Here is a 95,454-nt window from a genome sequence, read left to right on the forward strand (position 1 = left end):
AAGACCTTGGTGCCGCCGTAGATCGACGAACCCTCGGGCAGGGACGGGTGGGCGATCTCCTCGAGCGACTGCTTCTCGAGATCGGTCAGGTCGGCCATGGTGGTGCTGTCCTCCGGATAGGTGGGGTCAGGCGACTGTGCGGGGGGTTTCCCAGTCCTCGTCGGCGAGCCCCATGTCCCTGCGGGCGGCCTCCGGGAACGTGCTGGTGGGCGTGCCTGCGAGCCACGAGAGCCCGTCGTCGGCGCCCTGTCGGGCCGCGCGGATGCGACCGAGCAGGTGCTCGGCGTCCGCGGCGACCCCGGAGAAGCGGCCCGAGCCCCAGGTGTACTGCCAGGGCAGGCCGAGGAAGTAGAGACCGGGCAGGCTCGTGACGCCGCGGTCGTGGGTGGGGTAGCCGCGGCCGTCGAACACCGGCAGCTCGATCCAGCGGTTGTCCCGGCCGAAGCCGGTGGACCACACGACCGCCGAGACCGCGCTCAGGTCCAGCTCGGCGGGGTCCTCGGCCTCGGGGCCGGGCTCCCACACCGGGGCGCGCCGGGGCTCGACCGGCGCTGTGATCCCCTGGGCGGCGATCCACGCGTCGATCGAGTCCTTGATGCCGTCCGCGACCGCGTCCGCGCCGTCCAGGTTGGACCGCAGGTCGCCCGCGAACCGGGCACGCCCGTTCGCGATGCCGAGCAGCCGCCCGTGCAGGACCATGCCCTCGAGGGCGAAGCGGCGCAGGTCGATGTCCCGCCCGCCGTCCCGGCCGGTGACGTAGTGGTTGGTCTTGTGCCGCACGGCCTCGACGTCCGCGAACGCGTCCACGCCCTTGGTGTAGGTGCCCATGTCCGCGAGCCAGGCCACGCAGTCCCGGCCGCGGTAGAACCGGGCCACCCGCGGCGCCGTGCCGGTGGCGAGGTGCACCCGCCTGCCCGCGAGATGGAGGTCCTCGGCGATCTGGCACCCGGACTGCCCGGTACCGACGACGAGGACCTCGCCCTCGTGGAGCTGCTCAGGGTTGCGGTACTGCGACGAGTGGAGCTGGGTCACGCCCTCCGGCATCCGCTCGGCGATCCGCGGCACGCGCGGGACCTGGTAGGGCCCCGTCGCGACGACGACCTGGTCCGCGGTGAGCGTGCCGTGGTCCGTCCCGATCTCGAAGGCCCCGTCCCGGGCGCGCAGCGCGGTGGCCTCGACGCCCTCCACGACCGGCGCGTCGAACGAGCGCGCGAAGCCCTCCAGGTACGCGACGATCTCGTCCCGGACCATGAAGCCGTCCGGGTCGTCCCCCGTGTAGGGGTAGCCGGGCAGCGCGCACTGCCAGTTGGGCGTGACCAGGCAGAAGGAGTCCCAGCGCCGGGTGCGCCACTCGACGCCGACCCGGTCCCGCTCCAGCACCACGTGGTCGACGCCCGCGCGGGCCAGGAACCAGGACATGGACAGCCCCGCCTGTCCGCCGCCGATCACGACGACGGACCGGTGCATCCCGTCCAGATCCGGTTCCGCCACGTGGAACAGTGAATCGGCTTCCCGTGTCCAGGGCGTTTCCCCCGGAACACGCGCAGGTTAGAGGGTGTTACCGGCCCGTTGCCGTTGTCCGAGGCGCGAGTGCGTACGACCGTACGCGGCGTAGACGACCAGGCCCAGCACCATCCAGACGAGGAACCGCAGCCAGGTCTCGACGGTGAGGTTGAGCATCAGCCACAGGCACGCCAGCACCGACAGGATCGGTACGAGCGGCACGAGCGGCGTCCGGAAGGACCGCGGCAGGTCCGGTCGGGTGCGCCGCAGGATGACCACGCCGACCGACACCAGGACGAACGCGAACAGGGTGCCGATGTTGACCATCTCCTCCAGCTCGGAGGCCGGGAAGAAGGTGGCGGCGGCGGCGACCAGGCCGCCGACGAGGATCGTCGCGCGCACCGGCGTGCCCGCCCTGCCGGTCCTCGCCAGGCTCGTGGGCAGCAGCCCGTCGCGGGACATCGCGAAGAGCACCCGGATCTGGCCGAGCATCAACACCATGACGACGGTCGTCAGGCCGAGCAACGCGCCGACGGAGATGACCGCCGCCGCCCAGGTGACCCCGAGCTCGCTGAACGCCGTGGCCAGGGTGGCGCGGCTGCCGTCCGGCTGCTCGGCGAGCCGGGTGTACTCGACCATGCCGGTCAGCACCAGCGAGACGGCGACGTAGAGCACGGTGACGATGGCCAGCGAGCCGAGGATGCCGCGCGGCAGCGACTTCTGCGGGTTGCGGGTCTCCTCGGCCGTGGTGGCGACGACGTCGAACCCGATGAACGCGAAGAACACCAGCGACGCCGCGGCGAGCAACCCGTAGATGCCGAAGGTGCTGCTCGCCTCGCCGCCGAACAGGGAGAGCAGCGACTGCTTCACCCCGGAGTCGCCCTCGGCCGTGGTGGCGGGCGGGATGAACGGCGAGTAGTTCTCCGCCTTCACGTACCCGATCCCGACGACGACCACGAGCAGCACGATCGCGACCTTGAGGATCGTCAGCACCATGCTGACCCGGCTGGAGAGCTTGGTGCCCACCGCCAGCAGCGTCGTCAGGACCGCGACGAGCAGCAGCGCGCCCCAGTCGAAGGTGAAGAAGTCGCCGAGCGGGAGCGCGGTGGACACGTCCAGCCCGACGAGCGCGAGTACCTGCCCGAGGTACTGCGACCAGCCCTTGCTCACGACCGCGGACCCGACCGCGAACTCCAGCACCAGGTCCCAGCCGATGATCCACGCGATGAACTCGCCGAAGGTCGCGTAGGAGAACGTGTAGGCGCTGCCCGCGACCGGGACGGTGGAGGCGAACTCGGCGTAGCAGAGCGCGGCGAGCCCGCACGCGATCGCGGCGAGCACGAACGCCAGCGACACGGACGGGCCCGCCCGGTCCCCCGCCGTGCTGGCGGCGAGGGTGAAGATGCCGGCCCCGACCACGACCGCGACCCCGAAGACGATCAGGTCCCAGGTGCCGAGATCCTTGCGGAGCTTGGTGTCCGGCTCGTCCGTGTCCTCGATGGACTGCTCGACGGACTTGGTCCGCCTGATCCCCGACCGCGTCATGCGCGGGAGGCTACGACGGCGTCACCGGGCCTGCATGCGCTAGCGCAGGACGTCGGCGAGGGCGGTGTGCGGCAGGGCGTGGGCCTCCGCGACCTCGGCATTGGTCAGCTCGCCGTTCCAGGTGTTCAGCCCGCCCGCCAGGGCCGGGTCCCGCTGCAGCGCGGCCTTCCAGCCCCCGTCCGCCAGCGCGACGACGTACGGGAGCGTCACGTTGGTCAGCGCGTGGGTGGAGGTGTGCGGGACGGCGCCGGGCATGTTGGCCACGCAGTAGAAGACCGTGTCGTGCACCCGGAAGGTCGGGTCGGCGTGGGTGGTGGGCCGGGTGTCGGCGAAGCAGCCGCCCTGGTCCACCGCGATGTCGACGAGCACCGCGCCCGACTTCATCCGCGAGACCAGGTCGTTCGACACCAGGGTCGGGGCCTTCGCGCCCGGCACCAGCACTGCGCCGACGACGAGGTCGGCGGAGAGCACGGCCTCCTCGATCGCGAACGCCGTGGAGTGGACGGTGGTGATCGCGCCGCCGAAGCGCGCGTCCAGTACCCGCAGCGCGTCGACGTTGCGGTCCAGCACGGTCACCCGCGCGCCCATGCCGACGGCGATCTGCGCGGCGTGCGTCCCGGAGACCCCGCCGCCGATGATCACCACGTGTGCGCGCGGAGCGCCGGGGACGCCGCCCATCAGCACGCCGCGGCCCCCCGCGGCGCTCATCAGGTGATAGGCGCCGACCTGCGGGGCGAGCCGCCCGGCGACCTCGCTCATCGGGGCGAGCAGCGGGAGCCGCCCGTCGGCCGTCCGGACGGTCTCGTAGGCGATCGCGGTGGTCCCGGCGCTCAGCAGCGCGTCCGTGCACGCGCGCGAGGCGGCCAGGTGCAGGTAGGTGAACAGCGTCAGGTCGCCGCGCAGCCGGTGGTACTCGGACTCGACCGGCTCCTTGACCTTGAGCAGCAGCTCGGCGGCGGCCCACACCTCGTCGGCGGAGGAGCGCAGCTCGGCGCCCGCGGCCTTGAACTCCTCGTCGGTGATCGACGACCCCAGCCCGGCCCCCTGCTCGACGATCACGTCGTGTCCGTGGCCCACCAGCTCGTGCACCCCGGCGGGGGTCAACGCGACCCGGAACTCGTTGTCCTTGACCTCTGCCGGTACGCCGATCCGCATGTCCAGTCCTTCCCGCTCGGTGGATGCCGGACACCAGTATCGAAGAAACCGCTGATTCCAGGGAACCGAACGGCAGAATATTCTGTATCCTGCCGGTATGTCAGAAGGATCGGCGATCAGCGGTGCCCCGCGGCCCACCTCACCGAACGATGTGCGGCTCGATCCGGTGGACCGCGCGATCCTGGACGAGCTGGTGCGGGACGCGCGCATCCCCAACAATGCCCTCGCCGAGCGGGTGGGCGTGGCGCCGTCGACCTGTCTGACGCGCGTGCGGTCGCTGCGCGAGCGTGGGGTGATCCGCGGGTTCCACGCGGACGTCGACCCGGCGGCGACCGGGCGGCCCCTGCAGGCCATGGTCTCGGTGCGGCTGCAGGCCGTCGCCCGGCGCCGGATGCGGGAGTTCGAGGACGTGCTCATCCGGCTGCCGGAGGTCCGGGACTGCTGGTTCCTGGCGGGCGTGGACGACTACCTGCTGCACGTGGCCGCGGCGGACTCCGCGGCCCTGCGGGACTTCGTCGTCGCGCTGAACTCGCGGGGCGAGGTGGCCAACACCCAGACCAGCCTGATCTTCGAGCAGGTCAGGAGGTCGAGGTGAGCGGGGTCCGGTCGAGATCGGGCTCCAGGTAGATCACCCGGGCCTCTGGGATCGCCGCGCGGACACGGGCCTCGACCTCGTCGATCGCGGTGGCGACGCCCTCGAGCGGCAGGCCGGGGGTGAACGCCAGCTTGGCCGCCACCATCAGCTCCTCGGGCCCCAGGTAGAGGGTCTTGACGTGGATGACCCGCTCCACGGCCCCGCCGGACTCCAGCTCGCCCACGATCCGCGACAGCACCGGTGTGGCGGCGCCCTCGCCGATCAGCAGGCTCTTCATCTCGATGATCAGGATGATCGCGATGACGCCGAGCAGGGTGCCGATGCAGAGCGTGCCCACGGCGTCCCACACCGGGTCACCGGTCAGCACGGTGAGCCCGACGCCGCCCAGCGCCAGGACCAGGCCGATCAGGGCGCCGGTGTCCTCCAGCAGCACGACCGGGAGCTCGGGGACCTTCGCCTGGCGGATGAACTGCCACCAGCTCAGCGAGCCCTTCACCGGACGGGACTCGGCCATCGCGGTGCGGAACGAGAAGCCCTCGAGGCCGACCGCCACCACCAGGATGATCACCGCGACGATCGGGGAGGTCAGCGGCTCGGGCTCCTCGAGCTTGTGGATGCCCTCGTAGATCGCGAAGACCGAGCCGAGGCTGAACAGCATCAGCGCGACGATGAACGAGTAGAAGTAGCGGTCCCGCCCGTAGCCGAACGGGTGCTCCGGAGTGGCACGGCGCTTCGCGGTGCGGCCGCCGAGCAGCAGCAGGCCCTGGTTCGCCGTGTCCGCCACCGAGTGCACGGCCTCGGCCAGCATCGAGGACGACCCCGTGACCAGGAACCCCACGAACTTCGCCACCGCGATCCCCGCGTTGGCCCCCAGGGCCGCCAGGATCGCCTTCGTCCCTCCGCCTGCCGACACGCGCCCGCCCCGTCCGTTTCGTCCCGCAGTGTTGCGTGATCGAACGGGAGGATAGCGGCCCGACGCGGGGGTCCCCCGGCCGACGGCCCCCGACCTACAGGGCGTCCCCGGCCAGATGCAGGTGGGTCCCCGGGCTCGCGCTCTCGATCTCCACACCGCTCTCGTGGGCGCCGAGGAACAGGGCCGCACCCTTCTCCAGCTCGACGAGGTCGTCCCCGGCCCGCACGCACGTCTTGCCCGCCGTGCAGAGCAGGATCCGAGCACCGCCCTCGGGCACCGGGAGCCGCGTGGTGAGGCCCTCGGGCCCGTGCCAGGTGCGCAGCAGGAACTCCTCGGCCGGGGTGTCGTAGCGGGTCCACTCCCCCTCGGGCGAGCCGTGGTGCACCGGCGGCGGGCCCGCGGTGAAGTCCAGCACCCGCAACAGCTCGGGGACGTCCACGTGCTTGCTGGTCAGCCCGCCGCGCAGCACGTTGTCCGAGTTCGCCATCAGCTCGATACCGGCCCCCTGCAGGTACGCGTGCAGGTTGCCCGCGGGCAGGTAGGACGCCTCGCCCGGCTGCAGCACGACCCGGTTGAGCAGCAGCGCGGCCAGCACGCCCGCGTCCCCCGGGTAGCGCTCGGACAGCTCGAGGGCGGTGCGGGCCTCCCGCGCCCACTCGTCGTCCGCGCCCGCCAGCGCGACCGCCGCCTTCTGCACGGCCGGGACCAGCTCGTCCAGCATCCCCTGGGGCAGCGTGATCCAGGTGGTGAACAGCGCGCGCAGGCCGTCCGGGTCCGGCTGGGCGGCCAGCAGGTCCACGTGCGCCGCCAGCTCGGCGACGTTCAGCGCGCGCAGCAGCGCCAGGGTGTCCATCGGGTCCCGGAAGCCGACGAGCGCGTGGAACTCGGTCAGCGCGCAGATCAGCTCGGGCTTGTGGTTGGCGTCCTTGTAGTTGCGGTGCGAGGCGTCCAGCGGGATGCCCTGCGCGTTCTCCCGGGCGAACCCCTCCTGCGCCTGCGCCAGGCTGGGGTGGGCCTGCAGGCTCAGCGGCTCGTCCGCCGCCAGCACCTTGAGCAGGAACGGCAGCGTGCCCGACCACCGCGCGCTGCGCTCGGCGCCCAGCAGCGTCTCCGGGTCCGCGTTCAGCACCTCGAGCAGGGAGCGACCCTTCCCCGCCAGCCGCGACGGGTCACCGGGGTGGGCTCCCAGCCACAGCTCGGCCTGCGGGTGCGGCGACGGCACCGGCTCGCCCAGCAGGTCGGCGATGACCGTGCGCGACCCCCACGCGTACGGGCGCACCGGGTTCTCCAGGAGTTCCAACGACTCTTCCTCGCTTCCCCACGGAACGGACCACTCGGGTCGGACCGTTCAGGCGGGCTCGATGGTGCGGGTCGCCAGACCCAGGTAGACGGCCGCCGCGTCCCACCGCGCGGCCAGCACCGCGGCACGGAGCAGCCCCGCGTCCCGGGTGCCGCGCGCGATCTCGTCGACGGGATGGTGCAGGTCGGCGGGCCAGCCGCGGCCCGTGCGGCGGGTGGCGACCTGCCCGGGGTCCTCCTCCGAGGTGGCCAGCAGCACCACCCGCACCGGGGGCGCGTCCGGCCCCGGGTCGTCGAAGGGGTCCCGGAAGACGTCGTCCGAACGCTCGGCGAGGTCCACCGCGCGGCGCAGGGCGGTCGCCGTGGCGGCCTGGGCGATGTCCGCGGAGTACGCGACGACGCCGGCGTGCGTGGCCAGGGCGGTCGCCCCGTGCCCGGCGACGGCCGTGGCGGGCGGGTCGGTGCCCCACAGCAGCGGGGTGTGCTCGGCCAGCCGCAGCGCCAGCGACTTCGCCGGGTTCATGAACGGCTCGTGGCCGGGCTGGTTGCGCTCGGCCTCGGCGTCCAGCGCGTCCGCCAGCGGCTCCAGCGACGGGTCCAGGTCGCCGGGCCACAGCCCCAGCGCGGACACGACCGACAGCCCCACGGCCAGGGCCCGGGGAAGGTCCAGGGCGGGCGGGACCGGGATCCGCGGTTCGACGAAGCGGGCGCGGCCCGCGCCCGCACTGGCCACCGGACCCTCGGCGGGCACGGACAGCACGACCTCGGCGCCCCGGCCGACCGCGCGGGCCACGGACTCGGCCAGCTCGGTGTCCTCCGGGTCGGCGGACTGGGCCACCACCACGTCCAGCGGGCCCACCCAGCCCGGCACGAGGTCCGCGGTCACGAACGGCACCGGACACTGCGGGCCCAGCAGGGCGTGCAGCAGCTCCCCCGCCGCTCCCGACGAGCCGGGCCTGCGCAGCACGACGAGCGCGCGCGGGCGGTGCCCCGCCAGGTCGGCCACGCCCGCGTCCAGCGCCGCCTGGGCCGCGGACCGCACCTGCGCACCGGCGGTCGCCGCCGCGCGCAGCGCACCGGCACCGTCTGCCAGGGCGAGCGCGGCGGGATCGGCGAGCAGGGTGTCGTCCAGCACCGCGGTCACCCGACCCGCCCGGGATCACCCGGGTCCGGCTCGACGTGCGTCGGCTCCGCCTCCGTGCCGACGGTCGGCTCCGCGGGCTCCGCCTCCGTGCCGACGGTCGGCTCCGCGGGCTCCGCCTCCGTGCCGACGGTCGGCTCCGCCTCCGTGCCGACGGTCGGCTCCGCCTCCGACACCAGCAGTACCGGGATCCCGTCGACGATCGGGTAGCGCCGTCCGCAGGAACTGCACACCAGCCCGTCCGCCGTCTCCCGTAGCGGGGCGTGGTCCTCCGCCGGGCAGGCCAGGATCTCCAGCAACCGGGGGTCGAGCAGGGGGGCGGGCATGCTTCTCCTCACGTGTCCTGTCCGAATGCTGCCAGGGCGGACGGCCGCGCGCCGGGTCCGTCCGGGTACTGGCGGCACTCGCCGGGCGTCGGGGTGGACGCCGCGGCCGGTCGGGGCGGTGGATCCGGCGGGTGGCTCAGGCGCGCACGAGCGCCAGGACCTCGTCCCGCAGCGCCGCCACGGCCGCCTCGTCCGCCGCCTCGACGTTCAGCCGCAGCAGCGGCTCGGTGTTCGAGGCGCGCAGGTTGAACCAGGCCCCGTCCGGCTGGAACACGGTCAGCCCGTCCAGCTCGTCGAAGGTGACGCCGGGGCGCTCGCCCCAGGTCCGCCGGACCTCGGCGACCTTCGCGGCCTGGTCCGCCACGGTGGAGTTGACCTCGCCGCTCGCCGAGTACCGCTCGTAGACGCCCATCAGCGCCGACAGCGGCTCCTGCTGCTCGCCGAGCGCCGCGAGCACGTGCAGCGCAGCGAGCATGCCGGAGTCGGCCTTCCAGAAGTCCTTGAAGTAGTAGTGCGCGGAGTGCTCGCCGCCGAACACCGCGCCGGTCTCGGCCATCGTCTGCTTGATGAACGAGTGCCCCACCCGGGTGCGCACCGGCTGCCCGCCGTGCTCGCGCACGATCTCGGGGACGGCCTTCGACGTGATCAGGTTGTGGATCACGGTGGCCCCGGGGGACTTGGCGAGCTCGCGCACCGCGACCAGCCCGGTGATGGCGCTGGGGCTGACCGGCTCCCCCCGCTCGTCGACGACGAAGCAGCGGTCGGCGTCCCCGTCGAACGCCAGGCCCAGGTCCGCGCCCTCGGCGACGACCGCCTTCTGCAGGTCGACCAGGTTCGCCGGGTCCAGCGGGTTGGCCTCGTGGTGGGGGAAGGTGCCGTCCAGCTCGAAGTACAGCGGCACGACCTCCAGCGGCAGCCCGCCGAGGACCTCGGGCACGGTGAACCCGCCCATGCCGTTCCCGGCGTCCACCACCACGCGCAGCGGCCGGATGTCACTGAGGTCGACCAGGTCCCGCAGGTAGGCGGCGTAGTCCGCGACCATCGCGCGGTGGGAGACCGTGCCGCCGCCGGGCCCGGCCGGGACTCCCCGCTCGACGGCCTCGCGGATCGCGGTGAGCCCGGTGTCCTGGCCGATCGGGGTCGCCCCCGCGCGACAGAGCTTGATCCCGTTGTACTTCGCGGGGTTGTGGCTGGCGGTGAACATCGCGCCGGGCACGCCCAGCGAACCGGCGGCGAAGTACAGCATGTCCGTGCTGGCCAGCCCAATGTCGACGACGTCCAACCCCTGGCCGGTGACGCCCTCGGCGAACGCCGCGGCCAGCTCCGGCGAGGAGTCCCGCATGTCGTAGCCGACGGCGACGGTGGTGGTGGCCGCGCTCTCGCCGCGCAGCAGCCGGGCCAGCGCCGCGCCGATCTCGCGGACGGTCCCGGCGTGCAGCTGCTCACCGACGACCCCACGGATGTCGTAGGCCTTCACGATCTGGCTCAGATCCACGGCGCGACCCTATCGGGCGCGACCGACACCCCGGGTCTCCGGTCCGCCGGCGGTCACCGACCGTGAGCGCCGTGGTCGCCGGGGTGGGGGGTCAGTCCTCCGGAGGAGTGGGCAGGACGCGCAGGTGGCCCCGGCGGCCGGTGGACACCCCCGGGCCCGCGGTCACGTCCACCGCGGTGACCTCGATCGGGCGGTCCCGGCGGCCCGCCTCGCGGACGGCCTCGGCGAGCGCGGTCAGGTCGTCGTTGGTGTGCTGCGGCGGCGCGAACTCGCCCTCGAACCGCACGACCTCCCAGCCACGGGGGGCGGTCAGCCGGTGGGCGTGGCGGGTGCAGAGGTCGTAGGTGTGCGGCTCCGCCTGCGTCGCCAGCGGCCCGACCACGGCGGTCGAGTCGGCGTAGACGTAGGTGAGAGTGGCCACCGCGAGCTCGGTGCAGCCGCTCCGCGAACACCTCCGGACACTCAACACGTGGGTGACGATAACCCCCCGCGGGCGCGTGACCGGGCTGCGACGCGCGGGCCCGTTGCCCGGTCGTGTCGATCGGTGTGTCGGCTCGTGTCCGCCGCGGCGCGGGCGCCGTAGGATTCGACGGGTGTCCGCATCGACTCCCGCTGCGCGCCCGCTCGCGCGCCGCTCGCCCCGCCGTCGCGACCGGCGCGGCCGGGGGCTGCGCGGCCTGCTCTATCCGGTGACCACGCCGTCGTTCAAGACGCGGGCGGAGCGCTTCGACGCCCGGGTGCTCGAGGCGCTGGAGCCGATCGAGCTGCGCTGGGGCCCGGAGCTGGTGGACCTCGACCTCGCCGTGGACGAGGTTCCCGAGGTGCGGCAGACCTCGCCGGAGGAGGTCGTCTGGGGGTCCGGGGTGCTCGCCGACGCGGGGGTGCCGCTGGCGCAGCTGGTGCCCGCGGGCGTGGACCCGGCCGGACTGCCCTCGCGGGCGCGGATCGTGCTCTACCGGCGGCCGCTCGAGGCGCGGGCGCGTGGCGGCGCGGACCTGGGCGAGCTGCTGCACGAGGTGCTCGTGGAGCAGGTCGCCGAGTATCTCAACATCGAGCCGGACGCCGTCGAGGGCGGCGCCGACTAGGAACGCGGCCGATCACGACTGCCGGGCCGACCTCCCGGCGTCATGATCGGACCGCGGTGCTCCGGTCTCAGCCCGCGGCGCGCCGCAGCCTGCGACGCTCCCGCTCGGAGAGCCCGCCCCAGATGCCGAACCGCTCGTCCTGCGCCAGTGCGTACTCCAGGCACTCGGCCCGGACCTCGCAGCCCGCGCAGATCCGCTTGGCCTCCCGGGTGGAGCCGCCCTTCTCGGGGAAGAACGCCTCCGGGTCGGTCTGCGCGCACAGTGCACGTTCCTGCCACTCCGCGTCGGCCTCGTCGAACCCGTCGACGGTGTCGAGGGTCCCTCGCTCGACCAACGTGTCGATCAGCCGCAGTCCCTCGTGCGGACCACTGCCGACCGGTTCGGGGGCACCTGCTGTGCCCCCGATCGTGTTCGTCCCCACGACGAACACGGTGTCCGTGAATACGTCCACTCGCCCACCTCCCCGCGCCCCGGCGAATGACACCGACGTAAGTACAACGGTGGAACCCCCCTTCACGCAACCCGGCACTGCCGACCGGGTGACGGGCTCCACCCCTTCGGTCCCCCGTTCGGCACAATGGGTCAAGTGCGTTCCGTACCGACCCGAATAAGCCCGTGGTTCCTCCTGCTCGTGGCGGTGACGGTCGTCGGCGCGGTGTTGTGCGCGGTCGGCACCACCCAGGCCCTCGACGGCTCGCTCGTGCTGCTCACCACGGGGGTGGTGCTGCTGGTGCTGGGCGGCTGGTGCGTCTCGCTCTGCCTGCACGAGTGGGGGCACGCGTACTCCGCGCACCGCGGCGGCGACCACGGCATCGAGAACCGCGGCTACCTCACCCTGGACATCCGCCGGTACGCCAACGTCGGGCTGTCGTTCGTGCTGCCGGTGGTGTTCCTGCTGCTCGGGGGCATCCCACTGCCCGGCGGCGCGGTGTGGGTGAACCAGTGGGCGCTGCGCTCGCGGGGCGTGCGGAGCTTCGTGTCCTTGGCCGGGCCTGCGATGAACCTGGTCATCGGCGTGCTGCTCAGCGTCGCGGTTGCCGCGATCCCGATGAGCCAGGGGCTCGCGATCGGGCTCAGCTGCCTGGCCCTGATCCAGATCCTGGCGTTCGTGCTGAACATCCTCCCGGTGCCCGGGCTGGACGGGTACGGCGTGATCGAGCCCTACCTCTCCCCCGCCGCCCAGCAGCTCGGCGCCAAGGTCCGGCCGTGGGCCCCGCTGGTGCTGTTCGTGCTGGTCATCGGGGTGCCGGGGGTGTCGCAGGCGCTGTTCGGGGTGGGCCAGTTCCTGTTCGGGCTGATCGGCGGGGACAGCCGGTACGCCGCGGTCGGCTACTCCCTGCTGCTGTTCTGGCGCTGATTCCCCCGACGAGCCGATCACTGCGCCGGACGGGGGATACGGCCGTTCGGCTATCGATCCGCGGTGCCGCGGGAGCGTCCGCCGCTCGGCGCGTCGCTCCTCGGCGCGTCGGATCAGGCGCGGCGGGCCAGCGCGACCATCTCGCCGACGGTGTCGCTGTCCGGCGGGAGCGCGTCCAGCGGCCACCACGCGAGGTCCGCGGACTCGTCGCTGATCACCGGCACCGCGCCTGCCGGGGCCCGGACCAGGTACCGGACGTCCAGGTGCCGGGTGGGCAGGCCCAGTGAGCAGGTGACCGGGTGGACGTCGACGTGCAGCGGGTGCTCGGCGATCTCCAGCCCGGCGATCCCGGACTCCTCGGTCGCCTCCCGCAGCGCCGCCGCGCGCAGCGACGGGTCACCCGGCTCGCAGTGCCCGCCCAGCTGGACCCAGCGGTGGAAGCGGCCGTGCAGGGTGAGCAGCACGTTCTCCCCCGCGGCGTCGAGCACCAGGGCCGAGGCGGTGAGGTGCCCGGGCTCGCACTCGCGCAGGCAGGCGTCGTCCGGGCGGGCGAGGCAGAAGGAGACCAGCGCCTGCGCCAGGGCCGCCTGCGCGGAGTCCGGCGGGTCCCAGGCCCGGAGTTCCTCGACGGCGGTCGCGGGCTTCACCATTCGAGCAGGCCCTCCCCGGGGTCCTTCGCCGCCCGCGGGGTCAGTGCCTCCACCGGCACACCGACCGCGACGGCGCCCAGGGGCTGCCAGTCCGCGGGCAGGTCCAGGACCTCGCGGACCGTGTCCGGCGCGAAGATCGTGGACCCCACCCAGCACGAGGCGAGCCCCTCGGCCGCCAGCGCGACCAGCAGCGACTGCACCGCCGCCCCGCCCGCGACGGTGAACATGTCCCGCTCGGCGGCGTTGCGCCCCTCGTCCGGGTAGGTGTGCAGACCGTCGCCGGTCACGAAGGCCAGGACCAGCTCGGGCGCGCGACGGAGCAGGTCGCCGCGGGCGAGCCTGCGCTCGACCTCGTCCTCCGGCCTGCCGTCCGCGTCCAGGTCGGAGCGCCACCGGTCGCGCAGCGCGTCGAGCACCGCGGTGCGGCGCTCCCGCAGCCGGACGAACCGGAACGGCGTGCTGTGATGCGGCGCCGGCGCGGTCAGCGCCACCCCGACGGCCCGGCGCAGCGCCTCCGGGTCGACGGGCTCCGCCGCGAACTCGCGGGTGCTGCGGCGCAGCAGGACGGCCTCGCCCCGGCCCTGCGCGATCGCCTCGTCCGCGCCGAGCCGGAAGAGGTCCTCCTCGACCGGCCGGACGAGCTCGCGGGCGGTGGACCCGTCGTCCGGGCTGCCGAGGCCGCGGACCACCGCGACCGGCAGCCCGCCCAGCTTGCCCTTGACCAGGTCCGCGGCCCCGGCCACCTCGTCCGCCACGGCGACCTCGGTGACCAGCAGCTCGTTGCCCTCGGCGTCGTACGCGCCCGCGTAGCGGTGGATCACGGTGAGGCCCGCGGAGCCGATGGCGACGTCCGTCTGCCCGACCCGCCAGGACCGGCCCATGGTGTCGGTGACCACGACCGCGACGTCCACGCCCAGCACCTCTCGGAGCCCGGAGCGCAGCCGAGCCGCGCTCGCGTCCGGGTCGACGGGCAGCAGGGCCAGCTCGTCCGTGCGGACGTTGGAGCCGTCCACGCCGGCGGCGGCCTGCACGATCCCGAGCTTCGACGCGACGATCAGGGTCCTGCCCTTGCGGGCCAGCACCCGCTCGGTCTCGCCGTCGATCAGCCTGCGGCGCAGGGCGTCCCGCTCGTCCGGGTCCGTCGGCGCAGGCACCAGCCTGCCCTCGGCCTTGGAGAAGATCTTGCTCGTGACGACGACCACGTCCCCGTCCGCGAGCCAGGGCGCGGCCGCGGCGACCGCGGCCGTCACGTCGTCCCCGGGGCGGAACTCGGGCAGGCCGTGGACCGGGAGGATCTCCAGCCGGTCCTGCGCGCGGTGGTCCCTGAACTCGTCGGTGGAGCTCACGCACTCACCCCGGCGAGGTCGAACGCCGCGCGGACCATGTCCGCGGTCGCCGCCACCGAGCTCATCAGGATCGGCACCTCACGGACCTCGCAGCCCTCGACCGCGGCGGAGTCCCCGGGGTGGATCAGCCAGCCGTCCAGCAGGCCACCCTTCGCCCGCCCGCCGTAGTGCCGCCCGACGCCCTCGGCGCTGGTCTCGACGCCGATCGCGGACAGGCAGGCGTCCGCCATGCCGCGCAGCGGCGCCCCGCCGACGATCGGCGACACCCCGACGATCCTCCCCCGCGCCCCGACCAGCGCCTGCGGCATCCCGGGGATCTGGATCATGGTGCCGATGCTGACCACCGGGTTCGACGGCGCGACGAGCACCACGTCCGCCTCCGCGACGGCCGCGGCCGCGGCGGGCAGCACCTTCGCCCCCTCGGCGCCGACCGAGGCGAACCGGTGTGCCGGGTACTTCGCCTGGTAGCGCACCCACCACTCCTGGAAGTGGATCGCGACCTGCGGCGGCGAGTCCTCGCCCGCCTCGGGGTTGTCGATCACGACGTGGGTCTCGACGCGGTCGTCCGACGCGGGCAGCAGCCGCACGCCGGGCTGCCACCGGTGGCACAACGCCTCGGTGACCTGGGAGAGCGGATAGCCCGCGCGCAGCATCCGGGAGCGGACGAGATGAGTGGCGATGTCCTTGTCGCCCAACCCGAACCAGCTCGGCTCGGCGCCGTACGCCGCGAGCTCCTCCTTGACCGTCCAGGTCTCCCCCGCGTGGCCCCAGCCGCGCTCGGTGTCGATGCCGCCGCCGAGGGTGTACATGCAGGTGTCGAGGTCCGGACAGATGCGCAGACCGTGCATCCACACGTCGTCCCCGACGTTGACCACCGCGGTGATCTCGTGGTCGGCCGACCCCGGGATGCCGAGGGCCTCCTTCACACCGAGCAGGAACCGGGCGCCGCCGACGCCTCCGACCAGGACCGTGACCTTCACAGCGCCAGGCTACGTTTCAGCCGACGAGCCCGGAGATCGCCGCCACGATCTCCTCGGACTCCGGCTCGGTGCGCGGCCGGAACCGGGCCGCGACGGTGCCGTTCGCGGCGACCAGGAACTTCTCGAAGTTCCACTGGACGTCCCCCGCCGCGCCGGTCGCGTCCGCGGTCTCGGTCAGCGCGGTGTAGACCGGGTGCCTGCCGGGCCCGTTCACGTCGACCTTCTCCGTGAGCGGGAACGAGACCCCGTAGGTCGCCGAGCAGAAGGTGGCGATCTCCTCGGCCGAGCCGGGCTCCTGGCCGCCGAACTGGTTGCAGGGCACGCCGAGCACGGTGAAGTCGGAACCGCCGAAGCGCTCCTGCAGCTTCTCCAGGCCGGTGTACTGCGGCGTGAGGCCGCACTTCGAGGCGACGTTGACGACCAGGACGGTCTTGCCCGCCAGGTCGGGGAGGGCCGAGCCGTCGAGGGCGGTGAGGGAGCCGAGTTCCACGCGCCCGAACCTACAGGGCGCGGAAGTCCCGGGGACTGAAACGTGGCCCGAAACGGGGTCGTCGGAACCCGGAGAGCTCCACGTACCGCACGGCCCGCTGGCGTTGCGGCCGGTAGGGCTCGAGCACCTCGAGCATGCCCGCGTCGTCCAGCGGACGGCCGACGAGCGCCCAGCCGACCACCGTGGGGATGTGGAAGTCCCCGAAGCTGACGGCGTCCGGGTCGCCCCACGCCCGCTGGGCCACCTCGGCCGCGGTCCAGACCCCGATCCCGGGCAGCCGCCGCAACAGGATCCGGCCCTCCTCGCCGCCCAACTCGACGGCGGCCTCGAGCCGGTGCGCCACCGCGGCCGCGCCCAGGATCGCCCGCCGCCGCGCGGAGTCGACGCCCGCCCTGTGCCACTCCCAGTCCGGGATCGACCGGATCTGCGCCGGGGTCGGCGGGATGCGCATCCCGCGCGGCATCTCCGCGGGCCCGGGCGCGGGGTCGGCGAACCGCCTGCACAGCTCGCGCCACGAGCGGCGGGCCTCCGTGCCGGTCACCTTCTGCTCCAGCACCGCCGGGACCAGCTGGTCCCAGACCCGCCGGGTGGCGCCGAACCGCATCCCCGGGCGGCGCCGCGCGGCGTCGGCGATCAGCGGGTGGTGGGCGACGAACTCGTCGGGGCGGTCGTCCGCGCCCAGCAGGGCGGGCAGCCCGTCGAGCTCCCAGGTCGCGCCGGGGCCCCACCCCTTCGCGACCACCGTCCCGTCGGTACGCCGGGACAGCCGCACCGTGGCCGGGCCGTCCGGGGTGGTCGAGGTGCGCCAGATCGCGGCCCCCTCGCCCTCGGTGCGCCACGAGGGATCCCCCCGCCCGCGGCGCAGGGGCCCGAGCACGCCGGGGATGTCGAGCCGGAAGTCCGGCCGCCACTCCCGCTCGATCATCGCACCAGCATGCACGAACGGCACTCTCGTGCGGACCTACCGCGCAGGAGTGCCGTTCGTGCGGACATGTCAGACGTCGGCGGAGAACCGGACGCCGTGCGGGGGCAGCTGGACCTCGGGCCACACCCGCATGCCGCCCTTGAGCTCGCAGTGCGCGCCGACGACCGCGCGGTCGCCGATCACGGCGTCCCGCACGTGCGCGCCCTCCTCGATCCGCGCGCCCGCGCCGACCACGGAGCTCTCGACGATCGCCCCGGGGGCGATCACCGCGCCGTCGAACAGCATGGAGCCCTCGACCTTGGCGCCCTCGCCGATCACGACGTTCCGGCCGACCGCGCTGCCGCCGAACACGAACGCGTCCTTGGCGACCTCGGCGCCCTCCAGCACGATCGACTCGCCGACCGGGCCGGGCAGCGCGGCGCTGGGCGCCACCCCGCGGACCAGGTCGGCCGAGCCGTGCACGAGGTCCGCGGGCGTGCCCATGTCCCGCCAGTAGGCGTTGTCCACGTGCCCGCTCACCCGCGCCCCGCGCTCCAGCAGGCCGGGGAAGGTCTCGCGCTCGACGGACACCACGCGCCCGCGCGGGATCGCCTCGATCACCGAGCGCTTGAAGATGTAGCAACCGGCGTTGATCTGGTCGGTCGGCGGGTCCTCGGTCTTCTCCAGGAAGGCGAGCACCTTCCCGTCCGAGTCCGTGGGGACGCAGCCGTAGGCCCGCGGGTCCTGGACCCGGACCAGGTGCAGCGTGACGTCCGCGTCCGTCCGGCGGTGGGTGTTCACGACGGCGCCGAGGTCGGTGCCGCACAGCACGTCCCCGTTGAACACCATCACGTCGTCCGTGGTGAGGTGCTCGGCCACGTTCGCGATGCCGCCGCCGGTGCCGAGCGGGGCGTCCTCGACGACGTAGGTCAGCTCGAGGCCGAGGCTCCGCCCGTCCCCGAAGTGGTCCTCGAAGGTCGAGGCGAGGTAGGACGTGCCGAGCACGACCCGACGCACCCCCGCCGCCCGGATCCGGGACAGCAGGTGGGCCAGGAACGGCACCCCCGCCGTGGGCAGCATGGGCTTCGGGGCGGACAGGGTCAGGGGGCGCAGGCGGGTGCCCTTGCCCCCCACCAGCACCACGGCCTCGACGTCGTCCAGCACTTCGGGTCCTCTCAGCTCACGGGGACGTGCGTCCGGGATGTCGACAGCCGCGACCGGACCGTTAGCCCCGCTCGGAACGCGGCGCGCAACGGCGCCTTGGCCGCGCCGGGATGCCGGTCCGCCAGGTAGCGATAGGCACTGCGGTGGTGCTCGGCGAGCATCCGCGCGGAGACGTCCGCCTTCGAGGTGGACACCCCGCCGGTGTGCACGACCTCGGCCGTGGGCACGTACACGTTGAGCCACCCCGCCCTGCCGAGCCGCTCGCCGAGGTCCACGTCCTCGAAGTACATGAAGTAGCGCGGGTCGAAGCCGTCGACGGAGTCGAACGCGCTGCGCCGCACGAGCAGGCAGGAGCCGGAGAGCCAGCCCGCGGGCCGCTCCTCGATCGCCGTGGACTCCTGGCGGTAGGTCACCGACCAGGGGTTCCCCGGCCAGATCCTGCCCAGCACGGCGTGCCCGGCCCCGGTGGCGAGGTCGGGGACCCGGCGCGCGCTCGGGTAGACGTGGCCCCCGGGGTCCCGGATCAGCGGCCCGAGGCTCCCCGCGCGGGGGCTGCGCTGGGCGGCCTCGAGCAGGATGTCGATCGACTTCTCCCCGAACACGAGGTCCGGGTTGGCGATCACGACCCAGCCGTACTCCGGCCCGAGCTGCGCGACCCCGCGGTTCGCGGCGGTCCCGTACCCGACGTTCTCACCGATGCGCAGCAGCTCGACGCCCTCGCGCCCGGCCGCCCGCTCCGGCGCGCCGTCGACGGATCCGTTGTCCGCCAGCACGACCCGCGGCGTGCGGGTGGTGGCGGCGGGGATGGAGTCCAGGAAGGCGTCCAGGGTCTCGCCGGGCGAGTAGGTGACGGTGACGATCGCGAGCCCGTCCCCGTAGGTCCGCACCGCCGCGCGCTGGGTCGGCTCCATGGGGCCCGAGGGTATCGGTGCGCCGCCGATCCCACCCCCGCGGTGCCCGTCCAGCCGTCCGGGTGGGCACCCGTCGCGCGGTCGGGTCGTCGGGGCGGTCGTCGGTGCGGTCGTCGGTGCGGTCGTCGGTGCGGTCGTCGGGTCAGTCGTCGGTGAGGTCCTCGCCGTCGAGTTCCGCGAGGAGGTCCTCGGCCTCCCGGTCGCCCGCGTCCACGCCGACCGCCAGGTAGCGACGGGCGGCGTCGGGCCGGCCGGTGTCCATCAGGAACCGCGCGACCGTGACGGGCCAGCGCGGCTCGTTGTGCCGCTCGGCCTCGCGGAACTCGTCCTCGGCGGCGGTCAGGTCGCCCCGGTCGACGAGGAACCCGGCGTACGCGGTGTGGGCGCGGAGCGCGCCGAGCTCGGCGGCGCGGCGGTAGAGCGCGTCCGCGTCCGCGTCCCGGCCCTGCGCCGCTCGGACGTCCGCCAGCGCGACGACGGTGTCCGGGCGACGCTCGTCGGCGTACCGCTCGGCGGCCTCCACGGCCCCCACGAGATCGCCGTCCTCGAGGTGCAGGGCGACGAGGTTGTCCGGGGCGAGCGGGTCGCCCGCGTCGGCGGCGTGGGTCAGGACGTGGGCGGCCTCGACGAGCCGCCCGTCGTCCCGCAGCAGGAGCGCGAGGTCGTTGGCGGCGGCGACCTCGCCCGCGGCCAGTGCGGTGCGGAGCATGCTCTCGGCGCGGACGTGGTCGCCGAACTCGGCCAACGCGACGCCGAGCCTGCCCGCGAACTCCACGCGCCCGTCGGCGACCAACGGGCCCAACCAGTCGATCACCGCCGACCACGCCCCGACGTCGAGGTAGGCGCTGACCAGCAGGTCCGCCGATCCGGGCTCCGCGGAGGCGACGGCCCGCCGCAGCGGTTCGACCGCCTCCGCGGCCCGGCCGGCGTCGAGCAGGGCCCGACCCGCGTCGGACAGTGGGGTCGGGGGGTGGGTCGGGGGGTCGGTCGGCGGGTCCCGCGGGATCGGGGGCTCCCCCGGCACGGGCGGGGTGGACGGGTCGCTCGGCACCGGCGGGTCGCGGGGCACGGGCTGGTACGGGTCGGGGGCGGGCGGTTCGTGGGGCACGGGGGCCGGGGGCTCGTGCGGCACGGGGGCGGGCGGTTCGTGGGGCACCGGGGCCGGGGGCTCGTGCGGCACCGGGGGGTCCTGCGGCCCGACCGGGTCGCCCGCGAGCGGCGCGGCCTGCGCGGGGACCGCGGCGTGGCCGAGCGCCGCGGCGGCGGGCTCGGCGGGCGCGACCGCCTCCGCGACGGCCTCCGCGACCGCCTCGGCGATCGTCGCGGGCCGGTCGACGGGAGGCAGGAGGGCCGGGAGGTGGGGCGCGCCCGCCGGACGGGGCGCCTCCGGTTCGAGCTGCGCGGTCATCGGCGCCACCACTTCCGTCGCTGTCGGCTGTGACGAGGGTCCCACCGTCCCGGGATCACGGCAGCGCGGACTGTTGATCACTGCAGGGCAGCGGGCCGTCACCCTCCGGGGTGGACGGAGCCCGCCCGGCGACACGAGCTGCCGACACGCCGGGCGACGCACCGCGATGATCGCCCCGGATGCTGCACCCTCTAGGGACTGTGCGGGTCCGCGAACGGCGGAGCGGCCCGGCCGAGTGGAGGAGGTCGCGTGGACCCGACGGGTGGTGCGCGATCCTCCGGGTCCGGCCGGAGCCCCCGCGAACGCCGGGCGGGCGCCGCGTCGCTGTTCGGCGAGGGCGGGGCGCTCGGGGCGGGGTCGCGGTCCACCCCGCGCGAGCTCGGCGCCTCCTCGCGCAGCTCGGTCACCGGCTCGTCGCCACGCGGCGGCTCCTGGACCCGCGACGGCGCAGCCTCCGCGACCCGCGGCTCCGGCTCGTCGGCCCGCGGCGGGTCCGCGGGTCGCGGCGACCGCGAGACCCCCGCCCGTCGCGACCCGGGGTCGTCCGCACGCTCGCCGGGCTCGTCGACGCGCGGTGCCCGGGACACCCCCGCCCGCCGGTCCGAGGGCGGAGCGGACCGCTCGCCCCGGGTTTCCGGCGACACCGGCCGTAGCTCGGCCCGGGCCCCCCGCGGCTCCACCCGGGACGGCGACCGGCCCCGCGGCCGCGACCTGGGCCGGGGCGCGCCCACCCCGCCGCCGACCCGCCCCCGCACCCGCCCGGCCCCCGCGGCCGCGCCCGTCCCGCAGGGTGGGCGGGCCGTGCTGGTGCACCGCGCGCGGATCACCCTGTGCGTGCTCTCCGCCCTGGTCCTGCTCCTCAGCGGCGGCGCGTGGGCGCTCTACCGGGACGTCACCGGCGGGATCACCACCACCAATGTCATCACCGGCGGCTCGAGCGGCGGCGAGCAGAACATCCTGCTCGTGGGCGTCGACAGCCGGACGGACGCCCAGGGCGACCCGCTGCCGGAGAACGTCCTGCAGACCCTGCGCTCCGGCGCCGAGTCCGGCGTCCTCAACTCCGACACGATCATCGTGGTGCACCTCCCCGCGGACGGCGGCAGCGCGAGCGCGTTCTCGATCCCGCGGGACAGCTACGTCGACATCCCCGGCTACCGCAAGGACAAGATCAACGCGGCGTACCCGGCGACCAAGGCGCTGAAGGCGAACGAGCTCGTCGCGGGCGGGATGAGCCAGAAGGAGGCGGACACCCAGTCGTCGGCCACCGGGCGCACCACGCTGATCGAGACCGTGCAGAACCTCACCGGCCTGCAGATCGACCACTACGCCGAGATCAACCTGCTCGGCTTCTACAACCTGACCCAGGCCGTCGGCGGCGTCGACGTGTGCCTGAAGGCGCCGGTGAACGACGAGTTCTCCGGCGCGGACTTCCCCGCGGGCCCGCAGACGATCTCCGGGGCGGACGCGCTCGCGTTCGTCCGGCAGCGCCACGGGCTCCCCGGCGGCGACCTCTCCCGCATCCGGCGTCAGCAGGTGTTCCTGGCCGCGGTGGCGGACAAGATCCTCTCCAGCGGCACGCTGACCAACCCGTCCACGCTGTCGGCCCTGATCGCCTCCGCGGAGCAGTCGTTGGTGATCGACTCCGGCTGGGACCTGCTCGGGTTCGCCCGGCAGGCCTCCGACGTCGCCGCGGGCAACCTCGACTTCATGACCATCCCGACGCAGGGCGGCACGGACAACGAGCGCGGGGACGTCGTGCTCGTCGACCCGACGCAGGTCAAGGCGTTCGTCGAGGAGAAGACGACCCCCACCGCAGACACCGCGGACACCGCGGCGCCTGCTCCCGCGGCGCCCACGGTCGATCCCCGGACGGTCACCGTGGACGTCGGCAACGGCTCCGGGGGCACCGGGCTGGCAGGCACGGTCGCGGAGCAGCTCGGTGCCGCGGGCTACCAGCGCGGGACGGTCGAGAACGCCGCGAGCCGCACCACCTCCGTCGTCCGCTACTCGGGCGACGGCCTGGGCGCCGCGCAGAACGTCGCCGCGCAGCTCGGCGGGCTCGGGGTCGAGCAGTCCGGCGACGTCCGCCCCGGACACGTGCAGGTCCTGCTCGGCACCGACTACGCCGCACCCGCCGCGCCGACGTCCTCGTCCGCCGCGCCGACCGCCGAGCCCGTGGTCAACGCGGGCGGCGTGCCCTGCATCGACTGACCGCCGCGCCGGTGACGCCCGGCTCACGATCACCGGGTAGAACGGGGCGGTGTCGCTGACCTCCGCCCTGCTGACCCCGATCCTGCGCGCGGCCCCCGCCCGCCCGCTGGTCACCTTCTACGACGACGCGACGGGCGAGCGCATCGAGCTCTCCGCCGTCACCACCGCGAACTGGGTCGCCAAGACGGCGAACCTGCTGCGGGACGAGTGCGACGTCGAGCCCGGTGGCCGGGTGGCGGTGCTGTTGCCCGCGCACTGGCAGACGGCGTCGGTGCTGCTCGCGGCCTGGTCCTGCGGCGCGGAGGTGGTCGCCGAGCCCGCCGAGGCGGACTGGGTGTTCTGCGACCGCGACCGGGTCGACCTCGCGCTCGCCGCGGAGCCCGCCGACGGCGTGGTCGCCCTGTCCCTGGACGCCTTCGGCCGCGGCATCGACGGCCTCCCCCAGGGTGTGATCGACTTCGCGACCGAGGTGCGGCTGCACGGGGACGAGTTCGTCCCGTGGGAGCCCGTCCCGGACACCGCCGCCGCCCTCGCGGGCACCACGGTCGCGGAGATCCTCGCCCGCGCGACCGCCCGCGCCGCGGACCTGGGCCTGACCGCCGACTCGCGGGTGCTGTCCACGAAGGACTGGGTCGGAACGCCGGGCCTGGTCGACGGCCTCCTCGCCGTCCTCGCGGCGGGCGCGTCCCTGGTCCAGGTCGCGAACCCGGACCCGGCACGCCTCGACCGCAAGTACGAGTCGGAGCGGTGCACCGTCCGCCTCTGATCCGCCGCTGATCCGCCGCTGATCCACCGCTGATCCGCCCACACCCCGAGATCGCACGTTTCGTGCACGCAGCGCTGCTCGATCGCCGGTCGCGTGCGCTCAGCGCGGTGGTCACCGCGCTGCGAGCACGGGAACGGCGATCATGAGCGAGGTGTGTCGGCCGGTCGACCCGACGCCGTTTACGGTGGAACCGTGACCAGCGCACCCGCCACCTCCGTGACCGCCTCCGACGTCGACGAGGCGGCGGGGCGACTGCGAGCGGTGATCGGGCCCAGCCCGCTGCAGATCTCGGCCCGGCTGTCGGACGCGGTGGGCGGCGAGGTCTGGCTCAAGCGCGAGGACCTGCAGCCGGTGCGGTCCTACAAGATCCGCGGCGCCTACAACCTGATCGCCCAGCTCACGGAGGCCGAGCGCGAGCGCGGGGTGGTGTGCGCGAGCGCGGGCAACCACGCCCAGGGTGTCGCGTTCGCGTGCGCGCGGCTCGGCGTCACGGCCCGGATCTACCTGCCCCGGACGACCCCGCGACAGAAGCGCGACCGCGTCGCGCGGCTGGGCGGGAGGGTCGTCCGCACGATCGTCGTCGGGAACACCTACGACGACGCCGCCGCGGCCGCCGCCACGGACGCCGCGGAGTCCGGCGCCACGCTCGTCCCCGCCTTCGACGATCCCCGCACCGTGGCGGGCCAGGGCACCGTGGCGCGGGAGATCCTCAGCCAGCTCGCGGACCCGCCGGACCAGATCATCGTGCCGGTGGGCGGCGGCGGGCTCCTCGCAGGCACCCTGACCTACCTGCGGGAACGCCACCCGGAGGTGCGGGTGATCGCGGTCGAGCCCGCGGGGGCGGCGAGCATGGCGGCGGCGCTGGCGGCCGGCGAGCCGACCACCCTCGACGAGGTCGAGTCCTTCGTCGACGGCGCGGCGGTCCGCCGGGTCGGGGACGTCACGTTCCCGATCGCGCAGGCGGCGGACGTCGAGCTGCACGCCGTCGACGAGGGCAGGATCTGCGTCGAGATGCTCGCGCTCTACCAGACCGACGGGATCATCGCGGAGCCCGCGGGCGCCCTGGCCCCGGCCGCGCTCGGTCAGCTGGACATCCCGCACGGCTCGACGACGGTATGTCTGCTCTCCGGGGGCAACAACGACGTCAGCCGGTACGCGGACATCGTGGAGCGCGCCCTGGTGTGGGAGGGCCGCAAGCACTACTTCCTGGTCGAGTTCCCGCAGGAGCCGGGGGCGCTGCGCCGCTTCCTCGACGAGACCCTCGGCCCGGACGACGACATCACGCTGTTCGAGTACACCAAGCGGAGCAGCCGCGAGACCGGGCCCGCGCTCGTCGGCATCGAGCTGGGCGACCCGAAAGACCTGGACGCCCTCCTGGAGCGGATGGCCGCAGCCCCTCCCCGGATCGAGCGCATCCCCCCGGACTCGCCGCTGTTCCGCTTCATCCTCTGACGGCTCACCGCGGCCGGGACTCGTCGTCCACCTGCTCCGGCCGACGGGTCGACCCCGCCGCTCACCTGAGCAGCGACCGCGCCATCACCATCCGCTGCACCTGGTTGGTGCCCTCGTAGATCTGCGTGATCTTCGCGTCCCGCATCATCCGCTCGACGGGGAAGTCCTTGGTGAAGCCCGCCCCGCCGAAGAGCTGGACGGCGTCCGTGGTCACCTGCATGGCCGTGTCCGACGCGAGGCACTTCGCCGCCGAGGAGATGAAGCCGAGGTTCTTCTCGCCGCGCTCCGCGCGCGAGGTCGCGACGTACACCAGCTGCCGGGAGGCCTCCACCTTCATCGCCATGTCGGCGAGCATGAACTGGATGCCCTGGAAGTCCGCGATGGCCTTGCCGAACTGCCTGCGCTCCTTGACGTAGGCGATCGCCTGGTCCAGCGCCCCCTGCGCGATCCCGACGGCCTGCGCCCCGATCGTCGGGCGGGTGTGGTCCAGCGTGGCGAGCGCGGTCTTGAAGCCCGTGCCCTCCGCCCCGATGATCCGGTCGCCGGGGATGCGGCAGTCCTGGAAGTAGATCTCGCGGGTGGGCGAGCCCGCGATGCCGAGCTTGCGCTCCTTGGGCCCGACCTCGAAGCCGGGGTCGTCCTTGTGGACCACGAACGCGGAGATGCCGTTCGCCTTCTTCTCCGGGTCGGTCACCGCCATGACGGTGTACCAGGTCGACACGCCGGCGTTGGTGATCCAGCACTTGGTGCCGTTGAGCACCCAGTCGTCGCCGTCTCGGCGCGCACGGGTCTTCATCGCCGCGGCGTCCGAGCCGGCCTCCCGCTCGGACAGCGCGTAGCTGATCATCGCCTCGCCGGACGCGAGCGTGGGCAGCACCTGCTTCTTCAGCTCCTCCGACGCCGACAGCAGGATCGGCACCGAGCCGAGCCCGTTGACCGCCGGGATCAGCGACGACGACGCGCAGACCCGCGCGACCTCCTCGATGACGATGCACGCGGCCAGCTCGTCCGCGCCCTCGCCGCCGTACTCCTCGGGGATGTGCACCGCGTGGAAGCCCGCCTTGGTGAGCGCGTCCTTCGCCTCGACGGGGAACCGGGCCTGCTCGTCGACCTCCGCGGCGTACGGCGCGATCTCCTTCTCGGCGAGCGCGCGCACGGCCTCGCGGAGCGCCTCGTGCTCGTCGCTCAGCCGGTAGGCCTCGAAGTCGGCGTTCAACATCTCTTCTCCACACGTCGGTGTCCGGGGTGCCTCCAGCGTAACGGCACTGCGTGCCACCAGACAACGCCGTTGGTACCCTCCGTGCCATGTCCGAGACAACGGTCACCCGCCGGGGGACGGCAGCCGGTGGAGCCGGCGGGGTGGGTAAGAGGAGCGGACGATCGGCGGAGGGCCGGGCCGAGCTGCGGCGGGACCTCGTGCGCGCGGCGGTGGACCTGTTCACCGCGCGGGGGTACGACGACACGACCGTCGACGACATCGCCGCGGCCGCGGGCGTCGGGCGGCGGACCTTCTTCCGGTACTTCGCGGGCAAGGAGGACGCGGTCTCCCCCGACCACGAGCTCGGGCTCGCGCGGATCGCCGAGGTCTTCGAGACCGCGCACCCCGCCGAGCCGCTCCTGCCGCTCACCCTGCGCGCCGGGGAGACCGTGTTCGACCTCTACCTGTCCGAGCCGGACACCGCCCGCAAGCGTTTCGCCCTGGTCCACGCGGTCCCCGCGCTGCGCGACCGGGAGGCCGCGATGGTGCACCACTACCGCAGGCTGTTCACCCGCGAGCTCACCGCCCGGCTGTCGGGGGTCGAGGACGGCGACCTGCGCGCCGCCGTCACCGCCGCGGCCGTCGTCGCCGCCCACAACCAGGCCCTGCGCCGGTGGCTGGCCGACGGCGGCACCGCCGAGGGCGTCCCGGCCTGTGTGGTGCACTTCCGCAAGGTCGCGGACCTGCTCCCGCTGCACGAGGGCCCGGACCTGGAGCAGGTCACCCGCCGGCTGGAGCAGGTCGCCCGCGCTCTCGAACGCTGAGCGGGTGTCGGACATGGGTGATCCCCGGGCCGTCTCCGAAGGGAGACGCACGCCGAGCTGGACTGGGCTCGGGCCCGGGGATCAACGGTGACTGCCTGGGATTCGCCGGCAACCCGGCTTCCACGGCCGTCAGGAAGACGTCCTGTGCTGCCTAGCGGGCAGCCACCTCACAAGTCCTCGTGGAAATCAACGTCGGACCACCTCCCTTCTTGTGTACGGCCACCCTACGACCGGGAGAGGCGTCCTCGCCACGGTTTATCGGAGCTCGTCACGCGGGGCCGTGTCGATCGTCGCGCGGGGCGCGGAGTCGACCGTCGCGCGGAGCGCGGAGTCGACCGTCGCGCGGAGCGCGGTGTCCTTGTCCACCACCATCCGCTCGAGGTCTCGCTGGAACTCCACCATCCGCGCGCGCAGGGCCGGGTCGGTGGCCGCGAGGATCCGGACGGCGAGCAGGCCCGCGTTGCGGGCGTTGCCGATCGCGACCGTGGCCACCGGCACCCCGGCGGGCATCTGGACGATCGAGAGCAGCGAGTCGAGGCCGTCGAGCGTCTTGAGCGGGACGGGAACGCCGATCACCGGCAGCGGCGTGGCAGCGGCGACCATGCCCGGGAGGTGGGCGGCGCCGCCCGCCCCGGCGATGATCACGCCGACGCCCCGGTCCGCCGCCGAGACCGCGTAGTCCAGCATGCGCTGCGGCGTGCGGTGCGCGGAGTAGACGCCGACCTCGTACTCCACGTCGAACTCGGCGAGCGCGGTCCCGGCGGCCTCCATGACCGGCCAGTCCGAGTCGCTCCCCATGATCACGCCGACGCGGGTCATGTCCGGTCCCCCACCTCTCGTCCGGAGTGGACGGACCAGCCGTCCTCCCATTCGGCGGTCGACAGCCAGTGCGCCGCCAGCACCGCCGTGCGCCGGGCCTCGGTGAGGTCGGCGCCGAGCACGTTCACGTGCCCCACCTTGCGCAGCGGGCGCTCACCCTTGCCGTACATGTGCACCTTGACCTGCGGGAACCGCGCGAAGAGATGGTGGATCCGCTCGTCGACGGACATCTCGGGGGTCTTCTCCGCACCCAGCACGTTGGCCATGACGACGACCGGTGCGGTCATCGAGGTCGTCCCCAGCGGATAGTCCAGCACCGCGCGCAGGTGCTGCTCGAACTGCGAGGTGCGCGCCCCCTCGATCGTCCAGTGCCCGGAGTTGTGCGGGCGCATCGCCAGCTCGTTGATCACCAGTCCGCCCGCGGTCTCGAACAGCTCGACGGCGAGCAGGCCCGTCACGTCCAGCTCGTGTGCGATCCGCAGGGCGATCGACTGGGCTTCCAGCGCGCGCTCCTCGGACAGCCCGGGGGCGGGGGCGAGGACCTCGACGCACTGGCCCCCCTCCTGCACCGTCTCGACCACCGGCCACGCCGCGGCCTGTCCGAACGGCGACCGCGCGACCTGGGCGGCGAGCTCGCGGAACATCTCCACGGCCTCCTCGACCAGCAGTGGCGTCCCCGCGGCGAGCAGCTCGGCCACGAGATCGCGCACCGGAGCGCCCGCGGCGGCCCCCTCGGCCGAGTCCGGCGAACGCAGGAACCAGACCCCGCGCCCGTCGTACCCGCCGCGGGCCGCCTTGAGCACCACCGGCCAGCCGTGCTCGGCGGCGAAGTCCTCGACCTGCGACGGCGTGGTGACCTCGGCGTAGGCGGGCACCGGCAGGCCCATCGCCGACAGCCTGCGCCGCATGACCAGCTTGTCCTGGGCGTGCAGCAGGGCGTCCGGGTGCGGGCGCACCGCGACCCCGTCCCCGACCAGCGCGCGCAGGTGCTCCTGGGGGACGCCCTCGTGGTCGAAGGTCACCGCGTCGCAGCCCACCGCCAGCGCGCGCAGCGACTCCAGGTCCGGCCCGCCGGGCACGACGTCGGGGGTGACGAGCGGGGCGGGCTCGTCCGCCTTCACGGCCAGGACCCGCAGGGACTGGCCCAGCCCGATCGCGGCCTGATGGGTCATCCGGGCGAGCTGGCCGCCGCCGACCATCCCGACGACGGGGAAGTCGCGGTGCGGACTCGGCGGGGGAGTGTTGGTGTCCACGGTGTCGGAAGCCTACCTGTGGTGACGGTGTGACCTGCGTCGACAAGGCCGCCCCGACCCGGTGTCCGGTTCCTCCCTCTGGCACGATCGATCGAGTGTCCCTGGTCGAAGCGACGCTCGCGCGCATCCCGCAGCCGTATCGCGACATCGCCTTCCGGCACCGCGAGCTGCTGAAGTTCGCGATGGTCGGGGGGACCACCTGGGTCATCGACACCGTGGTCTTCCTGGTGCTCAAGAGCACGGTCCTGGCGGAGAAGCCGCTCACCGCGAAGATCCTCGCGGTGCTGGTCGCGACCATCGTGTCCTACGTGCTGAACCGCGAATGGTCCTTCCGCACCCGCGGCGGCCGCGAGCGCCACCACGAGGCACTGCTGTTCTTCCTGGTGAGCGGGGTCGGGGTGGCGGTGTACTCCGCGCCGCTCGCCGCGTCCCGCTACCTGTTCGACCTCCAGGTCCCGGCGGTGTCCCTGCTCACGCAGGAGGTCGCGGACTTCGTCAGCGGGCAGATCCTCGGCACGCTGGTGGGGATGGCGTTCCGCTGGTGGGCCTTCCGCAGGTTCGTCTTCCCGGACCAGAACGCGCGGCGCCAGGTGTCGGAGCCGTTGTAGTCAGCCGTTGTAGCCAGCCGATGCAGTCAGAGGCCCCGGAGGAACTCCAGCAGGGCCGCGTTCACCTCGTCCGGGCGCTGCTGCTGCACCCAGTGCCCCGCACCGTCGACGAGGATCTCGCCGCGCAGGTCGTCCAGGTAACGGGCCTGCCGGTCCGGCGGGTTCATCCGCAGCACCGGGTCCGCAGACCCCGCCAGGAACAGGCTCGGCATCGTGACGTGGGCGTCCGCGAGCGCCTCGGTCAGCTCCGAGTTCCGATCGAAGTTGCGGTACCAGTTCACGCCGCCGGTGAACCCGGTGCGCGCGAACTCGGCCGTGTAGTGGTCCAGCTCGGCCTGGGACAACCAGTCCGGCAGCGTCGCGGGCTGCGGCAGCCGCTCGGCGACGCCGCGCCCGTCCGCCGGGCCGATCAGCGCGGTCCCGTCCCCCGTCGTGAGGCCGCAGAGCATGCCGCGCATGGTGAGCGCGGGGTCCGCCGCCAGCTCGGCGTCCGCCACTCCGGGCCGCTGGAAGTGCAGGATGTAGAAGAACCGGTCGCCCAGCTTCTCGCGCCAGATCTCGGTCGGCGGGCGCTGCGAGCGGGGCGTGAACGGCACGCTCATCCCGCACACGGCGGCCACCCGCTCCGGGTGCAGCAGCGCCAGGTTCCACACCACCATCGCGCCCCAGTCGTGCCCGACGAACACCGCCCGCTCCTCGCCCAGCGAGTCGAGCAGGCCGACGAGGTCGCCGGTCAGCGCGAGGATGTCGTAGTCCTCGACGCGCTCCGGCCGCGACGAGCCGCCGTACCCGCGCATGTCCGGGGCGACGGCCCGGTACCCGGCGGCGGCCAGCGCGGGCAGCTGGTGGCGCCATGAGTAGGCCAGCTCGGGGAAGCCGTGGACCAGGACCACCGGCGGCCCCGAGCCCTCCTCGGTGACGCGCAGCGTGATCCCGTCGGCCGTCGCCACCATCCGCTCCATGCCCGCACTCTACTGAACGAACGTTTAGCCACCGGCTGCGCGGCGGGGGATCACCGGGTCGGCGGGAGAAGGTCACCTCGGGGTGGTCGCGGGCCGGGGCGTGGCGACGACGTCGTCCGCCCGGGCCGCGGGCAGGAAAAGGGTGAAGGTGGGTGGGCGGGCCCGGGAGAGCTCCAGCCGTCCGCCGTCCGCCTCGACCAGGGCCCTGGCCAGCGCGAGCCCCAGACCGGTCGAGGACTGCACGGAGACGCCGCGGTCGAAGACGTGCGGGACCAGCTCCTCGGGGATCCCCGGGCCGGTGTCGGTCACCTCCACGACGAGCGCGGTCGCGCCCTCGCGGGCCGAGATCGTCACGGTGCCGTCCCCGTGCTGGATCGCGTTGTCCACCAGCGCGCCCACCGCCTCCCGGATGCGGGCGGGCGTGACGCGGGCGAGCAGACCCTCCGGCACCCGGAGCTTCAGCCTGCGCCCGGCGGACTCGAGGGCGGGGCGCCACTCGTCCGCGACCTCGGCCAGGCCCTCCCGCAGGTCCATGGGCTCGGCGCCTGCGGCGCGGGCGGCGCGGGCGGCCTCGAGCAGCTCGTCGAGCACCTCGGAGAGCCGCTCGGTCTGCTCCAGCGCGGCGAGGGCCTCGCGGCGGGCGCCCGGGTCCGGGTGGGTGGAGAGCTCGTCCAGCCGCAGGATCAGCGCGGTGATCCGGCTGCGCAGCTGGTGCGAGACGTCCCCGACGAGTGCGCGCTCGCGCTGCACGAGATCGGCGAGCGCGGTCGCGGAGGTGTCGAGGACGTCCGACACCCGGTCCAGCTCGGGGATGCCGTGCCGGTGCGGGGCGCGGCGGAAGTCCCCGGCGCCGAGCCGGGCGGCCCGGTCGGCGACGTCCAGCAGGGGCTCGGCGAGCCGGCGCGCGGTGACCGTGGCGACCACCGCGCCGGTGCCCACCGACAGCACCACCAGCAGGATCACCACCACCGTGACCTGCACCTGCTGGGTGCGCATCACCGAGACCGGCTCGGACAGGGTGATCGTGCCGCCGGGGCCGAAGGGCAGCGACTCGGAGATCGTCTCCTCCGCGGGTGCCGCGCCGACGGTCTGTGCCGGGGAACCGGGGACGTCCACGACGAGCTGCCCGTCCGCGGGCACCGCGAGCGCGATCGCCGCCCGGTCGATCGGGGTGCCGGGGGGCTGGTCGTCCAGCCTGCCCGCGATCCGCTCCAGCTGCTGGATCAGCTCGGCGCGGGTGAAGTCGTCCACCAGCCGCCAGGTGGTGAAGGCGAGCGGGCCGCCGAGGACCAGCGCCGTGACCGTCACGACGAAGAGGGTGGAGAGCAGGATCCGGCGCCTCATGCGTGGTTGAAGCGGAATCCCACGCCGCGCACGGTGGCGATCCGCCGTTCCCCGCCGATCTTGCGACGCAGCCAGGACATGTGCATGTCCAGCGTCTTCGAGGTCTTCATGTCCGGGTCGTTCCAGACCTCGCGCAGGATCTCCTCGCGGGTCACGACCTGCCCGGCGCGCAGCAGGAGCACCCTCAGGAGCTCGAACTCCTTGTTGGCCAGGGCGATCTCCTCGCCGTCGACCAGGACGCGGCGGCCGGACAGCTCCATCCGCACGCCCCCGACCTCGACGGTCTCCGGGGTCAGCCTGCGCAGCAGCGCGCGGACCCTGGCGAGCAGCTCGGCGAGCCGGAAGGGCTTGCCGACGTAGTCGTCCGCGCCCGCGTCCAGTCCCACCACGAAGTCGACCTCGTCCGTCCGCGCGGTGAGCATCAGGACGGGGAGGTCGGGGAAGTCCGGCCGGAGCCTGCGGCAGACCTCCAGCCCGTCCATCCCGGGCAGGCCCAGGTCCAGCACGAGCAGGTCGACGTTCCCCTGCCGGACGACGTCGAGGGCGGCGGCGCCGTTCGAGGCGACGTCCACCTCGTAGCCCTCGCGCTGGAGGGCCCGGGAGAGCGGCTCCGCGATCGCGGTGTCGTCCTCCGCCAACAGGACGGTGGTCACGGGTGGAGAGTATGCCCACCCGGAGTGGCATGCTGGCGCGCCGTGAAGACTCCGCCGCCCGAACCGGACACCCGTGCCGATCTCTCCCTCGCCCTGGCACTGGCCGACCTGGCCGACGCGATCACCCTCCCCCGCTTCCGGGCGACGGACCTGAAGGTGACCCGCAAGCCGGACCGCACGCCGGTCACGGACGCGGACACCGCCGCCGAGGAGGCCCTGCGCGCCGCGCTGGCCGGGGAGCGGCCCACGGACGCGATCCTGGGCGAGGAGGGCGGCGGCGCCGTCGGCGCCGGACGGGGCTGGGTGATCGACCCGATCGACGGCACCAAGAACTTCTCCCGCGGCATGCCCGTGTGGGGCACGCTGATCGCGCTGTGCGTGGCCGGGCGCCCCACGGTGGGCGTGGTCAGCGCTCCGGCGCTGGGTCGGCGCTGGTGGGGGGCCGCGGGCCACGGCGCGTGGACCAGCGACCGACCGGGCGGTGAGGCCCGACGGATCACCGTGACCGGGGTGGCCGCGCTGGAGGACGCCTACGTCTCGACCACGAACCAGGAGACCTTCCGCGAGACCGGGACGCTGGACCGCTGGCTCGCCCTGTCGCAGGCCTGTTGGGAGACCCGCGCGTTCGGCGACTTCTGGCAGCACTGTCTCGTGGCGGAGGGCGTGCTCGACCTGGCCGTGGAGCCCGCGGCGAACCCGTGGGACCTCGCCGCGGTGCAGCCCATCCTGGAGGAGGCGGGCGGGCGGCTGACCGACCTGCGCGGGACGGTCGGCTTCGCGGGCGGCGACGGCCTGGCCTCGAACGGCCTCCTGCACGACCAGGCACTCGCCTTACTGGGCTAGTTTGCTCGGATGATCGCATTCGAGGACCTCACGCCCGGGCGCGTGTTCCAGTTCGGGTCGACGGTCGTCGACCACGACGAGATGATCGAGTTCGCGCGCCGGTTCGACCCGCAGCCCTTCCACCTCGACGAGGCCGCGGGCAAGGAGTCGATCTTCGGGCGGCTGGCGGCCTCCGGGTGGTTCACCGCGGGTCTGTGGATGCGGCTCTACGTCGACGGGCTACTCCTCGACTCGACCGCGCTCGGCTCTCCCGGCGGCGACGAGGTCGCCTGGCCGGCCCCGGTCTTCGCGAGCGACGAGCTGTTCGGCTCCCTGGAGGTCCTGGAGGCCCGGCGCTCCGCCTCGAAGCCGTGGATGGGGCTGATCACACTGCGCGCCTGGATGCGGCGCGGGACCGCGGACAGCGCGGACGTGGTCTACCGGGCTCGGTTCACCGGCATGTTCGGCTCACGGGAGGTCCCCCAGCGCTGACACGTCGACGGCAGGCAGGTCGGCGCCGTCCGGCGCGGATGGCGTCAGGCGCCCCCGGACAGGGCCTTGACCACCCGCGACGGCGAGGGGCGGCCGAGCTTGCCCGCCATCCACACCGAGGTCTCGACAAGAGCGTCCAGCCGGGCGCCGTGGCCGATCCCCAGCCCGTCGAGCATCCAGACGAGGTCCTCGGTGGCCAGGTTGCCGGTGGCGGACTTGGCGTAGGGGCAGCCGCCGAGGCCGCCGGTCGAGGCGTCCACGGTGGTCACCCCGCGGCGCAGCGCGGCGAGGGTGTTGGCCAGGGCCTGGCCGTAGGTGTCGTGGAAGTGCACGGCGATCCGGTCGATCGGGACCGAGCCCGCCACGCACGCGTCGATCACGGCCTCGGCGTGCCCGGGCGTACCGGTGCCGATGGTGTCCCCCAGCGACAGCTGCCCGCTGCCCATCTCGACCAGCCGTCGTCCGACGGCGGCGACCTGGGCGGGCTCGACGGCCCCCTCCCAGGGGTCCCCGAACGCCATCGACACGTAGGCCCGCACCCGCATGCCCTCCGCGAGCGCGCGCTTCACCGTGGGCTCGAACATCGCGAACTGCGAGTCCAGGGTGCGGTTGAGGTTCTTCTCCGCGAACGTCTCGGTGGCGCTGGCGAACACCGCGACGTGGTCCACGCCCGCCTCGATCGCCCGGTCCAGACCGCGCTCGTTCGGCACCAGGACGGGGTAGTCCACGCCCTGGCGCCGGTCCAGCATCCCCAGCAGCTCCGCGGCGTCGGCGAGCTGGGGCACCCACTTCGGGTGCACGAAACTGGTGGCCTCCAGCGTCATGAGCCCCGCGTCGGCCAGCCGGTTCAGGAACTCCGCCTTCACCTCGACCGGGACCACGGCCTGCTCGTTCTGCAGCCCGTCCCGCGCGCCGACCTCGTAGATCGTGACGTGCGCGGGCAGTCCCTCGGCGGGCACGGTCATGGGCAGTGCTGGAATCGGCTCAGTCATCGTCGGCGACCTCCTGGTAGAGCAGCGAATGGACCCGTTCGACGGCCGGGATGTCGGTGAACTCCAACGGTTCGTCCGACGCGGACTCGACGACGAGGGTGCCGCACCCCAGCATGCGCTCCAGGATCGTGTGCCGGAACTGCACCGTGTTGATCCGCGTCATCGGGATGTCCATGCCGCTGCGCGAGATCAGGCCCTCGCGGACCAGCACCCGCCGCGTCGTCACCACGAAGTGGGTGGTGCGCCAGCGGACGAACGGCAGCACGGTGAACCGGCCGACGAGCGCCACCGCGACCACCGCGAGGGCGACCCAGGCGATCCACGCCCAGGACTGCGCGGAGACCAGTGCGGCGAGGAACGCCGCGGCACCGACCGTGACCAGGAAGACCAGCACCGGCGCGATCAGCATCTTCCAGTGCGGGTGGGTGTGCAGGACGATCCGCTCGCCCTCGACCAGCAGCTCGTCCGGGTAGGCCATGCGGGCGAGCCTAGAGACGCCCTAGGGCTGGGCGGGCCTCAGGTGGACGATGTCCCCCGCCGCGATCGGGCGGCGGGTGCCGTCCGGCTCCAGCACGAGCAGGTGGCCGCTGCGGTCGACGTCCTCCGCGATCCCGACGATGGCGCTGCCGCCCGGCATCTCCACCCGCACCTCGGAGCCGAGGGACAGGCAGGCGGCGCGGTAGTCGCCGCGCAGCCCGGACTCGTCCGCGTCCCCGCCCTCGGCGCGCCAGGCGGCCTGGCGCTCGCCGAGGTTGCGCAGCAGCGTGACCAGCAGCTCGGTCCGGTCGACGGCGGCGCCCTGGTCGGCCAGCGACGTGCCGGTCTCCGGGGCGGAGGCGACGTTGATCCCCAGCCCGAGCACCACGCCGGGTCCGCCGCCGGACACCGCGGTCATCTCGGCGAGGATGCCCGCGCCCTTACGGCCGGCGAGCAGCAGGTCGTTGGGCCACTTGAGGCCGGCGGGGACCTCCGGGGCGAGCTCGCGGACCGCGTCGAACAGCGCGACGCCGGCGAGCATCGGGATCCACCCCAGCTTCTCCGCCGGGATGCCCTCCGGGCGCCACAGCACGCTGACCGCGATGCCGGAGCCGCGCGGGGACTCCCAGCTGCGGTCCAACCGCCCGCGACCGGCTCGCTGGTGCTCGGTGACCAGCACGGACCCGTCCGGCGCGCCCGCGGCGGCCGCGGCGACGAGATCGGCGTTGGTGGACCCGGTCTCGTCCACGACGTCGATGCGGGTCCAGCGGCCTGCGGGGCCCAGAAGGCGGTGTCGCAGGTCGTGGACGTCGAACGGGGCAGGCGAACTCACGATCGGACGATATTCAGCGAAGGGTGACCTTCCACCCGGACGCGGAGGTGAAGGCGCCCGACGGTGCCCGGGACGCGACCGGTGCGCCGGACACTGCGCCGAACGAACGACGGACGGTCGGCCGACGAACGACTGTGACGTAACGCAGACCGCGTCACACGGTGGTTACCCTCGGGTTAGAGTCCGCTCCCATGAGCGCTGCAACGGAGCCGATGGGGGACCCGTCGAACGCCCCGGACGTCGAGCCGGACGTGCACACGACCGCGGGCAAGCTGGCCGATCTCTACCGTCGCTTCGAGGAGGCACTCCCCTCGGAGGCCGCCGCCGAGCGCCAACACGCGAAGGGTCGCCGGACCGCGCGCGAGCGGATCGACATGCTGCTGGACCCTGGCTCCTTCGTCGAGCTGGACGCGCTGGTCCGGCACCGGTCGACCAACTTCGGGATGGACGCCAAGCGCCCCTTCGGGGACGGCGTCGTCACCGGCACGGGCACGGTGGACGGTCGCCCGGTCGCCGTGTTCTCCCAGGACGCCACGGTGTTCGGCGGGTCGCTCGGCGAGGTCTACGGCGAGAAGATCGTCAAGGTCATGGACGTGGCCGCCAAGATCGGCTGCCCCGTCGTCGGGATCAACGACGGCGGCGGCGCGCGGATCCAGGAGGGCGTCGTCGCGCTGGGTCTCTACGGCGAGATCTTCGTGCGCAACGTCCGCGCCTCCGGCGTGGTCCCGCAGATCTCGCTGATCATGGGCCCGTCCGCCGGTGGCGCCGTGTACTCCCCCGCGCTGACCGACTTCACCGTGATGGTGGACGAGACCAGCCACATGTTCATCACCGGGCCGGATGTGATCAAGACGGTCACCGGCGAGGAGGTGGACATGGAGGAGCTCGGCGGCGGCCGGGCCCACAACTCCAAGTCCGGCGTGGCGCACTACCTCGGCTCGGACGAGCAGGACGCGATCGACTACGTGAAGGAGCTGCTCTCCTTCCTCCCGTCGAACAACCTGTCCGAGCCGCCGCTCTACCCGGCGCCGGAGCCCACCGCCGGATCCATCGAGGACGGCATCACCGACACCGACCGCGAGCTGGACACGCTCATCCCGGACTCGGTGAACACCCCCTACGACATCCGCGAGGTCATCACCCGCGTCGTCGACGAGGGCGAGTTCCTCGAGGTCCAGGAGCTGTGGGCGGCCAACATGGTCACCGGGTACGCCCGGGTCGAGGGCCGCTCGGTCGGCATCGTGGCCAACCAGCCCACCCAGCTCGCGGGCTGCCTGGACATCGACGCCTCCGAGAAGGCCGCCCGGTTCGTCCGGACGTGCGATGCCTTCAACATCCCGATCCTCACCTTCGTCGACGTCCCGGGCTTCCTGCCGGGCACCGACCAGGAGTGGAACGGCATCATCCGCCGCGGCGCCAAGCTGATCTACGCCTACGCCGAAGCCACCGTCCCGAAGGTCACCGTGATCACCCGCAAGGCCTACGGCGGCGCGTACGACGTCATGGGGTCCAAGCACCTCGGCGCGGACGTCAACATCGCCTGGCCGACCGCCCAGATCGCCGTCACCGGCGCGCAGGGCGCGGTGAACATCCTGTACCGCAAGGAGCTCAACGGCCTGGAGGGTGACGAGCTCGCCGCCAAGCGCGCGGAGCTGCAGCAGGACTACGAGGACACCCTCTGCAACCCCTACATCGCCGCGGACCGCGGGTACATCGACGCGGTCGTGCCGCCGTCGCACACCCGCGGGTACGTCGGGCGGTCGCTGCGGATGCTCGCCACGAAGCAGGAGCAGGGCCCGGCGCGCAAGCACGGGAACATCCCGCTGTGACCGCTCCGGAGGACCGGACCCCCGAGGAGCGCCGCGCGCTGTTCCGGGTGGTCTCGGGTGATCCCACGCCCGAGGAGCTCGCCGCGCTCACCGTGGTGTTGGCCGCCGCGGCGAGTGGGGGCGAGGACCCCGCCCCGCAGCCCCGCAGCCTCTGGGGCCACCCGGCCGCGGGCATCCGCAAGCCCCTGCAGGTGGGCCCGGGTGCCTGGCGCGCCCACGCCCTCCCCCGCTAGCCCGCCGCCACTCGGGCGGCCCGAGCGGTCGGCGCCCGCCCGGTGACACGTGGGCGGCCCGAGTGCCGTTCAGTGACTCTCGGGCCACCCAGGTGTCCGGGGCGGGAGCGGACGACTACAGACCCGCGTCGGGGATCCCGGCGCGTCAGCCCGCGACGGCAGTGCGCGACAGCGCGTGCTCGACCAGCGCCACCAGCGACCTCAGGCTCGAGCCTGCCTCGCGGGCATCCATCCAGACCACCGGGGTCTCCGGGTTGATCGCCAGCGCGTCCCGGACGTCGTCCTCGCTGTGGGCCTCGGACCCCGGGAAGCGGTTGACCCCGATGACGTACGGGATCCGCCGGTCCTCGAAGTAGTCGATCGCCGGGAAGCACTCGTCCACCCGGCGCAGGTCGACCAGCACCACCGCGCCCACGGAGCCGCGGGCCAGCTCGTCCCACATGAACCAGAAGCGGGACTGCCCGGGCGTGCCGAACAGGTAGAGGATCAGCGAGTCGTCGACCGTGATGCGGCCGAAGTCCATCGCCACCGTCGTGGTGACCTTGTCCGGCACCGCGGACGTCTCGTCCACGCCGATCGACGCGGAGGTCATCGCCTGCTCGGTGAGCAGCGGCGGGATCTCCGACAGCGACCGCACGAAGGTCGTCTTGCCGACCCCGAAGCCACCGGCCACGAGGATCTTGAGCGGGTAGAGCTCACCCCGATCGCGCACGGAGTCCCTCCAACAGTCGTTCCAGGATCTCGGGGCCGGGCGTGCCGTCGCCGCCGACCTGCGGCAGGTGGACGGCCACGTACCCGGCGTCCGCCAGGTCGCCGACCAGCACCCGGGCGACGCCGACCGGCACCTGCAGGTGGGCACCGACCTCCACCAGCGACACCGGGGCCGCGGCGAGGCCGAGGATCGTGCGGTACTCCAGCTGCAGGTCGGCGGCGTGTCGGCCCGAGTGGGTGACCGTGATCAGCGCCTCGACCGGCAGCTCCTTGCCCGCCGACCGCGTGCGGCCCCCGGTGACGGCGTAGACCGGGACCACCCGGCCCGCCGCCCGTCTCGGTGTGGGGACCTCCCCATCGGACGGCATGGCGCTACCGTCCGGCCGGGGTGCGCGGTGCCGGGGTCAGGGCGTGCCCGACCCGCGAGGCCAGCAGCGTCATCTCGTAGCCGATCATGCCGATGTCGCAGGCCCGCTCCGCGTGCACGGCGAGCGTGGCGCCGCGGCTGACCGCGGTGACGAACAGGTAGCCGCCCTCCATCTCGAGGATGGTCTGGCTGACCGCACCGGAGCCCAGCAGCTGCGCGGTGCCGTTGGCCAGGCTGACCAGCCCGGACGCCGCCGCGGACAGCTGGTCGCCCAGGGCCTCGCCGACACCGGGGGACGCGGCGAGGCGGAGACCGTCGCCGGAGACGACGACGGCGTTCCTCACACCCGGCACGTCCCGGGTGAACTCCACCAGCAGCCAGTCCAGCCGGCCGGTCGACGTGCTCACGGGGTTGTCCTCTCGTCGGAGTGCGATTCCTGCTGCTCGGCGACCGCCTGGGCGGCCTGCCTGCTGGCCTGGTACCGGGACAGCGCCTGCGCGGCGTCCGTGCTCGGTCCGACCGGACGGGCCGGGGCGGCCTTCGCCACCGCCGCGGCCTTCAGCTCGGGTGCCAGCGACGCCTGTGGGACGCGGCGGCGCAGCCCGCTGGAGCCGGTCGCGGGCTCACCCGCGGCGGCGCGGGGGGCCGGGATGGGGAGGCGGTCCTCGTCCGGCTCGCCCGCCTGGGCGGGGACGGTGTCCGCCGGGGCACCGCCGAGCGCGTCCGGCCCGGAGCGGGAGCCACCGTCGAGGTCGGAGCCACGGGACCCGTGGTCCTCTCCGTCCCGCCCGCCCGACGGCGAGGGCTCGCCACGGGTGTCGAGCGTCGGACGGTTCGGGACCTCGACGGGCGACGCGTAGCCGTTCGCGCCGCCGGGAACGCTGTGCCCGTTGCCGTCCCCGAAGCCGCGCGGGCTGGCACCCGGGCCGCCGTTCGCGAGCTGCCCAGGGGTGGTGCCGTTCGCGCCGTGACCGGTGGAGCCGTACCCGTTGGTGCCGTTCGCGCCGTACCCGTTGGCGCCGTCGGAGCCGTACCCGTTGGCGCCGTGCACACCGTGTCCGTTGGACCCGTTGGACCCGTTGGACCCGTTGGACCCGTTGGACCCGTGTCCGTTGCCGGGGGCGCCGTGGGCCCACTCCGCCCCGACCCGACCGGCGGCCAGGTCCGCGGGAGCGGGGTCCCACCAGCCCGTCCAGGAACCACCCTGGCGGCCGCCCATCATGCCGACCGGCATCTCGGTGCTCGGGTGGGCCGGGCGAGGGGTGGGCCGGGCGTTCGGCGACGGCCGCGAGCTCGGCGGGGGCAGCGGGGTCGGTGGGGTCGGCGGGGTCCAAGCCGGTGCGACTGCGGCGATGCCGGGCAGCGGCGGGCGCTCCGCCACCGCGGTGCCGACCGGGGACTGCCCGTGCTCGGCCGGGGTCATCTCGTGCACGGCGGTGGCGCGCCGGGTCTGCTCCGGGCCGGTGCCGATGCCCGCGTGCGGGCCCGCCTGCGGGTCGGCGACGAACAGCTCGGCGGGCAGGATCACCACGGCGGTGAGGCCGGAACCGGGCGTCGTCGACAGGGAGACCTCGATGCGGTGCCGCGAGGCCAGCCGCGCGACGACGTGGAAGCCGAGCCGCTGCGAGACCGACAGGTCGACCTCCCGCGGGCGGATGAGCATCTCGTTCGCCGCCGCGAGCTCGTCGGCGGGCATCCCGACGCCCCAGTCCTCCACCGTGAGCACCTGGCCGCCGACGTCCGCGCGGTGCGGCCGGGACCGGATGGTCACCGACGTGTCCGGCGGGGAGAACCGGACGGCGTTCTCGGTCAGCTCGGCGAGCAGGTGGGTCAGGTCCGCGACGCTGTGCCCCGCGACGGCCACCCGGTCGTCCACGGAGAACTCGACGCGGTCCAGGTCCTCGGTCTCGGCGATCGCGGCGCGCACGACGTCTCGCATGGACACCGGGGCGGACCACACGCGGGGCGGCTGCTCACCGGAGAGCACGAGCAGGCTCTCGGCGTTGCGCCGGACGCGGGTGGCGAGGTGGTCCAGCTTGAACAGCTCGGCGAGCTGGTCGGGGTCCTGCTCCTTCTCCTCGAGCTGGTTGATGATGTCCAGCTGCCGGTAGAGCATCGACTGGTTGCGGCGGGCGAGGTTGACCAGCATGTCCGAGGTGAACTGCTTGCGGCCGATCTCGGCGTCCGCGCGCACCAGCTCACGGCCGAGCTCGTGCTTCTCGCTCTGCTCGTCCTCCGTGATCCGCCAGAAGATGACCAGGCCGACGCAGGCGAGCAGCACGCCGAACGCGTGGATGCCCGCCCAGAGCACGGGGTTCTGCTGCGCAGCGGGGTGGTTGAAGATCAACGTCGGGAAGAAGATCGTGCCGACGGCGTGCGAGACGCCGGTGAACAGCACGTTCCACAGGAACGGCACCCAGTCCTGGTAGAGCGCGATGAACCCGATGATGATGAAGAAGTGGAAGTGCGCCTCGATCGTGCCGCCCGTGATCGCCACCAGGGTGATCGAGCACCACACCAGGCCCGCCGTGATCAGTGTGGCGGCGGTCCGCTTGTGCGTGGCGAAGTGCCCCGCGACCAGCGCCGCGACCACCGGCGCGATGCCCGCGCCCAGCAGCAGCCCCGCCGGGTTGCCCAGCCCCAGCCCCAGTGCGAGCACCAGCGGGATGTGGATCGCCAACACCACCTGCAGCAGCCGGTGCCGCCTGTGCCACGACGCGTCGTCGAGCGTGTTGCCGCGCGGCAGCCACTCCAGCAGCCTGGTCATCTCCTCGGCCACCCACCCTTCTTCTCCACCGGTCGTGCGCCGTCACCCCGTGCCCCCACCCGCGGCGGGAGGTCCTCCGACCGGATCGGGACCCGGCGGAACAGGACGCATCGTCGGCGGAAGGTACACGGAGGGTGTTGCGGGGGTGACACGTTCGGGTGAGAGGGCCATCGCTGAGCGTCCGCCACGGGCCGATCGGCGCCGCCGCGTGACCTTTCGGCCGATTCGTGGAGTAGTGCGACACGCCCGTCCGGCGGACCGCAGCCCGCATCCGGCGGGCGTTGCGACCGCTGGGCTCAATCTGCGGGCCACTCACCGCCCAAGCGGTTCGAAGACCGAGAGAAACGTTCTGCAGGGTCGTTGGACCCTCTTCCTGAGAGTCACCGGACGCCGCCGTTGCGCCCTTCGGCCGCGCGACCCTCAGTGATCATCCGCCGGGCCCGACCGCTCGGTTCGTCCCTCCGGAGCAGCCATTGGGCCACTTGTCGTCACCGCTCGGCGACTCACAGTCCTCAGATTTCGATGTCCCGCTCACCGCTCGACGAGCCCTGACATCGCCCTGACCTGCGACGACACTCGGCGCCCCGCGACAGGTACCCCCGACCGGCAGTGATCCTCTGCGCTGATCGGCTCAGCGGACAACGCCCACCGTCGAGGTAGCGTCCCACGCGTTCCACGTGCGGCCCGGGGGGCGACCCGAGCACGGTCGTGGAGACCCGGGCTCGACGTCGTGCCCGTTCGGCAGTGCTCCCTCGCTGATCGACACCCGGAGAAGTGCGTGAGAATCCTGTTGCTCTGTTCGTCCTACAACGGGCTGACCCAACGCGTCTGGACGGAGTTGCGCGAGGACGGCCACCACGTGGACGTCCGGCTTTCGCACGACGAGGCGGCGATCCGCCGAGCGGTGGCCGCCACCGGACCCGAGCTGGTCCTGTGTCCCTTCCTGAAGGACCGGGTGCCCGAGGACGTCTGGCGGGCCCACCGCGTCGTCGTGCTGCACCCCGGCCCGCTCGGGGACCGCGGGCCGTCGTCCATCGACTGGGCGATCACGGACGCGGAGCCGGTGTGGGGCGTGACCGCGCTGCAGGCCGTCGAGGAGATGGACGCGGGCCCGATCTGGGGCCATCGCACCTTCCCGATGCCGAGCGAGCCGCCGCGCAAGTCCGCCGTCTACAACGGACCGGTGGCGGACGCGGCGCTCGAGCTGGCCCGCGAGGTCGTCGCCAAGGCGCAGGACCCGGCGTTCGTCCCCCCGCCGGTGGAGACCTTCGGCGATGCCGTGATCGGCACGCTGCGGCCCACGATGAAGCAGTCCGACCGCACGTTCACCTGGGAGGACCCCACCGACCACGTGCTGCGCCGGATCCGCGCGGGAGACGGCGCGCCCGGTGTCCGCTCGCGGATCGCGGGTCTGGACCTCTCGGTGTTCGACGCCCACCGCGGCTCGGCCACCCCCGGCGAGCCCGGCTCGATCGCCCTGCGCAGGCACGGTGCCGTGCTGGTCCGCACCGGGGACGGCGCGGTCTGGGTCGGACACGCGCGCGTCCCGAAGGGGATCAAGCTCCCGGCGACCTCGGTGCTGGCCGGGCGGCTGGACGACGTGCCGGAGTCGCTGGAGCGGCCCACCGGCCCGTCGGACGGGTACCGCGAGATCAGCTACCGCCGGGTCGGTCCGGACGGGTGCGTCGGCGTGGTGCGTGCGGACCTCTACAACGGCGCGATGTCGGCGAGCCAGGGCCACCGGGTCGCCGCGGCCCTGCGGCACGCCGCCGCCCAGGACACCAGGGTGCTGGTCTTCGAGGCGGGCGAGGTGTTCTCCAACGGGATCCACCTCAACGTGGCCGAGGCCCGGCCGAACCCGACCGTCGAGAGCTGGCGGAACATCAACGCGATCAACGACGTCTGCCGCGAGCTGCTGACCTGCACCTCGCAGCTGGTGGTCGCCGCGGTCGGCGGACCCGCGGGCGCGGGCGGGGTCATGCTCGCCCTCGGCGCGGACACCGTGCTGCTCCGCGAGGGCGCGGTACTCAACCCGCACTACCGGAACATGGGGCTGACCGGCTCGGAGTACTGGACCTACGCGCTGCCGCGGCGGGTCGGCCTGGCGGACGCCCTGCGGTTCACCTCGGACTGCCTGCCGGTGGGGCACGCCGAGGCGCTGCGGACGGGCCTGGTGGACGAGGTCGTGGCGGGCGACCGCGCGGCGTTCGACGAGGCCGTCGTCGAGCGGGCGGTCCGGCTCGCGGGCTCGGACTCCTACGCCGCCGCGCTGGCCGCCAAGCAGGCCGCCCGCGAGGCGGACGAGCTGCGCCGACCGTTGGAGACCTACCGGGTCCAGGAGCTCGCCGAGATGAGCCGGGACATGTTCGACGACCGGTACTCCTACGCCGCGCTGCGGCACGACTTCGTGGCCAAGGCCAAGGACACCTCGTTCGACGACCCGACCGTCGCCCGGACCGTCCGCGAGGCGGAGCCGGAGCCCGCCGTCGCGGGACTGGCAGGCTGACTCCACCCGGGTGGGGTCCGCCCCACCCGGGTTCGGTCCCGCGAGGATCGGGACGGTTCGGCGGCCCGGTGGCTCGCCCGGGTGACCGACACGCCGTCGCGCTACGTCCTCGACGACGGGGAGTCCGTGCCGACTTCGTAGGCTCGTCCGGTGCACCTGGTCCTCGCCTCCGCCTCCCCCGCCCGGTTGTCCGTCCTGCGTGCCGCCGGCCTCGATCCCGCGGTCCGGGTGTCCGACGTGGACGAGGACGCGCTGCTCGCCGCGATGCCCTCCGCGTCCGCGGCCGAGAAGGTGACGGCGCTGGCGGGCGCCAAGGCGACCACCGTCGCCCGCACCCTGGACGAGGCGCTGGTGATCGGCTGCGACTCCATGCTCCACATCGACGGCGAGCTGGTGGGCAAGCCGTCCAGCGCGGACGTCGCCCGCTCGCGCTGGAAGGCGATGGCGGGCCGCACCGGGGAGCTGGTGACCGGGCACGCGGTGCTCGAGGTCGTCGAGGGCGGGATCGAGCGGGTGGCCGAGGGGCACGCCGTCACGACCGTGCGGTTCGGGACACCCACGGACGCCGAGATCGACGCCTACCTGGCGACCGGCGAGCCGCTGGCGGTCGCCGGGGCGTTCACGCTCGACGGGCTGGGGGGCTGGTTCGTCGACGGGATCGACGGGGACCCGTCCAACGTCATCGGGATCAGCCTGCCGCTCGTGCGGCGGCTGCTGGGGTCGCTGGGGATCTCCCCGGTGGACCTGTGGACAACCGCCCGTTCCTGACCGGTCGGAGCGGCGACGGGTCGCTGCGCGGGACTATCGTCGCGGCCATGGCACCCACTGACCCGGACCCCAAGCTGGCCGAGTACGCACACCCCGAGCGGCTGGTCACCACCGCATGGCTCGCCGAGCACCTCGGCGACCCCGACCTGGTGGTCGTCGAGTCGGACGAGGACGTGCTGCTCTACGACACCGGGCACATCCCCGGCGCGGTCAAAGTGGACTGGCACACCGAGCTCAACCACCCGGTGACCAGGGACTACGTGGATCCCGAGCAGTTCGCGCAGCTCTGCGGCGAGCGCGGGATCTCCCGGGAGAGCACCGTGGTGTTCTACGGCGACCGCAACAACTGGTGGGCCACCTACGCGCTGTGGGTGTTCCGGCTGTTCGGCCACGAGGACGTCCGGATCCTCGACGGCGGGCGGGCCAAGTGGATCGCGGAGGGCCGCGAGACCACCACCGAGCAGCCCAAGCCGCCGCAGGTCGAGTACCCGATCGTGGAGCGGGACGACATCGCGATCCGCGCCTTCAAGGAGGACGTGCTCGGCCACCTCGGCGGCCAGCTGGTCGACGTGCGGTCCCCGGGTGAGTACTCCGGCGAGCTGCTGCACATGCCGGACTACCCCCAGGAGGGCGCGGTCCGCGGCGGGCACGTGCCCGGCGCGGCCAGCGTGCCGTGGGCGCGGGCGGCGAACGAGGACGGCACCTTCAAGTCCCGGGACGAGCTCTCGGCGATCTACGAGGACGAGCAGGGCCTGTCGAAGGACGAGCCGACGATCGCGTACTGCCGCATCGGCGAGCGCTCCAGCCACACCTGGTTCGTGCTGTCCTACCTGCTCGGCTTCGAGGGCGTGCGGAACTACGACGGCAGCTGGACCGAGTGGGGCAACTCGGTGCGGGTGCCGATCGCGCAGGGCACCGAGAGAGGCTCTGCGTGAGCCTGACCCCGGCACTGGAGGAGCTGGTCGAGGACTTCGGGGCGGTCGGTACCAAGGACAAGCTGCAACTGCTGCTGGAGCTCAGCCAGGAGCTGCCCGCGCTGCCCGCGCGGTACGCGGACGCGGCGGACTCGATGGAGCAGGTCCACGAGTGCCAGTCGCCGCTGTTCCTGGCCGTGGAGGTGGACGAGGACCCCGAGCACCGGGTCCACCTGTACTTCTCCGCGCCGCCGGAGGCCCCCACGACCCGGGGCTTCGCGTCGATCATGCACACCGGGCTGGACGGTGAGCCCGCCGAGACCGTCCTCGGCGTGCCGGACGACTTCTACACCGCCCTCGGTCTCACCCAGGCCGTGAGCCCCCTGCGGATCCGGGGCATGGCCGCGATGCTCTCCCGGATCAAGCGGCAGGTCAGGGCTGCGGTCGGCGGGTCGGACGGCGGAGCGGGCGGGCAACCCTAAAGCTTCGTCAAAACCGTTCCGTCGTGGCCTGGACCACCCCCATCCTGACGTCGTCACCACGGTCCCACGAGGACCGACGACGAGGGGGTGGTCCACATGACCCGTGCACTCTCCGCAGTCTCCGACCCCGGCGACACCTGGGGCATCAGCGGCCCGGCATTCCTGCTGGGCTACGGCGTCCTGATCCTGGTCGTGCTGATCGCCGGGGTGCGTGAGCGCCGCAGGCTCGCGCGGGCCGCTCGTGGGGCCGGGCAGGGCCGGGACTGGGCGAACCTGCCGCAGGAGATCGCCTACCTCAACGGTGGGGCGGACCTGGCCGTGTACTCGGCGCTCAGCGCCCTGCACCTCGCCGGGGTGCTGCAGCCGGCGGGCAAGGGCCAGGTGCAGACCGGCGGGCGGCTCGGCTCCGAGGCGACGCCGCTCGAGCGGGCCGTGCACGCCGCCGCGGCCACCCCGATCGCGCTGCGCAGGCTGCCGTTCCACAGCGCCGTCGCCGCCGCGCTGGTCGCGGTCCGCGAGCGGCTCGTCGCGGACGGGCTGCTGCTCACCCGGGAACGCCGGGACGCGATCCGGCGGGTCGGGTTCTGGATGCTGGCCGTGGCCGCGCTCGGGCTGGTGCGGATCGTCGCCGGTGTGGCGAACGCGCGCGCCGTCGGCCTCCTGGTCGTGCTGGTGATCGTTGCGGCCGTGATCAGCGTGGTCTGGTTCGCCCGGGCACCCGAGCGCACCTCGGCCGCCGCCCCGCTGCTGGCGGAGCTGCGCGACCGGTTCGACACCCTGCACCCCACCATGCGCCCGGACTGGGTCGCGAACGGCGCCCGCGCGGCCGCCGTCGGGGTGGCGGTGTTCGGGGTCGGGGCCCTGTGGGCCTCCGCCCCCGCGTTCGCGGACGAGCTCGAGCTCCAGAAGGCCGCGGCGTTGGGCGGATCCGGCGGATCCGGCGGCTACGTCGACGGCGGGAGCAGCAGCGGCTGCGGCGGGGGCGGCAGTAGCTGCGGCGGAGGGGGTGGCGGCGGTGGCTGCGGCGGCTGACTCCGCGACCGCCGCATCACGGCGGACAGGTTCCGCCGATGCGGCAGGCCCGACCGCCTACCGGGATTCGGTCGACTCGCAGCGGGCACGTCGTCCCGACACGGCAGGCCCGACCGCCTGCCAGGTTTCGGTCGGCTCGGCGCGGGCATGTTGTGCGGAGGTGGGCGTCCCGACCGCCTCGTCGACCGGCTCGGCGGAGAGGAGCCGTGCCGTCGCCGGTGTCGGAATCGGCTGGCGGCCCGAGATCGCGCAGGTCGTGGCAGGGATCGGTGGCCTCGGCTTCTGCGAGGTGATCGCCGAGGCGATCGCGCCCGCAGCTCCGCCTCGAGGGGTGGCGGAGCTGCGGGCCCGCGGGATCGCGGTGGTTCCGCACGGGGTGCGGCTCGGGCTGGGGGACGCCGAGGGAGTCGACCCGGCCCGGGTGGCCCACCTCGCGGCCTGCGCCGAGGCGGTGGGGGCGCCACTGGTCAGCGAGCACGTCGCGTTCGTCCGGGCCGGAGGCCGGGAGGCCGGACACCTGCTCCCGGTCCCCCGGACCCGGGAGGCGCTCGCGGTCCTGGTGGAGAACGTGCGACGCACTCGGGACTCCCTCGGGGTGCCGCTGGCCGTGGAGCCGATCGCGGCCCTGTTCGACTGGCCCGAGGACGAGTTCGCCGAGGGCGACTTCCTCACCGAGCTGTTGGACCGGACCGGCGCGCTGCTGCTCCTGGACGTCGCGAACGTCTACGCGAACGCCCGCAACCGGAGCAGGGACCCGTCCGCGGTGCTGGACCGCTTCCCGCTCGACCGGGTGGCCTACGTCCACATGGCGGGCGGCGCGATGCACGACGGCCTCTACCACGACACCCACGTCGATCCCCTGCCCGGCGAGGTCCTCACGCTGCTCGACGAGGTCCGCGAGCGAGGCGCCGCCCCCGCCGTGATGCTCGAACGCGACGGCCACTACCCACCCGCCGCCGCCCTCCACGCCGAGCTCACCGCGATCGCGACCACAGCCCACCTCCCCCTCCAGACCCCCCACCTCGCCCGCGACACCACAGCCTTCGAGACCGACATCTGGGCCCGCGAGTCCGACGCCCAGGCGCGCTCGTCCGACGCCACCGCCTGTGAGCCGTCCGGCCGGCCCCGCGGGTCGGATGTCACCGCCGTGGCGTCCGTCTCGCGGACGGTGGCGTCCCACCTGCCGGCGCCGGTGTCCGACACGCGGGCTGCCGGGTCCGACTCGCGAGCTGTGGTGTCCGACGAGCGCGCCTGGGCGTCGGACTCGCGGGGGCGGCGGGCGACGCTGGTGTCGGCGCTCGTCGATGGTGGGCCCGACCCCGTCGGGGTCGATGCGGCGAGGCTGGCGGCGGTGCGGAAGGCGTTGCTGCGCAAGCGGGCCGGGGAGGCGGCGAAGTACTGGCCCCTGCTCGCGGCAGACCTCGGCTCGGGGTTCACGGCACTCGCCGTCGAGGTCCTGGCGGGCCGTTCGGTCGCAGGCGGACTGCAGGACGGGTGGGACGTCGCTCGCACGGCCCGCCTGCGGGACCTGCTCACCGACGGGGCCCGCCGCGAGCTCCGGGACCGGGAGAGTGCCCACCGGTACGACGGGATCCACGCACCGCGCCGTCGTCGGGTCCGCCTTCCCCGCCTGCGGTCAGGTCTGACCGGTTGATGACGGATCCCACACCTGATCTCGTTCTGTGTTCGCCTGGTGAACTCCTAGACTCCCCGGTAACCATGGCGTCGGCGCAACGGAGGCCGGCGAGGACCACGAGGAGCCGAAGGTGCCCGCACTGCGCAAAGTTCTCGTCGCCAACCGCGGAGAGATCGCCGTCAGGGTGATCCGAGCCGCCAAGGACGCGGGGCTTGCCAGTGTCGCCGTGTACGCGGAGCCGGATCGGGACGCGTTGTTCGTCCGGCTGGCCGACGAGGCGTTCGCCCTCGGCGGGACCACCGCGGCCGAGTCCTACCTCGACTTCGACAAGGTCATCGGCGCCGCGAAGCAGGCGGGCGCGGACGGCATCCACCCCGGCTACGGCTTCCTCAGCGAGAACGCCGACTTCGCCCAGGCCGTGATCGACGCGGGCATCACCTGGATCGGCCCGTCGCCGCAGTCCATCCGGGACCTCGGCGACAAGGTCACGGCCCGGCACATCGCCACCCGCGCGGGCGCGCCGCTCGTCCCCGGCACCAACGACCCGGTCTCCGGGGCGGACGAGGTGATCGAGTTCGCCAAGGAGTACGGCCTGCCCGTCGCGATCAAGGCGGCGTTCGGCGGCGGCGGGCGCGGCATGAAGGTCGCGCGCGAGGAGAAGGAGATCGCCGAGCTCTACGAGTCGGCGGTCCGCGAGGCCACGGCGGCGTTCGGCCGCGGCGAGTGCTTCGTCGAGCGCTACCTGGACAAGCCGCGCCACGTCGAGACCCAGGTGCTGGCGGACACGCACGGCAACGTCATCGTCGTCGGGACGCGGGACTGCTCGCTGCAGCGCCGCTTCCAGAAGCTGGTCGAGGAGGCCCCCGCGCCGTTCCTCACCGAGGAGCAGCGCAAGACCCTCTACACGGCGTCGAAGGACATCGTGAAGGAGGCGGGCTACTACGGGGCGGGCACCGTCGAGTTCCTGATCGGGCAGGACGGGCTGATCACGTTCCTCGAGGTCAACACCCGGCTGCAGGTCGAGCACCCCGTGTCCGAGGAGACCTCCGGGCTGGACCTGGTGCGCGAGCAGTTCCGCATCGCCGAGGGCCTCGAGCTCAACCTGTCGGACGACCCCGAGCCGCGCGGGCACTCCATCGAGTTCCGGATCAACGGTGAGGACGCGGGCCGCAACTTCCTGCCGGCGCCCGGCACCGTCGAGTCCATCGCGTACCCGGCGGGCCCGGGCGTGCGGGTGGACGCGGGCGTCGAGGCCGGGTCGGTCGTCGGCGGGCAGTTCGACTCGCTGCTGGCCAAGCTGATCGTCTCCGGCTCGGACCGTGCGCAGGCCCTGGAGCGCTCGCGCCGGGCGCTGGCCGAGTTCCAGGTGGGCGGCATGGCCACCGTGCTGGAGTTCCACCGGCTCGTGGTGGAGGACCCGGCGTTCACCTCGGACACCGAGGAGGGCTTCACCGTCCACACGCGGTGGATCGAGACCGAGTGGGACAACACGGTCGAGCCGTTCACCGGTGCCGCCGAGGCGGACGAGGAGACGGCGCCGCGGCAGAACGTCGTCGTCGAGGTCGGCGGCAAGCGGCTCGAGGTCTCGCTGCCCGGGGACATCTCGTTCGGCGGGGGTGGCGGTGGCGCCGCCGGCGGGAACAGCAAGGCCAAGCCGCGCAAGCGCGCCGGTGGCGGCGGGGGCGCCAAGGTCTCCGGGGACGCCGTGACCGCGCCGATGCAGGGCACGATCATCAAGGTCGCGGTGTCCGACGGGGACACGGTGAGCGCCGGCGACCTGATCGTCGTCCTCGAGGCGATGAAGATGGAGAACCCGGTCACCGCACACAAGGACGGCACCGTGACCGGACTGTCCGCCGAGGCGGGCTCGACGATCTCGCAGGGCGGCGTCGTGTGTGAGATCAAGGACTGATTGACGCGTCCCGACCGGGACGGTTGAATCCTGGACTGCCAGGTTTCGACCGTCCCGGTCGTCGTTACTGCACAAGTACACAGCGAACGAGACGCACCCGTGTGAGTCCTTCCACGGGGCCCGGTCCCTCCGCCACGCGGCCAGGACCGCGCCGCGGATCCGTCCGACCCGAGCGCTCCGCTCGGCGCGGACACGTCCTCGTCACCTCTCGAGTACGGGATCCGTCATGCCCCCTGAACTGCATGTCACCACACACATCCACACCGACGGGCCCATCCCGGGCCCACACTCACTGCTCACCCTGACCTCGGCGGCGCACACGGCCGCCGACGTCCCGATCGGCACCTTCACCGTGAACCTGCGGGAACTGCTCGGCGCCACCCTGCACCCCGCGTCGGTGCGGGAATGGCGCCCCCGGGCCGAGGAGTGGCTCTCCACCCGGCGAGCCGCACAACCCCCGGCCCTCGGCATGAGGGCGTTCACCCGCTGGGTCGCCGGGCTGCCCGGCAGGCCGGTGTTCGTCGTCGAGCCGGAGTCGTACCTGTTCGTCTACTGGTACGCGCAGCGCTACGTCGGTGAGTGGCCCTTCGCGGGGACGATCCCCGCGGAGGCGGTCGCCCACCGACACGCCGCCGCGGCGGTCTGCAGGCTGGCCACCTGCCAGGCGCAGCTCGCCCGGACCGGCTGAGAGCCCGACCCGATGCCCCCGGGGACACCGTCCTCCGGGGGCATCGGTGCGTCCGGCCCACCCCGCGGGTCCGACACCACAGCCCGCGAGTCCGACACCCCGACGCCCGAGTCCGACTCCTGTGCGTCGGACATCCCGCGTCAGGCGTCGGTCCGGTGGCCGGGGCGCACCTCGGGTCGCCCGAGCACCGCGCCCCCGACCCCGGCGATCACGGTGATCCCCGCGACGAGGATCGCGACCAGGCCGAGCCCGGAGATCCACAGGCCGAGGGTCGCGGACACCAGGCCGACCGCGAGGCCCGCTCGCGGCACGGCGGCCCCGTCGAGCCTGCGGCCGACCGCCCGGGCCGCGACGGCGGTGAGCCCGATCGCGACCAGTGCGGCGGCGCCGGGGAAGGCGGGCAGGAACACGAAGAGGAGATCGTCGACGAGCTGCGCCGCGATCCCGGCCGCGAGCACCGGGACGACCGGCACGCGGGTGGTGACGGGAGTGGTCATGCGTCCACGGTCCACCACCGTCCGCGGGCGGGGATCGGGGATGTCCCGGAGAACGACCCTCAGTCCAGGTCGGAGTGCTGCATGAGCTGGCGGCCCGCCTCGGTGATCGACCCGGACAGCGAGGGGTAGACCGAGAAGGTGTGGGCGAGGTCGTCCACACCCAGCCCGTTCTGGACCGCGAGCGCGATGGGCAGCACCAGCTCGCTCGCCACCGGCGCGACGACGACGCCGCCGATCACCACACCCGTCGCCGGGCGGCAGAACAGCTTCACGAACCCGCGCCGCAGCCCGCGCATCTTCGCCCGCGGGTTGGTGGACAGCGGAAGCATCACCGTGCGCGCCGGGACCTCGCCGGCGTCGATCGCCCGCTGGCTGATCCCGACGGTCGCGATCTCCGGCCGGGTGAAGACGTTCGAGGCGACGGTGCGCAGCCGGATGGGCGCGACCCCCTCGCCGAGCGCGTGCCACATGGCGATCCGGCCCTGCATCGACCCGACGGAGGCGAGCATGAGCAGCCCGGTGCAGTCCCCCGCGGCGTAGATGCCGGGGACGGACGTACGGGACACCCGGTCGACCGGGACGAAGCCGCCGCGGTCGGTCTCGATGCCGATCTTCTCCAGCCCGATGTCCGCCGTGTTCGGCACCGACCCGACGGTCATCAGCGCGTGGGACCCGCGCACGACCCGACCGTCCGCCAGTGTGACGACGACCTCGTCCCCGTCCCGCACCACGGACTCGGCCCGCGCCTTCGGCAGGATCTCGACGCCGCGTTCGGCGAAGACGTCCTCCAGCACGGCCGCGGCGTCCGCGTCCTCGCTCGGCAGGACGCGGTCCCGGCTGGAGATCAGGGTGACGCGGCAGCCCAGCTCGACGTACGCGGAGCAGAACTCCGCGCCGGTCACCCCGGAGCCGACGACGATCAGGTGCTCCGGCAGTGCAGGCAGGTCGTAGAGCTGGCGCCAGGTGAGGATGCGCTCGCCGTCCGGGCGGGCGGAGTCCAGCACGCGCGGCGTGGCGCCGGTCGCGATCAGGACGGTGTCCGCGGGGAGCTTCTCGACGGTGCCGTCGTGGTGGCGGGCCTCGACGGTGTGCGGCATCCGACCGGAGGTCTCGTCCAGGAACGACGCCCGACCGTGGATGATCCGCACGCCCTCGGACTCGACGCGCGCCCGGATGTCCGCCGACTGCGCCTGGGCCAGCCCCTTGACCCGGCTGTTGACCTTCGGCAGGTCGACGCCCTCCGTGTCCCGGTCCAGCAGCACACCGAGGTCCTCGGCGCGGTGCAGGTCGACCCGGACCGCCGCCGAGGAGATGAACGTCTTCGACGGCACGCAGTCGTGGATCACACACGCGCCGCCCATGCCGTCCGACTCGACGACGGTCACATCGCTGCCGTGCTGCGCCGCGACCAACGCCGCCTCGTACCCGGCGGGCCCGCCGCCCATGATCACGATGCGGGTCACTGTCGCACGTCCCCTCGGTGCCTCGGTGGTGGTGCTCGGCGCCTGTGCGGTGAGCTTCGGCCCCACCCTAAGCGGGCGAGGGATGCCCGCGGGACCCGACCCTGGTGCTCGCCGTTACCCTGTCCCCGTGCCGCTCTACGCCGCCTACGGGTCGAACATGGACCCGGACCAGATGAAGGAGCGCGCCCCGCACTCGCCGATGGCGGGCACGGGGTGGCTGATGGGATGGCGGCTGACCTTCGGCGGGGAGGACTACGCCTGGGAGGGCGCCCTCTCCACCGTCGTCGAGGACCCCGACTCCCAGGTGTTCGTCGTGCTCTACGACGTGACGGACCAGGACGCCGCCCAGCTGGACCGCTGGGAGGGTGGCGAGCTCGGCCTCCACAAGAAGCTGCGGCTGCGGGTGCAGACCCTCGAGGGCAGCGTGCTGCCGTGGATCTACGTCCTCAACGCCTACGAGGGCGGCACCCCGAGTGCGCGCTACCTCGGCGTGATCGCGGACGCCGCGGAGGCCGCGGGCGCCCCGGACGACTACGTCACAGAGCTCCGCAACCGCCCCAGCCAGAAGAGCATCTGACCCGAGACGCCTCCCGAGCTCGCGGAGCAGGAAGAGCACCCGCCCTGTCGCGTCGTGGATCGGGTGGTTGAGCACCGGGTTCGGGAAGCCCAGATCGACGATCCGGAACTGGCGGCAACTCGACCAACAGCGCCGCCCGCCTGGTCCCCCGCCGGTCCGTCCGCTGCCCGATGCGCTGTCGGACCCTCGCACGGAGTGCCCCGGGATCGTCGGCGAGTCCGAGTGCCTCGTCGAACGCGGCGCCCTCGCCCGCGAACAGGACCGCCGCGCCGACCAGCACCGACGGGTCGTCCGCCGGGCGCGCGGGCACGAGCACACCCGGCCACGGCATGCGCCACTCCCCCGCCTCGATGGCGGACCGTGCCGCACGCTCGCCGATCTCACGCGCCAGCCTGGTCCGGCGTACCGCGCCCTGGAGGGTCTCGATGGTGTCCATGGGCACAGCGTGACGGTGAACCGCATTCACCGGGGGAATCCATCCACAGGGTCGGGAACCTGTGGACAACCGATCCCCCGGTGTCCGACTCGGACGTCGGAACCGGGGGACTCGCGGGGGTGCGGGGGTGGACCCGGGCCGTCAGGCCAGGGCCTGGAGGGCGCTGTTGACCAGGACCCGGACGCCGAAGGGCAGGGCGCGCTCGTCCAGGTCGAAGGTGGGCTGGTGGATGTCCTTCATCGGGCCCACCCCCGACCACACACCGAGCCTGGCCATCGCGCCCGGCACCTTCTCCAGGTACCACGCGAAGTCCTCGCCGCCGGAGGACTGCTCGGTCTCCGCGGCGGCGTCGAGCCCTCCGGTCAGGATGGCCGCATCCCGCAGGATGCCGGAGCTGTCCGCGTCGTTGACCACGGGCGGGACGCCGCGGACGTGGTCGATCACGTACCCCACCCCGAGCGGGGCGAGCACGGCCGCGACCAGCGCCCGGAACCTGTCCTCGAGCTCGGTCCACGTGGTGTGGTCGGCGGTGCGCAGCGTGCCGCGCAGCACGCCGTTCTGCGGGATGGCGTTGGCGGCCTCACCGGCCTGCACGGCACCCCAGACCAGCACGGTGCCGGAGCGCGGGTCCACCTGGCGGGTCAGCAGCAGCGGCAGCTGGGTGATCAGCAGCCCGAGGGCCTCGACGAGGTCCGCGGTGAGGTGCGGACGGGCGGTGTGCCCGCCCGGCGAGGTCAGCCGGATCTCCACGACGTCGCACGCCGAGGTGATCGGGCCGACGCGCGTGCCGAGCCTGCCGACCTCCAGGCGCGGGTCGCAGTGCAACGCGAAGATGCGCTCCACGTCCCCCATCGCGCCGTCGGCGACGACGTCCAGCGCACCGCCGGGCTGGACCTCCTCGGCGGGTTGGAACACCAGCCGCACGCGCCCGGGCAGCGAGGGCGCGGACGCCAGCGCCAACCCGGCGCCGAGCACCATCGCGGTGTGGGCGTCGTGTCCGCAGGCGTGCATCACGTTCGGCACGGTGGACGCGAAGGGCAGCCCGGTCTCCTCGGGCAGCGGGAGCGCGTCCAGGTCGGCGCGCAGGGCCACGCAGCGGTCGCCGCGGCCCACGTCACAGACGAGGCCGGTGCCGCCGGGCAGGGTGCGGGGCTCGAGACCGGCGGCCATCAGGCGGCGGGCCACGAGGGCGGTCGTGCGATGCTCGTCGCGACCGAGTTCGGGTACGGAGTGCAGCGATCGACGGACGGCAACGACGTCGCCGCGGTGGGCCTGCAGCCACTGGTCGAGCCAGGCCGGGCCGGTGCCCGCGCCGAGGTCGGCGACGACGTCGTCGTCGCCACTGGCCGCGAGCTCGGGGTGCGCCTCGAGTAGGGTCACCGGGCACCGCCCGGGACCGCCCCCAGAGGGCTCTTCGCTCTGTCCTGCATGACCCCATGGTGCTCACCCGGACAGCGGTGTACCAACCCGAAACAGGCAGTTCACCGGGTATCCGCGCCGAGGGGTCGGTGATCTGCTGTCGCCGGTCGGCGCACTCGTGACGAGCGGTTGTCGCCGGTTGCGACGAACGGGCGGACCCGCCGTTCGGCGCCGGCGGCGAGACTGCACAGCGTTGTCACCCGGTCACGTGACGTAGACGTTTGTGCTGGTCAATGCCCCCGAAGGCGGACCCCGGAGTCACCGCCCGCACCGGCACCGGGAGAATGGCGGACGTGTCCACGCAGGAAGACGAGCAGCCGGGCCGCGTCGTCGGCGACCGGTACCGCCTCTCCGGCCAGCTCGGCAGCGGTGCGATGGGCACGGTCTGGTCCGGCTACGACGAGGTGCTGCGCCGTCGCGTGGCCGTCAAGGAGCTGAAGGTCCCCCGCGGCATCCCGGAGCGCGAGGCGCTCGGCATGCGCGAGCGGATGCTGCGCGAGGCACGCGCGCTCGGCGGGCTCTCGCACCCGAACGTCATCACCGTGTTCGACGTCGTCGACGCCGAGGGCGAGCCGCTGGTCGTCCTCGAGCTGGTCCCGTCCCGCAACCTGGCCACGATCATCCAGGAGACCGGCGGGCTGTCGGCGAACCAGGCGGCCGTCGTGGGGTACGCCACGGCCGCCGCGCTGCGGGCGGCGCACCGGGCCGGGATCACGCACCGGGACGTCAAGCCGGGCAACGTGCTGGTCGCCCACGACGGGCGGATCAAGCTCACCGACTTCGGCATCGCGCGCAACTCGTCGGACGCGCCGATGACCACCGCCGGGCTCGTCCTCGGCTCCCCCGCCTACATCGCCCCCGAGGTCGCGATGGGCGGGGCGGTCACGCCCGCGGCGGACCTGTGGGGCCTGGGCGCCACGCTCTTCGCGGCGATCGAGGGCCGCCCGCCGTACGACGTCAAGGGCGACCCGGTCTCCACCATCACCGAGGTGGTCGACGGCGACGTCCCCCGCCCCCGCGAGATGGGCCCCGTCGCGGACGTGATCGCGGCGCTGATGGTCAAGGACCCCGACCAGCGGATGCCGCTGGAGGAGGTCCGGCGCAGGCTGCGGCCGCTGATGGACGACCCGGACGATCCGCTCTACCCCGGCTCACCGGACGCCCCCACCACGTACTCGCAGGTCACGCCCCGTCCGGAGACCGTCCCGGAGCCGCGCGTGGCCGCGTCGGGTCCGGTGTGGGAGTCCAGCGCCCGGATTCCCGCGCGCGGCACCCCGCTGGCCGCCGCGCCGGGCCCCCTGCCCAGCGGTTCCCACGCCGCGCACGGCATGCCGCCGCCCATGCCCGCCCGCCCGCCGGTGCACGTCGAGACGCCGGTGCGGCCGCGGCCGCCGCAGCCCACGGGCCTGCCCGCGCGCTGGGCCGTGCCACTGGCCGTCGCGGGGGCGCTGCTGGTGCTGCTCGGCGCGGCGGGCGGCTACATGGCCACCCGCACCCTCGGCGGGCAGTCGGCCCTGTCCACGGTCACCCTGACCCGGGCGACGGACCCGACCACCGTCGTGTCCGACGGCTGGTCGGTCGCGGTGCCCGCGGGCTGGGAGCGCGCCGACCGGGACGGGCTCGTCCGCTGGCTGAGCCCGGACTCGTCCGAGGAGATCGCGCTGTGGCGCACCGGGACCACCGCGGACGTCGCCGCGGGGTTCACCGCCGAGCGGCTCGGCGTCGACTCCGTCGTCCCGGGCGCCTCAGGGCCGGTCACGGGTGCCCAGGTGGACGCCGTGGACTCGCGCTACACCAGCGTGTCGGGCGGGGTGTCCCGGTCGACGGTGGTCCGTACCGTCCCGGTGCCGGACGGCGTGTGGGCCGTCGCGCTGACCGTGCCGACCGAGCACTCGGGCACCCGGTCGGAGGAGCTGTTCGCGAGGGTGGCGAACAGCCTGTCCCCGCCCGCCTGACCGCGGTGGACCACTCCGCCGTCCGGGGCGGACCCGTCGGTGGCGCCTCCTAGGGTGGTCACCATGAGCACCGATCTCGCGCAGGAGGCCGCCGGGGCGCTGGCCCGGGCCACCGGGGTGGCCGCCCACGACGTCGCCGTGGTCCTCGGGTCCGGCTGGCGTCCGGCTGTGGACGTGATCGGCTCCGGGGGCGCCGAGGTCCGGATGGACGCGCTGCCCGGCTTCGTACCGCCCGCGGTGCAGGGCCACGGCGGCACCATCCGGTCCGTGGCGGTCGGCGGTCGCCGGGTGCTGGTCCTGTTGGGCCGCACGCACGCCTACGAGGGGCATCCGGTCGAGGCCGTGGTGCACGGCGTGCGCACCGCGATCGCGGCGGGCTGTCAGACCGTGGTGCTCACCAACGCCGCGGGCGGCATCCGCGAGGGGATGGCCGTGGGCCAGCCGGTACTGATCTCCGACCACCTCAACCTGCTGGCCCGGTCGCCGCTGGTCGGGCCGCTGTTCACCGACCTCACCGACCTGTACTCGGCGCGGCTGCGCGCGCTGGCGCGCGAGGTCGACCCCTCGCTCGAGGAGGGGGTGTACGCGGGTCTGCCCGGCCCCCACTTCGAGACGCCGGCGGAGATCCGGATGCTGCGCGGGCTCGGCGCCGACCTGGTCGGCATGTCGACCGTGCTCGAGGCGATCGCCGCCCGTGCCGCAGGCGCCGAGGTCTTCGGGTTGTCGCTGGTCACGAACCTCGCCGCGGGCATGACCGGGGAACCGCTGAACCACGAGGAGGTCCTCGAGGCGGGGCGGGCCGCGGCCACGCGGATGGGTGAGCTGCTGCGCGACCTCGTCGCCCGCGCCTGATGGACCCTCGACTGCGGGACCGGGCGATGCGGTGGATCGCGGACGATCCCGACCCGGCCACCCGGGACGCGCTGCAGAGGCTGGTCGTCGCCGGGATGACCGGCGGGGACACCGCGGAGCTGGCCGAGGTGATGTCCGGCCCGCTCACCTTCGGGACCGCGGGGCTGCGGGGGCCGGTGCGGGCGGGGCCCGCCGGGATGAACGTCGCCGTCGTCCGACGGGCGACGGCCGGGGTGGCGGCGTGGTTGCGGGCCGGAGGGTCGGGCTCGCGGGCGGTGGGTACGGGCTCGCCGGTGGTGGTCGGGAGGGATGCGCGGTACGGGTCCGAGGTCTTCGCGGGCGAGGCCGCCGGGGTGTTCGCGGCGGCCGGGTTCACGACCTACGTCCTGCCCGAACCGCTCCCCACCCCGCTGCTCGCCTTCGCGGTCCGCAGGCTCGGCGCGGTCGCGGGCGTGCAGGTCACCGCCTCGCACAATCCCAAGGCGGACAACGGGTACAAGGTCTATCTCGGAGACGGCGCCCAGCTCGTCCCGCCCGCGGACGCGGAGATCGAGGCGGCCATCGCGGCGCAGCCCGCCGCCGTCGCGATCCCGGTGGGCGGTCCCACCCGGACATACGACCCCCGGGAGGAGTACCTGGCGCGCGTCGCCACCCTGCGCACCGGCGGCCCACCCCTGCGGATCGCGCTCACCCCGATGCACGGCGTCGGCGGGGCGACGGCGGTGCACGCCCTGTCCCGCAGCGGGTTCACAGACGTCCACGTCGTCTCCGAGCAGGCCGCGCCGGACCCCGGGTTCCCCACGGTCACGTTCCCGAACCCGGAGGAGCCGGGGGCGACCGACCTGCTGCTCGCGCTCGCCGCCCGCGTGGACGCCGATCTCGCGGTCGCCCTGGACCCGGACGCGGACCGCTGCGCCCTCGCCGTCCCCACACCGCAGGGTTGGCGACAGCTGACCGGGGACGAGACCGGCGTCCTGCTCGGCGACCACGTCCTGCGGCACCGGGCGGGGCTCGTGGCCACCACGGTGGTGTCGTCGACGATGCTCGCGAAGGTCGCCGCCGCCCACGGTGCCGGGTTCGCGGAGACCCTCACCGGGTTCAAGTGGATCGTCCGCGGTGGCCCGGGCCTCGTGTACGGCTACGAGGAGGCGATCGGGTACTGCGTGGACCCGGAGGCGGTGCGGGACAAGGACGGGATCGCCGCGGCCGTCGTCGCCGCCGATCTCGCCGCCGGGCTGCGCGCCGAAGGCCGGACCCTCCTCGACCGGCTGGACGAGCTCTCCCGTGCCCACGGTGTGCACCGCACGGTGGGCGTCTCACGGCGGATGGAGCCCGCGGCGGGAGCGGCCGTCGTCTCCAGGCTGGTCGACGCGCCGCCGGCGGAGTGGGAGGCCGACCGGCCCGCCCCGGACGTCCTGCGGCTGCGCAGGGCGGGCGCACGGGTCGTCGTGCGGCCGTCGGGGACCGAGCCGAAGCTCAAGGCCTACCTGGAGGTCGTCGAGGAGCCCACCGACGACCTCGGCGGTGCGCGGGAGCGGGCGGACGCGCGGATGTCCGCCCTGCGGGAGGAGGTGGATTCGTGGCTGTCCTCCTGATCGTCCACCACACGCCGTCGCCCGCCTGCCGGGAGCTGCTGGACGAGGTGCGGCGCGGCGCAACGGATCCCGAGATCACCGGTGTCGAGGTGCGCGCGCGGGCCGCGTTGGCGGCCACGGCGTCGGACCTGTTGGCGGCGGACGCGGTCGTGCTCGGCACCCCGGCGAACATCGGGTACATGTCCGGCGCGCTGAAGCACTTCTTCGACCAGGTCTTCTACGTCTGCGGCGAGGACACACGCGGCCTGCCGTTCGGCCTGTACGTGCACGGCAACCAGGGCGTGGAGGGCGCGGTGCAGGCCGTCGGGACGATCACCGGGGCGATGGGCTGGACGCAGTCCGCGGAGACCGTCACGGTCACCGGCGCACCGGACCGGGCCGCGCGCGAGGCGTGCTGGGAGCTCGGCGCGACGGTCGCGGCGGGGATCAGCCGGTAGGCGCAAGGGGGGCCGCGCGGCGAGCCGCCAGCCAGCCGCTGATCTCCGTGCTCCACATCGCCGCGATCTTGGCGTAACCGCCCGCGTTGGCGTGCAGCGCGTCGGTGAAGTCGCCCGCGGACAACAGCCGCGAGGTGTCGACGAACTCGATCGACCGGCCCTCCGCGCGGTACCGAGCCACGATCCCGGGGGTGAGCCGGGCCAGCTCGGCGCGGTCCGCCAGGTGGGTGGGCAGCGCGGCCCAGATCCCGGCGACGATCACGTGGGTGCGGGGGGCGCCCGCGAAGACCTCGGCGAGCAGCCGGTCCAGCCGGGCGGCGGCGGTGGTCCCTGAGGTGCCCGAGTTGACGTCGTTCGTGCCCATGTGGAGCAGCACCACGTCCGGGTCCGCGGCGGCGACCCAGGCCCGGACCTGCGGGGTCATCCGCTGCAGGGTCCACCCGGAGTGGCCCTCGTTGTCCGGGTCCGCCATGTCGGCGGGACCGGTGTGCTGCGAGCCGACGAAGTCGACGCGGATGCCGTCGCCCGCGAGGTCCGCGTAGAGGGGCCCGCGGTATCCCGCGGTCGCGGGGCTGCCGACCCCCGCGGTGCTCGACGCGCCGAGCGGCATCACCCGCAGCGGAAGACCGGCGCCCCCGAGCACGCTCTGGCCGGTGGTGCGGACGGCGGCGGGCGTCGGGTCGTCCGCGGGGAGGGCCACGAGCACGAGGCCCGCGAGCAGCAGCCCGGCCAGCGGGGTGCGGACGTGTCGCACCCACCTCGACCCGCGCATCGCGCCTCCCCCGCCCGGAGCCCGTCCCGACCGGGGAATCTCTCGACGGGTCCGCGGCGTTACGTCCGACCCGTCACAGGTTCGTCACACCCCCGTGTCCTGTGCGTGACACGCCAGGTGTCGGGCCGGACCGGCCGCCGTCACCGGATCGGAGGTAATCTCCGCCACGTGCCCCGGCCCAAGGTCCACGACGACGTGTTACGCGCCAAGCTCCGTGGGCGCGCGTCGGAGCTGCTGAGCGAGCACGGGGTCACCGGGCTCTCGCTGCGGACGCTGGCCGCGGACGTCGGGACGTCGACCACCGCCGTGTACGCGCTGTTCGGCGGCAAGCCCGGTCTGGTCAAGTCCCTGGTGGACGACGCGTTCCGGCGCCTCCGGCACACCCTCGCCGACGTCCCGGAGACACCCGACCCGGCCGAGCGCCTGGTCGCGATGGCCGAGGCCTACCGCGCCGACGCGCTGCACGACCCCCACCTCTACGACGCCATGTTCGACCGCGACCGGCTCGACGCCGAGTCCCGCGACCTCCAGGAGGAGGCGTTCGCCCCGCTGGTCGAGGCCGTGGAGGCCGCGGCGGCGGCCAAGGTCCTCCGCGACGACGCGGATCCGAGCACGGTCGCCCTGGCCCTCTGGTCGGCCCTGCACGGCCTGGTGTCGATCCAGCTCCACGCCCACCGCCCGCGGGAGGTGGAGGACCCCGCGACCGGCTCCGGCGCCGTCCTCCGCGCCGTGGTCGACGGCTGGCGCCCCTGACCGTCCCCGAGCGCCTCGCCCACACCGAGGCGTCGGGACTCGCGGGCCGTGGCGTCGGACTCGCGGGCTCGGGTGTCCCCGTCACGGTGCGGGGTGTTGCTCGCGCGGGCGACGGTGATCCCCTCCCGGTCAGACGGTGCCGAACTGGCGGTCGCCCGCGTCTCCCAGGCCGGGGACGATGAAGGCGGAGTCGTTGAGGCGGTCGTCGATCGCCGCCGTCACCACGCGGGCGGGGAGGCCGCTCTCGGACAGCTTGCGGATGCCTTCGGGCGCCGCCAGGACGCAGACCGCCGTGACGTCGTCCGCGCCGCGGGCCGTGAGCAGGCGGACGGTGTGGATCATCGAGCCGCCCGTCGCGAGCATCGGGTCCAGCACGAACACCGGGCGGCCGACCAGGGACTCCGGCAGGGACTCCATGTACGGCGTGGGCTGGTGGGTCGTCTCGTCCCGCGCCATCCCGACGAACCCGACCTCCGCCTCGGGGATCAGGCTCTGCGCGGCGTCGACCATGCCGAGCCCGGCCCGCAGGACCGGCACCAGGATCGGCGGTGCCTGCAGCCGGTGCCCGACCGTCCGGGCGACGGGGGTGTGGATCGGGAAGGCCGTGACCCCGAAGTCCCGCGTCGCCTCCACGACGAGCAGCAGGGTGAGGTCGCGCAGGGCCGCGCGGAAGGCGGCCATGTCCGTTCGGGCGTCCCGCATAGTGGTGAGCCGAGCGAGGGCCAGCGGGTGTTCGACGACGCGGACGTCCATGACGCGGAACCGTACCGATTGCACCGCGGAGCCGGCCGAGTCGGCCGTCGACCCTGTCCGGGCGACGTGAACGGTCAACCATCGTGGTCGAACGGTCACTCTCCGTCTTTCAACGGTGAGTCGCGTACGTCCGTCGCGGGTCCCCCGACACCCGGTCGGGCAGATCGTCGTGCCCGCACCGCGCACACGTGACACCAAGATCATCTTGGGTCGTCACGCGGAGTGCACGCCGAGTGACGGTGACACCAGTGATCATCGCGGTCGTGCGCGCAGCGTCCCGGTTCCCGGACCGTCGGTGACCACAGACCGCTTTCACCGCACCCGAACGGGTGGTATGCGACGAAGACTGTCACGCCGGAGCCGTCCCCGACGCTGTACTAGCTGACAAGGAGGTGATCCGGTGCCGGAGAACACGACCTCGGAGGAGCAGACCCTGGTGGCTGCCGCCGAGAAGCTCACCCAGTGCGACGGCTACGTGGTGCTCGCCGTCGACCCGCAGACCGGGGAGGTGGACGCGCACGGCCCGTTCGACGGGCTGACCGCGACCGTGAAGGCCGACCAGCTGCGCCGCGACTTCGATCGCGGGGGCCTGGAGGACGTCACGGTCGGCGTCGTCCGTCTGCACAGCTCCACCTGACCTCCGAGCGGCACCCCGGCCCCCGAGCCGGACGCCGGTCACCCGGACCTCCGCGCGCTCCCCGATCGCTCCCCCGAGACGGTCGGGGTCCCACTTCCCCGGCGCGCGGCGTCCGGAGATCCGTGCCCGTCGGTCCACGTCCCGCGGTGGAGACATGGACCGGCGCGCGGGAGCCGCTCAGGTCCCGCCGCTAGCATCGCGCCCGTGGCAAGCGACATCGTCCCCATCCAGCTCTCCCTCACCGAGGGCGACCTCGTCACGCTCTGGGCGCCTCGATGGCGCGAGGACGGCGAGGACTGGGAGGCGTTCCTCGGCGACGACGAGTCCCTCTTCGGCTTCCCCGAGGTGGCTCAGCTCGCCGCGTGCGTCCGGACGGTGACCGACCACGACCTGATCGACCACCCGGCGTGGTCCGTCGTCCCCACGCTCACCGTGGCGGAGCTGACGCCCGAGGAGACCCGCCGGTACGACGTGATCGGCGTGCCCGAGCTGGTCGCCGAGGAGCCGGACACCTGGACGATCGGCGAGCTCGCCGAGATCATGGAGATCGTCCGCTCGCTGGCCGAGGTGTGCGATCTCGAGCGCGTCCTCGCCGTCCTCGACTCGCAGCCCGCCTTCGCGCTGCTCGACCAGGGCACGCTGCCCTTCGCCGGGCGCGAGGGCGGCAAGCTGTGGACGCAGCTCGGCCAGACCGTCGTCGACGAGTGGGACTCCGTCGTCGACGCGCTGGACGCCATGGTGACCACCCCCGAGGTGGACGCGACCGCCCTCGCCCGGGCCCGCGCGGAGGCCGAGGAGCTGGCCGCGCGGATCGCCGAGGCGGAGGAGCGCGTCGAGGAGGAGACGGACGGCGCGGCCACCGACGAGGAGCTGGACGAGGCGGACGAGGAGGCCGTCGACGAGCAGGTGGCCGAGGACGAGGCCGAGATCGAGGCCGGGCCCGTCGGCTTCTGGGAGGAGATCGGGATCGACCCGATCCGGATCACCACGAGCGCGGGCTCGAAGGTCACCCTGCGCTGCTACCTGGACGACAAGCCCGTCTTCCTGGGCGCGAACGGCCGGATCGACGCCTTCGACTCCGAGCGCGCGCTGGCCCGCTGGCTGGCGGACGGCGGCAAGGACGACAACGACCTCGTCGCCGCCTCCACGTGGCAGGACGTGCTGGACAGGGCGGCGGTCGGCGAGCTGACCGTGACCGTCGACCCGATGAACGACTACCTGCTCGTCGGACTGGACGAGGACATCGCCCAGGGCACCCTCGAGGTCGACCCGACCCAGCTGGAGCTGGCCACCGAGCTGCTGCTCGACGTCGGCGAGTGGGCGGGCGACCCCGCCCCGGCCCGCGCGCTGGCCGAGTCCGAGAGCCTCGGGTGGCTCGTCTCGTTCGTCATCCGGCCGAACCCGACGCGCCTGGCGCCGAGCCCGCCGTTCGACCGCGAGGCGAACACCTGGCGCGAGCTGGTGCACGCGGCCGAGGCGCGGTTCACGACCCCCGACTAGCGAGCAGGGCCAGCTGGGTGCGGTTCTGCAGGTCCAGCTTGGTCAATGCGCTGGAGACGTAGCCCTTCACCGTGGCCTCGGTGAGGTGCAGGCGCGCGCCGACCTCGGCGTTGGAGCAGCCCTCGGCGAGCAGCGCGGCGACCTCCCGTTCGCGGTCGGACAGCACGGCGAGCCTGCGGGTGGCGTCCGCGTCCCCGGCCAGACCGGTGACCGTCGGGCGGGAGAACACGGCGTGGCCCCGGGCCGCGACCCGGACCAGGTCCGCCAGCTCGGTCGGCGGGGTGGACTTGAGCAGGTAGCCCGCCGCGCCCGCCTGCAGCGCGCGGCGGACGTGCGCGTCCCCGGCGAAGGTCGTCAGCACGACGACCGCGGGCGGCTCGGGCATGGCCGTGATCCGCGCGGTGGCCGCGACCCCGTCGACGCCGGGCATCCGCAGGTCCATCAGCACCACGTCCGGGCCGTACCGCACGACCAGCTCCACGGCCTCGGCCCCGTCCGCCGCCGCCCCGACGACCTCCAGCCCCGCCGCGCCCAGGATGGTCGTGAGGTGGGCGCAGACCATCGGCTCGTCGTCGACGACCAGCACCCTCACCACGGCAGGACCGCCCGGACCTCGAACCCGCCGTCCGGGCAGGGGCCCGCGTGCCAGGTCCCGCCCGCGACCTCGACCCGTTCCCGCAGGCCCCGCAGGCCGAGCCCGGCCCCGGAGGCGGCCAGCGCGGGATCGGGGGCGGCGGTGGGGGCGGAGTTCACGACCGTCACGCGGAGATCGTCTCCCCCGGCCACGCTGACGCGCACCTCGGCGCCGGGGGCGTGCTTGTGCGCGTTGGTCAGCGCCTCCTGGACGATCCGGTGCGCGGTCCGCCCCAGCGGGCCGGGCGGCAGCTCGCCGTCCAGCCGGACGGTCATCCCCGCGGCGGCCGACTCGGCGACCAGGGCCGCCAGGTCGGGCTCCGCACGTCCCGGACCGACCGCGGGCGAGGGACCCTCGGGCGTCCGGAGCACCCGGACCAGGCCCCGCAGCTCGTCGAGCGCGAGCATCCCGGTCTCGCGCAACGCCCTGGCCTCCTCGTGCCCGGTCACCTCCAGCGCCCCGGCCTGCAGGACCATGAGCGTGACCCGGTGCGTGACGACGTCGTGCATCTCCGCCGCCAACCGCGCCCGCTCCTCCGCCCGCGCCTGCTCGGCCAGCAACCGCTGCTCGCGGTCCGTGCGCTCCGCGCGCTCGCGCAGGTCGGCGAGGATGCGGCGCCGGGCCGCGACGTACCGCCCGGCGAGCGCGGGCACGGCCGTGCCGAGCAGGCCGAGCGGCACGCTGTCCCACCCGGGGTCCCAGGGTCGCACCGCGAGCAGGGTCAGCGCGGCCACGACCACCCAGGTCGCCCGCCGGGGCCGGAGCTGGACCAGCACGAAGATCGCGGAGCCGGTCGGGGCGAGCAGCACGGCGCTGCCGTTGGCGACGACCGAGGGCACCAGCGCCGCGGGTGCGAGCAGCGCGGCGACCGTGCCCGCACCGAGGAACGCGGTCACCGCGTACGGCCACCGCGCGAGGAACAGCAGCGAGAGATCGGCCGCGAGCTGGAGAACGAGCCCCGCCCAGGGGCCCAGGGGGCCCGTGGTGCGCCCGCCGAGCAGCGCACCGAGGAGGTCCAGGGCGACGAACAGCGCCGTCAGGCCGACCAGCAGGGCCGCCGTACGCCGGTCCGGGAACATGGGGCGACCGTAACGCCGTCGCCGCCCGCGCACCGCCCACGGACGAGGGGTGGGGACCCGACTTTCGTCGGGTCGGCTCCCTGCTCCCGACGCCGGCGGCGCGGGCCCCGGGACACGTTGACTCCGGATCATGGCTGAGACATCCGACACCGCCGCACCCGACACCGCCGCCCCGCGCGACACCGCGGGACCCGGACCCGCCCGGCACTCGTTCGCCACCGGCCCGGTGCTGCTGGTCGCTGCGGCGGTGGCCCTGGTGCTCGGGACCGCGAGCGACAGCGCCCTGTTCTTCGACGAGCAGTACTTCCTCGCGGCCGGGCGCGACCACCTCGCGTGGGGGTACATGGACCAACCGCCGCTGGTCCCGGCGCTCGCGGCGCTGTTCGGCGAGAACCCGGTCCTGCTGCGGCTGCCGGTCACCCTCGGCGCCGCGCTGACCGCGATCCTGGCCGGCGCGCTCGCCTACGAGCTGGGCGGGCGGCGCTCCGCGCAGGTCCTGGCCGCCGCGGCGACCGCCTGCTCCGGTGTGCTGCTGATGGCGCACTGGCTGGCCACCTACACCCTCGATCCCCTCTTCTGGACGGCGATCGTCTGGCTCGTGGCCCGCAGGCTGCGTACCGGCGACGACCGGCTCCTGCTCGCGGCGGGGGTGGTGACGGGGCTGTCGCTGAACACGAAGTTCCTGGTTCCCGTCCTCTGGGCGGCCCTGCTGCTCGCCCTCGTGGCGGTGGGGCGCGCAGGCGCCGACGATCACCGACCCGGCCCGGCCGGCCGCGGCGGAGCGCTCCCGGGCGGCGAGCACGGGCGGGCGGTGCTGCGCGCGCCTGCGCTCTGGGGCGGGCTGGGGATCGCGGCGCTCATGACCGCGCCGACACTGGTCTGGCAGGCGGGGCACGGCTGGCCCTACCTCGGCATGGCAGCGGTGGTGCGCCGCGAGTCCGAGGCGCCGCTCGCGTTCGGGCTCACCGGGATCGCGCTGTTCGGACTGGTCGGGGCGGTGTTGCTGGTCGCCGGGGCGGTCGGGGCCGCGCGCGGGCGGAACCGGTGGCTCGGGCTCACGGTCGTGCTGGTCGTCGCGGCGATCCTCGTGGCGGGCGGCCGCGCGTACTACCTGCTGGAGATCGTCCCGGCCGCACTCGCGCTGGGCGCCGTGGCGATCACGTCGTCCCCCGGGCTGCGGCGGACCCGCGGGGTGCTCGCGGGGGTCGGGTTCGCGGTGTCGGCGGCGGTGCTCGCGGTGGCGCTGCCGCTGCCGGGATCCCCCGGCCTGCTCGCCGCGGGCGAGGGGACGATGCTGCCCGCGGCCGCCGCCGTCCGGCAGGCGTGGGACGGGGAGAGCACCGTCGTCGCGCAGATCTACCCGCTGGCCGCGGCCATCGAGCTGGACGGGATCCCGGCGTACAGCGGGCACCGGGGGTACGCCTACTTCACGCCCCCGACCGGCGACGACGCGCTCTGGGTCGGCGTGGACCCGATGCCCTCGGAGTTCCGGGCCGGCTTCGCGCAGTGCACCCCGGTCCCGGCCGAGGGACTGGTCCTGGAGCAGTGCCGGGGTCGTCGGGAGCCGTGGTCGGCGCTGCTCACGCCGACGACATGACCGCCTCGTACCCGGGCTTGACGATCTCGTCGATGATCCGCAGGCGACGGTCGAAGTGGACGAACGCGCTCTTCATCGCGTTGATCGTCAGCCAGCGCAGGTCCTCCCAGCCCCAGCCGAACGTGTCGACCAGCGCGGCCATCTCGGAGCTCATCGAGCACCCGGACATCAGCCGGTTGTCGGTGTTCACCGTGACCCGGAAGCGCAGGTCGCGGAGCAGGCCGATCGGGTGCTCGGCGAGGCTGGGGGCGGCGCCGGTGTGGACGTTGGACGTCGGGCACATCTCCAGGGGGACCCGCTGGTCCCGCACCCAGGCGGCCAGCCTGCCCAGCTGCGGCACTCCGTCGGTGAAGGAGATGTCGTCCACGATCCGCACCCCGTGCCCGAGCCGGTCCGCCCCGCAGAACTGCAGCGCCTCCCAGATCGAGGGCAGCCCGAACGCCTCGCCCGCGTGGATCGTGACGTGCGCGTTCTGCTGCCGGACGTAGTCGAACGCGTCCAGGTGCCGGGTGGGCGGGAAACCCTTCTCGGCGCCCGCGATGTCGAAGCCGACCACGCCGTCGTCCCGGTAGCGCACGGCCAGCTCGGCGATCTCCTGCGAGCGCGCGGCGTGCCGCATGGCGGTGAGCAGGCACCGCACGGTGATCGACGACGGCCCGAGGGCGAACCCCTCCAGCACCGCCTGGACCACGGTGTCGAGGTCCATCCCCCGCTCGGTGTGCAGCTCGGGGGCGAAGCGGATCTCGGCGTAGACCACGCCGTCCGCCGCCAGGTCCTCGGCGGCCTCCCGTGCGACCCGCACCAGCGACTCGCGGGTCTGCATCACCGCGACCGTGTGTCCGAAGGTCTCCAGGTACCGCACGAGCGACCCGGAGTGCGCCGCGCCGAGGAACCAGCCCGCCAGCTCCTCGGGGTCCCGGGTGGGCAGGTCGGCGTAGCCCACGGCGTCCGCGAGCTCGACGACGGTGCCCGCCCGGAGCCCGCCGTCGAGATGGTCGTGGAGGAGGACCTTCGGGACCCGGCGGATGTTCTCGATCGTCAGCGCGGCAGCCATCGGAGAACGCTACCGGGCAGGTTGGATCGGGTGACAGCGCCACCCGGACGGCCTAACGGTGACTCCGTGTCAGACGTCGAACGGGACTCGCTACCCTCTGTGCAGCGTTCCCCGCTCCCCCATCCGGATCACAGGAAGCCACAGCACCCTATGAGCGATCAGTCTCTACAGTCGTTCGACCGGATGCGCGGCATGCTCATGCGCGCGGCCGAGATCCGCGACTCCGAGCAGCAGCAGATCTTCGACTCCCTCGACGAGATCCACGCGCGCCTGTCCGCGCTCGACGCGCTCGGCACCGTCCGCAAGCGCCTCACCGAGCTCCCCGACCGCACCGAGGTCGGCGTCCTCGCCGAACGCCTCGACGAGACCGTGCAGAAAGTGGACGCGCAGGACGTCGTCCTCGCCTCCGTGCTGCGCGCGGTCGAGTCCCTGCCGGACAAGCTGGCCAAGCCGTTCGCCCAGCTCGACGGGCGGCTGGACGGCATGGCGGGGCGCCTGGAGGGCGTCTCCGGCCGGATGGACGGGCTGGACGACCGCCTGGGCGGCCTGCACAAGCGCCTGGACGACCTGGACAACCGCCTCGACCGCCACGAGATGCGGCTCGACGCGATGCCCAACGCCGTCTCCACGCCGATCCGCGAGCGGGTCGACGGGGTCGAGAAGATGGTGCGCGAGCAGCTCGACGGCGCCGTCCGCTCGGTCGAGGAGAACAACGAGGGCGTGCGGAACCTGCTCGGGGACACCAGCGTCGGGCTGCATCGGCGGCTGGAGGACCTCGCCGGTCGTCCCGCGGTCGACCCGACCGAGGCCCTGGACGCGCTGGCCGAGCGGCTGGAGATCCTCGCGGGTCGGCTCGAGGCCGTCGCGGGCAAGGTGGACGCCGTCGAGACCGGGCTGGTCGAGAAGCTCGAGGGCCGGATCGGCGAGGTCGACGGCAGGCTCGGCGACCTGGACTCGGTCCTGCGGGCCCGGCCGGACGAGAACTCGCTGACCGCGCTCGTCGTGAAGGCGAACGAGGAGTCCGAACGCCGCAACGCGGGCCAGCTGGACGAGGCCATGGCGACCTTCGCCGAGCTCATCCTGGGCCGCGGCAACGGCGGCGGCGCGAGCACCCCGCCGCCCCCGCCCCGCCCGGCCCAGCGCCGCTCCACCCGCAGCCGTGCCGCGGTGAAGAGCAGCTCCAACGGCCACTCCGCCGTGGACGTGGCGGACGACCCCGACGACTGAGCCTTCCTTCTCCACGCACCACCTTCGCACTTCGCGCACGAACGGCACTCTTGTGCGGTAGGTCCGCACAAGAGTGCCGTTCGTGCGTTCGGGGGTTGCGTCAGAAGGGGAGGCGGCGCCAGAGGGGCGCGAGCTCCCGGACCTTCAGCAGCTTCATCGCGAGCAGCGTGATCGGCGTCGCGACCACCAGCGCCACGACCAGCACCACCCACGCGGTGCCGCCCGAGGTGGGGGTGCCGCCCTCGATCGCCCAGCCCACCAGCCAGGCGATCCCACCGCCGATCAGCGAGGCCGCGACCGTGCGCCAGAGCGTCGAGAGGACCTCCCGGCTGCGGACGTGTCCGAGCCTCCTCGCGATCACGAACTGGCCCAGCACCGCACCGACCACGAACGACAGGCTGTTCGCCGCCACCAGGCCGAGCACCACGTTCTCGGGTGCGAGGAGCACCGGGCTGAGCAGCAGCAGCGGGATCTTGACCACGACGATCACCAGCATGATCAGCGTGGGTGTGCGGCTGTCCGTCATCGCGTAGAACACGCGCAGCTGCAGCAGGGTGATCGCGTACGGCAGCAGGCCGAACGCGGACCAGGCGAGCGCCGTACCCAGCTTGGCCGCGCCACCCCCCGCGTTGCCCGCGCCGAGGGAGAACAGGGCGAGCCCGACCTCGGTGCCGAAGAAGGTCAGCAGCGCCGAGATCGGCACCAGGAACACGGTGCTCAGCCGCGAGCCCAGGGACAGGTCGGAGACGACGTCGTCGAACCGGTTCTCGGCGGCCGCGCGGCTCATCCGCGGCATCAGCGCGGTCAGCAGCGAGACGCCGAGGACGCCGTACGGCACCTGCAGGAGCAGCCAGGCGTTCGAGTAGATCGCGTAGGCGCCGGGGTCCGCGGCGGTGGCCACCCGGGTCGTGACGATCAGCCCGGCCTGCCCCACCAGCACGTACGCGACGACCCACAGCGCCAGCCCGCCGGCGGACGACAGCCTCGGGTCCCAGCCCCACAGCGGCTTCAGCGACACGCCCGCCCGCTTGATCGCGGGCAGCAGCACGAGCGCCTGGACGGCGATGCCGAGCGTGGTCCCGATGCCCAGGACCAGCAGTTTCGTGTCGCCCATCCGCACGGGATCGACGCTGATGTCCCCCGGCACCAGCACGTAGACGACGAGCACGCCGAACATGACGACGTTGTTCAGCACGGGCGCCCACGCGAACGCCCCGAAACGGCCCTTGCTGTTGAGGATCGCGCCGAGCAGCGCGCCGATGCCGTAGAAGAAGATCTCGGGCAGCAGCAGGACGGCGAACGCCGTGGCCAGTTCCGGGTTCGCCGTGGCCGTGGTCTGGCTGCCCATGTACAGGCTGACCAGCGGGCCCGCCGCGAGGACGGCGACCAGCGTGGCGACCAGCAGCGCCGCGCCCGCCATGGTGACCAGACGACGGGTGTAGGCCTCGCCGCCGTCCGGATCCTCCTTCTGGGCGCGGACCAGCAGCGGGATCATCACGCTGGTCAGCACGCCGCCGATGAGGAACTCGTAGACGATGTTCGGCAGCGTGTTCGCGATCGTGTACGAGCTGTTGACCAGCCCGAACGACAGCACTGCGACCAGCGCGATCTGCCGCAGGAACCCGGTGACCCGGCTCGCCAGGTTGGCGACGGCCATCATCGAGCTCGACCGCAGCAGCGACGGGCCCTTCGGCTGCTCGGGAGCCTTCCCGAGGTCCACGGTGACCGGCTCGAGGACCTCCGTCGGCCGGTCCAGCGGGGCCAGCAGCTCGGTGGGGTCGTCGAAGTTCCCCCCGGGCACCCGCTGCCACGGGGGCGGGACGGGACGACGGTCGGGGCCGCGGCTGACCGCGTTCGGCCGGGGGCCGGGGGGCGGGCCGGGACGGCCGCCGAAGGGCGGGGGGCCGGGTTGAGGAGCCCGCAGCGGCGGCCCGCCCTGCGGGGGACCGGGGAGGCGGGGATCGGGGCGACGGGGGTCCGGTCGGGGGGCGCCCCGGGGGTCGGGGCCGCGGGGGGCGGGGCCGCGCGGATCGACACCGCGCGGGTCACCAGCACTGAGGTCGGCACCGCGAGGGTCGGCACCGCGAGGGTCAGCCCGGGGGTCGGCAGCGCGGGGGCCGGCAGCACGCGGATCAGCGCCCCGCGGATCAGCGCTGCGGCGGTCTGCGGCAGGCGGGTCGACAGCGTGCGGCTCCCCGGCCCACCGGTCACCCGCACGCGGATCGGCGGTGGGGGGTGCGGGCATCCGGGGTCGCGAGGAGCTGTGGTCCGCAGGCCGCGGACCCGGTGGGCCGGTGTCCGGTTCGAGCGACGACTCGGCAGCCCGGCTGCCCGAGGCCCCCCGGCTCCGCGACGGCTCCGGGCGCCCCGACCGCGACCACTCCGCCCCGGTCGCCCGCGGCACCCGGGGTGCGCCGCTGCCCGGTTGCCACGCCGGCGTCTCGCCGGGACCCGCCGCGGGCTCCGTGCCCGGCGGACGCTCGTCGGCACCGTCTGGACCGGGTCCGGACGGCGCGTCGGGAGTCCGGTGGTCGCGCATCCCGCCCATGGTGCCCCACGCCGGACGCGCCCGCCGCCCTGCCCTCCCCCGGCGCGTCGCCCCGGTTCAGCCCGCTGAGCTGCGGGAACCGACCGAACCGAGCAGCAGGGAACGGCCTGCGAACGGTTCGGACGACACCAACGGCGCAGCCGTGAGCGCCGAGCGGGCGCCCTCGAGCGCCTCGGGGGTGTCCGTGTGCAGCTCCAGCAGCGGCTCGCCTGCGCGCACATCGGCCCCCACGTCGTGCAGCAGCCGCACCCCGGCCGCCGCCTGGACACCGTCCTCCTTGCGGGCCCGACCCGCCCCGAGCCGCCACGCCGCGACCCCGACGGCCAGCGCGTCCGGCCGGAGGATCCCTGACCTGTCCGCCTCGACGACCGCCACCGACGACGCCCGCGGCAGCGCCGCCGTCGGGTCCCCGCCCTGCGCCGCGATCATCCGTTCCCACACGGCGTGGGCCGCCCCGGAGTCGAGCACCGCGGCCGGGTCGGCCGACACCCCCGCCAGGTCGAGCATCTCGCGGGCCAGCGCGAGAGTGAGCCCGCGGACGTCCGCGGGCCCACCGCCCCGCAGCACCTCGACGGCCTCGGCGACCTCCAGCGCGTTGCCCGCGGTCCGCCCGAGCGGCACGGACATGTCGGTGAGCAGCGCGCGGGTGGGCAGGTCGTGCAGCGCGCCGATCTCGACCATGCGGGTGGCCAGCTCGCGGGCGGCGTCGAGCGTGCCCATGAAGGCGCCGGACCCGACCTTGACGTCCAGCACCAGCCCGCGCGCCCCGCCCGCGATCTTCTTGCTCATGATCGAGCTCGCGATCAGCGGGACGGAGGGGACGGTGCCGGTGACGTCCCGCAGCGCGTAGAGCCGCCGGTCGGCCGGGGCGAGGGTGGGTGTGGTCGCGCAGACGACCGCGCCGACGTCCGCGAGCTGCGCCGCGATCTCCTCGAGGCTCAGCTCGGCCCGCCACCCGGGGACGGCCTCCAGCTTGTCGAGCGTGCCGCCGGTGTGCCCGAGCCCGCGCCCGGACAGCTGCGGCACCGCCAGCCCGCAGGCCGCCGCCAACGGCGCCAGCACCAGCGTGATCTTGTCCCCGACGCCGCCCGTCGAGTGCTTGTCCACCAACGGCCGGTCCGCGGGCAGCACCAGCCGCTCGCCCGACTCGATCATGGCGAGGGTCCAGCGGGCGGTCTCGGCGGCGTCCATGCCGTTGAGCAGGATCGCCATGGCCAGGGCCGCCATCTGCTCGTCGGCGACCTCGCCGCGGGTGTAGGCGGCGACGACCCAGTCGATCTGCGCGTCCGACAGCCGGTGCCCGTCCCGCTTGGCCGCGATGACGTCGACGGCGGTGATCACGGCAGGTCCGCAGGGCCGAACGCGTCGGGCAGGACCTCGACCAGCGACCGCGGTCCGGAGGGGGTGTCCAGCAGGCACTCCGCGCCGCCGAGCTCGTACAGCACCTGACGGCACCGCCCGCACGGCATCAGCAGCGCACCCGACGCGGACCGCACCGCCACCGCGACGAACCGGCCGCCGCCGGTCAGCCGGAGCTGGCCGGCCAGCGTGCACTCGGCGCAGAGACCGAGCCCGTACGAGGCGTTCTCGACGTTGCAGCCGGTCACGATGCGGCTCTGGTCGCCACTGTCGATCTTGACGAGTGCGGCGGCGCCGACGTGCAGCCCGGAGTACGGGGCGTACGCCGCCGCGGACGCCCCGATCGCGTGGTCCCGCAGCCCATCCCAGTCGATCACGCCCCGATCGAAGCAGAATGTCGGCGTGGACGAGTGCAGCATCGTCGTGGACGCGACCCCGGACGAGGTGTGGGCCCTCATCGCCGACCCGACGCGGGTCGGCGACTGGAGCCCGGAATGCACCGGCGGCTCCTGGAAGACCCCCGGTCCCGCGGTGGGCGCCCGGTTCGTGGGCCACAACCGGCACGGCCGGGTCCGCTGGACCACGCACTGCCGCGTGACGGAGAGCGTCCCGGGCGAGCGGTTCACCTTCACCGTGCTGGAGAGCGCGATGACCTGGGGCTACCGCCTCGAACCGGCCGACGGCGGCACCCGACTCACCCAGTGGCGCGACCGCACCGGCGCCTGGGCGATCCTGCCGAGGCTGCTGGCGGCGACCGGCCTCCTGGGCCGAGACCGGGAGACCCTGATGGTCGACGGCATGCGCCGAACCCTCACCGGCATCAAGTCCACCGCCGAACACCCCTGACCCGAGCCACCCCGCGAGTCCTCCTCCATCGCGAGTCGGACACCACCGCACGCGAGTCCGACACGAGGGCACCCGAGTCCGACACCCGCGCGAGTCCCCCACTCCCGCCACGCGAGTCGGACACGCCTGCGAGTCCACCCCTGCGGCGAAGCCGGATTGCCGTCGCTTGCCGGATCCCGGAGGAGGCCGTGACGGCATACGCTCTGCGCGTGCGCGGAGGGGCGGCGATCGTCGCGGCGGTAATGCTGGGCGCGCTCGTCCTCCCGAGTACGGCGCTCGCCACGCCGTCCACGTCGGGGACCGGGCAGCCCGCGGTGTGCCCGGGCCACGAGGCGCCGCCCGGGCCGCCCGCGCGGGAGGAGACCGTCGTCGTCTCGCCGGTGCCCGTTCCGGCGGAGCCCGTCGGGGGTGCGGGGCTGGGCGCGTGCGGGGACGTCCTGCCCGCAGCCGCCCCCGCTCCCCCGCCGGTGACGGCCGCGGGCTGGGTCGTCGCGGACCTCGACTCGGGTGCGGTGCTCGCCGCGCGCGATCCACACGGGCGCCAACGCCCCGCGTCGACGCTGAAGATCCTCACCACGCTGCTGGTGCGGGAACGGCTGGACCCGGCGGCCGAGGTGGTCGTGGCGCCCGAGGACGTCGCGGTGGACGGCAGCCGCGCCGGGATCGGCCCCGGCGGGCACTACACCGTCCGCCAGCTGCTCGCCGGTCTCCTGCTCAGGTCGGGCAACGACACCGCGATGGCGTTGGCCCGCACGATGGGCGGCACGGAGGCGACCCTCGCCGCGATGCAGGCCCGCGCGGAGGCCGCGGGCGCGCTGGACACCCGACCGGCGACGCCGTCCGGGTTGGACGGTTCCGGCATGTCCAGCTCGGCCTACGACCTCGCACTGCTCTTCCGGATCGCCCTGCGGGACCCGCTGGTCCGCGAGACCCTCGCGACCCGACTGGTGGACTTCCCCGGGTTCGCGGACAAGCCGGGGTTCCTGCTGTCGAACGACGACCCGCTCCTGCAGTCCTACCCGGGAGCGCTCGGCGGGAAGACCGGCTTCACCGACGCCGCCCGGCACACCTTCGTCGGCGCCGCCGAACGGGGCGGTCGACGGCTGGTGGTCGCGTTGGTCCGCGGCGAGCAGCGGCCCACGCGGATGGTCGCGCAGGCGAGCGCCCTGCTGGACTACGGCTTCGCCCTGCCCGCGGGGTCGTCGGTGGGCACCCTCGTCGACGCGCGCCCCGCCACCCCACAGCCGCCCGTACCCGCCGCGGCACCGGCACCCGCACCGGACGAGCCGAGGACCTCGCCGGCGCCGTGGATCGCCGGGGCCGTGGCCCTGCTGATCGTCGCGGCCCTGGCCACCGCGGCGATCCTCCGCCGCCGGCGACGCTGATCACCGTTCCTGCCGGCGGGGCCCGGAGTCGATCGACCCGTCCGGCTGGACCGTCCTGACGTCGGACTCGGCTGTCGGGAGTGGGGGACTCGCGGAGGACGGGTGAGGGACTCGCGAGTCCGGCTGGTCAGCGGCGGCGGGTGGCGCGGAAGCCGAGGAGGCCGCCTACCGCCGCTCCGGCGCCCAACAGGCCCGCGGCCAGGCCCGGGGTGGGGCCGGAGCGGACGACGACCTCGGGGCGGATGATCGCCGGGGCGGGGACCTCGACGGGCTCGTCCTGCTCGTTCTCCCTCGCCGTGGCGGCCCAGGCCGTCACGAAGAGGATGAACCGGCTCATGAAGAACGCGAACACCATCAGACCGATGATCGGGCCGAAGGCCGCGCCCGCGGGCGACGAGGTCACCGTCGACAGGTAGATCTGCATGATCTGCTTCAGGATCTCGAAGCCGATCGCGCCGAGGATCGCGGCCCGCACCGCACTGCGCGCCGCGACGGGCGCCCGCGGCAGCCGCGCGATCACCCACATGAAGACGAGCCAGTTGGCCCCCAGGCCCAGGATGATCGCGAACACGCCCAGCAGGAACCGGGCCCAGCCGACGTCCCCCAGCCCGACGAGGTCGAGCAGCAGCGCGCCGAAGGCGTTCCCGGCGGCCGACACGGCGAACGACAGCACCAGCGCGAGCCCGAGCCCGACGAGGGCGAGCAGGTCGAACAGTGTCTTCTTGACGACGTTCGGCGCCTCCGGCGGCTGCGCCCACTGCTCGGACAGCGCCTCCCGCAGGTTGCTCATCCAGCCGATCCCGGAGTACAGCGCACCGATGAGGCCGAAGACACCGACGGCGCCCGCCGAGTCGATGGCCTGCGAGACGATCTGGTTGATCGTGTCGCCGAGCTGCCCGGGCACCTGCGCGGTGATCCCGGCCTGCAGCTGCTCGAGCAGGGCGGGCTGGCTGCGCAGGATGAACCCGGCCACGGCGAACGCGACCATCAGGATCGGCACCAGCGCCAACACCGAGAAGTAGGTGATGGCGGCGGCGTAGTGGTCCCCGTGGCGCTCGGTGTAGCGCGTCCCCGCCCGGACCACGTGGTCCAGCCAGGGATAGCGCTCCCGCGCCTTCTCCATGGCAGTCGGTTCGGCGGGTTCGTCTGCCATGGTGACCCCTCTAGATCGTCGGCGGTAGGAAGCCGATCTTCTCGTGGACGGCCGCCAACGTCTCGCCTGCGACCTCACCCGCACGGGTGGCTCCCGCGCGGAGTACCCGATCGAGCTCGGCCGGGTCGTCCATGTAGACCTGTACCCGCTCGCGCAGCGGTTCAACGAAGGCGACGACGACGTCCGCGAGGTCCTTCTTCAGGTCCCCGTACCCCTTGCCCGCGTACTCCCCCTCGATCTCGGCGATCTTGCGGTCGGTGAGCGCGGCGTAGATGGTCAGCAGGTTCGCGACGCCGGGCTTCGCCTCGAGGTCGTAGCGGATCTCCCGCTCGTTGTCCGTGACGGCCGAGCGGATCTTCTTGGCGATCCGCTTCGGGTCGTCCAGCAGCTCGACGATCCCGCCCGGCGCCGACGCCGACTTGCTCATCTTCACCAGGGGGTCCTGGAGGTCCTGGATCTTGGCCGCGCCGGCGGGGATGAACGGCTCGGGCACGGTGAAGGTCTCGCCGAAGCGCTGGTTGAAGCGCTGCGCGAGGTTGCGGGTCAGCTCCAGGTGCTGGCGCTGGTCCTCGCCGACCGGGACGCGGTCGGCCTGGTAGAGCAGGATGTCCGCCGCCATCAGGACCGGGTAGCTGAACAGCCCGACCGTGGCGCGGTCGGTCCCCTGCTTGGCCGACTTGTCCTTGAACTGGGTCATCCGCGACGCCTCGCCGAACCCCGTGTAGCAGTCGAGGATCCAGGTCAGCTGCGAGTGCTGGGGCAGGTGCGACTGCACGAAGATCGTGCAGCGCTCCGGGTCCAGTCCCAGCGCCAGCAGCTGCGCGACGGCGTTGCGGGTGCGCGACGCCAGCGTGGCCGGGTCGTGGTCGACGGTGATGGCGTGCAGGTCCGGCACGAAGTAGAACGCGTCGTGGTCCTCCTGCAGGGCCACCCACTGCCGCACGGCGCCGAGGTAGTTGCCGAGGTGGAACGAGTCGGCGGTCGGCTGGATCCCGGAGAGCACGCGGGGCCGCGGGTCGGTCATGGCCCCAGTCTCTCAACCCGCCGCGACCGGGTTACACGGGTGGGCGCAAGACACGTGCAACCGACCCCATTGGACCAGCCGCGACCTGCGATGATGCACGCTGAGCGACGGTCGCCCGAGCAGAGTTCACCCGCAGGGGCATCGATCGGCGACGGACAATGGGGGCCGGCCGAGCCGGGGAGAGTGCCGTGCGTAACCGAGGTTGGTGAGTCCCGATCGGTGCCTCAGCCATCGCGGGCAGGCACCGGCACCGGGTCCAGAGCGCTTCTCGCTCCGCGGGTGACCATCAGCCCCGCGGCGAGCAGCAGCCCGCCCGCACCGCAGGCCGCCACGGCCAGCGCGGCCGTCGAGGACTCGGCGAGCAGCCCGCACACCAGGATCGCCAGCCCCTGCGCGGCGATCAGACCCGAGGCCGCCAGTCCGGTCGCCCTGCCGCGCATGTCCACGGGCGTGGTGCGGACGAACGCGGCCTGGGCGGGCACGAGCGCGGCGGTGCACAGCGCCCCCGTCAGCGCCCACAGCGCGACGACGGCGCCCGTCCACGGCGTGAACGCCGAGACCACCAGCGGCACCCCCGCGACCAGGGCGAACGGGATGATCAGACGCTCCCGCCAGGCCTCCGGGACCCAGCGGCTGACCACGACCGCCCCCAGCACGCTGCCCGCCGGGTCCGCCGCCATCAGCAGCCCGACACTCGCGGGTCCGGCCCCCATCTCGTCCGCCAGTGGGGCGGCCAGGGCCTCCGGCGCGACGTAGCAGCCGACCAGCCAGACGGCGAGGGCGAGCGTGCGCAGCCGCGGGTGGGCGGCGACGGTGCGGGCTCCGTCGCCGATGTCCCGCAACCAGGTGCGGACGCCACCGCCCCCCGCGTCGCCCGAGGCGGGCGCCTGCCGCGAGCGCACGCCGAACCGGACCAGCAGGGCGGAGAGCAGGAAGGTCCCGGCGTTGGCCAGGATCGCGACGGTGGGGCTGATCAGCACCAGCAGCGCGCCGCCCGCGGCGAACCCGGCGATCTGCGCGGTCTGGTTGGTGATCTGCCGGACGGCGAAGCCGCGTTCGAGGGAGTCCTCGTCCCGTAGGACCTCGGGCAGCAGCGCGCCCTGGGCGGCGCTGTGCGGCGACGCGAGGACGACGACGAGCACCAGCAGCGGGCAGAGCAGCGCCAGCGGGATCCCCGGGACGGCGAGCGGCACGACGAGCAATGCGCGCGCCAGGTCCGCGACGACCATGACCTCGCGCCTGCGGAAGCGGTCGGCGACCCAGCCGAGCAGCACCCCGCCGAGCAGGGCGGGCAGGAAGGTCAGCGCGTAGACGACGGCGGCCCAGGCGGCCGAACCCGTGCGCCCGTAGACGAGGACGGAGAACGCGACCCGCGCGAGCTGGTCCCCGCAGATCGACACGAGCTCCGCCGCCCAGAGGGCACGGAACTCGGGTAGGCGGAACACACTCGCACCCGCGGTGGACCGCGGCCCTGTGGTGGACGGCACTGCTCTCCCGACACGACTCCCCGACGTACCAGCCGGTTCACCCGACCGTTCGATACTGAACGTAGTCAGGCGGATCCGGAGAGTCTGAGCGTACGGCTCGCCGGGCGGTCTGTACTCGGCGGTGACCGGTCGAGATCAGGGTGCGGTACCGACGCCGGAGACGCACCCGGGACCACCGGTTCGGGTGATCGCGGGTGAAGCGACGGCCTGTCCTCGGGCGCCGCCCGGGCATGGGAGCGGGTGGCGTGGGGCCGGAGGTTCCTCGGTCCGGCGGTGCGTGCAGGGGTCACCAGGCGCGGTTGCGCACGGGGCCGTCCTCTCGGGTTCGCAGGGCGGTCTGTCGGGCTGTGGGGCGGGTCACCAGGCGCGGTTGCGCATCGAGCGCTCCTCTCGGATCGGGACGGACGTGACGGGCTCACCAGGCGCGGTTGCGCATCCGGCACTCCTCTCGGATCGGGACGGACGTGACGGGCTCACCAGGCGCGGTTGCGCATCGAGCACTCCTCTCGGATCGGGACGGACGTGACGGGCTCACCAGGCGCGGTTGCGCATCGAGCACTCCTTCGCAGGTCGGAGGGGGTAGGGGCGATCACCAGGCGCGGTTGCGCATCAGGCGCTCCTTCCGGGCTCGCAGGGGGCGGGGCGGGTCACCAGGCGCGGTTGCGCATCGGGGCGTCCTCTCGGGTCGACGGCGGACGGGGCGAACGGACTCACCAGGCGCGATTGCGCACGACGGCTCCTTCGGTTGCAGCGGACGGCTCGACGACGCATGCTCACCAGGCGCGGTTGCGCATGACAGCTCCCTCCCGGGTAGACGGCACGGCGGACCGTGCCGACGGTGCTCGGCGTGCTCTTGGAGACGACACGAGGACGCCCGGGGGTCGGTTCAGTGGCGCGGTGGCGCACGGCTCCATCCCTTCCCCGGCGTAACGCCCGCTCGGGTCCCGGCGATCAACCGGACACCGGGAGTCTCGGACTCGGTCGGCGCTGTGCTCGGTACAGCAGGCAACGACGTCCGACCCGGGCGGGTACGCATCCTCGCAAGGCGCGACCCGTCTCACCCGGAAGTGGTTATCCCAGGTATGCGTCACCCAGAGTAGTCGAGAAGGCCCATTCGGTACCGGGTTGGGGCATCCGGATCGAGTGACCCCTTGGCTACGCTCGGATCAACACGACGCCAGTCTGACCGGACGGGAGAGCATCTCGTGGCACAGTCACCTCGACGGAGGTGCGGCATCACCCGATGGGCCGTGTGGGCCCAGCCCAGCCGGGTGATCGTCGTCCTCGTGATCGTCGAGGCGTGCACGGTGGGGCTGATGGCGGCGTCGTGGTCCCAGTTCCGGCCCGGTGTCGGGCCGGTCGTGCTGGCCGTGCTGCTCGCCGCGGCGGGCATCGTGCACACGGAGGTCGCGACCGGCGTCGAGCGCGCCCGGCGCCGCGTCGGCGAGAAGTCCTACACCGACCTGTCGACGGTATGGACGTTCACCGCGGCACTGCTGCTGCCCTCGGCCCTGGCCACCGCGACGATCGTCGTGATCTACACGTACCTCTGGTTCCGGGTATGGAAACCCGCCCGGTTCCCGCTGTTCCGGCACACCTTCACCACGGCGACCGTGCTGCTCGCGGCGATCGCCGCGCAGGAGGTCGTCGCCGCGACCGGCGGCACCGACCGCTGGTCCGAGGGGTTCGCCGGGGTGACCACGCTCGGCGCCGCCACGCTCGCCTACGCCGCGGTCAACTCGCTGCTCATCGCCCTGGCCGTCGCCGTCAGCACGCCGGACGCCACGCCGTCGCACCTGTTCGGGGCCCTGGACGAGATCACCGTCGAGCTGGCCACGCTGTGCCTCGGCGCGATGCTGGCGCTGACCCTCACGGTCTCAGCGTGGTTCGTGCTGCTGGTGTTCATCCCGGTGCTCGTGCTGCAGCGCGCCGTCATGTACCGCGATCTCGCCGCCGCGGCCACCACGGACGGCAAGACCGGGCTGCTCACCGCCACCGCGTGGAACGCCCGCGCCACGGAGGCGATCGCGCGGGCCCACCGCGAACGCTCCACGCTGGCGATGCTCGTGCTGGACCTGGACCACTTCAAGCGGGTGAACGACACCCACGGCCACGTCGCGGGGGACCGGGTGCTGGCCGCCGTGGCGGACGCACTGAGCGCCGAGGTCCGCGGGGACGACCTGGTCGGCCGGTTCGGCGGCGAGGAGTTCGTGGTCCTGCTGCCCGGCCTGCCCACCGCCCGGGCGATCGCCGAGCTGCACGCGGTCGCCGAGCGGATCCGGGTCCGGGTGACCACCCTGGCCGTGCCGGTGGAGACCCCGGACGGTCCGCTGACCATCTCCGACCTGAGCATCTCCGTGGGCGGCACCATGGTCTCCACGGCGCCGGGCACCACGGTGGAGCAGGCGATCGCGCTGGCCGACCGCGAGCTGTACCGGGCCAAGGACTCCGGGCGGAACGCCGTGCGGATCGCGGGCAGGCCGGACGTGCCGACGCAGCGCACCGAGGAGTCGTCCGCCGAGCTCCGCCGGGTCCAGCCCGAGAACTAGGCGCTAGCGGTCGGCCCAGCGTTTCGCTGCGCGGTGCCAGGTGTGGGTGCCGCGGCCCGGTCATCCCCCCGGTGACCGCGACGTCGTCCGGCCCGTAGTGGTCCAGGAAGCACACGTCCCCGACGAGCGAGCGCTGCCGCTGCGGCAGGGTCCGGTGGACCGTCGTCCCACGGACCCCACCCAGGGGCCCCGGGCGGGTTCGAGGACCTCCACCCGCCGTGCACGGCCCGCCGCGGCCGAGGACCTCGAGCATCCCGACTACACCGACGAGCGAGGACCGTCGCCGACACCGGCTGGTGGGAGGAGCACGACCGCACCGACCGCCGCATCCTCTGCACCCTCCACGGCCGCACCGATCGCGCCGCTGCGCCTCATCCAGACCGGGTCGGACTGGCTCCTCCACCTCGTCGACGACCAGGCGCCGGGCGAGCCCGGCTGACCCGGGCCCGTGGCCGAACGCTGCGACCGGAAGACTGCGGCCGTGACCGAGACCCCCCGGCGACGGACCCAGGAGCGACGGACCCAGGAGCAACGACGCGCGGAGACCGAGCGGCGCGTCCTGGAGGCCGCGACGGCCCTGATCGCCGCCACCGGATCGCGCTCGGTCACCCTGGCCCAGGTGGGCGAGGCCGCCGGGTACAGCCGGGGGATCGTCTACCACCATTTCGGCAGCCGGGAGCGGCTGATCGAGGCGGTCCTGGACCGGGCCCAGAACCTCGGGCTGCCCGACTCGGCCGACGACGGCCTCGGCCATCTCGTCGCGATCGTCGAGACCTACCTGCAGGCCGTGGCCCGACGGGCACCGACCACCCGCGCCTTCCTCCAGCTGTGGATGGAGGCCGTCGCCGCGGACCCGGTGGTCGCCCCGCTGTTCGCCGAGCGCGACGAGGGTTTCCGCCGCTTCCTGACCGACGTGGTCCGGCGCGGGATCGCGGACGGCTCCGTCCGGTCCGGGGTGGACCCGGCTGCGGCGGCCACCGTCCTCATGGCGCTGCTGCGCGGCACCAGCCTGCAGCTCATCGCCACGCCCCCCGCCGACGACGTCTCCGGCATCGTCCGCGAGGCCGTGCGCACGGTGCGCACGGCGTACCTCGCGTGATCCCCGCCTGAACCCCGCCTGATCCCGACCCGTTCCGCTCCGCGGCCGGCTGCGCTACAGTTACTTGTGTGCTTACACGCAAGTTCACAACAGGAGCTCCGATGCCCACCCGCACCCCACTCGTCCTGGTCCACGGCAACCCCGAGAACGCCGCCGTCTGGGGGCCGCTGCTCGCCGAGCTCGGCCGGGTCGACGCCGTCACCCTGTCCCCGCCGGGGTTCGGCGTCCCCGCCCCGGCGGACTTCGCGGCGACCGTCGACGGCTACCGGGACTGGCTGACCGACCGGCTCGAGCAGTTCCGCACCCCCGTCGACCTCGTCGGGCACGACTGGGGCGGCCTCCACGTCGCGCAGATCGCGATGACCCGCCCCGACCTGATCCGCAGCTGGGCGTCCGACGCGCTCGGCGTCCTCGCGCCGGACTACGTCTGGCACGAGCGGGCCCGGGTGTGGCAGCAGGAGGGCCCGGGCGAGGAGTCGGTGAAGCAGATCTTCGGCGGCTCCCTGCAGGACCGGCTCGCCGTCGTCGAGAACATCGGGATGACCGGACCGACCGCTGTGCGGGTGGCCGCAGGCATGGACGACGGGATGGGCCGGGCCGTGCTGACCCTGCTGCGGTCCGCGGCCCAGCCCGTGATGGCCGACGCCGGGCGCGGCCTGTCCGCCGCCGCCCGACGACCGGGGCTCGCCCTGATCGCGCTGGAGGACGTCTCCGCCGCCAGCGGGGACGTCGAGCAGCACCGCACCGCGGCGCGGGCGGCCGGCGCGGAGATCGCCGAGCTCGCGGGGGTCGGGCACTGGTGGCCGGTGGAGAACCCCCGCCCCGCTGCCCGTGCCCTGACCGAGTTCTGGGGGCGGCTCGACCAGGCGTGACCCCGCGTCGGGGGCGCGCGGATCACTCCCGATGACAGCCTTCTCGGTCGCCCTTCTCGACGACTACTCCGGCGCGACGCTCGGCCCGGGTCGGCTGGGGACGGCGGTGGTCCCGGTCGCCCGCGCGTTCGGCATGGACGTCATAGCCTGGAGCCCGAACCTGACGGCCGAGCGCGCGGCCGAGTGGCCGACCCCGTTGCCCGCGAGGCCCACCCTGACCACGCCCATCCCTTCCAGCCAGTGCCATCCTCAGACCGCCGACGTCCCGCGGGCGCAGCCCGAGGCTCTCGACGAACGCCGCCACGTCCGACTTGGCCTGCGCGTCGTCGCCGGCGAGGAAGACATCGGGGCGCCCTGTCTCCATCAGCGGGAGCCACCGTGGCGGCCTCCTGCGCGATCGAGGTCTCCTCGCTGTGGGCGAGACCGTCGAACGTGGCGGTGAAGGGGTTGCTGATACCGACGACGACGACGGTCGCGGGGACGCCGGCGGCGAGTGCCGCCGCCACCTGCTGTTGCACCACGTGATGATCACCGGCACGATGCCGCCGTGCGCGCCCTCCTTCCGACCTTCGGTTCCTTCGGGCTGGTCATCGGCTTGCTCTGCGCCGCACTCACCCCCTACCTGCCCATCGACACAGTCATGTCCGCGCCGACGTCACACGGGACGAGCGCCTACGAGTCCACACTCAGCATCAGCTACGACTGGTCCCCGATCCTCGCCATCCCGCCGGCCACCGGTCTCATCGTCGGGCTCCTCGTCGGCGTCGCCTTCCATCTCAGAGGATGGCGACTCCGCCGAGCATGACACCCGCTCGATCGAAGTCGGGGTGCCGGCCTTCCCGTCTCGCCGACAGCTGCGCTCCCTTCTGTCACCTACTCGCGACGTGGTCAGGCGTTCCGGGGGAAGCCCAGGTTGATGCCGCCGTGGGAGGGGTCGAGCCAGCGGGTGGTCACGACCTTGCCGCGGGTGAAGAAGTGGAAGCCCTCGGTGCCGTGGGCGTGGGTGTCGCCGAACAGCGAGTTCTTCCAGCCGCCGAAGGAGTAGTAGGCCATCGGGACCGGCACCGGCACGTTGATGCCGATCATCCCGACCTCGACCTCGTTCTGGAACTTGCGCGCCGCGCCGCCGTCGTTGGTGAAGATCGCGGTGCCGTTCCCGTACGGGTTGGCGTTGATCAGCTCCACGGCCTCCTCGTACGTGTTCACGCGCACGACCGAGAGCACCGGTCCGAAGATCTCGTCGGTGTGGATGCTCATGTCGAGGGAAACGTGGTCGAACAGCGTCGGGCCGACGAAGAAGCCCCCGCCATCGAACGTCGTGGTCCGACCATCCACCACGAGGATCGCGCCCGCCGCCTCCCCGGCGTCGATGTAGCCGGCTACCCGGTCCCGTGCCGCCGCGGTGACCAGCGGGCCCATGTCGCAGCCCCCGCGACCGTCCCCGGTCCTCAGCGCCCGGGCCCGGGACGCGATCTTCTCGACCAGGGTGTCCGCGACCTCCCCCACCGCGACCACCGCGGAGATCGCCATGCAGCGCTCCCCGGCAGAGCCGAACCCGGCGTTGATCGCCTGGTCCGCGGCCAGGTCCAGGTCGGCGTCGGGCAGGACGACCATGTGGTTCTTCGCCCCGCCGAGCGCTTGGACTCGCTTGCCGTGCGCGGTGCCCGTCTCGTAGACGTAGCGGGCGATCGGGGTCGACCCCACGAAGCTGATGGACTTGACGTCCGGGCTGGTCAGCAGCGCGTCCACGGCCGTCTTGCCCCCGTTCAGGACGTTGAACACGCCGTCCGGCAGCCCGGCCTCCTTCCACAGCTCGGCGATCCACAGCGCCGCGGTGGGGACCTTCTCCGACGGCTTGAGCACCACGGTGTTGCCCGCGGCGATCGCGACCGGGAAGAACCACATCGGCACCATCGCCGGGAAGTTGAACGGCGAGATGATCCCGACCACCCCGAGCGGCTGGCGGATCGAGGTCACGTCCACGCCCGTCGAGGCGTTCTCCGTGGCCGAGCCCTTCAGCAGGTGCGGGGCACCGCAGGCGAACTCGACGACCTCCTGGCCCCGCGCGACCTCGCCTGCCGCGTCGGAGAGGACCTTGCCGTGCTCCCACGTGATAATCGACACCTACGGGCGCACAGGGAGCCGGAGACCTGACCCGGGCTGCGGCCGGCGAGACCGGCCGACCCACGTCGACGATCAGACGCGCCAGCCGTCATCGAGCAAGGGGGGTCGACGCCGCGTCAGCGTGGAGCACGAGGACCTCCCGAGGTCGGGGCGGGTGCCGTCAGACAGCTCCACACGCCCTAGTCGCCGTCCGCGTCCACGTCCGCGCCGACGGCGGCCTCGACGCCCTCGGTGGCGTCCCCGCTGCGCACCAGCGTCACGGTGTTGGTGTCCAGATCGATCCGGGCGAGCCGGAACACCGGCTCGCCCGTGCCGGACTCCCCGGCCTCGTCCGCGATCTTCGGTCCGGGGAACATCTGCCCGAGAACACCCATGCGGACGAGGCTACGCCGGGGTGAGCGGCAGCAGCGACGGCATGAGCCTGCGGACGGGCTCGGTGTACGTGGTCGAGCGCTGGCGCACCGGTCGGCCCGCGGCGGCGGCGATGGCGGTGAGCTCCTCCACGGACCGCTCGGACCCGTTCTCCGAGCCCGCCATCCGGGAGATCGTCTCCTCCATCAGGGTGCCGCCCATGTCGTCCGCGCCGCCGCGCAGGATGTCCGCCGCGACGGAGTCGCCGAGCTTCACCCACGAGCACTGGACGTGGTCGATCCGACCGTGCAGCGCCAGCCGCGCGAAGGCGTGCACCGCGCGGTTGTCCCGCTCGGTGGGGCCCGGGCGGGCGAGGCCCGCCAGGTAGATCGGCGCGTTGTGGTGCACGAACGGCAGCGGCACGAACTCGGTGAAGCCCCCGGTCCGGTCCTGGACCTCGGCCAGCGTGCGCAGGTGCCCCAGCCAGTGCCGCGGGGAGTCCACGTGCCCGTACATCATCGTCGACGACGACGGGATCCCCAGCTCGTGCGCGGTGGAGACGACCTCGATCCACTGCGACGCGGGCAGCTTGCCCTTGGTCAGCACCCAGCGGACCTCGTCGTCCAGGATCTCCGCGGCCGTGCCCGGGATCGAGCCCAGCCCGGCCGCCTTGAGCTCGGTCAGCCACTCCCTGATCGACACGCCCGCCTTGGCCGCCGCGGACACGATCTCCATCGGCGAGAAGGCGTGCACGTGCATGCCCGGCACGGCCTCGCGGACCGCGCGCACCAGGTCCGCGTAGAAGCTGACCGGCAGCTTCGGGTCGATGCCGCCCTGGATGCAGACCTCGGTGGCACCGTCTCGCGCCGCCTCGACCGCGCGCGAGGCGATCTCGGGCAGCGAGAGCCGGTAGGCGTCCGCGTCCCGTTCGCGCTGGGCGAAGGCGCAGAACCGGCAGCCGACGTAGCAGACGTTGGAGAAGTTGATGTTCCGGTTGACGACGTAGGTGACGTCCTCGCCGTTGACCTGCCGCCGGACGTCGTCCGCGAGGCGCAGCAGCTCCGCCAGGGCCGGGCCCTCCGCGGTCAGGACGGCCATCGCGACGTCGTGGTGTGCCGGGTCCAGCAGCGCCGCCGGGTCCGACGCGGCCAGGCTCAGCCCGGCCTTGACGTCCCCCGAGACCCGCTCCGGCGCCCGCGCGCGCTGGTCCGCCAGCTCGGCCCTGAGCTCGTCCCAGTCCCCGTACACCGACGCGAAGTCGCCGCGGCGGTCGTCCGTGCGGCCGGTGGTGTCGATGCTCGAGTGGAGGTCCGTGCGGCCCGAGGACTCGAACCCGCCGTCCGGCTCCTGCCACGGCAGGCCCTGGACGACCGCGGCCTCGTTCGCGAGACCGGTCTCCGGGTCCGCCAGCGCCGCGACGTGCGCGTGCAGCCGCGTGTCGATCCACGGCGAGCCCGCCAGCACGTACTTCGGGTACACGGTCAGCCGCTCCCGCAGCTGGAAGCCGGACTCCGCGGACCGGGCGGCGAGCTCGTCGATCGCGGGCCAGGGCCGCTCGGGGTTGACGTGGTCCGGGGTGACCGGCGAGACGCCGCCCCAGTCGTCGATCCCGGCGCGGAGCATGAGCGCGAACTCGTCCCCGACCAGGTTCGGCGGGGCCTGCACCCGCATCTTCGGCCCCAGCACCAGCCGGGTGACGGCGATGGTGGCGGCCAGGTCGTCCAGGTCCGCGTCCGGGTCGTTCGCCATCGCGGTGTCCGGCTTGGCCCGGAAGTTCTGCACGATGACTTCCTGGATGTGCCCGCTCGCGCGGGACGCGGAGCGGATCGCGAAGATCGACTCGGCGCGCTCGGTGCGGCTCTCGCCGATCCCGATCAGGATGCCGGTGGTGAACGGGACGCCCACCCGCCCGGCCTCGGTGAGGGCGCGCAGCCGGACCGCAGGCTCCTTGTCCGGCGACCCGTAGTGGGGCCCGCCCTTCTCCGACCACAGCCGGGTGGCCGTCGTCTCGAGCATCATGCCCATGGAGGGCGCGACCGGCTTGAGCCTGGTCAGCTCCTCCCAGCTCATCACGCCCGGGTTGAGGTGGGGCAGCAGCCCGGTCTCCTCCAGCACCGCGATCGCACAGGCGCGCACGTACTCGAGCGTGGAGCCGTAGCCGCGGGCCTCGAGCCACTCCTGAGCCTGCGGCCAGCGGTCCTCGGGGCGGTCCCCGAGGGTGAACAGGGCCTCCTTGCAGCCCTGCGCGGCGCCCTGGCGGGCGATCTCGACGACCTCGTCCCGCTCCAGGAACAGCGAGTCCAGCCTGCCCGGCACCGTGACGAACGTGCAGTAGTGGCAGCGGTCCCGACAGAGCCGGGTCAGCGGGATGAACACCTTGCGCGAGTACGTCACCACCCCCGGACGGCCCGCGTCGACCAGCCCCGCGTCCCGCACGGTGGCGGCGGCGGCGAGCAGCGCGTCGAGGTGCTCGCCGCGCGCGGCCAGCAACACCGCGGCCTCGGTCACGTCGAGCACGGCACCGTCCCGGGCGCGCCGCAGCGCGCGCCGCAGCGCCGAGTCCGACGGGGCGGCCTCGGCGGGAGCAGGGGGGACGGGCGAGGGGAGCATCTCGGCCATGTGACCCACACTATGTGCGCGATGGGGCCGCGGTCGACCGTCGATCATCACAGGTGGCGTCGGGAATACGCGCGGTCACCTGCCCGGGTGGGCCGGGTCCCGCCGATAGGCGTTCGGGGTGCCCCCCAGGGCGGTGCGGAAGTCCGCGGCCAGATGGGCCTGGTCGGCGTACCCGAGGTCCGCGGCGACCTGGGCGATCGTCACGCCCGCGTCCTCGCGCAGCCGCTGGGCGGCCTCCTGCAGCCGGTACCGACGCAGCACGGCCAGCGGGCCCAGCCCGATGTGCCTGCGCGCGAGCCGCTGCACCGACCGGGCCGACACGCCGAGCCGCTCCGCGACCTGGTCCACCCGCACCACCGTGCGGTCCGACGCGACGAGGTCCTCCATCGCGTTGGCCAGCAGGCCCGCCTCGTCCGGCGGGGCGAGCCGGGTCCCGAGCCAGTCGACGAAGGCCCGCACCGCGTCCCCGTCCGCCCCTGCCTCCATCGCCTCGGTGACGGCACGGTGCAGGTCCGGCGCGTCGACGGGCACCTCGACGTCCCGGATCGTCTCCGGCTCCTCGTGCAGCGAGGCCAGACCGGCCGGGCGCAGCAGCGCGCCCACCGCCCAGCCGGTGCCGCGCAGGTCGCGGTGGGCGGCGCGGGTGGTCGGACCGGCCAACGTGACGCCCCCGGGCTCGACCACGAGGTTGGACGCCGGGAACGACAGCACCCGCTGCCGGGACGTCCGGCCGGGGGCGAGCCGCCAGCGCGGGATCCAGAACCACCGCACGAGCCCGTCCAGTGCCGCGGGCGCGGGCTCGCGGTGGAAGGTCGGCAGCCGGGTGGGATAGAGGATCCCGCGGCCGTCTCCCACGTCCTCCATGACGTCTCTCTCCCCCCGTCGCGAATCTCCAAGTCCGGGCCGCGGGGGCGACCCTACGGTCGTCTCATGACCGACACCCCCCGACCCGGTGCTGACCCTTCGTTCCGCACGCTCCGCCCGGGCGTCACCGGCGAGTACACGACCGACGGCGTCCCGCACGGCTCCACGAGCCTGACCCCCTTCCTCGCCGTCACCGGCGCGGCCGAGGCCATCGCGTTCTACCGCGACGTGTTCGGCGCCCGGCTGGTCGACAGCACCGAGATGGGCGGCGTGGTCGTGCACGCCGACCTCGACTTCGGCCACGGCAGGCTGCAGCTCGGCGAGCCCTCCCCGGCCTACGGGCTGGTCCCGGCCCCGGAGGGCGAGGACACCGTCTGCTACTCGATCGGGCTGTACTGCCCGGACGTCGACGCCCTCGTCGCGCGCGCCGAGAAGGCGGGCGCCACGATCCGGGAGCCCGTGACCGACTTCGTCTCCGGCGACCGCTTCGCCTCGATCCGGGACCCGTTCGGCGTCCGCTGGTCGATCATGTCGCGCGTGGAGGACCTCTCCGAGGCCGAGAGCGCGAAGCGCGTGGCGGAGTGGGCCGCCGCGCAGAGCGGCTAAGCGCGGCGGAAGCCGAACCAGGTCCGCCGCCGCTCGCCCGCCTCGGCCAGCTCCTCGAGCGCCTCCGCCGCCGTCGGGCGGGCGGCGGGGTCCTCGGCGCGCAGCCGGTCGACGACGTCCGCCAGCGGCGGCTCCAGCGCACTGGTCCGCAGCAGCGTGCTGCCGAAGGACCACAGGTCCCCGGCGGCGGTGGGCGGGCCGCCCGCCCGCCGTTCGGGGGCGGTGAAGCCGTAGTCCGGCAGCCCGGTGTCCCCCCGGCCGAGTGCGGCCAGCGCCGACGCCAGGCCCGTGTCGGAGAAGGCGATCCGCCCGTCCTCGGCGAGCATGATCGCCTCCGGCCGCACCCCGCCGTGGACCAGGCCGCGCCCGTGGGCCCGGTCGAGCGTGCCGAGCAGCCCGCGGGCCAGCTCCAGGCCGTCGTCCGCGGAGAGCGGGCCGCCCGAGGACACGTGGTCCGACAGCCGGATGCCCTCCGCGTACTCGGTGACCAGCAGGTCCACCCCGTCGGCGTGCAGGACGTCCTGCACCGCGAGCAGCCCGGGATCGGCCAGTGCGCCGATGATCCGGGCCTGGCGCAGCAGCGCGTCCCGGAACCGGGTGTGGTCGACCGTGCCCGGCCGCCCCGTGAGCCGCAGCTCGCGGACCACGACGAGCTTGCCGGTGAGCTTGTCCTGCGCGCGCCAGACCGGACCCATGGCGCCGGCACCCAGGCCGTCCAGCACGACGTAGCGGCCCCCGACCGGTCGGGACGGGATCACGAGCGGACCTTCAGCACGCGCTCCCCTGGGTCGCCGCCAGCCGCTCGTTGACCACCCAGCGGTTCTCGCCGAGGAGGGCGCGGAACCCGTTCTCGATCATCCCGGGCCGGGCGTCCACCAGGGTCCCCGGGGCGAGCTGGTCGACGGGTTCGAACTGGGTGCTGGCACTGCGGTAGACGTCCAGCGGTGCGGCGCCCTGGACGGCCATGACGCAGCCGGTCTCGTTCGTGGTCCCGGTCCCCTGGGTGACCAGCGCGATGACCGCGAGGACGGTGCCCGCGACCAGCACGAAGGTCCAGCCCTTGAACGAGGCCTTCTCCAGCTTCGGCACCGTGAACTTCGGCCGCAGCGCCATGGTCCCCTCCCCGAGTCACTCAGGATGTCACCGTAGCCCAGTGCGACGTCCGTGACCTCCGGATGAAACAGGACACGCGTACGGGATAGCGTGTGCGCGAGACGAGACGGCGAGTTCAGCACGGAGGAGTGCAGTGAAGGTCATCTACACGTACACCGATGAGGCGCCCGCGCTGGCGACCCACTCCCTCCTCCCGGTCATCGAGGCGTACGCCGGGAAGGCGGGCATCGCCGTCGAGACCCGCGACATCTCCCTCGCCGCCCGGATCCTCGCGCAGTTCCCGGACCTGCTGACGGATGCCCAGCGGGTGCCGGACTCGCTGGCCGAGCTCGGCGAGCTGGCCAAGACGCCCGAGGCCAACATCATCAAGCTGCCGAACATCTCGGCGTCGATCCCGCAGCTCAAGGCGGCGATCGGGGAGCTGCAGGCGGCGGGCTACGCGGTCCCGGACTACCCGGAGAACCCGCAGTCCGAGGCCGAGAAGGCCGCCCGTGCCGCGTACGACGCCGTCAAGGGGTCCGCGGTCAACCCGGTGCTGCGCGAGGGCAACTCGGACCGCCGCGCCCCCGCCTCGGTGAAGAACTTCGCCAAGAAGCACCCGCATTCGATGGGCGCCTGGTCGTCGGAGTCGAAGTCCCACGTCTCGACGATGACCGCCGGGGACTTCCGGCACTCCGAGAAGTCGGTGACCCTGCCCGCGGCCACCACCCTGAAGATCGTGCACACCGCCGCGGACGGCACCGAGACCGTGCTCAAGGATGGCCTGAAGGTGCTCGAGGGCGAGGTCGTCGACGCCGCGGTGATGAGCGCCGCCGCGCTGAACACCTTCCTCGCCGAGCAGGTCGCGGACGCCGCCGACAAGGGCGTGCTGTTCTCGGTACACCTCAAGGCCACGATGATGAAGGTGAGCGACCCGATCCTGTTCGGGCACGCGGTGCGGGCGTACTTCTCCGACGTCTTCGCGCAGTACGGCGAGGACCTGGCCTCGGTCGGCGCCTCGCCGAACGACGGGCTCGCCTCCGTCCTCACCGCGCTGGACAAGCTCCCTGCGGACAAGAAGGAGGCCATCTCGGCCGCCATCGAGGCCGGCTACAGCTCCGGCCCGCGGCTGGCGATGGTCGACTCCTCGCGCGGGATCACCAACCTGCACGTGCCGAGCGACGTCATCATCGACGCCTCGATGCCGGCGGCGATCCGGACGTCGGGCCAGATGTGGAACTCCGACGACGCGCTGCAGGACACCAAGTTCGTCATCCCGGACTCGTCCTACGCGCCGCTGTACGCCGAGACCGTCGACTTCTGCCGGGAGAACGGCGCCTTCGACCCCACGACCATGGGCACCACCCCGAACGTGGGCCTGATGGCGCAGAAGGCCGAGGAGTACGGCTCGCACGACAAGACCTTCGAGATCGCGGCCGCGGGCACCGTGCGGGTCCTGGACGGCTCGACGGTGCTCCTGGAGCACGAGGTGGAGGCCGGGGACATCTGGCGCGCCTGCCAGACCAAGGACGCACCGATCCGCAACTGGGTGGAGCTCGCCGTCGGGCGGGCGCGGGCCACCGGCTGGCCTGCCGTGTTCTGGCTGGACGAGACCCGCGGCCACGACGCGGAGATCATCAAGAAGGTGCGCGCCCAGCTCGCCGAGCTGGACACCGACGGCCTGACGATCGAGATCCTCCCGGTCGCCGAGGCCACCCGGTACACCCTGGCGCGCGCCAAGGCGGGCGAGGACACCATCTCGGTCACCGGCAACGTGCTGCGGGACTACCTGACCGACCTCTTCCCGATCCTCGAGCTCGGGACCAGCGCGAAGATGCTCTCGATCGTCCCGCTGATGAACGGCGGCGGGCTGTTCGAGACCGGCGCGGGCGGCTCGGCGCCGAAGCACGTGCAGCAGCTGCTCAAGGAGAACCACCTGCGGTGGGACTCGCTCGGTGAGTTCCTCGCGCTGGCCGTGTCCCTGGAGTTCCTCGCGGACGCCACGGACAACGCCCGTGCCAAGCTCCTCGGCACCACGCTGGACGCCGCGACCGGCACGCTGCTGGAGACGGGGAAGTCGCCGTCGCGCAAGGTCGGCGAGATCGACAACCGTGGCTCGCACTTCTACGTCGCGCTGTACTGGGCGCAGGAGCTGGCCCGCCAGACCTCGGACCCCGAGCTGGCCGCGGTCTTCGCCCCGCTGGCCGAGAAGCTGGCGGCGGCCGAGGAGACGATCGTGGGCGAGCTGAACGCGGTCCAGGGCGAGCCCGTGGACCTCGGCGGCTACTACTACGTCGACAAGGCCAGGACGGACACCGTGATGAAGCCGAGCAGGACGTTCAACGAGGCCCTCACCTCCTTCTGACCCGAATCCGCGAGTAGCGGCTGGCCGGGGACGGTGAGATGACGATAGGTGCCCGCT

Annotated in this window: 88 protein-coding genes and 2 pseudogenes; 38 read left to right on the forward strand and 52 right to left on the reverse strand. The window is 73.7% G+C overall.

The window, feature by feature from the left end:
- Nucleotides 1–126: 126 nt before the first annotated feature.
- Genes ABD993_RS06335 through ald form a run of 3 tightly spaced genes read right to left on the reverse strand, consistent with a single transcriptional unit; the run spans nucleotide 127 to nucleotide 4,203 of the window.
- Nucleotides 127–1,491, reverse strand: a complete 1,365-nt coding sequence (locus tag ABD993_RS06335; protein WP_345413654.1) for an MSMEG_0569 family flavin-dependent oxidoreductase — start codon at nucleotides 1,489–1,491, stop codon at nucleotides 127–129.
- A 57-nt stretch (nucleotides 1,492–1,548) separates the two neighbouring features.
- Complete coding sequence (locus ABD993_RS06340; protein WP_345413655.1) at nucleotides 1,549–3,048, reverse strand: amino acid permease; 1,500 nt, start codon at nucleotides 3,046–3,048, stop codon at nucleotides 1,549–1,551.
- Between the two features lie 39 nt (nucleotides 3,049–3,087).
- Nucleotides 3,088–4,203, reverse strand: a complete 1,116-nt coding sequence (gene ald, locus ABD993_RS06345; protein ID WP_345413656.1) for an alanine dehydrogenase — start codon at nucleotides 4,201–4,203, stop codon at nucleotides 3,088–3,090.
- A 97-nt stretch (nucleotides 4,204–4,300) separates the two neighbouring features.
- Here ald and ABD993_RS06350 point away from each other — a divergent pair, with 97 nt between their 5' ends.
- Nucleotides 4,301–4,798: an Lrp/AsnC family transcriptional regulator gene (locus ABD993_RS06350; RefSeq protein ID WP_345413658.1), complete on the forward strand. Its 498-nt coding sequence runs from the start codon at nucleotides 4,301–4,303 to the stop codon at nucleotides 4,796–4,798.
- On the opposite strand, the gene ABD993_RS06355 is transcribed toward ABD993_RS06350, so the two are convergent.
- From ABD993_RS06355 to ABD993_RS06380, 6 genes and pseudogenes are all read right to left on the reverse strand, one after another.
- Nucleotides 4,782–5,711, reverse strand: a complete 930-nt coding sequence (locus ABD993_RS06355; protein WP_345413660.1) for a cation diffusion facilitator family transporter — start codon at nucleotides 5,709–5,711, stop codon at nucleotides 4,782–4,784. The two genes, ABD993_RS06350 and ABD993_RS06355, sit on opposite strands and share 17 nt — an antisense overlap.
- Before the next feature lie 94 nt (nucleotides 5,712–5,805).
- Complete coding sequence (manA, locus tag ABD993_RS06360) at nucleotides 5,806–7,011, reverse strand: mannose-6-phosphate isomerase, class I (RefSeq protein WP_345413662.1); 1,206 nt, start codon at nucleotides 7,009–7,011, stop codon at nucleotides 5,806–5,808.
- 48 nt (nucleotides 7,012–7,059) lie between these two features.
- Complete coding sequence (locus ABD993_RS06365; protein WP_345413664.1) at nucleotides 7,060–8,154, reverse strand: SIS domain-containing protein; 1,095 nt, start codon at nucleotides 8,152–8,154, stop codon at nucleotides 7,060–7,062.
- Nucleotides 8,155–8,309: 155 nt separating this feature from the next.
- Nucleotides 8,310–8,477: pseudogene (locus tag ABD993_RS06370) on the reverse strand (Trm112 family protein); the annotation flags it as partial.
- 136 nt (nucleotides 8,478–8,613) lie between these two features.
- Entirely contained in the window at nucleotides 8,614–9,972 is a 1,359-nt protein-coding gene (locus ABD993_RS06375) for a phosphomannomutase/phosphoglucomutase (protein ID WP_345413666.1), read from the reverse strand.
- A 91-nt stretch (nucleotides 9,973–10,063) separates the two neighbouring features.
- Nucleotides 10,064–10,441, reverse strand: a complete 378-nt coding sequence (locus ABD993_RS06380; RefSeq protein WP_345413668.1) for a DUF3499 domain-containing protein — start codon at nucleotides 10,439–10,441, stop codon at nucleotides 10,064–10,066.
- A gap of 124 nt (nucleotides 10,442–10,565) precedes the next feature.
- On the opposite strand from ABD993_RS06380, the gene ABD993_RS06385 reads away from it, so the two are divergent.
- Nucleotides 10,566–11,057, forward strand: a complete 492-nt coding sequence (locus ABD993_RS06385) for a metallopeptidase family protein (RefSeq protein WP_345413670.1) — start codon at nucleotides 10,566–10,568, stop codon at nucleotides 11,055–11,057.
- A gap of 67 nt (nucleotides 11,058–11,124) precedes the next feature.
- On the opposite strand, the gene ABD993_RS06390 is transcribed toward ABD993_RS06385, so the two are convergent.
- Nucleotides 11,125–11,391, reverse strand: a complete 267-nt coding sequence (locus tag ABD993_RS06390) for a WhiB family transcriptional regulator (protein WP_345413817.1) — start codon at nucleotides 11,389–11,391, stop codon at nucleotides 11,125–11,127.
- 243 nt (nucleotides 11,392–11,634) lie between these two features.
- Here ABD993_RS06390 and ABD993_RS06395 point away from each other — a divergent pair, with 243 nt between their 5' ends.
- Entirely contained in the window at nucleotides 11,635–12,414 is a 780-nt protein-coding gene (locus ABD993_RS06395; RefSeq protein ID WP_425568904.1) for a site-2 protease family protein, read from the forward strand.
- Between the two features lie 113 nt (nucleotides 12,415–12,527).
- Here ABD993_RS06395 and ABD993_RS06400 read toward each other — a convergent pair whose 3' ends face one another.
- The 8 genes from ABD993_RS06400 to ABD993_RS06435 all read right to left on the reverse strand — a co-directional run bounded on the left by ABD993_RS06400 (nucleotide 12,528) and on the right by ABD993_RS06435 (nucleotide 20,267).
- Entirely contained in the window at nucleotides 12,528–13,064 is a 537-nt protein-coding gene (locus ABD993_RS06400) for an NUDIX hydrolase (RefSeq protein WP_345413673.1), read from the reverse strand.
- Complete coding sequence (locus ABD993_RS06405; RefSeq protein WP_345413675.1) at nucleotides 13,058–14,410, reverse strand: coenzyme F420-0:L-glutamate ligase; 1,353 nt, start codon at nucleotides 14,408–14,410, stop codon at nucleotides 13,058–13,060. The genes ABD993_RS06400 and ABD993_RS06405 overlap by 7 nt, the downstream gene beginning before the upstream one ends.
- Nucleotides 14,407–15,390 carry a 2-phospho-L-lactate transferase gene (cofD, locus tag ABD993_RS06410; protein ID WP_345413677.1) on the reverse strand — a complete coding sequence of 328 codons (984 nt, stop codon included), beginning with the start codon at nucleotides 15,388–15,390 and terminating at the stop codon, nucleotides 14,407–14,409. The genes ABD993_RS06405 and cofD overlap by 4 nt, the downstream gene beginning before the upstream one ends.
- A 16-nt stretch (nucleotides 15,391–15,406) precedes the next feature.
- Nucleotides 15,407–15,880 carry a glutathione peroxidase gene (locus ABD993_RS06415; protein ID WP_345413679.1) on the reverse strand — a complete coding sequence of 158 codons (474 nt, stop codon included), beginning with the start codon at nucleotides 15,878–15,880 and terminating at the stop codon, nucleotides 15,407–15,409.
- A 10-nt stretch (nucleotides 15,881–15,890) separates the two neighbouring features.
- A complete protein-coding gene (locus ABD993_RS06420) occupies nucleotides 15,891–16,805 on the reverse strand; it encodes a DNA-3-methyladenine glycosylase family protein (RefSeq protein ID WP_345413681.1) in 915 nt (304 codons plus the stop codon).
- A 69-nt stretch (nucleotides 16,806–16,874) separates the two neighbouring features.
- On the reverse strand, nucleotides 16,875–17,945 hold the full coding sequence (manB, locus tag ABD993_RS06425) for a mannose-1-phosphate guanylyltransferase (protein ID WP_345413819.1): 1,071 nt from the start codon (nucleotides 17,943–17,945) through the stop codon (nucleotides 16,875–16,877).
- A 14-nt stretch (nucleotides 17,946–17,959) separates the two neighbouring features.
- Nucleotides 17,960–18,859 (reverse strand): glycosyltransferase family 2 protein, encoded by a 900-nt coding sequence (locus tag ABD993_RS06430; RefSeq protein WP_345413683.1) that lies wholly within the window; start codon nucleotides 18,857–18,859, stop codon nucleotides 17,960–17,962.
- A gap of 142 nt (nucleotides 18,860–19,001) precedes the next feature.
- Nucleotides 19,002–20,267: a tetratricopeptide repeat protein gene (locus tag ABD993_RS06435; protein WP_345413685.1), complete on the reverse strand. Its 1,266-nt coding sequence runs from the start codon at nucleotides 20,265–20,267 to the stop codon at nucleotides 19,002–19,004.
- 249 nt (nucleotides 20,268–20,516) lie between these two features.
- Between ABD993_RS06435 and ABD993_RS06440 the strand changes: the two genes are divergently transcribed.
- The 3 genes from ABD993_RS06440 to ilvA all read left to right on the forward strand — a co-directional run bounded on the left by ABD993_RS06440 (nucleotide 20,517) and on the right by ilvA (nucleotide 24,696).
- A complete protein-coding gene (locus ABD993_RS06440; protein WP_345413687.1) occupies nucleotides 20,517–22,478 on the forward strand; it encodes an LCP family protein in 1,962 nt (653 codons plus the stop codon).
- Between the two features lie 49 nt (nucleotides 22,479–22,527).
- A complete protein-coding gene (locus ABD993_RS06445) occupies nucleotides 22,528–23,244 on the forward strand; it encodes a TIGR03089 family protein (RefSeq protein WP_345413689.1) in 717 nt (238 codons plus the stop codon).
- 216 nt (nucleotides 23,245–23,460) lie between these two features.
- Nucleotides 23,461–24,696, forward strand: a complete 1,236-nt coding sequence (gene ilvA / locus ABD993_RS06450; RefSeq protein ID WP_345413821.1) for a threonine ammonia-lyase IlvA — start codon at nucleotides 23,461–23,463, stop codon at nucleotides 24,694–24,696.
- A 61-nt stretch (nucleotides 24,697–24,757) separates the two neighbouring features.
- Here ilvA and ABD993_RS06455 read toward each other — a convergent pair whose 3' ends face one another.
- Nucleotides 24,758–25,915, reverse strand: coding sequence for an acyl-CoA dehydrogenase (locus tag ABD993_RS06455; RefSeq protein WP_345413691.1), 1,158 nt, complete (start codon nucleotides 25,913–25,915; stop codon nucleotides 24,758–24,760).
- Nucleotides 25,916–26,001: 86 nt separating this feature from the next.
- On the opposite strand from ABD993_RS06455, the gene ABD993_RS06460 reads away from it, so the two are divergent.
- Complete coding sequence (locus ABD993_RS06460; protein WP_345413693.1) at nucleotides 26,002–26,718, forward strand: TetR family transcriptional regulator; 717 nt, start codon at nucleotides 26,002–26,004, stop codon at nucleotides 26,716–26,718.
- A gap of 255 nt (nucleotides 26,719–26,973) precedes the next feature.
- On the opposite strand, the gene purE is transcribed toward ABD993_RS06460, so the two are convergent.
- Both purE and ABD993_RS06470 read right to left on the reverse strand, forming a co-directional pair.
- Nucleotides 26,974–27,537, reverse strand: coding sequence for a 5-(carboxyamino)imidazole ribonucleotide mutase (gene purE / locus ABD993_RS06465; RefSeq protein WP_345413695.1), 564 nt, complete (start codon nucleotides 27,535–27,537; stop codon nucleotides 26,974–26,976).
- Nucleotides 27,534–28,790 carry a 5-(carboxyamino)imidazole ribonucleotide synthase gene (locus tag ABD993_RS06470; RefSeq protein ID WP_345413696.1) on the reverse strand — a complete coding sequence of 419 codons (1,257 nt, stop codon included), beginning with the start codon at nucleotides 28,788–28,790 and terminating at the stop codon, nucleotides 27,534–27,536. Before ABD993_RS06470 ends, purE begins: the two co-directional genes overlap by 4 nt.
- A 95-nt stretch (nucleotides 28,791–28,885) precedes the next feature.
- On the opposite strand from ABD993_RS06470, the gene ABD993_RS06475 reads away from it, so the two are divergent.
- On the forward strand, nucleotides 28,886–29,398 hold the full coding sequence (locus ABD993_RS06475) for a GtrA family protein (protein WP_345413698.1): 513 nt from the start codon (nucleotides 28,886–28,888) through the stop codon (nucleotides 29,396–29,398).
- Nucleotides 29,399–29,424: 26 nt separating this feature from the next.
- Here the strand turns inward: ABD993_RS06475 and ABD993_RS06480 are convergent, their stop codons facing one another.
- The 3 genes from ABD993_RS06480 to ABD993_RS06490 form a co-directional block, all read right to left on the reverse strand.
- On the reverse strand, nucleotides 29,425–30,360 hold the full coding sequence (locus ABD993_RS06480) for an alpha/beta fold hydrolase (RefSeq protein ID WP_345413700.1): 936 nt from the start codon (nucleotides 30,358–30,360) through the stop codon (nucleotides 29,425–29,427).
- A 72-nt stretch (nucleotides 30,361–30,432) separates the two neighbouring features.
- Complete coding sequence (locus ABD993_RS06485; protein ID WP_345413702.1) at nucleotides 30,433–31,704, reverse strand: ATP-binding protein; 1,272 nt, start codon at nucleotides 31,702–31,704, stop codon at nucleotides 30,433–30,435.
- On the reverse strand, nucleotides 31,701–32,357 hold the full coding sequence (locus tag ABD993_RS06490) for a response regulator transcription factor (RefSeq protein WP_345413704.1): 657 nt from the start codon (nucleotides 32,355–32,357) through the stop codon (nucleotides 31,701–31,703). The genes ABD993_RS06485 and ABD993_RS06490 overlap by 4 nt, the downstream gene beginning before the upstream one ends.
- Nucleotides 32,358–32,399: 42 nt before the next feature.
- Here ABD993_RS06490 and hisN point away from each other — a divergent pair, with 42 nt between their 5' ends.
- Together hisN and ABD993_RS06500 are read left to right on the forward strand one after the other, a co-directional pair.
- Nucleotides 32,400–33,200, forward strand: coding sequence for a histidinol-phosphatase (gene hisN / locus ABD993_RS06495; RefSeq protein WP_345413706.1), 801 nt, complete (start codon nucleotides 32,400–32,402; stop codon nucleotides 33,198–33,200).
- A 9-nt stretch (nucleotides 33,201–33,209) separates the two neighbouring features.
- Nucleotides 33,210–33,671 (forward strand): MaoC family dehydratase, encoded by a 462-nt coding sequence (locus ABD993_RS06500; RefSeq protein ID WP_345413707.1) that lies wholly within the window; start codon nucleotides 33,210–33,212, stop codon nucleotides 33,669–33,671.
- 44 nt (nucleotides 33,672–33,715) lie between these two features.
- Here the strand turns inward: ABD993_RS06500 and ABD993_RS06505 are convergent, their stop codons facing one another.
- The 3 genes from ABD993_RS06505 to ABD993_RS06515 are packed head-to-tail and all read right to left on the reverse strand — an operon-like array spanning nucleotide 33,716 to nucleotide 35,972.
- Nucleotides 33,716–34,663, reverse strand: a complete 948-nt coding sequence (locus ABD993_RS06505) for a hydroxymethylglutaryl-CoA lyase (RefSeq protein WP_345413709.1) — start codon at nucleotides 34,661–34,663, stop codon at nucleotides 33,716–33,718.
- Nucleotides 34,656–35,141, reverse strand: coding sequence for a PH domain-containing protein (locus ABD993_RS06510; protein WP_345413711.1), 486 nt, complete (start codon nucleotides 35,139–35,141; stop codon nucleotides 34,656–34,658). Before ABD993_RS06510 ends, ABD993_RS06505 begins: the two co-directional genes overlap by 8 nt.
- 21 nt (nucleotides 35,142–35,162) lie before the next feature.
- Nucleotides 35,163–35,972: a biotin--[acetyl-CoA-carboxylase] ligase gene (locus ABD993_RS06515; protein WP_345413713.1), complete on the reverse strand. Its 810-nt coding sequence runs from the start codon at nucleotides 35,970–35,972 to the stop codon at nucleotides 35,163–35,165.
- Between the two features lie 191 nt (nucleotides 35,973–36,163).
- Here ABD993_RS06515 and ABD993_RS06520 point away from each other — a divergent pair, with 191 nt between their 5' ends.
- Together ABD993_RS06520 and ABD993_RS06525 are read left to right on the forward strand one after the other, a co-directional pair.
- On the forward strand, nucleotides 36,164–37,801 hold the full coding sequence (locus tag ABD993_RS06520) for an acyl-CoA carboxylase subunit beta (RefSeq protein ID WP_345413715.1): 1,638 nt from the start codon (nucleotides 36,164–36,166) through the stop codon (nucleotides 37,799–37,801).
- Nucleotides 37,798–38,034 carry an acyl-CoA carboxylase subunit epsilon gene (locus ABD993_RS06525; protein WP_345413717.1) on the forward strand — a complete coding sequence of 79 codons (237 nt, stop codon included), beginning with the start codon at nucleotides 37,798–37,800 and terminating at the stop codon, nucleotides 38,032–38,034. Before ABD993_RS06520 ends, ABD993_RS06525 begins: the two co-directional genes overlap by 4 nt.
- A 145-nt stretch (nucleotides 38,035–38,179) precedes the next feature.
- On the opposite strand, the gene ABD993_RS06530 is transcribed toward ABD993_RS06525, so the two are convergent.
- From ABD993_RS06530 to ABD993_RS06545, 4 genes are read right to left on the reverse strand one after another with little or no spacing between them, the layout of a single operon-like run.
- Nucleotides 38,180–38,746: a GTP-binding protein gene (locus tag ABD993_RS06530; RefSeq protein WP_345413719.1), complete on the reverse strand. Its 567-nt coding sequence runs from the start codon at nucleotides 38,744–38,746 to the stop codon at nucleotides 38,180–38,182.
- Nucleotides 38,730–39,113: a DUF742 domain-containing protein gene (locus ABD993_RS06535; protein WP_345413721.1), complete on the reverse strand. Its 384-nt coding sequence runs from the start codon at nucleotides 39,111–39,113 to the stop codon at nucleotides 38,730–38,732. The genes ABD993_RS06530 and ABD993_RS06535 overlap by 17 nt, the downstream gene beginning before the upstream one ends.
- 4 nt (nucleotides 39,114–39,117) lie before the next feature.
- Nucleotides 39,118–39,519 carry a roadblock/LC7 domain-containing protein gene (locus tag ABD993_RS06540; protein ID WP_181784479.1) on the reverse strand — a complete coding sequence of 134 codons (402 nt, stop codon included), beginning with the start codon at nucleotides 39,517–39,519 and terminating at the stop codon, nucleotides 39,118–39,120.
- A complete protein-coding gene (locus ABD993_RS06545; protein WP_345413725.1) occupies nucleotides 39,516–41,891 on the reverse strand; it encodes an ATP-binding protein in 2,376 nt (791 codons plus the stop codon). The genes ABD993_RS06540 and ABD993_RS06545 overlap by 4 nt, the downstream gene beginning before the upstream one ends.
- Before the next feature lie 766 nt (nucleotides 41,892–42,657).
- Here ABD993_RS06545 and ABD993_RS06550 point away from each other — a divergent pair.
- From ABD993_RS06550 to ABD993_RS06585, 8 genes are all read left to right on the forward strand, one after another.
- Nucleotides 42,658–44,385 (forward strand): hydrogenase maturation protein, encoded by a 1,728-nt coding sequence (locus tag ABD993_RS06550; protein ID WP_345413727.1) that lies wholly within the window; start codon nucleotides 42,658–42,660, stop codon nucleotides 44,383–44,385.
- A gap of 150 nt (nucleotides 44,386–44,535) precedes the next feature.
- On the forward strand, nucleotides 44,536–45,153 hold the full coding sequence (locus ABD993_RS06555) for a Maf family protein (protein WP_345413729.1): 618 nt from the start codon (nucleotides 44,536–44,538) through the stop codon (nucleotides 45,151–45,153).
- 47 nt (nucleotides 45,154–45,200) lie between these two features.
- Nucleotides 45,201–46,088, forward strand: coding sequence for a sulfurtransferase (locus tag ABD993_RS06560; protein WP_345413731.1), 888 nt, complete (start codon nucleotides 45,201–45,203; stop codon nucleotides 46,086–46,088).
- The gene (locus tag ABD993_RS06565) at nucleotides 46,085–46,549 is read left to right on the forward strand and encodes a SufE family protein (protein ID WP_345413733.1); all 465 of its coding nucleotides are present in this window, start codon (nucleotides 46,085–46,087) and stop codon (nucleotides 46,547–46,549) included. Before ABD993_RS06560 ends, ABD993_RS06565 begins: the two co-directional genes overlap by 4 nt.
- A 96-nt stretch (nucleotides 46,550–46,645) precedes the next feature.
- Nucleotides 46,646–47,581, forward strand: coding sequence for a TIGR04222 domain-containing membrane protein (locus tag ABD993_RS06570; RefSeq protein ID WP_345413735.1), 936 nt, complete (start codon nucleotides 46,646–46,648; stop codon nucleotides 47,579–47,581).
- Between the two features lie 160 nt (nucleotides 47,582–47,741).
- Nucleotides 47,742–49,235: an MbnB/TglH/ChrH family RiPP precursor modification enzyme gene (locus ABD993_RS06575; RefSeq protein ID WP_345413737.1), complete on the forward strand. Its 1,494-nt coding sequence runs from the start codon at nucleotides 47,742–47,744 to the stop codon at nucleotides 49,233–49,235.
- 112 nt (nucleotides 49,236–49,347) lie between these two features.
- Complete coding sequence (locus ABD993_RS06580) at nucleotides 49,348–51,129, forward strand: acetyl/propionyl/methylcrotonyl-CoA carboxylase subunit alpha (RefSeq protein WP_345413739.1); 1,782 nt, start codon at nucleotides 49,348–49,350, stop codon at nucleotides 51,127–51,129.
- Between the two features lie 226 nt (nucleotides 51,130–51,355).
- Nucleotides 51,356–51,817, forward strand: coding sequence for a hypothetical protein (locus ABD993_RS06585; protein WP_345413741.1), 462 nt, complete (start codon nucleotides 51,356–51,358; stop codon nucleotides 51,815–51,817).
- A 140-nt stretch (nucleotides 51,818–51,957) separates the two neighbouring features.
- Here ABD993_RS06585 and ABD993_RS06590 read toward each other — a convergent pair whose 3' ends face one another.
- A complete protein-coding gene (locus ABD993_RS06590; protein ID WP_345413744.1) occupies nucleotides 51,958–52,314 on the reverse strand; it encodes a hypothetical protein in 357 nt (118 codons plus the stop codon).
- 59 nt (nucleotides 52,315–52,373) lie between these two features.
- A complete protein-coding gene (locus ABD993_RS06595; protein WP_345413746.1) occupies nucleotides 52,374–53,777 on the reverse strand; it encodes an NAD(P)H-quinone dehydrogenase in 1,404 nt (467 codons plus the stop codon).
- A 127-nt stretch (nucleotides 53,778–53,904) separates the two neighbouring features.
- Between ABD993_RS06595 and ABD993_RS06600 the strand changes: the two genes are divergently transcribed.
- Nucleotides 53,905–54,354: a gamma-glutamylcyclotransferase family protein gene (locus tag ABD993_RS06600; protein ID WP_345413747.1), complete on the forward strand. Its 450-nt coding sequence runs from the start codon at nucleotides 53,905–53,907 to the stop codon at nucleotides 54,352–54,354.
- Between the two features lie 577 nt (nucleotides 54,355–54,931).
- Here ABD993_RS06600 and ABD993_RS06605 read toward each other — a convergent pair.
- Nucleotides 54,932–56,170 carry an amidohydrolase gene (locus ABD993_RS06605; protein ID WP_345413749.1) on the reverse strand — a complete coding sequence of 413 codons (1,239 nt, stop codon included), beginning with the start codon at nucleotides 56,168–56,170 and terminating at the stop codon, nucleotides 54,932–54,934.
- A 332-nt stretch (nucleotides 56,171–56,502) separates the two neighbouring features.
- Here ABD993_RS06605 and ABD993_RS06610 point away from each other — a divergent pair, with 332 nt between their 5' ends.
- The 4 genes from ABD993_RS06610 to ABD993_RS06625 all read left to right on the forward strand — a co-directional run bounded on the left by ABD993_RS06610 (nucleotide 56,503) and on the right by ABD993_RS06625 (nucleotide 61,048).
- Entirely contained in the window at nucleotides 56,503–58,164 is a 1,662-nt protein-coding gene (locus ABD993_RS06610; RefSeq protein ID WP_345413750.1) for a serine/threonine-protein kinase, read from the forward strand.
- A 63-nt stretch (nucleotides 58,165–58,227) separates the two neighbouring features.
- Nucleotides 58,228–59,016 (forward strand): purine-nucleoside phosphorylase, encoded by a 789-nt coding sequence (locus ABD993_RS06615; protein WP_345413753.1) that lies wholly within the window; start codon nucleotides 58,228–58,230, stop codon nucleotides 59,014–59,016.
- Nucleotides 59,016–60,611 (forward strand): phospho-sugar mutase, encoded by a 1,596-nt coding sequence (locus ABD993_RS06620; protein ID WP_345413755.1) that lies wholly within the window; start codon nucleotides 59,016–59,018, stop codon nucleotides 60,609–60,611. Before ABD993_RS06615 ends, ABD993_RS06620 begins: the two co-directional genes overlap by 1 nt.
- A complete protein-coding gene (locus ABD993_RS06625) occupies nucleotides 60,596–61,048 on the forward strand; it encodes a flavodoxin family protein (RefSeq protein ID WP_345413756.1) in 453 nt (150 codons plus the stop codon). Before ABD993_RS06620 ends, ABD993_RS06625 begins: the two co-directional genes overlap by 16 nt.
- Here ABD993_RS06625 and ABD993_RS06630 read toward each other — a convergent pair.
- The gene (locus tag ABD993_RS06630) at nucleotides 61,038–61,820 is read right to left on the reverse strand and encodes an SGNH/GDSL hydrolase family protein (protein ID WP_345413758.1); all 783 of its coding nucleotides are present in this window, start codon (nucleotides 61,818–61,820) and stop codon (nucleotides 61,038–61,040) included. The genes ABD993_RS06625 and ABD993_RS06630 overlap by 11 nt on opposite strands.
- 168 nt (nucleotides 61,821–61,988) lie before the next feature.
- Between ABD993_RS06630 and ABD993_RS06635 the strand changes: the two genes are divergently transcribed.
- Nucleotides 61,989–62,573 (forward strand): TetR/AcrR family transcriptional regulator, encoded by a 585-nt coding sequence (locus tag ABD993_RS06635; RefSeq protein WP_345413760.1) that lies wholly within the window; start codon nucleotides 61,989–61,991, stop codon nucleotides 62,571–62,573.
- Nucleotides 62,574–62,702: 129 nt separating this feature from the next.
- Here ABD993_RS06635 and upp read toward each other — a convergent pair whose 3' ends face one another.
- On the reverse strand, nucleotides 62,703–63,326 hold the full coding sequence (gene upp / locus ABD993_RS06640) for a uracil phosphoribosyltransferase (protein WP_345413762.1): 624 nt from the start codon (nucleotides 63,324–63,326) through the stop codon (nucleotides 62,703–62,705).
- A 400-nt stretch (nucleotides 63,327–63,726) separates the two neighbouring features.
- Between upp and ABD993_RS06645 the strand changes: the two genes are divergently transcribed.
- On the forward strand, nucleotides 63,727–63,963 hold the full coding sequence (locus ABD993_RS06645) for a hypothetical protein (protein ID WP_093077288.1): 237 nt from the start codon (nucleotides 63,727–63,729) through the stop codon (nucleotides 63,961–63,963).
- Nucleotides 63,964–64,167: 204 nt separating this feature from the next.
- A complete protein-coding gene (locus ABD993_RS06650) occupies nucleotides 64,168–65,463 on the forward strand; it encodes a primosomal protein (RefSeq protein WP_345413768.1) in 1,296 nt (431 codons plus the stop codon).
- Here the strand turns inward: ABD993_RS06650 and ABD993_RS06655 are convergent.
- A complete protein-coding gene (locus ABD993_RS06655; protein ID WP_345413770.1) occupies nucleotides 65,447–66,058 on the reverse strand; it encodes a response regulator transcription factor in 612 nt (203 codons plus the stop codon). The genes ABD993_RS06650 and ABD993_RS06655 overlap by 17 nt on opposite strands.
- Nucleotides 66,052–67,176, reverse strand: coding sequence for a sensor histidine kinase (locus ABD993_RS06660; protein WP_345413772.1), 1,125 nt, complete (start codon nucleotides 67,174–67,176; stop codon nucleotides 66,052–66,054). Before ABD993_RS06660 ends, ABD993_RS06655 begins: the two co-directional genes overlap by 7 nt.
- Nucleotides 67,177–67,306: 130 nt before the next feature.
- On the opposite strand from ABD993_RS06660, the gene ABD993_RS06665 reads away from it, so the two are divergent.
- Nucleotides 67,307–68,773 (forward strand): ArnT family glycosyltransferase, encoded by a 1,467-nt coding sequence (locus ABD993_RS06665; RefSeq protein ID WP_345413774.1) that lies wholly within the window; start codon nucleotides 67,307–67,309, stop codon nucleotides 68,771–68,773.
- Here the strand turns inward: ABD993_RS06665 and ABD993_RS06670 are convergent.
- On the reverse strand, nucleotides 68,757–69,827 hold the full coding sequence (locus tag ABD993_RS06670; protein ID WP_345413776.1) for an adenosine deaminase: 1,071 nt from the start codon (nucleotides 69,825–69,827) through the stop codon (nucleotides 68,757–68,759). The genes ABD993_RS06665 and ABD993_RS06670 overlap by 17 nt on opposite strands.
- Before the next feature lie 183 nt (nucleotides 69,828–70,010).
- On the opposite strand from ABD993_RS06670, the gene ABD993_RS06675 reads away from it, so the two are divergent.
- Nucleotides 70,011–71,054 (forward strand): PA containing protein, encoded by a 1,044-nt coding sequence (locus tag ABD993_RS06675; RefSeq protein WP_345413778.1) that lies wholly within the window; start codon nucleotides 70,011–70,013, stop codon nucleotides 71,052–71,054.
- Nucleotides 71,055–71,154: 100 nt separating this feature from the next.
- Here the strand turns inward: ABD993_RS06675 and murJ are convergent, their stop codons facing one another.
- The 3 genes from murJ to ABD993_RS06690 form a co-directional block, all read right to left on the reverse strand.
- Complete coding sequence (murJ, locus tag ABD993_RS06680; RefSeq protein ID WP_345413781.1) at nucleotides 71,155–72,855, reverse strand: murein biosynthesis integral membrane protein MurJ; 1,701 nt, start codon at nucleotides 72,853–72,855, stop codon at nucleotides 71,155–71,157.
- An 804-nt stretch (nucleotides 72,856–73,659) separates the two neighbouring features.
- Nucleotides 73,660–74,943, reverse strand: coding sequence for a thymidine phosphorylase (locus tag ABD993_RS06685; protein ID WP_345413783.1), 1,284 nt, complete (start codon nucleotides 74,941–74,943; stop codon nucleotides 73,660–73,662).
- Complete coding sequence (locus tag ABD993_RS06690; RefSeq protein WP_345413785.1) at nucleotides 74,940–75,380, reverse strand: cytidine deaminase; 441 nt, start codon at nucleotides 75,378–75,380, stop codon at nucleotides 74,940–74,942. The genes ABD993_RS06685 and ABD993_RS06690 overlap by 4 nt, the downstream gene beginning before the upstream one ends.
- Between ABD993_RS06690 and ABD993_RS06695 the strand changes: the two genes are divergently transcribed.
- Both ABD993_RS06695 and ABD993_RS06700 read left to right on the forward strand, forming a co-directional pair.
- Nucleotides 75,364–75,807 carry an SRPBCC family protein gene (locus tag ABD993_RS06695; RefSeq protein WP_345413787.1) on the forward strand — a complete coding sequence of 148 codons (444 nt, stop codon included), beginning with the start codon at nucleotides 75,364–75,366 and terminating at the stop codon, nucleotides 75,805–75,807. The two genes, ABD993_RS06690 and ABD993_RS06695, sit on opposite strands and share 17 nt — an antisense overlap.
- Nucleotides 75,808–75,995: 188 nt before the next feature.
- Entirely contained in the window at nucleotides 75,996–77,192 is a 1,197-nt protein-coding gene (locus ABD993_RS06700) for a D-alanyl-D-alanine carboxypeptidase family protein (RefSeq protein WP_345413788.1), read from the forward strand.
- 127 nt (nucleotides 77,193–77,319) lie between these two features.
- Here ABD993_RS06700 and yhjD read toward each other — a convergent pair whose 3' ends face one another.
- The 3 genes from yhjD to ABD993_RS06715 form a co-directional block, all read right to left on the reverse strand.
- A complete protein-coding gene (gene yhjD / locus ABD993_RS06705) occupies nucleotides 77,320–78,345 on the reverse strand; it encodes an inner membrane protein YhjD (RefSeq protein ID WP_345413790.1) in 1,026 nt (341 codons plus the stop codon).
- A 10-nt stretch (nucleotides 78,346–78,355) separates the two neighbouring features.
- A complete protein-coding gene (gene trpS, locus ABD993_RS06710; protein ID WP_345413792.1) occupies nucleotides 78,356–79,369 on the reverse strand; it encodes a tryptophan--tRNA ligase in 1,014 nt (337 codons plus the stop codon).
- Nucleotides 79,370–79,593: 224 nt separating this feature from the next.
- Entirely contained in the window at nucleotides 79,594–80,814 is a 1,221-nt protein-coding gene (locus ABD993_RS06715; protein WP_345413794.1) for an MFS transporter, read from the reverse strand.
- A 1,292-nt stretch (nucleotides 80,815–82,106) separates the two neighbouring features.
- On the opposite strand from ABD993_RS06715, the gene ABD993_RS06720 reads away from it, so the two are divergent.
- On the forward strand, nucleotides 82,107–83,405 hold the full coding sequence (locus ABD993_RS06720) for a GGDEF domain-containing protein (protein WP_345413796.1): 1,299 nt from the start codon (nucleotides 82,107–82,109) through the stop codon (nucleotides 83,403–83,405).
- A 40-nt stretch (nucleotides 83,406–83,445) separates the two neighbouring features.
- Here ABD993_RS06720 and ABD993_RS06725 read toward each other — a convergent pair.
- Nucleotides 83,446–83,658: pseudogene (locus ABD993_RS06725) on the reverse strand (pirin family protein); the annotation flags it as partial.
- A 228-nt stretch (nucleotides 83,659–83,886) separates the two neighbouring features.
- On the opposite strand from ABD993_RS06725, the gene ABD993_RS06730 reads away from it, so the two are divergent.
- The 3 genes from ABD993_RS06730 (at nucleotide 83,887) to ABD993_RS06745 (ending at nucleotide 86,181) form a co-directional block, all read left to right on the forward strand.
- Nucleotides 83,887–84,504, forward strand: a complete 618-nt coding sequence (locus ABD993_RS06730) for a TetR/AcrR family transcriptional regulator (protein ID WP_345413798.1) — start codon at nucleotides 83,887–83,889, stop codon at nucleotides 84,502–84,504.
- Nucleotides 84,505–84,605: 101 nt separating this feature from the next.
- The gene (locus ABD993_RS06735; protein ID WP_345413800.1) at nucleotides 84,606–85,376 is read left to right on the forward strand and encodes an alpha/beta fold hydrolase; all 771 of its coding nucleotides are present in this window, start codon (nucleotides 84,606–84,608) and stop codon (nucleotides 85,374–85,376) included.
- A gap of 547 nt (nucleotides 85,377–85,923) precedes the next feature.
- A complete protein-coding gene (locus ABD993_RS06745) occupies nucleotides 85,924–86,181 on the forward strand; it encodes a hypothetical protein (protein ID WP_345413802.1) in 258 nt (85 codons plus the stop codon).
- An 83-nt stretch (nucleotides 86,182–86,264) separates the two neighbouring features.
- On the opposite strand, the gene ABD993_RS06750 is transcribed toward ABD993_RS06745, so the two are convergent.
- The 4 genes from ABD993_RS06750 to ABD993_RS06765 form a co-directional block, all read right to left on the reverse strand.
- A complete protein-coding gene (locus ABD993_RS06750) occupies nucleotides 86,265–87,500 on the reverse strand; it encodes a CoA-acylating methylmalonate-semialdehyde dehydrogenase (protein WP_345413804.1) in 1,236 nt (411 codons plus the stop codon).
- Between the two features lie 179 nt (nucleotides 87,501–87,679).
- Complete coding sequence (locus ABD993_RS06755) at nucleotides 87,680–87,874, reverse strand: hypothetical protein (RefSeq protein ID WP_345413807.1); 195 nt, start codon at nucleotides 87,872–87,874, stop codon at nucleotides 87,680–87,682.
- Nucleotides 87,875–87,884: 10 nt separating this feature from the next.
- Nucleotides 87,885–90,461: a bifunctional FO biosynthesis protein CofGH gene (locus ABD993_RS06760; RefSeq protein ID WP_345413823.1), complete on the reverse strand. Its 2,577-nt coding sequence runs from the start codon at nucleotides 90,459–90,461 to the stop codon at nucleotides 87,885–87,887.
- Nucleotides 90,462–90,545: 84 nt separating this feature from the next.
- Nucleotides 90,546–91,334, reverse strand: a complete 789-nt coding sequence (locus tag ABD993_RS06765) for an AraC family transcriptional regulator (RefSeq protein ID WP_345413809.1) — start codon at nucleotides 91,332–91,334, stop codon at nucleotides 90,546–90,548.
- Between the two features lie 66 nt (nucleotides 91,335–91,400).
- Between ABD993_RS06765 and ABD993_RS06770 the strand changes: the two genes are divergently transcribed.
- Nucleotides 91,401–91,940, forward strand: coding sequence for a VOC family protein (locus tag ABD993_RS06770; protein WP_345413810.1), 540 nt, complete (start codon nucleotides 91,401–91,403; stop codon nucleotides 91,938–91,940).
- Here the strand turns inward: ABD993_RS06770 and ABD993_RS06775 are convergent.
- Both ABD993_RS06775 and ABD993_RS06780 read right to left on the reverse strand, forming a co-directional pair.
- Complete coding sequence (locus ABD993_RS06775) at nucleotides 91,937–92,698, reverse strand: serine/threonine-protein kinase (protein ID WP_345413812.1); 762 nt, start codon at nucleotides 92,696–92,698, stop codon at nucleotides 91,937–91,939. The genes ABD993_RS06770 and ABD993_RS06775 overlap by 4 nt on opposite strands.
- A 10-nt stretch (nucleotides 92,699–92,708) precedes the next feature.
- On the reverse strand, nucleotides 92,709–93,053 hold the full coding sequence (locus tag ABD993_RS06780; RefSeq protein WP_345413813.1) for a hypothetical protein: 345 nt from the start codon (nucleotides 93,051–93,053) through the stop codon (nucleotides 92,709–92,711).
- Between the two features lie 133 nt (nucleotides 93,054–93,186).
- On the opposite strand from ABD993_RS06780, the gene ABD993_RS06785 reads away from it, so the two are divergent.
- On the forward strand, nucleotides 93,187–95,397 hold the full coding sequence (locus ABD993_RS06785) for an NADP-dependent isocitrate dehydrogenase (protein WP_345413815.1): 2,211 nt from the start codon (nucleotides 93,187–93,189) through the stop codon (nucleotides 95,395–95,397).
- The last annotated feature ends 57 nt before the right edge of the window (nucleotides 95,398–95,454 follow it).

Origin of the sequence: Pseudonocardia xishanensis (assembly GCF_039541715.1) — a bacterium.
Taxonomy (GTDB): Bacteria; Actinomycetota; Actinomycetes; order Mycobacteriales; family Pseudonocardiaceae; genus Pseudonocardia; species Pseudonocardia xishanensis.

Bases quoted from the DNA above. Each gene is read 5' to 3' on its own strand.
- ABD993_RS06735 (WP_345413800.1), top strand. From the start codon at position 84,606: ATGCCCACCCGCACCCCACTCGTCCTGGTCCACGGCAACCCCGAGAAC.
- ABD993_RS06675 (WP_345413778.1), top strand. From the start codon at position 70,011: ATGCGCGGCATGCTCATGCGCGCGGCCGAGATCCGCGACTCCGAGCAG.
- ABD993_RS06620 (WP_345413755.1), top strand. From the start codon at position 59,016: ATGGACCCTCGACTGCGGGACCGGGCGATGCGGTGGATCGCGGACGAT.
- ABD993_RS06755 (WP_345413807.1), bottom strand. From the start codon at position 87,874: ATGGGTGTTCTCGGGCAGATGTTCCCCGGACCGAAGATCGCGGACGAG.
- ABD993_RS06455 (WP_345413691.1), bottom strand. From the start codon at position 25,915: ATGTTGAACGCCGACTTCGAGGCCTACCGGCTGAGCGACGAGCACGAG.
- ABD993_RS06760 (WP_345413823.1), bottom strand. From the start codon at position 90,461: ATGCTCCCCTCGCCCGTCCCCCCTGCTCCCGCCGAGGCCGCCCCGTCG.
- purE (WP_345413695.1), bottom strand. From the start codon at position 27,537: ATGACCCGCGTCGGCGTGATCATGGGGAGCGACTCGGACTGGCCGGTC.
- ABD993_RS06780 (WP_345413813.1), bottom strand. From the start codon at position 93,053: ATGGCGCTGCGGCCGAAGTTCACGGTGCCGAAGCTGGAGAAGGCCTCG.
- ABD993_RS06535 (WP_345413721.1), bottom strand. From the start codon at position 39,113: ATGCCGTCCGATGGGGAGGTCCCCACACCGAGACGGGCGGCGGGCCGG.
- ABD993_RS06500 (WP_345413707.1), top strand. From the start codon at position 33,210: ATGATCGCATTCGAGGACCTCACGCCCGGGCGCGTGTTCCAGTTCGGG.
- ABD993_RS06350 (WP_345413658.1), top strand. From the start codon at position 4,301: ATGTCAGAAGGATCGGCGATCAGCGGTGCCCCGCGGCCCACCTCACCG.
- ABD993_RS06420 (WP_345413681.1), bottom strand. From the start codon at position 16,805: ATGATCGAGCGGGAGTGGCGGCCGGACTTCCGGCTCGACATCCCCGGC.
- ABD993_RS06570 (WP_345413735.1), top strand. From the start codon at position 46,646: ATGACCCGTGCACTCTCCGCAGTCTCCGACCCCGGCGACACCTGGGGC.
- ald (WP_345413656.1), bottom strand. From the start codon at position 4,203: ATGCGGATCGGCGTACCGGCAGAGGTCAAGGACAACGAGTTCCGGGTC.
- ABD993_RS06480 (WP_345413700.1), bottom strand. From the start codon at position 30,360: ATGGAGCGGATGGTGGCGACGGCCGACGGGATCACGCTGCGCGTCACC.
- ABD993_RS06585 (WP_345413741.1), top strand. From the start codon at position 51,356: ATGCCCCCTGAACTGCATGTCACCACACACATCCACACCGACGGGCCC.
- ABD993_RS06340 (WP_345413655.1), bottom strand. From the start codon at position 3,048: ATGACGCGGTCGGGGATCAGGCGGACCAAGTCCGTCGAGCAGTCCATC.
- ABD993_RS06460 (WP_345413693.1), top strand. From the start codon at position 26,002: ATGTCCGAGACAACGGTCACCCGCCGGGGGACGGCAGCCGGTGGAGCC.
- ABD993_RS06665 (WP_345413774.1), top strand. From the start codon at position 67,307: ATGGCTGAGACATCCGACACCGCCGCACCCGACACCGCCGCCCCGCGC.
- ABD993_RS06395 (WP_425568904.1), top strand. From the start codon at position 11,635: ATGGGTCAAGTGCGTTCCGTACCGACCCGAATAAGCCCGTGGTTCCTC.
- ABD993_RS06435 (WP_345413685.1), bottom strand. From the start codon at position 20,267: ATGACCGCGCAGCTCGAACCGGAGGCGCCCCGTCCGGCGGGCGCGCCC.
- ABD993_RS06560 (WP_345413731.1), top strand. From the start codon at position 45,201: ATGGCACCCACTGACCCGGACCCCAAGCTGGCCGAGTACGCACACCCC.
- upp (WP_345413762.1), bottom strand. From the start codon at position 63,326: ATGGACGTCCGCGTCGTCGAACACCCGCTGGCCCTCGCTCGGCTCACC.
- ABD993_RS06520 (WP_345413715.1), top strand. From the start codon at position 36,164: ATGAGCGCTGCAACGGAGCCGATGGGGGACCCGTCGAACGCCCCGGAC.
- ABD993_RS06765 (WP_345413809.1), bottom strand. From the start codon at position 91,334: ATGGAGGACGTGGGAGACGGCCGCGGGATCCTCTATCCCACCCGGCTG.
- ABD993_RS06660 (WP_345413772.1), bottom strand. From the start codon at position 67,176: ATGTTCCCGGACCGGCGTACGGCGGCCCTGCTGGTCGGCCTGACGGCG.
- ABD993_RS06590 (WP_345413744.1), bottom strand. From the start codon at position 52,314: ATGACCACTCCCGTCACCACCCGCGTGCCGGTCGTCCCGGTGCTCGCG.
- ABD993_RS06690 (WP_345413785.1), bottom strand. From the start codon at position 75,380: ATGCTGCACTCGTCCACGCCGACATTCTGCTTCGATCGGGGCGTGATC.
- ABD993_RS06505 (WP_345413709.1), bottom strand. From the start codon at position 34,663: ATGACTGAGCCGATTCCAGCACTGCCCATGACCGTGCCCGCCGAGGGA.
- trpS (WP_345413792.1), bottom strand. From the start codon at position 79,369: ATGACCGACCCGCGGCCCCGCGTGCTCTCCGGGATCCAGCCGACCGCC.
- ABD993_RS06770 (WP_345413810.1), top strand. From the start codon at position 91,401: ATGACCGACACCCCCCGACCCGGTGCTGACCCTTCGTTCCGCACGCTC.
- ABD993_RS06510 (WP_345413711.1), bottom strand. From the start codon at position 35,141: ATGGCCTACCCGGACGAGCTGCTGGTCGAGGGCGAGCGGATCGTCCTG.
- ABD993_RS06400 (WP_345413673.1), bottom strand. From the start codon at position 13,064: ATGGTGAAGCCCGCGACCGCCGTCGAGGAACTCCGGGCCTGGGACCCG.
- ABD993_RS06630 (WP_345413758.1), bottom strand. From the start codon at position 61,820: ATGCGCGGGTCGAGGTGGGTGCGACACGTCCGCACCCCGCTGGCCGGG.
- ABD993_RS06670 (WP_345413776.1), bottom strand. From the start codon at position 69,827: ATGGCTGCCGCGCTGACGATCGAGAACATCCGCCGGGTCCCGAAGGTC.
- ABD993_RS06485 (WP_345413702.1), bottom strand. From the start codon at position 31,704: ATGAGGCGCCGGATCCTGCTCTCCACCCTCTTCGTCGTGACGGTCACG.
- yhjD (WP_345413790.1), bottom strand. From the start codon at position 78,345: ATGGCAGACGAACCCGCCGAACCGACTGCCATGGAGAAGGCGCGGGAG.
- ABD993_RS06430 (WP_345413683.1), bottom strand. From the start codon at position 18,859: ATGGAGCCGACCCAGCGCGCGGCGGTGCGGACCTACGGGGACGGGCTC.
- ABD993_RS06615 (WP_345413753.1), top strand. From the start codon at position 58,228: ATGAGCACCGATCTCGCGCAGGAGGCCGCCGGGGCGCTGGCCCGGGCC.